At 45.8% G+C, this 115,343-nt stretch carries 89 protein-coding genes and 1 tRNA gene (1 of these 90 running past the window's edge); 51 read left to right on the top strand and 39 right to left on the bottom strand.

Going from position 1 to position 115,343, the window contains the following annotated elements:
• Nucleotides 1–439: reverse transcriptase domain-containing protein (locus BUB19_RS24450; RefSeq protein WP_317041572.1), on the bottom strand; the 439-nt coding region annotated here is incomplete at its 3' end.
• 183 nt (nt 440–622) lie between these two features.
• Nucleotides 623–1,027 carry a hypothetical protein gene (locus BUB19_RS24715; RefSeq protein ID WP_394333870.1) on the bottom strand — a complete coding sequence of 135 codons (405 nt, stop codon included), beginning with the start codon at nt 1,025–1,027 and terminating at the stop codon, nt 623–625.
• Between the two features lie 985 nt (nt 1,028–2,012).
• Here BUB19_RS24715 and BUB19_RS24460 point away from each other — a divergent pair.
• The 7 genes from BUB19_RS24460 (at nt 2,013) to BUB19_RS02720 (ending at nt 9,012) form a co-directional block, all read left to right on the top strand.
• Nucleotides 2,013–2,324 carry an ATPase gene (locus tag BUB19_RS24460; protein WP_245802762.1) on the top strand — a complete coding sequence of 104 codons (312 nt, stop codon included), beginning with the start codon at nt 2,013–2,015 and terminating at the stop codon, nt 2,322–2,324.
• Nucleotides 2,325–2,335: 11 nt separating this feature from the next.
• Nucleotides 2,336–2,587 carry a hypothetical protein gene (locus BUB19_RS24465; RefSeq protein ID WP_245802763.1) on the top strand — a complete coding sequence of 84 codons (252 nt, stop codon included), beginning with the start codon at nt 2,336–2,338 and terminating at the stop codon, nt 2,585–2,587.
• Entirely contained in the window at nt 2,577–2,768 is a 192-nt protein-coding gene (locus tag BUB19_RS02700) for a hypothetical protein (RefSeq protein WP_073091557.1), read from the top strand. The genes BUB19_RS24465 and BUB19_RS02700 overlap by 11 nt, the downstream gene beginning before the upstream one ends.
• A 252-nt stretch (nt 2,769–3,020) precedes the next feature.
• On the top strand, nt 3,021–3,314 hold the full coding sequence (locus BUB19_RS02705; RefSeq protein ID WP_073091563.1) for a hypothetical protein: 294 nt from the start codon (nt 3,021–3,023) through the stop codon (nt 3,312–3,314).
• Nucleotides 3,315–3,421: 107 nt separating this feature from the next.
• The gene (locus BUB19_RS02710) at nt 3,422–6,421 is read left to right on the top strand and encodes a DEAD/DEAH box helicase (protein ID WP_073091568.1); all 3,000 of its coding nucleotides are present in this window, start codon (nt 3,422–3,424) and stop codon (nt 6,419–6,421) included.
• A gap of 236 nt (nt 6,422–6,657) precedes the next feature.
• On the top strand, nt 6,658–7,923 hold the full coding sequence (locus BUB19_RS02715) for an alpha/beta hydrolase family protein (protein WP_073091571.1): 1,266 nt from the start codon (nt 6,658–6,660) through the stop codon (nt 7,921–7,923).
• Nucleotides 7,924–8,256: 333 nt separating this feature from the next.
• Complete coding sequence (locus BUB19_RS02720; protein WP_073091574.1) at nt 8,257–9,012, top strand: DUF5995 family protein; 756 nt, start codon at nt 8,257–8,259, stop codon at nt 9,010–9,012.
• Between the two features lie 266 nt (nt 9,013–9,278).
• Here the strand turns inward: BUB19_RS02720 and BUB19_RS02725 are convergent, their stop codons facing one another.
• Complete coding sequence (locus BUB19_RS02725) at nt 9,279–9,890, bottom strand: DUF2911 domain-containing protein (RefSeq protein WP_073093110.1); 612 nt, start codon at nt 9,888–9,890, stop codon at nt 9,279–9,281.
• Nucleotides 9,891–10,194: 304 nt separating this feature from the next.
• On the opposite strand from BUB19_RS02725, the gene BUB19_RS02730 reads away from it, so the two are divergent.
• The 8 genes from BUB19_RS02730 (at nt 10,195) to BUB19_RS02765 (ending at nt 23,824) form a co-directional block, all read left to right on the top strand.
• The gene (locus BUB19_RS02730) at nt 10,195–11,193 is read left to right on the top strand and encodes a 3-keto-disaccharide hydrolase (protein WP_073091577.1); all 999 of its coding nucleotides are present in this window, start codon (nt 10,195–10,197) and stop codon (nt 11,191–11,193) included.
• 88 nt (nt 11,194–11,281) lie between these two features.
• Nucleotides 11,282–12,391 carry a PepSY-associated TM helix domain-containing protein gene (locus BUB19_RS02735; RefSeq protein ID WP_073091580.1) on the top strand — a complete coding sequence of 370 codons (1,110 nt, stop codon included), beginning with the start codon at nt 11,282–11,284 and terminating at the stop codon, nt 12,389–12,391.
• A 139-nt stretch (nt 12,392–12,530) separates the two neighbouring features.
• Nucleotides 12,531–12,980, top strand: coding sequence for a DUF5362 family protein (locus BUB19_RS02740; protein ID WP_073091583.1), 450 nt, complete (start codon nt 12,531–12,533; stop codon nt 12,978–12,980).
• A 70-nt stretch (nt 12,981–13,050) separates the two neighbouring features.
• Nucleotides 13,051–17,874 carry a PAS domain S-box protein gene (locus BUB19_RS02745; protein WP_073091586.1) on the top strand — a complete coding sequence of 1,608 codons (4,824 nt, stop codon included), beginning with the start codon at nt 13,051–13,053 and terminating at the stop codon, nt 17,872–17,874.
• 142 nt (nt 17,875–18,016) lie between these two features.
• Nucleotides 18,017–22,018, top strand: a complete 4,002-nt coding sequence (locus BUB19_RS02750; RefSeq protein ID WP_073091589.1) for a CheR family methyltransferase — start codon at nt 18,017–18,019, stop codon at nt 22,016–22,018.
• A gap of 327 nt (nt 22,019–22,345) precedes the next feature.
• Nucleotides 22,346–22,840: an RNA polymerase sigma factor gene (locus tag BUB19_RS02755; RefSeq protein ID WP_073091592.1), complete on the top strand. Its 495-nt coding sequence runs from the start codon at nt 22,346–22,348 to the stop codon at nt 22,838–22,840.
• On the top strand, nt 22,824–23,153 hold the full coding sequence (locus BUB19_RS02760) for a hypothetical protein (RefSeq protein ID WP_073091595.1): 330 nt from the start codon (nt 22,824–22,826) through the stop codon (nt 23,151–23,153). The genes BUB19_RS02755 and BUB19_RS02760 overlap by 17 nt, the downstream gene beginning before the upstream one ends.
• A 17-nt stretch (nt 23,154–23,170) precedes the next feature.
• On the top strand, nt 23,171–23,824 hold the full coding sequence (locus BUB19_RS02765; protein WP_073091598.1) for a Spy/CpxP family protein refolding chaperone: 654 nt from the start codon (nt 23,171–23,173) through the stop codon (nt 23,822–23,824).
• A gap of 147 nt (nt 23,825–23,971) precedes the next feature.
• Here the strand turns inward: BUB19_RS02765 and BUB19_RS02770 are convergent, their stop codons facing one another.
• A complete protein-coding gene (locus BUB19_RS02770) occupies nt 23,972–24,847 on the bottom strand; it encodes a ligand-binding sensor domain-containing protein (protein WP_073091601.1) in 876 nt (291 codons plus the stop codon).
• 268 nt (nt 24,848–25,115) lie between these two features.
• Between BUB19_RS02770 and BUB19_RS02775 the strand changes: the two genes are divergently transcribed.
• The 3 genes from BUB19_RS02775 to BUB19_RS02785 are packed head-to-tail and all read left to right on the top strand — an operon-like array spanning nt 25,116 to nt 30,324.
• A complete protein-coding gene (locus BUB19_RS02775) occupies nt 25,116–27,851 on the top strand; it encodes a PSD1 and planctomycete cytochrome C domain-containing protein (RefSeq protein WP_073091604.1) in 2,736 nt (911 codons plus the stop codon).
• Nucleotide 27,852: 1 nt separating this feature from the next.
• Nucleotides 27,853–29,349 carry a DUF1501 domain-containing protein gene (locus BUB19_RS02780; protein ID WP_073091607.1) on the top strand — a complete coding sequence of 499 codons (1,497 nt, stop codon included), beginning with the start codon at nt 27,853–27,855 and terminating at the stop codon, nt 29,347–29,349.
• Nucleotides 29,350–29,376: 27 nt separating this feature from the next.
• Complete coding sequence (locus BUB19_RS02785) at nt 29,377–30,324, top strand: sugar phosphate isomerase/epimerase family protein (protein WP_073091610.1); 948 nt, start codon at nt 29,377–29,379, stop codon at nt 30,322–30,324.
• Here the strand turns inward: BUB19_RS02785 and BUB19_RS02790 are convergent.
• Together BUB19_RS02790 and clpB are read right to left on the bottom strand one after the other, a co-directional pair.
• Complete coding sequence (locus BUB19_RS02790; protein WP_073093112.1) at nt 30,321–31,235, bottom strand: glutaminase; 915 nt, start codon at nt 31,233–31,235, stop codon at nt 30,321–30,323. The two genes, BUB19_RS02785 and BUB19_RS02790, sit on opposite strands and share 4 nt — an antisense overlap.
• A 419-nt stretch (nt 31,236–31,654) precedes the next feature.
• Nucleotides 31,655–34,270, bottom strand: a complete 2,616-nt coding sequence (clpB, locus tag BUB19_RS02795; protein WP_073091613.1) for an ATP-dependent chaperone ClpB — start codon at nt 34,268–34,270, stop codon at nt 31,655–31,657.
• A 290-nt stretch (nt 34,271–34,560) separates the two neighbouring features.
• On the opposite strand from clpB, the gene BUB19_RS02800 reads away from it, so the two are divergent.
• The 3 genes from BUB19_RS02800 (at nt 34,561) to BUB19_RS02810 (ending at nt 37,835) form a co-directional block, all read left to right on the top strand.
• Entirely contained in the window at nt 34,561–36,003 is a 1,443-nt protein-coding gene (locus BUB19_RS02800) for a sulfatase (protein ID WP_073093114.1), read from the top strand.
• A gap of 85 nt (nt 36,004–36,088) precedes the next feature.
• The gene (gene rlmN / locus BUB19_RS02805) at nt 36,089–37,138 is read left to right on the top strand and encodes a dual-specificity RNA methyltransferase RlmN (RefSeq protein ID WP_073091616.1); all 1,050 of its coding nucleotides are present in this window, start codon (nt 36,089–36,091) and stop codon (nt 37,136–37,138) included.
• A gap of 70 nt (nt 37,139–37,208) precedes the next feature.
• Nucleotides 37,209–37,835 carry a TetR/AcrR family transcriptional regulator gene (locus tag BUB19_RS02810; RefSeq protein WP_073091619.1) on the top strand — a complete coding sequence of 209 codons (627 nt, stop codon included), beginning with the start codon at nt 37,209–37,211 and terminating at the stop codon, nt 37,833–37,835.
• A 6-nt stretch (nt 37,836–37,841) separates the two neighbouring features.
• Here BUB19_RS02810 and BUB19_RS02815 read toward each other — a convergent pair whose 3' ends face one another.
• The 4 genes from BUB19_RS02815 to BUB19_RS02830 are packed head-to-tail and all read right to left on the bottom strand — an operon-like array spanning nt 37,842 to nt 41,833.
• Nucleotides 37,842–38,768, bottom strand: coding sequence for a rhomboid family intramembrane serine protease (locus BUB19_RS02815; protein ID WP_073091622.1), 927 nt, complete (start codon nt 38,766–38,768; stop codon nt 37,842–37,844).
• 6 nt (nt 38,769–38,774) lie between these two features.
• Nucleotides 38,775–39,566 carry a rhomboid family intramembrane serine protease gene (locus tag BUB19_RS02820; RefSeq protein WP_073091626.1) on the bottom strand — a complete coding sequence of 264 codons (792 nt, stop codon included), beginning with the start codon at nt 39,564–39,566 and terminating at the stop codon, nt 38,775–38,777.
• Between the two features lie 16 nt (nt 39,567–39,582).
• Entirely contained in the window at nt 39,583–41,424 is a 1,842-nt protein-coding gene (mutL, locus tag BUB19_RS02825; RefSeq protein ID WP_073091629.1) for a DNA mismatch repair endonuclease MutL, read from the bottom strand.
• A complete protein-coding gene (locus tag BUB19_RS02830; RefSeq protein WP_073091632.1) occupies nt 41,417–41,833 on the bottom strand; it encodes a hypothetical protein in 417 nt (138 codons plus the stop codon). Before BUB19_RS02830 ends, mutL begins: the two co-directional genes overlap by 8 nt.
• Before the next feature lie 257 nt (nt 41,834–42,090).
• Here BUB19_RS02830 and BUB19_RS02840 point away from each other — a divergent pair, with 257 nt between their 5' ends.
• From BUB19_RS02840 to lpdA, 7 genes are all read left to right on the top strand, one after another.
• Nucleotides 42,091–45,060: a serine hydrolase domain-containing protein gene (locus BUB19_RS02840; protein WP_073091638.1), complete on the top strand. Its 2,970-nt coding sequence runs from the start codon at nt 42,091–42,093 to the stop codon at nt 45,058–45,060.
• A gap of 66 nt (nt 45,061–45,126) precedes the next feature.
• The gene (bshA, locus tag BUB19_RS02845; protein ID WP_073091641.1) at nt 45,127–46,269 is read left to right on the top strand and encodes an N-acetyl-alpha-D-glucosaminyl L-malate synthase BshA; all 1,143 of its coding nucleotides are present in this window, start codon (nt 45,127–45,129) and stop codon (nt 46,267–46,269) included.
• 148 nt (nt 46,270–46,417) lie between these two features.
• Nucleotides 46,418–47,047 carry a sterol desaturase family protein gene (locus BUB19_RS02850; RefSeq protein ID WP_073091644.1) on the top strand — a complete coding sequence of 210 codons (630 nt, stop codon included), beginning with the start codon at nt 46,418–46,420 and terminating at the stop codon, nt 47,045–47,047.
• Between the two features lie 141 nt (nt 47,048–47,188).
• Nucleotides 47,189–48,004, top strand: a complete 816-nt coding sequence (locus BUB19_RS02855) for an NAD(P)-binding domain-containing protein (RefSeq protein ID WP_073091647.1) — start codon at nt 47,189–47,191, stop codon at nt 48,002–48,004.
• 281 nt (nt 48,005–48,285) lie between these two features.
• The gene (locus tag BUB19_RS02860) at nt 48,286–51,078 is read left to right on the top strand and encodes a 2-oxoglutarate dehydrogenase E1 component (RefSeq protein WP_073093116.1); all 2,793 of its coding nucleotides are present in this window, start codon (nt 48,286–48,288) and stop codon (nt 51,076–51,078) included.
• An 89-nt stretch (nt 51,079–51,167) separates the two neighbouring features.
• Entirely contained in the window at nt 51,168–52,730 is a 1,563-nt protein-coding gene (odhB, locus tag BUB19_RS02865; RefSeq protein WP_073091649.1) for a 2-oxoglutarate dehydrogenase complex dihydrolipoyllysine-residue succinyltransferase, read from the top strand.
• A 67-nt stretch (nt 52,731–52,797) separates the two neighbouring features.
• Nucleotides 52,798–54,195 (top strand): dihydrolipoyl dehydrogenase, encoded by a 1,398-nt coding sequence (gene lpdA / locus BUB19_RS02870; protein WP_073091652.1) that lies wholly within the window; start codon nt 52,798–52,800, stop codon nt 54,193–54,195.
• Nucleotides 54,196–54,366: 171 nt separating this feature from the next.
• Here lpdA and BUB19_RS02875 read toward each other — a convergent pair whose 3' ends face one another.
• Nucleotides 54,367–55,659 (bottom strand): UDP-N-acetylmuramoyl-tripeptide--D-alanyl-D-alanine ligase, encoded by a 1,293-nt coding sequence (locus BUB19_RS02875; RefSeq protein WP_073091655.1) that lies wholly within the window; start codon nt 55,657–55,659, stop codon nt 54,367–54,369.
• A gap of 384 nt (nt 55,660–56,043) precedes the next feature.
• Between BUB19_RS02875 and BUB19_RS02880 the strand changes: the two genes are divergently transcribed.
• Entirely contained in the window at nt 56,044–58,182 is a 2,139-nt protein-coding gene (locus tag BUB19_RS02880; protein ID WP_073091658.1) for a T9SS type A sorting domain-containing protein, read from the top strand.
• A gap of 3 nt (nt 58,183–58,185) precedes the next feature.
• Here BUB19_RS02880 and BUB19_RS02885 read toward each other — a convergent pair whose 3' ends face one another.
• From BUB19_RS02885 to BUB19_RS02900, 4 genes are read right to left on the bottom strand one after another with little or no spacing between them, the layout of a single operon-like run.
• Nucleotides 58,186–58,977 (bottom strand): amidohydrolase, encoded by a 792-nt coding sequence (locus BUB19_RS02885; protein ID WP_073091661.1) that lies wholly within the window; start codon nt 58,975–58,977, stop codon nt 58,186–58,188.
• A gap of 44 nt (nt 58,978–59,021) precedes the next feature.
• Entirely contained in the window at nt 59,022–59,570 is a 549-nt protein-coding gene (gene def / locus BUB19_RS02890; protein WP_073091664.1) for a peptide deformylase, read from the bottom strand.
• Nucleotides 59,567–59,980, bottom strand: coding sequence for a Holliday junction resolvase RuvX (gene ruvX / locus BUB19_RS02895; protein WP_073091671.1), 414 nt, complete (start codon nt 59,978–59,980; stop codon nt 59,567–59,569). Before ruvX ends, def begins: the two co-directional genes overlap by 4 nt.
• 3 nt (nt 59,981–59,983) lie before the next feature.
• The gene (locus tag BUB19_RS02900; protein WP_073093118.1) at nt 59,984–60,742 is read right to left on the bottom strand and encodes a hemerythrin domain-containing protein; all 759 of its coding nucleotides are present in this window, start codon (nt 60,740–60,742) and stop codon (nt 59,984–59,986) included.
• Nucleotides 60,743–60,918: 176 nt separating this feature from the next.
• On the opposite strand from BUB19_RS02900, the gene BUB19_RS02905 reads away from it, so the two are divergent.
• Both BUB19_RS02905 and BUB19_RS02910 read left to right on the top strand, forming a co-directional pair.
• The gene (locus BUB19_RS02905; protein WP_073091680.1) at nt 60,919–62,550 is read left to right on the top strand and encodes a S41 family peptidase; all 1,632 of its coding nucleotides are present in this window, start codon (nt 60,919–60,921) and stop codon (nt 62,548–62,550) included.
• A 157-nt stretch (nt 62,551–62,707) separates the two neighbouring features.
• The gene (locus BUB19_RS02910; protein ID WP_073093120.1) at nt 62,708–63,106 is read left to right on the top strand and encodes a VOC family protein; all 399 of its coding nucleotides are present in this window, start codon (nt 62,708–62,710) and stop codon (nt 63,104–63,106) included.
• 41 nt (nt 63,107–63,147) lie between these two features.
• Here BUB19_RS02910 and BUB19_RS02915 read toward each other — a convergent pair whose 3' ends face one another.
• Entirely contained in the window at nt 63,148–65,100 is a 1,953-nt protein-coding gene (locus BUB19_RS02915; protein WP_073091686.1) for a M1 family metallopeptidase, read from the bottom strand.
• 342 nt (nt 65,101–65,442) lie between these two features.
• Between BUB19_RS02915 and BUB19_RS02920 the strand changes: the two genes are divergently transcribed.
• Nucleotides 65,443–67,272 carry a TonB-dependent receptor plug domain-containing protein gene (locus tag BUB19_RS02920; protein WP_073091690.1) on the top strand — a complete coding sequence of 610 codons (1,830 nt, stop codon included), beginning with the start codon at nt 65,443–65,445 and terminating at the stop codon, nt 67,270–67,272.
• Between the two features lie 201 nt (nt 67,273–67,473).
• A tRNA-Val gene (locus BUB19_RS02925) sits at nt 67,474–67,548 on the top strand.
• Between the two features lie 220 nt (nt 67,549–67,768).
• On the opposite strand, the gene BUB19_RS02930 is transcribed toward BUB19_RS02925, so the two are convergent.
• The 16 genes from BUB19_RS02930 to BUB19_RS03005 all read right to left on the bottom strand — a co-directional run bounded on the left by BUB19_RS02930 (nt 67,769) and on the right by BUB19_RS03005 (nt 88,337).
• Entirely contained in the window at nt 67,769–69,250 is a 1,482-nt protein-coding gene (locus BUB19_RS02930) for a Do family serine endopeptidase (protein WP_073091696.1), read from the bottom strand.
• 424 nt (nt 69,251–69,674) lie between these two features.
• Nucleotides 69,675–72,233, bottom strand: coding sequence for a sodium:solute symporter family protein (locus tag BUB19_RS02935; protein ID WP_073091701.1), 2,559 nt, complete (start codon nt 72,231–72,233; stop codon nt 69,675–69,677).
• A 5-nt stretch (nt 72,234–72,238) separates the two neighbouring features.
• Nucleotides 72,239–73,249: a Gfo/Idh/MocA family protein gene (locus BUB19_RS02940; protein ID WP_073093122.1), complete on the bottom strand. Its 1,011-nt coding sequence runs from the start codon at nt 73,247–73,249 to the stop codon at nt 72,239–72,241.
• 17 nt (nt 73,250–73,266) lie between these two features.
• Complete coding sequence (locus tag BUB19_RS02945; RefSeq protein WP_084096919.1) at nt 73,267–74,136, bottom strand: SMP-30/gluconolactonase/LRE family protein; 870 nt, start codon at nt 74,134–74,136, stop codon at nt 73,267–73,269.
• A gap of 6 nt (nt 74,137–74,142) precedes the next feature.
• The gene (locus BUB19_RS02950) at nt 74,143–75,603 is read right to left on the bottom strand and encodes a M81 family metallopeptidase (protein WP_245802764.1); all 1,461 of its coding nucleotides are present in this window, start codon (nt 75,601–75,603) and stop codon (nt 74,143–74,145) included.
• A 22-nt stretch (nt 75,604–75,625) separates the two neighbouring features.
• Nucleotides 75,626–76,003, bottom strand: a complete 378-nt coding sequence (locus BUB19_RS02955; protein WP_073091712.1) for a RidA family protein — start codon at nt 76,001–76,003, stop codon at nt 75,626–75,628.
• A 50-nt stretch (nt 76,004–76,053) separates the two neighbouring features.
• On the bottom strand, nt 76,054–76,713 hold the full coding sequence (locus BUB19_RS02960) for an RraA family protein (RefSeq protein ID WP_073091718.1): 660 nt from the start codon (nt 76,711–76,713) through the stop codon (nt 76,054–76,056).
• Nucleotides 76,710–77,636, bottom strand: a complete 927-nt coding sequence (locus tag BUB19_RS02965) for a dihydrodipicolinate synthase family protein (protein WP_073091725.1) — start codon at nt 77,634–77,636, stop codon at nt 76,710–76,712. The genes BUB19_RS02960 and BUB19_RS02965 overlap by 4 nt, the downstream gene beginning before the upstream one ends.
• Before the next feature lie 27 nt (nt 77,637–77,663).
• Nucleotides 77,664–78,758: a pyridoxal-phosphate dependent enzyme gene (locus BUB19_RS02970; RefSeq protein WP_084096921.1), complete on the bottom strand. Its 1,095-nt coding sequence runs from the start codon at nt 78,756–78,758 to the stop codon at nt 77,664–77,666.
• Complete coding sequence (locus tag BUB19_RS02975; RefSeq protein ID WP_073091730.1) at nt 78,755–79,579, bottom strand: SDR family NAD(P)-dependent oxidoreductase; 825 nt, start codon at nt 79,577–79,579, stop codon at nt 78,755–78,757. Before BUB19_RS02975 ends, BUB19_RS02970 begins: the two co-directional genes overlap by 4 nt.
• Nucleotides 79,576–80,481 (bottom strand): succinylglutamate desuccinylase/aspartoacylase family protein, encoded by a 906-nt coding sequence (locus BUB19_RS02980; protein ID WP_073091733.1) that lies wholly within the window; start codon nt 80,479–80,481, stop codon nt 79,576–79,578. Before BUB19_RS02980 ends, BUB19_RS02975 begins: the two co-directional genes overlap by 4 nt.
• 156 nt (nt 80,482–80,637) lie before the next feature.
• Complete coding sequence (locus BUB19_RS02985; protein ID WP_073091735.1) at nt 80,638–81,801, bottom strand: sialidase family protein; 1,164 nt, start codon at nt 81,799–81,801, stop codon at nt 80,638–80,640.
• A gap of 11 nt (nt 81,802–81,812) precedes the next feature.
• Nucleotides 81,813–82,928 carry a sialidase family protein gene (locus BUB19_RS02990; RefSeq protein ID WP_073091738.1) on the bottom strand — a complete coding sequence of 372 codons (1,116 nt, stop codon included), beginning with the start codon at nt 82,926–82,928 and terminating at the stop codon, nt 81,813–81,815.
• Between the two features lie 28 nt (nt 82,929–82,956).
• Nucleotides 82,957–83,592 carry an exo-alpha-sialidase gene (locus BUB19_RS02995; protein ID WP_073091741.1) on the bottom strand — a complete coding sequence of 212 codons (636 nt, stop codon included), beginning with the start codon at nt 83,590–83,592 and terminating at the stop codon, nt 82,957–82,959.
• Nucleotides 83,593–83,627: 35 nt separating this feature from the next.
• Nucleotides 83,628–85,112 (bottom strand): RagB/SusD family nutrient uptake outer membrane protein, encoded by a 1,485-nt coding sequence (locus tag BUB19_RS03000; RefSeq protein WP_073091744.1) that lies wholly within the window; start codon nt 85,110–85,112, stop codon nt 83,628–83,630.
• A gap of 27 nt (nt 85,113–85,139) precedes the next feature.
• Entirely contained in the window at nt 85,140–88,337 is a 3,198-nt protein-coding gene (locus BUB19_RS03005) for a SusC/RagA family TonB-linked outer membrane protein (RefSeq protein ID WP_317041568.1), read from the bottom strand.
• Nucleotides 88,338–89,125: 788 nt separating this feature from the next.
• Between BUB19_RS03005 and BUB19_RS03010 the strand changes: the two genes are divergently transcribed.
• Nucleotides 89,126–89,827, top strand: a complete 702-nt coding sequence (locus BUB19_RS03010) for a FadR/GntR family transcriptional regulator (RefSeq protein WP_073091750.1) — start codon at nt 89,126–89,128, stop codon at nt 89,825–89,827.
• Nucleotides 89,828–89,887: 60 nt separating this feature from the next.
• Here BUB19_RS03010 and BUB19_RS03015 read toward each other — a convergent pair whose 3' ends face one another.
• The 3 genes from BUB19_RS03015 to BUB19_RS03025 are packed head-to-tail and all read right to left on the bottom strand — an operon-like array spanning nt 89,888 to nt 92,452.
• Nucleotides 89,888–90,742, bottom strand: coding sequence for a fumarylacetoacetate hydrolase family protein (locus BUB19_RS03015; protein ID WP_073091753.1), 855 nt, complete (start codon nt 90,740–90,742; stop codon nt 89,888–89,890).
• Between the two features lie 22 nt (nt 90,743–90,764).
• Nucleotides 90,765–91,523 (bottom strand): SDR family NAD(P)-dependent oxidoreductase, encoded by a 759-nt coding sequence (locus BUB19_RS03020; RefSeq protein ID WP_073091756.1) that lies wholly within the window; start codon nt 91,521–91,523, stop codon nt 90,765–90,767.
• 53 nt (nt 91,524–91,576) lie between these two features.
• On the bottom strand, nt 91,577–92,452 hold the full coding sequence (locus tag BUB19_RS03025; RefSeq protein WP_073091759.1) for a PIG-L deacetylase family protein: 876 nt from the start codon (nt 92,450–92,452) through the stop codon (nt 91,577–91,579).
• A gap of 160 nt (nt 92,453–92,612) precedes the next feature.
• Between BUB19_RS03025 and serS the strand changes: the two genes are divergently transcribed.
• A complete protein-coding gene (gene serS, locus BUB19_RS03030; protein ID WP_073091762.1) occupies nt 92,613–93,890 on the top strand; it encodes a serine--tRNA ligase in 1,278 nt (425 codons plus the stop codon).
• A 30-nt stretch (nt 93,891–93,920) separates the two neighbouring features.
• Here serS and BUB19_RS03035 read toward each other — a convergent pair whose 3' ends face one another.
• Nucleotides 93,921–94,952, bottom strand: coding sequence for a dihydrodipicolinate synthase family protein (locus BUB19_RS03035; RefSeq protein ID WP_084096927.1), 1,032 nt, complete (start codon nt 94,950–94,952; stop codon nt 93,921–93,923).
• 179 nt (nt 94,953–95,131) lie between these two features.
• On the opposite strand from BUB19_RS03035, the gene BUB19_RS03040 reads away from it, so the two are divergent.
• From BUB19_RS03040 to rodA, 15 genes are all read left to right on the top strand, one after another.
• Nucleotides 95,132–95,797, top strand: a complete 666-nt coding sequence (locus tag BUB19_RS03040; RefSeq protein ID WP_073091765.1) for a heme exporter protein CcmB — start codon at nt 95,132–95,134, stop codon at nt 95,795–95,797.
• Between the two features lie 241 nt (nt 95,798–96,038).
• The gene (gene ccsA, locus BUB19_RS03045) at nt 96,039–96,713 is read left to right on the top strand and encodes a cytochrome c biogenesis protein CcsA (RefSeq protein ID WP_073093130.1); all 675 of its coding nucleotides are present in this window, start codon (nt 96,039–96,041) and stop codon (nt 96,711–96,713) included.
• 128 nt (nt 96,714–96,841) lie between these two features.
• Nucleotides 96,842–97,084 carry a CcmD family protein gene (locus tag BUB19_RS03050; protein ID WP_073091768.1) on the top strand — a complete coding sequence of 81 codons (243 nt, stop codon included), beginning with the start codon at nt 96,842–96,844 and terminating at the stop codon, nt 97,082–97,084.
• Between the two features lie 11 nt (nt 97,085–97,095).
• Complete coding sequence (locus BUB19_RS03055; protein ID WP_073091771.1) at nt 97,096–97,512, top strand: cytochrome c maturation protein CcmE domain-containing protein; 417 nt, start codon at nt 97,096–97,098, stop codon at nt 97,510–97,512.
• Between the two features lie 37 nt (nt 97,513–97,549).
• Nucleotides 97,550–100,078 (top strand): cytochrome c biogenesis protein CcsA, encoded by a 2,529-nt coding sequence (ccsA, locus tag BUB19_RS03060; protein ID WP_073091774.1) that lies wholly within the window; start codon nt 97,550–97,552, stop codon nt 100,076–100,078.
• Nucleotides 100,079–100,191: 113 nt separating this feature from the next.
• Nucleotides 100,192–100,974, top strand: coding sequence for a Rossmann-like and DUF2520 domain-containing protein (locus BUB19_RS03065; protein WP_073091777.1), 783 nt, complete (start codon nt 100,192–100,194; stop codon nt 100,972–100,974).
• Between the two features lie 94 nt (nt 100,975–101,068).
• Complete coding sequence (locus BUB19_RS03070) at nt 101,069–101,941, top strand: geranylgeranylglycerol-phosphate geranylgeranyltransferase (RefSeq protein WP_073091780.1); 873 nt, start codon at nt 101,069–101,071, stop codon at nt 101,939–101,941.
• 33 nt (nt 101,942–101,974) lie between these two features.
• Nucleotides 101,975–102,916: a glycoside hydrolase family protein gene (locus BUB19_RS03075; RefSeq protein WP_073091784.1), complete on the top strand. Its 942-nt coding sequence runs from the start codon at nt 101,975–101,977 to the stop codon at nt 102,914–102,916.
• A 46-nt stretch (nt 102,917–102,962) separates the two neighbouring features.
• Nucleotides 102,963–103,520, top strand: coding sequence for a phosphoribosylglycinamide formyltransferase (purN, locus tag BUB19_RS03080; RefSeq protein WP_073091787.1), 558 nt, complete (start codon nt 102,963–102,965; stop codon nt 103,518–103,520).
• A 132-nt stretch (nt 103,521–103,652) separates the two neighbouring features.
• Entirely contained in the window at nt 103,653–105,179 is a 1,527-nt protein-coding gene (purH, locus tag BUB19_RS03085) for a bifunctional phosphoribosylaminoimidazolecarboxamide formyltransferase/IMP cyclohydrolase (RefSeq protein WP_073091790.1), read from the top strand.
• A gap of 223 nt (nt 105,180–105,402) precedes the next feature.
• The gene (locus BUB19_RS03090) at nt 105,403–106,431 is read left to right on the top strand and encodes a rod shape-determining protein (protein WP_073091793.1); all 1,029 of its coding nucleotides are present in this window, start codon (nt 105,403–105,405) and stop codon (nt 106,429–106,431) included.
• Nucleotides 106,432–106,438: 7 nt separating this feature from the next.
• Nucleotides 106,439–107,266, top strand: a complete 828-nt coding sequence (gene mreC / locus BUB19_RS03095; RefSeq protein WP_073091796.1) for a rod shape-determining protein MreC — start codon at nt 106,439–106,441, stop codon at nt 107,264–107,266.
• Nucleotides 107,263–107,784 carry a rod shape-determining protein MreD gene (locus BUB19_RS03100; protein ID WP_073091799.1) on the top strand — a complete coding sequence of 174 codons (522 nt, stop codon included), beginning with the start codon at nt 107,263–107,265 and terminating at the stop codon, nt 107,782–107,784. The genes mreC and BUB19_RS03100 overlap by 4 nt, the downstream gene beginning before the upstream one ends.
• Nucleotides 107,785–109,587, top strand: coding sequence for a penicillin-binding protein 2 (gene mrdA / locus BUB19_RS03105; RefSeq protein ID WP_073091802.1), 1,803 nt, complete (start codon nt 107,785–107,787; stop codon nt 109,585–109,587).
• The gene (rodA, locus tag BUB19_RS03110; protein ID WP_073091806.1) at nt 109,588–110,862 is read left to right on the top strand and encodes a rod shape-determining protein RodA; all 1,275 of its coding nucleotides are present in this window, start codon (nt 109,588–109,590) and stop codon (nt 110,860–110,862) included. It begins immediately after the preceding gene.
• An 82-nt stretch (nt 110,863–110,944) separates the two neighbouring features.
• On the opposite strand, the gene BUB19_RS03115 is transcribed toward rodA, so the two are convergent.
• Genes BUB19_RS03115 through BUB19_RS03125 form a run of 3 tightly spaced genes read right to left on the bottom strand, consistent with a single transcriptional unit; the run spans nt 110,945 to nt 114,768 of the window.
• Nucleotides 110,945–111,691: an MIP/aquaporin family protein gene (locus BUB19_RS03115; protein ID WP_073091810.1), complete on the bottom strand. Its 747-nt coding sequence runs from the start codon at nt 111,689–111,691 to the stop codon at nt 110,945–110,947.
• A gap of 4 nt (nt 111,692–111,695) precedes the next feature.
• Nucleotides 111,696–113,198 carry a glycerol kinase GlpK gene (gene glpK, locus BUB19_RS03120; protein WP_073091813.1) on the bottom strand — a complete coding sequence of 501 codons (1,503 nt, stop codon included), beginning with the start codon at nt 113,196–113,198 and terminating at the stop codon, nt 111,696–111,698.
• 4 nt (nt 113,199–113,202) lie between these two features.
• A complete protein-coding gene (locus tag BUB19_RS03125) occupies nt 113,203–114,768 on the bottom strand; it encodes a glycerol-3-phosphate dehydrogenase/oxidase (RefSeq protein ID WP_073091816.1) in 1,566 nt (521 codons plus the stop codon).
• Between the two features lie 92 nt (nt 114,769–114,860).
• On the opposite strand from BUB19_RS03125, the gene BUB19_RS03130 reads away from it, so the two are divergent.
• Nucleotides 114,861–115,343: the 5' portion of a DeoR/GlpR family DNA-binding transcription regulator gene (locus BUB19_RS03130; protein ID WP_073091819.1), read on the top strand. Its footprint extends 279 nt past the window's final position; only the first 483 of its 762 coding nucleotides appear in the window; its start codon is at nt 114,861–114,863; the stop codon falls past the right edge of the window.

Raw genomic sequence — 115,343 nt, forward strand, 5'->3', positions numbered from 1 at the left:
TTTTCTTGGTAATCTGTTTGAGCTTTCGCTTGAGTGATTCCCAGCTGCTCTTCTTCACCACCAGCTGGTATTTTCCTTTGTCCCCCTTCTGATATGTCGGTACAAATGCATGTCCCAACAACTCAAAATTGGAAGGTCTTCGGATACCGCTTTTCTCCCTGTTGATGGGCAATCTGAGCTTATCTCTTAAAAAGAGATAAATCTCGTTGCCCACTTTTCTGGCTTCCTTCTTTGACTTGGTGTAGATACTGAAATCATCAGCGTAACGGACGTATTTCAGGTTTCGCCTGTCCAGTTCCTTGTCCAGCAAATCCAGCAGGATATTGCTCAATAGGGGGCTGATAGGAGAGCCCTGAGGAACGCCTTTTCTACGTTTGTGCAGTTTTCCGTCAATCTGGATAGGTGCACGGAGCCACTTCCGCCTGCCTGCCGCAGGCAGGGATAAGCCGCAGGGTAGTCGGGCATTTTACCCGTTGGTAAATGAACTGTAGTAGGGTCGAGTGGTCAACCTCGTCAAAGAATCCCTTAAGATCGATGTCCACAACATCCTGATAGCCATGCTACCCACTGCCTGGCTCCTTCGCTAAAAATGTCCTAAGGGACATTTTCTTAACGCTCGGCCCTATTTTTCAGGGCTTGTGAAACCGCCTTGTGGATGTTCTTCTGCGGTCGAAAGCCATAGCTGTATTCCTCGAACGTAAGTTCGTATTTGGTCATCAGCACCTGGCTTACCGCCTGTTGCAGCCACCTTTCCACTACTGTGGGAACCCCCAATAATCTGGTCTTTCCGTTGCTCTTGGGTAGCTCCACTCAGCCTGGCCCGAAGCTCCCGCTTCGTCCCCCCCTTGATAGGTTTTGGTACATACGTGTGGTTCAGGATGGAGGTGGCAATACGGTCCCTGTTGTTTTCCAGATAGGAAAACAGTTCGGAAACCTTCATGCCGTCCACCCCTGCCGAACCCTTATTCCGCACTACTTGTCGGTAGGCTTTGTAGAGGTTCTTACGGTTGAGTACTTTTTCTATCATGATTGATCTGTTAAGCTGCCCTGCAATCCGGCGCCTCGCTAAAATCTTCCACCGGAAGATTTATTAACGCTCGGTCCTGCTTAAGATGAGGCTGCACCAAAAGGTGCTCCTCATCGAATTTGGACGTAATCCAATGTTCAGTCCCCGTCCGACTGGTCATCCGGGCGGGCTTCGCTGTTCCGTGAGACCATCAGGGGTATGGTTTTTGCATTCCCTGCTCGTTTCTCCAGCTACTATGATCTCGGCTGACTTCTTGGCTCATAGAATCCGAATCTATTCCAAGACCTCCCTCGGTAAGGTGAATATCCCTGCCCGTCCGGTCAGGCGGGCTTGTGCCAACCCACAGCCTGGCCCAAAGCTCTCGCTTTGTCCTCTGCCATATCTACCAGTTCGGTGCTTCCCTCCTTTCGGAAGGTTGGGACTTCGGCGTGACCCCGATGGTCGGGACAAGTTGTGGCACCTCATCCGACCTCATGGCCTCAGTATATGGCACTGCGTGCGCCCCCTTCGCACTCCCGTGCTCGGGCGTGTTCGTCAGTGCAGACACCGCAGTCTGGCTTACTTGCCACCCTCCAAGCTGGCCCCTCACTAAAAACTTTCACAGAAAGTTTTCTTTACGCTCGGTCCTCTCACGGCAAACCAGCCCCGCTTTGGCGGGACAGGCTTTGCCACTTGCTTTGCTTCGGGTAACGACTCCCGCGCATAAGGGATGCCGAGAAATCGGCACAGGCATCTCACCCGTTGGAACGGTCAACTTTTTGACCTATATTCACCATTCAAGGCACACACATCACCTTGGAAGACAGCGGGCGGTTCCGAGTAAATTGAAAGTTTAATATCTTTAAGAAGTTAGGAGTAGGCTGGAAGAGAAGTGCTCCGAATGCCTGCCTGGCGGCTGACAGGCCCGCCGTCTCCAAGCTGAATCCCGTTGTGGGTAATATCCAGATTCTACCACCGTTGATAGAAATTCGTATATTAGACTGAAATGAAAAGACTATACGTTATAGCTGGATGCAACGGAGCAGGAAAAACAACTGCTTCTTACACAATCTTACCAGAAATACTTGATTGTAAGGAGTTTGTAAACGCGGATGAAATTGCTAAAGGAATTTCTCCTTTTCAGCCTGAAAAAGCAGAAATAGAAGCAGGTAGGTTGATGTTGAAAAGAATTAAAAGATTGTTAGAATCAGGAGAAAGTTTTGCCTTTGAAACTACTCTTTCAACTAGAAGCTATGTCCAATTTATTGATAGGGCACATAAAATGGATTACCAGGTTACTTGCTTGTTTTCTGGCTAAATTCGGAAGAATTGGCTATTTCAAGAGTGGAAACAAGAGTAAAAGAAGGAGGTCATCATATACCGGAAGACGTGATAAGGAGGAGGTATAAAAGTGGTCTTAAGAATTTTTTCAATCTATATCTAGCCAAGGTAGACAACTGGCTGTTTGTCAACAATTCAGGAGATACTTATGAGATAATAGCTGAAGGAGCATTGAAGGAAGAAACAATCAGCAATGTTGAACAATGGGAAGATTTAAAAAGGAATTACTATGGGAACTAAAGAACAACTGAAAGAAGAACGGGATAAAATAGTCAAAGGCCTCGAAGAGACATACAGAAGGCTAATCGAATACAAAAAGCAAAAGAAAAGTCCGATGATTGTGGTAAGGAACGGAAAAATTGTAGCTGTTGACCCAAATGAAATACTACCCACAACATTGTATAAGCGTCATGCCGGGTGAATTGCCGAAATTGAGCTTCTGGCCTATATCCAAAATTTTGATAAATTTAAATGTAATAGCTCCGCTATTATCTGACAGTTGGGTAAATTCAGACCGCCTTTTCTAAAGGGATATTATTTCCAAAATGATTGTCAGATAACGGCCTTTTGACGGCCCCTTGATCATCGATGGCAAATAAGGTTTGGAGATTAGAAAATAATCGATATTTAACCTAAATTTATTATGCAGTCAGCGCAATAACACGATAAGGAAATGGGCAGAATACACCTTTTTGAATTTGAGGACCTGGAATGGTTTCCGGCCTTTTTAAGAGATTATGGGACGGACTTTTTGCAATTTTTGTCGAACAAAACGAAAATGTACAAAATGGAAAAGTTAAATCAGGTAAACGAAATTGCAGCTAAGGGCCTAAAGGCCGGAGGAATAGAGATAAAGCCGATGATCGATGAAGGATACATGCAAATCAGAAAAATTGAAGATTTCGACGGCCACGTTTGGCACATTACCCATCTGAATATTGAAAAATTCGGGCAGGAAAGCAAATGACCGGCCAATGCCAACTGGCAAAACGGGCCAGGCAATACCCGAACCTATGGCAGCGAGCCCGGTAAAACGCAGTGTTTAGGCTCAGAAAGAATGGAAAAATTGGCCAGATGAATCATAAAAAGATCATACAGCTTATCGGCAAAGCCATCCGGGAAGGGAAATACCTGAGCATTACCTACCAAAATCAGCAGGGGGAGATTACTCCTTTTTGGATAAGTATATCGGATATAAACGAGAGAGGCGAACTGAGGACAAACCTGTTTAACGTCACCAAAGATGAACCCATCAGAGATGCCAAGTTGTTTGTTTCAAGCATCCGGACTGCCGAAATCCTGAAATTTTCACATTATGAAGTTCCGGACTCGCTGATTAAAAAACTGGATGAAGATGAAAAATTGCAGCAATACGAATTTGACCGATACGACAATAACATTCTGAACTATCTTCTGGAATGTTACAAGGCCAATAAGGATCCCTTTTTATACAGCGCACACCTGATCCCCGGAATAGACCTGACAAAGCTGGCAGAAGAAAGTCCTTTTTCACTGACCCTCAGTCAGCTAAAGCAGATTATCAAAGACATCTACCACAATGATTACCGCCGGTATCACGATTACGAGCTGGCGATAAGCGAATTTTCTATCGATCTGCTTTCGAAAGGGAAATTTGTCATCGCTTTCCGCAGACTAACTCTTGATCCGGTAAACAAAACTTTGCACCTGGGTTCCAAAACGGTATTCAACCCAAACTTTTATATCAAAGAAGTAAAACACTCCCTCTCCTATTATACCGACATGAGCCCGGCCGATTTTGAGGCCATATACAAAACAGATGCGAATGCTGCCCTCGAAGTACTGCGGGCCAACTTCAAAACGGGTGAATTGCCCAATACCAGGCCGGAAGTGGTTGTTTTGGGCTATGCGCAAATAGATATTGCAGGAATTTACGACCGGATACATAACGACCATACGCAAAAGAAACTGGAGGTACCTCTGAAAGCATTCTTTCAGAATTTATCTTTGCTGGACCGGAAAAACCGAAAAGAACCGCACATTGTATTGTATGATCAAAACATCAATATTGATCAGATTCAGACCATTTACAATGCTTTGAAATACCCTATCACTTATGTACAGGGGCCTCCCGGAACAGGGAAAACCCAAACCATCCTGAATATCATTGTAAACTGTCTTACCAATAAAAAAACGCTTTTGATTTCATCAAATAACAATGTCCCTATTGATGGAATCAAAGATAAATTATTCCTGGGTAACTACCGGGACAAGGAAATCCTGCTGCCCATACTGAGGCTTGGCAACAATCAGCGGGTGGCGGAGGCGCTGAAGGTCATTAAACAACGGTACGAATTTGAAACCAAAGATGTACCAAAGGAAGAAATGTTATTTAATCTTAAAGAAAAGTCCAGGGAGAAAAACAGACGATTGCTTGAGAAGATAACCAATCATGAGACCCGAATAGAACAGGTACAAAATCTTTCTTTCGTCAGCAGCTTGTTGGCAAAAGGAAAAAATCACCTGCTGGAAAAAGAAAAACAGGCCATTGAAGAAAAACTAAAAAATCTTCCCGAAACCAGCAATGATGATCTGGACGACCTCTACGAAGTGATCAGGGATAACCCGCAGTTGTTACAATTTTTCTACTTCGAATCCCTGTCGTGTGTAAAACGTCTGAAGAGCAGGGAATACGCCGATTTGAAAGCAATCCTGGACCTGGAAGAACCAAAGGAACAGGTTAAGGAATTTAACAAGTGGATTGGCGATGATCACAATCTGGAAAAGCTCACCAAAGTGTTTCCCATCATCCTCACTACCAATATCTCAAGTCGCAGGCTGGGAAGAAAATATAAATTTGAGGTAATGGTGATGGATGAAGCGGGACAGTGTGATGTAGCCACCAGCCTGATTCCCATCTCAAAATGCAAAAACATGGTGCTGATAGGCGACACCAATCAGCTAAAGCCTATAGTGGTGTTTGAAGAGAAAAGAAACCAGCGCCTGAGAAGCCAGTTTGGAATAGACAAGACCTACGATTATTTCAACAATTCAATTCTCACCCTCTATAAAGGGATTGATAACATTTCCAGAGACATTTTGCTGAGTTATCACTATCGGTGTGGACGGGACATCATCAATTATTCCAACATGCGCTTTTATGAGAACCGGCTAAACCTTTCGAAAATTCAAGCCAATGGAAACCTGCAACTTATAGCCGTGTCTAATGTAAACCAAAAGGATAGGAATGCCAATATTGAAGAAGCACAGGAAATCTTAGGGTACATCGCAGAAAATAATTTAACAGATACCTTCATCGTCACCCCCTTTCGTAACCAGGAAGCGGTATTGAATTACTACCTGAAAACGGCAAAAGCAAATCAGCAAATCGATGAATCTGTAAGTTGTGGTACAATTCACAAAATACAGGGACAGGAAAACAAAACCATCATCATTTCCACCTCTCTGTCAAGAAACACCTCCGCCAGAACCTACGAGTGGATAAAAAATAACAGCCAGTTGATAAATGTTGCCGTCACCCGGGCAAAGGAAAATTTAGTGGTAGTAGCGGACAAAAAAGCCATAGACATCCTGTCCAGAAAAGATGATGATTTGTATGCACTGATTGATTACGTACAGAAGAGGGGAATGGCGGCAGTCAGACAAAGTACAGCAAACCGGTTTACGATCGGATTTTCGAATGATTCAAAATTTGAAGACGAATTTTATAAAACGATGAGCCACTATTGCACCCTGGAGGGAAGCCGCTTTGAAAGAAACGTAAAAGTGATCGCGCTCTTTCCGGGAGAAATCAACAACCCGGCACTCAACAAAAAAGAATTTGATGGGGTGATTTTTCAGGGCAGGATCCCAAAAGTAGTATTTGAAATAAATGGAATAGAACATTACAAGAACAAAAAAAGAATCGCATCAGATAAAATCAAAATGCAACTCCTGCAATCAAAAAATATTGCCAGAATAGCCATTCCCAACCAATACGTCAAGCATTACGAATTTATTCGGGAGCTGATGAATAAAATCAAGGGCGGGGTCTATCAGAAAAGCTTGTTTGAAAGCTACGATGCTGTAAGCTGATTCAGAATCATCCCATTCCGAATAGAGACAATCAGTAATGTTGAGGAGACCAGAGACACCAGAAACCGGTATTTTACGATTCCGGTACAGGCACCTCCACCAGTAATTTAGGTAGTACCGATCGGGGCGAAAGTGCCTTTTTTTTGCTAGCTTTCCTGCCAGAATAAGCTTTAGGAAAAATTAATCCCTGATAGTCTTATCCGGATATTCTTCCTATTCCATCTAAACTAATAAATATGAGGCTGATACCTTTACTTTTTCTCGCATTGCCCCTGGTATTTACCGGATGCGCTGAAAGTAAGCAGATGGCTGCTGTCAGCGGACAAGGTCTGGAACAATGGCTGGCGACGCCAGACTCCCAACGGGTCCGTCTTGACAGTCTGGACATTGCCGGAGAGCCCATCTCAAAAGAAGAAGCAGAACGTTTTACCGGAATGCTATTGAAGGACCGTCAGCGGCAATTGCTAAGTGAATACAAGGAACAATGGGATTCCAGGGAATTGCAGCTTGCCGGATTGACGATGCCCTTCTACTATCAGGTTTTCGGAGAGGCACCTGCCGGGGGCAGAAGCTTGTACATCTCTCTCCACGGCGGTGGCAATACGCGTCCTGAGGCAAATGACCAGCAATTTGAAAACCAAAAACACCTGTATGATGAAACCATGGAAGGACTTGAAGGTATATACCTGGCCCCTCGTGCCCCTACCAATACCTGGAACCTCTGGCACGAGCAGCACATAGACGACTTTTTTAACATTCTTATCCAATTGGCGGAGGCTCTGGAAAATGTAAACCCCAATAAAGTGTATCTGATGGGATATTCTGCAGGTGGCGATGGTGTGTATCAGCTTGCACCACGCATGGCCGACCGATGGGCAGCGGCCTCCATGATGGCCGGGCACCCCAATGAAACCTCTCCCCTGGGCCTGAAAAATCTACCGTTCGCGCTACATATGGGCGCTTTGGATGCGGCGTATGATCGGAATGAAAAGGCACGGGAATGGAAGCAGCTTTTAGACAGCCTGGAAAGAAACTCACCCGGTAGCTACCAACATGAAGTGATCTTACACGAAGGAATGGGGCATTGGATGAAGCTGGAAGATGCGCGGGCCCTGCCCTGGATGGCAGGCTTCAAGCGCAATCCTATCCCGGAAAAAGTCCATTGGAAGCAGGATGACCGGCACCACCGCTATTTTTATTGGCTGGGCGTACCAGACGAATCTATAGAGACTGGTGGAGAAATCAGCGTAGAATACATTCCCGAACGCAACGAAGTAAATATCCTATCCAATTACAGTAGTGAGCTGGAACTGTTGCTCAACGACGAAATGCTGGACTTAGATGCCCCTGTCGCCATCAGCTATCAGGGCAAAATTCTGGCAAAAATAAGGGTTGAGCGATCACTCAGTCAGCTATACAAAAGCATATCCGCCAAGGGAGATCCCGGTCTGGCATTTTCTGCTGTGGTACGGGTGCTGAATAATGAGACTGTCAGGAAATAGAAAAAGAGGCCCCTGATCGCTACGCCTACCTGGTTTCCAGCTATAAATTTTCAAACCCCATACCAAATGGAGTAACGGGGCATGCTGTAAGAAGCACGCAGTACCGGTACATTTACTATCCGGTCTTTGCTTTTATATCCATTAAAAATCTGCTAGTTTAGTGCTTGCCGGAAGTTTTTTAACCAAACCCAAATAAAATGCTGCATTGGGTACAGCGACAAAAAAATACCACAATATCAAATGAGCAAACGAATTCCTACAATAGTATGTAATCCCTGAAACGGACCTTAACAGCAAGCCCGATTAATCCTGAAGAATAACCCGTTCCTAATCATGCCAAACGCAACCACTATTCATGATGTAATTGATGACCTTGATGCGATCATTGAGCATTGCATCGAAAACAACAGCAGAGCGGGTTTATTTGCCTACATCTACAGACGTACTACCTATGAGATCGCCAGCGAGATCTCTCTGGGAAATTTTGAGGATAATGAGCTTCTGGAAGAATTTGATGTGCTTTTCGCCAGATTATACCTGGATGCCTATGAGGCTTACAAAAACCAGCAGGAGGTAAGTGCTTCCTGGGCTTACGCGTTTGATCAGGCAGAAAAGCCGCTTACGATCGTTCAGCATATTTTATTGGGCATGAATGCCCATATCAACCTGGACCTCGCCGTGGCCGCTGCCAGGGTAATGAAAGGTAGGAACATCCTGGAAATAGAAAATGACTTTAACAAAGTAAACGTTATCCTCTTCCGGATTACCAATGAATTGCAGGACCGCCTCAGCCGGGTATCACCGCTGATGTTTACGCTGGACCTGATGGGTATGAACAAGGATGAAAAAATCATCAATTTCAGCATGCGCAAGGCGAGGCAACATTCCTGGAAGGCTGCCAGGAGGTTGTGGTCCCTGGAGGGAAAGGAGACTGACCGCGCTATTCAGCGGATCGACCGGACCGTACTTGTACTTAGCAAGCTGATAAGATCGCCCAAATCCTTGACCATGTGGCTATTCCTTCTATTGATCCGGAAATTTGAAACCCATGAAACGGGTGTCGTTATTTCCAGGTTGCGGGAAGATTAAACCGACGTAGGATAAAATTTTCTTTTTGCTCTTAGGTGGCATCCAACCAGATCTGCCTAGCCCCCTCCGTGCAACACCTAACAGCAGTACCCAAACCTGGCCCTCCGGAAATGACCAGCAACAGCATCAAAGTAAGTCAATCTGCAAGCGAAGCTGGCAATTAAGGGTTTGCCAGGCTCAATAAATTGAAAAACCTCCGCCAGGGAGGTCTTTCTATTTGACAGGGTCAACACGATCGTACCGGAAGCAATCTGATAATTGTATGCCTATTCGAATGCGGCCTGGAATGCTTCCATTTTCTGATCTACCTGGGTATCTACCATAAAAGAAAGGCCAACCTCATCCCAGGCAAACATCACTTTTGCCACCTTGTTATTTTCCGCCGAAATGGCATAGGATAGCCGTTCATGGGCATCAATCTGCTCGGGGCTTACTTTGATGGCCACTGCATCGTCTTTCGCCAGAGCAGCAGCATCTACCTGATCACCCTGCATGTACGCATAAATGGCGTTTCCTTTGCCATTGAGGTGGACAGTCCAATCTCCGGATTGTGAAGGTGTGATGAATACCGAATAGGTCCCGGCATTGAGGTTCTTTCCTGCTATGCTTACTGGGGTACTAAACTCAATGGTTGTAGGAGCATTGGCACCAGCCCTCCAGGGCACACCATAGGGGACCAGGGCTCCAAATATTTCTCTTCCCTTTACTCCCGGGGAAGAGTAACTTATACTGATTTTGGTAAAACCTACATTCTGGGATACATGGCCTGCAGGGCTGGGAGCGGGAGCCTGGATCTGCGCCTCCGATTGAAAAAATGCTGAAAATATCAGCAAAATGGTGAGTGTAGCTGTCAAATACGGATGTCTTGAATTTTTCATGGATTTATTGATTTTGAATATTTGAGTCAGAAAGATACAAAAGGCTGTGAAAAATCCTCCTGTCCCCTTCAGGGAATTTGATGCAGGCATCGTTGGTAAATAGTTCTGCGGATAAAATAATCGATGTCCCGTGCTGTACGGGCCTGATCAAGCGGCAGCAATCCGAGGAGAATTCTTGGTAGACAATCGTGTAGAAAACGCAAAAGATAAAAATTAAAACATTTCATTTTAAAGATTTATTGATACCTTGATCGCTCCTTTTTTACGGAAACAATGCAGTAAAACTTTAAATAGCGACTCCACCATGAAATCGATGACAAGTGCCATTTTGACCCTTTTGATATTTGCCGGTAGTTTAGTAAAGGCCAGCGCCTATGACCGAATGAACAACCCCTTCACAGGCATGTGGGGGCTTGAGATTGAGGGAGGCGGCATCGGCTGGCTGCATGTCACCGAAGAAAAAGGGTATCTGGATGCCGAGCTGCTTTGGATTGGTGGAAGTGTACTGCCGGTGGCCAGTGTCTATCTTGCCGATGACAATGCCCTGGTAGTGACACGAACCAGCAGCTCAAAAAAAAGTGAGGACAGAAGCCATACACTCACCCATACTCTGCGCATTGAGAAATCAGGTGAAACCTTGAAAGGTACCATGAGCGGACCGGGTAGAAATGGAGAGTATCAAACCCGCTTTACGGGAAGCCGCATGCCTCCCATGCCCGAAAAACCCGATTTGTCTGCAATCACCTATGGAAAACCCATTTCATTATTTAACGGCGATGACATGGAAGGCTGGGAATTGATGAATTCCAATCAAAAAAATGGTTTTACAGTGATCGACGGAGTCATGGTAAATGACCCCCGCCAGCCCGAAAATGGGGAACACATATCCTATGGTAATATCCGTACGGCACAGGAATTTGAAGATTTTAATCTTACCCTGGAAGTAAATGTGCCTGAAGGAAATAATAGTGGTGTCTATCTGAGAGGTATGTATGAAATTCAAGTCGTAGATTCATACGGCAAGCCGGTAGATTCTCACAATATGGGAGCCCTTTACAGCCGTATCACACCTGATTTGGCTGCAGAAAAACCGGCGGGAGAATGGCAATCCATGGACATCACCCTCGTAGACAGACATATCACCGTGATCCTGAACGGCAAAAAAATTATTGACAACGAACCGGCCTGGGGACCTACAGGGGGTGCGATAAGCACGAAGGTATTGGAGGCAGGGCCCATTTTTCTGCAGGGGGATCATGGAAAGGTCAGCTACCGCAATATCGTTTTGAGGCCCATTGACTGATCACTTCCTATACCAAAAATTGGTTTTAAATCAGTGGTACCTGGTCGTCGAGGCTTGATTACCGATTAATCCAATACCAGACAAGTAGATGTCAATCCGAAAGTTACTGGCTAAAATCCACCTTTTCCTTGGACTTGGTACCGGCCTGCTTTTTACTGTCATTGCCCTTTCCGGAGCAGTATACACCTGGGAACCAGAGCTCAGCCGTATTGCCTACCAGCAAGAAGTGAAGGCCATGGACCTCCCCTTTGTATCCATTTCTGAGATCAGAAGTACCCTTCAAAAACACTTTCCGGAGGGAGACTTTCGCACCGCCTTATACCGGGACCCCGAAAGCAGTATTGAGGTGTTATTGTATGTCCCCGGGACCTATTACCACGCGCAAATCAATCCCTATACAGCAGAACTTATTCATTTGCAGGACATGAATAAGGGGTGGCTGAACTATACAAAAAAGCTTCACAGGAATCTGCTTCTGGGTAATGTGGGGAGGGAAATCGTACACTGGGTAACGCTATTGGCACTTCCCCTGCTCATTTCGGGCCTGGTGATTTGGTGGCCAGGCAGGGGGTGGCCGCGAAAAAGTAGCTTTCGGATCAAATGGTCCGGCCCTCCCAGAAAAACGAATCGTGACCTGCATACCAACCTTGGATTTTACGCTACCTGGGTCCTGATATTTGCACTTATCACGGGTATTTACTGGGGGTTCGGTGCCGTAAGAGAAACCATAAAGCAGCTTAGCGGCGAAAAAAATATGAGCTGGGAAGTGCCTCACTCCATACCGCCCGAAACCGGGCAGTTTGCAGTAAATGATGTTGTTTTGAACCGCCTGATAGCAGACTACCACAGCAATTTTTCTGAATCGGAGGTAAGGATCGGTATACCCCATGCAAAAGACGACCCTGTTCAAATTTCCGTTATTGCGCCAAAAAAAGGAATAAATGCAATCGATCATTATTACCACGACCAGTATAGCGGAGAAGGAATCGCCGGTGATTTTCAATATGGACTGGCAAGGAACAGGAGTTCTTTTGAGAGGATAAATGGCATGGTGTACGATATCCATTTCGGAACTATTTTGGGACTCCCGGGCAGGATTCTGGTATTTTTAGCCTCAATGATCGCAGCCTCTCTTCCCATCACCGGCTTTTTTATTTGGACAGGCAGAAAAAAACACACGATCCAAAAGGGAGCCTGATTATTGGAGCTGTCAATATTTTGAATTATATTCACCATACCTGATATTATTGTACAACACAAAGAAAAACGCTTTGTCTTTTTCAGATCGATAGGATTTAACGTTATTGGTCGTCTCCCCAAAAAATGGATGATTAAAAATGGAAGATATCGGAAAATATGATTCATCCCGCTCTTTTACTTCCGGGATTGAAGTAAAAAACTACCTTTTGGAAACCTGCAAATGGGCCAAGTTTCTGGCAATCGTAGGTTATGTGGGTATCGGGCTGATAATCCTCATGGCTTTTGTGGTGACGATTGGCGTTTCCTTTTTTGATACCGGAATAGATAAGGCATTTGACATGAGGGGAATAGGATTGATGTATTTAGTAATCGCAGTGGTGTACTTTTTTCCAGTCAACTATCTATACAGGTTTTCTAAGCACCTGAAGACAGGCCTTATCGCGAATGATGAAGGAACGATAAGCACTGGTTTTGAAAATCTGAAATCCCTGTTTAAGTTTATGGGTATATTTACCATCGTGATGTTATCGCTCTATGCGCTCTTTTTGTTCATTTTATTACCGCTATCCATGCTGGTATTGAAGTAAGTATTTTGTTCGATCATTTGTACTCCAACCCTATACAAAGCCATTGCGGCGAGAGGGAAAATCTCAAATAATGCACCAGCAGAACCAAGACTATAGCAGTTTTTTCCACTTTAATCCAGTTCCCTGCTGGGTTTTTGATCCCCTTACATTTAAAATCCAGGAGGTCAACCTGGCTGCCCTCCGGCAGTATGGCTATACAGCGGAGGAATTCTTAAAGCTCAATCTACGGGATCTCCACGCTGACCAGGAAATAATGAGATGGCTTGACAGCCAAAATGGTACCGAAAAGCAGGAAGGGAATATTCCTTTGGGTGTCTGCACCCACAGAAATAAGAGTGGAGAGCCCATGCGCATGGAGGTACATGTGCAGCGCATGAGCCTCCAGACTAGTGGCCTAATGATAGCCATGTGCAGGAAAGTGTCAGCGGAGGAAAAACAGCACAACCGACTCCCGGAGGCCGAAAAAATGCTATCTGCGGTATCGAATATCGGCAGATTAGGGTATTGGCGGCTAGACCTGGATGGCCGCACACTTGCCTGGACGGAAGAGGTATACCGCATCTGGGGCAGACAGCCAGAAGATTTCGCACCTACCTACGACAACTTCTATCAAACCATACACCCTGAAGACCGGGACGCCTTCGGAAAAGAACAGTGGCAAGCGTTTGAGGGGCGTAAAAACCTTGATTTTGTTCACCGGATCCTATTACCTGATCAGGAGATCCGCTGGGTACATGAGCGGGGCAGATTAATAAAAGACTCACAGGGAATTCCAATCGCTTTTGAAGGCACGGTGCAGGACATCACCCGACAAAAAGAGGTGGAACGGCAATTGATTCAAACCAGCAAAAAGCTGAGCGAAAGTGAAAAACGGTTTCGTATCGCCCAGGAAATTTCACCCGACGGTTTCACCATTTTCCGCCCGATTAAGAATAAAAACGGTTCAGTAGAAGACTTCATCTGGATATTTGAAAATCAGGCCGTAGCCGAGATCAACGGAACCGATCCGAATAAGATTATTGGAAAAAAGCTGCTTGAGCAATTTCCAAAACACCGGGCGACCTCCTTATTTGAAGCGTATGTTGAGGTTGCTATTACGGGTAAATCCCGTATCATAGACGAGGTATATACGGGCGAGATCGTCCCGACACCTGCCTGGCTTCGGCTCGTAATCGTACCCATGGGTGGGGACATCGCCATCCTCACCCAAGATATCACCGAACGCAAGCTGGCTGAAGATGCACTGCGGGAAAGTGAAGCGAGATTCAGGACCATTTTTGAAATCGCCTCTCTGGGAATCGCACAGGTAGACGTTTCCGATGGTCGAATAATTTTGGTCAATTCATTTTATGAATCCATCACGGGGTATTCAAACGAAGCGCTGCTGCAAATGAACTTTCCGGATCTTACGCATCCGGATGACCGGCAAAAAGACTGGGAATTATTCTGCCGGGCCGCCAGAGGAGAGGAAGAATACAGGAATGAGAAGCGTTATATCAAAAAAGACGGTACGATCATCTGGGTGCGGGTACATGTGGCATTCATCCGGGACCAGAGTGGAAAACCAAAACATACGGTGGCCATCTGCGAGGAAATTACCGCTCAGAAACAAGAAGAACAACGTCTGAGGCTGCTGGAAAACGATTTGAGTCATTTATACCAGGCCACTCCTGATGTGTTGTGCCTGACGGATTTACATGGAAACTTCCTGAAAATTAACAAGGCCGGCTGCGAGCTCCTCGGCTACAGCGAGGAAGAAATCCTCCACCATCCTTTCGAAGAATTTGTCCATCCTGAAGACAGGGACTATTCGTTACGGGAGCTGAAAAAAGTAAGCGGGGGAGAAAATTCCTTTAAATTCGAAAACCGCATCCTTACCAAAGCAGGAAATGTCATCAGTCTGAGCTGGACGAGCAATATCGCTACCGAGGACGGGCTGATTTATGCCACCGCAAAGGACATTACCGAACAGAAAAAGCTAAGAGAACTGAACCGACAGGCATCAAAGCTTGCAAGGATAGGAAGTTGGGAAATTGATCTGGCAGGTAATGCCTTGTTCTGGTCCGATATGGTATACGAGCTGCACGATACCGATCCAGATAGTTTCGAGCCGGACCTGAAAACCGCGATTAACTTTTACCGGGAAGATTTCCTGGAGATGGTAAATGAAAAAGTAAACCAATGCCAGTTTGAAGGTGTTCCTTTTGATTTTGAAGCGGTATTGGTGACCGCCAAACAAAGGGAGAAATGGGTACGGGTCATCGGCCACGCGGAGATGGTAGAGGGTCGGTGTCAGCGGATTTTTGGAAGCTTTCAGGACATTCACGACCGCAAGGAGGCCGAATTCAGGCTGCAATCCCTGGCAGACAACCTACCAGGAGTGGTTTTTCAATACCACCGGTACCCGGATGGTAGCGACGCACTGAAATATGTCACAAAAGGTTCCCTGCCTGTCTGGGGTTTCAGCCCGGAGGAGGTTATTGCCAACAATAGATTGGTTTGGGATCAGATCAGTGCGGCCGGTGATCTGGCCGCTGTACAGGAAAGCATCGTCAATGCGATCAAGACCAAAACAAAATGGACCGCACGTTGGAAATATGTGTTGCCGAGCGGAGAGATCAGGACACATCTTGGCAACGGTAGTCCGCGCTTTCTGGCCGATGGCTCCGTAGCTTTCAATTCTGTCATCCTGGACATCACTAATGAAGCCAGGAATGAAGAACTGCTGGAGCAGGCCACAGACATGGCACAGATCGGCAGTTGGGAACTCGACCTGGTCAATCCCGACAACGATGCAATGTATTGGTCTCCCATGACCAGAAAAATAATCGAAGTGGACGAACAATACAATCCTTCTTTAACCGGAGGGTTTGAATTTTACATTGAAAAGAGTAAATCACTTATTCAAAGTGCCGTAGATCGATTGATTCTCGATGGAAAAGAGTTTGATGAGGAGTTGCTTATACGTACCGGCACCGGAAAGGAAAAATGGATTCGCTGTATAGGTAAAAGCGAGCGTATCAGGGGGAAATGCGTTAAGATTTACGGAAGTTTCCAGGATATACATATGTCTAAAACCCTGGAAATACGCATTCAGGAAATATTGGATAGTATTTCCGATGCGTTTTATGCTGTAGACGGGGATTGGAACTTCACCTATTTTAACAGAGAAGCTGAAAATCTGCTTCAGAAAAAAGCTCCCGAAGTAATTGGTAAGAGTATCTGGAAGGAATTTCCGGCCGCCATCGATACTTCCCTGGACAGCATCTACCACCGGGTAGTATTGACCAAACAACCGACCTCGTTTGAATACTTTTTCCCCGGAGATGGAAATTGGTATGAGGTGAATGTTTACCCCTCTGCTGACGGTCTTTCGGCTTATTTCAAAAACATCAATGAACGGAAGCAGGCAGCAGTAGCACTGGAGAAGGCCTATCAGGAAAAAAATGATATCCTTGAAAGTATTGGAGACGCTTTTTTTAGTGTGAATAGAAATTGGAAGGTCACTTATTGGAACAGGGAAGCCGAAAATTTTCTGGGGCGCAAACGAGCCGATATTCTTGGGGAAAATTTATGGGACAAGTATGCAGATGCCATTGATTCGGAGTTTTATCACCAATACCATTACGCATTGGAAAAAGGTGAAAAAGTAAATTTTGAAGCATTTTATCCTACCGTGCAGAAATGGTTTGGTGTATCGGCATATCCGTCCAAAGACGGTTTATCGGTCTATTTCAAAGATATCACCCTGCGCAAGCAAGCAGACATTCGACTAAAACAAGCCAACGAGCGTTTTGAAAAAGTCGCTGAAGCTACAAATGACGCAATCTGGGACTGGAACCTTGCTGCAAATACCTTGTATTGGGGTGGAGGGTTTGAAAAATTATTTGGGTACCAGACCCAGAAAATCATCCCCACTGAAGAATCCTGGTACAATTGCATCCATCCGGATGACAGGGAACGCGTAAAATCCAGCAGAGATGAAACATTAATAAATCCGGAACGCCACACCTGGACGGCCGAATACCGCTTCCAGAATATTGATGACAGCTTTTCAGATATCATCGACCGGGGAAAGATCATCAGGGATCGGCAGGGAAAGGCCATTCGCATGGTTGGCGCAATGACTGATATAACCGAGCGCAAGCGATTCGAACAGCAGTTGCTGGAATTGAACCAGTCACTGAAGCAATATACGCACGAATTAGAGCTTACCAATGAGCAACTGGAACAGTTCGCTTTCATCGCATCCCATGATTTGCAGGAGCCATTGAGGATGATTTCCAGTTTTATGGATCAGCTAAAAAGAAAGTATGGCGACCGAATTGACGAGAAGGGTCACCAATACATTCACTATGCTACCGATGGTGCTAAGCGTATGAAGCAAATCATCCTGGACCTTTTGGAATACTCCCGAGCCGGAAAACTGGCCACCCATACAGAAAAAATCAAACTCAGCGAACTGATCGGTGACTATCAACTTTTAAGAAGAAAAATCATTGCCGAAAAATCAGTGAAATTATCGCAGGGAAAGCTCCCGGAAGTGCAGGCATACAAGGCACCGCTTACCCAAACGCTGCATTGCTTACTGGATAACGCCATCAAATATTCCAGGGAGCACCACAATCCCGAAATAAACCTGCATGTTGAAGACCATGATGACTTTTGGAAGGTATGTATTGCAGATCGTGGAATCGGTATAGATCCCAAATATTTTGAAAAAATCTTTATTATTTTCCAGCGGTTACATAACCGGGAACAATATTCCGGCACAGGCATTGGGCTCTCCATTGCCAAAAAACATGTCGAATCCTGGGGCGGAAAAATCTGGCTGGAATCTACGCCTGGCAAAGGCTCAGAATTTTATTTTACCATACCTAAAACCAAAATTTAGCCCGCAGACTTGAATGGTCATTTATGTTGGCCAGGCAGAAAATGCTTGAATCCTGGAGAGAGCGATATTTCTTAACTACCTTTATGGAATACCGGTCTGGCAAAAAATAAATGATCCAAAGCTGAAAACGAGAACATCAATAATGAAAGTAGATTTCCCCATCATTGCCATCGGAGCTTCAGCAGGAGGGCTGGAGCCACTGGAACTGTTTTTTGAACAAGCCAAACCCGATTCGCCCTTTGCCTACATACTGATCCAACACCTGGCACCTAACCACAAGAGCCTGATGGATGAGCTACTCTCCCGGCACACCGCCCTTCCCATCAGAATAATTGCCCATGACATGCCCCTGGAAAAAGGAACCATCTACCTCAATCCACCAAAAATGTTTGTCAGTCTCCGGGAAGGAAAATTTTCATTGCACGAAAAAGAAGACCGTCGCCTGAGTTTTCCCATCAGCAGCTTCTTCAGTTCGCTGGCCCTGCACCAGCATGAGCAAGCCTGTGCGATTGTGCTCTCCGGTACTGGAAGTGATGGATCAGAAGGAGTCAAACACATCAAGGAAAAGGGCGGTCTGGTGTTGGTGCAGGATCCGGAATCCAGCAAATTTGACGGGATGCCCAAAAATGCGATCAACACCGGAGCTATTGATAAGGTGTGCCATGTAGCGCAGATGCATGAGGAATTGGAAGCTTACTTTTCCAACAAGGAGATGTTGGTCGGGGCGGAGTTAGAATCTGACAATACCAAATCAGTAATCGCAAACATTTTGGATAGTATCCTGAAACAAACACAGGTAGATTTTACAGGGTACAAATATACTACAGTAAGCAGAAGAATAAGCCGCAGGATGAGTTTGCTGGGCTACTCCGCCATGACAGATTATCTTTCCAATCTTGAGAAAAATCCTACCGAGGCCCATATGCTGTCCCGTGAGTTACTGATTGGGGTGACCCGTTTTTTCAGAGATGAGGAAGCATTTGAGGCACTCAGAAACAAAGTAATCCCCCGGCTGCTGGAAAAAAACCGGGACACGAAATCTCTTCGCATATGGGTGGCTGCCTGCTCCACAGGAGAGGAGGCCTACTCTATTGCCATATTGATCAAGGATTATTTACGCCTGCACCGCCTTCAGTACGATGTGAGCATCTTTGCTACTGATCTGGACAAACAAGCTATAAAGCTAGCTGCCAACCGGGTTTTTCCGGAAAATATCAGTTCGGAAATCCCACCTGAATACCTGAGCACCTATTTCATCCCCCACCGGTCGGGTTATACCATTGCCAAGGAAATACGGGAAATGATTGTATTTTCGGCCCACAACCTGATACAGGATCCTCCTTTCAACAAAATAGACATGCTCTGTTGCAGAAATTTCCTGATATACCTCAACGACCGGGTGCAGCAACAGCTCTTTTCGATATTTCAATATGCGCTAAAAGATCAGGGTATATTGTTCCTGGGGTCAAGTGAATCTCTGGGCAAATCCCTTGATGAATTTATCGAGTTTGACAAAGTCAATAAAATTTTTCTCAACCGGGAAAATAAAAAGTTTATACAGCAGGTCCGTTCACCAAAAACCAGGTCTCTGACTTCCAATGGGCCCTCCCCTCAGATCAATAAACCTACCCAAATGCCCGCTGCCGGAAGGAATAAATTGATCAATGACATACAGCACACGCTCATTCAGGCATACGTACCGGATTCTGTCGTCACGGATCAGGACTTTAATCTGATACACACTACCGGAAATGCCAATCTTTGGCTACAGCTCCCCTCCGGAGAGGTTAGTTCCAATGTAATGAAAATGCTTCCCGAATCTCTCGCAGTACCCCTGGAAGTCGTGGCCAACAAGGTCATTCAATCTGGCAAGCCCATCACCCTGGACAATGTAGCGGTCGGATCCGAGCTCAATTCCTATTTCAACGACCATAAATCCATTAAAGTCACTGTTCGTAAAGCACCACTTAAAGAAAAGACTGACTATCTGCTGATCACCTTTGAATCGGATAGCAGCCTGGATGGGCCGGGAGAAACGACCTCTATTGATATGGGCACAGCTTCGATTGAGAAAATCGCCATATTGGAACGGGAGCTCCGCGTCAATAAGGAGACATTACAAACCACAATTGAGGAACTTGAATCCAGCAATGAAGAACTGCAGGCCGCAAATGAAGAACTCCAGAGCTCAAATGAGGAGCTGGAATCTGTTAATGAAGAACTTTACACCGTAAATGCAGAATACCAGCAGAAAAACCAGGAACTTTTGGAAGCCAATAATGACCTCAGCAACCTCATTCATAGCACAGAGATCGCTTTGTTGTTTCTGGATACGCATTTGAATATCCGCAAATTCACCCCTGAGATCAAGAAGATCATGAACCTGATGCCTCATGATATCGGGCGAAACATCAGTCACTTCAGAGGCAAAATTCAACTGGAGGATTTCATGGACCGCATAGAAGAAGTCTATTCCAGCCTGGTTCCTTTTCAGGCAGAAATAAAGGACAACAAAGAAAACGAATACTTACTAAAAATATCTCCGTTTAAGACGCCCAAAAATGAAATTCAGGGAGTCATTCTGGTCTTTGTAGACATATCACGCAGCAACACCATACAGCGAGCCCTGGCGGTATCTGATCAAAACCTGGCAGACCTACAGGAACGACATGCCAGCCAGAAAGAGATATTCGAAGTCATCACCAAAAATCTGCGTGATCTGGTGACCATCATCAGTCCAGATGGAGAGATAGCCTATTGTTCACCTTCTGCCTATGATATTACCGGGTTTAGATTGGAAGACATGCATGGGATGAACTTCCTCGCCCAGGTTGCGGATCCCAGGCAGCGGGAGCACTGGAGAAGGGCCATTGAGGGCCTCACCAAAAACCAGGATCCGGGATTGCTGCACTTCAAGTTTAAGACTGCAAACGGAACGCTGCGCTGGATGGAATCCAATCTGAACCTGCTGGAGTATTCGAATGGTAAACAACCCAGGATACTGATCACCACCCGTGACATCCATCAGCGGAAACTCGACGAAATAGAAAAATACAAGCTGGCACTCATTGCGGAACAAACCGGCAATGCAGTCCTGATCACGGATACGGCCGGAAAGATCACCTTCGCCAATAATGCCTTTGAGAAAATGACAGGCTATCAGGCCTTCGAAACCATAGGGCTGATTCCTGGAAGATTCCTGCAGGGCGAAGAAAGCGAGCCTGAAATAATAAAAATCATGTCCGAGGCCATCAGAAAAATACAGCCATTCGATGTAGAACTGATCAACTACACCAAATTCGGCAGCAAGTATATTGTCCGGATCCAGGCTGAACCCATGTACGATTACGACAAACAATTTATAGGCTTTTTTTCTATTCAGACGGACGTCACCCACCAAAAAAATCAGTTCGAGGAAATCCACAAGCTGAACCTGAAAATCAAAGAACAAAACACAAAACTGGAAGAAGTCAATACAGCTCTGGAAGAATTTGCCTATGTGGCCTCTCACGACCTAAAAACCCCGGTAAGGAATATCCGGGGTCTGCTGGATATCATCCAGAAAAAGGGAGAGCAACTAGCCCGGGATAAACGGGATCATTACTTTCACATCATTTACAATGCCTCAGGGGAATTGAATAAAATGATCGATAACCTCTTGGAGTATTCCAGGACCGGTACTTCACAGGAAATCTGGGAGCAAGTGTCACTACCCAAACTGGTGAAAGACGTCATCAGTCAGTTTGGGAAGGAGCTGGAGAGTTCTGGCGGCAAAATTCGCATGGACCTGCAGGTCGATCAGCTGCAGGTGTATCCCATACTCTTCAAGCGTCTGCTCACCAACCTGATCGGCAATGCCTTGAAATACCGACAGGCTGCTCCTCCTGAGATAAAAATCTCCTGCCAGAAAAGCGATTCCGAGACCGTGATTTTCCAGGTAGCAGACAATGGGCTCGGTATTCCTGAGGATCAGTTTGACAATATTTTCAAAATTTTCAAATCGCTTAACCCCAATAAAGACAGCAACGGGATAGGGCTTTCGGTCAGTAAGAAAATTGTTGAATTACATGGAGGTAGGATTTGGCTGGCCTCGAAACTGGGTGAGGGAACTACCTTTTTCTTTGAAATTAAAAACCAGGCATGATCTGAGATAAGCCAATATTAAAATCAACATTTCAGTGACAGTCCTCCATTTCTGTAAAACCGATACAATGAAAGCAGCAAGCTTTGAAAAATACGGGATACCGGAAAAAGTACTTGGGATATCCCAGCTCATTGCCCCTATACCCCCCAGGCAAGGCAGCTATTGGTTTGCCTGGCGGACTTAGCGAGCAGCGATTACGACTGTAGCCCGGATCGTGGCAAACCTGCCAGTTTGATAATCCTGCTATTGTTAGGCAAAATGGATTTACTGTATTTATTTTTTCATTCGTGTCATATATCTGCGTGAAAACGACACCAATAGGCAAGTATGACAAGAGACCAACTTGAAACAGTCGTAAAATCCCTGCATATGGATGCGTTTGTATGGGCAAGGCAATGTTGTGGCTTTGACGGAGAAATGGCCCGGGATGTCCTGCAGCTGGTTTACCTGAAGATATTGGAAGGAAAGGCAACCTTCCACAACCAATCGACAGTAAAAACCTGGTTGTTTTCCGTCATCAGGTATACTTCGATGGAATGGGCACGGAAAACCCGGGTTGAAAATCCGCTCCCGGAGATCATGGAGATAGCCGATCATTCGTCCGACGATCCTGAAGAGGTCTCTCACGAAGCACTTTTATTATTGCTTCCTGAAAGGCAGAAAGAAGTGCTGCTTTTGACTTTCTACCATGGTCTAACCCTTGAAAAAGCAGCTGGTATCATGCAGGTAAGTCTCGGAACAGCCCGTACACACTATGCACGGGGGAAGAATAATTTAAAAAGTATGATATTAAAACGAAGGAAACATGAAGACTGCAGATAAATCAAGGGATCCGGTGCTTGAAGAATTCTTTGCAGCATACAGACGGCAGGACCGGCATTTGTCGATTCCGGTATTTCCAAAAAGCCCTAAGAATATTAGAAAGAGGACGCTTGCCGTATTGGGGATAGCAGCTTCCATATCGATTGCGTTATTCTATTTCCCAAAAGCAGAAGAAGACATCTCCCTGGATCGGAACCTGTTGATCATTTCGCTTGAAAAAAACGAGGAACAGGATCCAACCATTGTCGTAACAACAACTACCTCCATGGACATCTGGGAATCGCCCACCGAATCCCTGTTAACCGAATTTTAACAAAACTCCTGACTAAAATGAAAACTGTATTTGTATTGCTTTTGCTCCTGCTGGCTAATTTCACTCATGCCCAGGATCTGTTTCAAGATCACCTTTACGCTGCAGACCTGGTCATGAGTCAACGTGATAAAATTAATCTTACGGATCAGCAGGCAACTGCCATTAAGGAAATTCACAGCAAAAACGCAGGGGAATTCAGCGTCCTTAAATGGGATCTGGAAGCCGCTACCTCCGGGCTAAAAGAACTTATGGATAACACCAAAGTAGACATGCATGCAATTGAAAAGCAAATGGACAAGGTGCTCTCCCTGGAAAACCAACTAAAAAAACTACAGCTTGGTACCTTAGTGGCTATTAAAAACGAACTGACTGAGCAGCAGCAACAACAACTGGATAAAACCAAACCCGGAGGAGCCGTAAACGTGATCGGATACGGAAACAACAATTTCACCAATAAAAACCAATCCATCCGAATCGTAGATAGCAACGGAGGCAATGACAATCCACTGTATCTGGTCATTGACGATGGCAAGGAGAAAATGGTCGAAAACCTTACTGCCATACAGCCGGATGATATTGAAAGTGTTTCGGTACTAAAGGGACCCAGCGCAGTCAAAAAGTATGGTGCGAAAGGGAAAAACGGGGTCGTGGTTATTACTTTAAAGCAGTAGACCGTTCAATACTAGTCCTTCCCAGGGAAAAAACCGGGTAATCATGTGATTTATTAGCACACTTTAAATCCAGGATCGTTAACCGACAGCGGGTTTCGCCAGCAGTCGGAATGGAGAGGTTTTAAAAAAACCAGCCGAAATTCAGCTTTAAAGCGTAAAAAACAGCATGACAATTAGCTTCCATTCTCCATCTTTCTTGACGAGAACGCGTTGTTCTTTGGAGACTGGTCTATTTGACCCTTTATTTTTCTTATCGAAAGTTGCCCAGGCCTGGTTTCCGGCTACCGAAATCTGGTAGTTGTAGAATTCACTGGGCTCGAGGGGGTTTGGCGCCTGTTCCATAACCGGTCTGATTTGTTTTTCCACTTCTTTCCACCCTTTGAAACTATACGTAAGTCCGTTTCCCCAAATCACATTTTCATTATGATCGTAGAAACTGGAAAAAGCCTCCACTTCCATCCCGCTGAAATGGTGTTCAAAAACCTCGTTAGCGGGAAGGAAGCGATCCAGGAACGCCGGCTGGGAGGGCTCCAATAGCGCACCTCCACCTCCTACCCAGATGGCGCCCGATGAGTCTTCGTACAAACAGGTAACAAAATCTCCTCCAAGACTGGTGGTGTCGTTCGGTCCGTTGCTGTACCTTGTAAAAACTCCGGCTACCGGGTCGTATCGATTGACACCTCCACCCCATGTGGCGATCCAGATCCTTCCAGAACGATCTTCCAGTATATCCATGATCAGATCGGAGGAATGGCTGTTGGAATCGTCCGGGTCATGTCGCAGAACTTCCTTCATCCCGCTCTCCGGATTAAAATGGAGAAGTCCGCAAGGTTGCGGCCAGCATCCAACCCAAAGGTCGCCCTTTCTGTCCTGATGAAGGGCTTTTATACTTCTTTTGCCCGAATCGAGCTTTATGGCCTCAAGCAAACCATTTGACCGATAACGAAACATTCCAGATTCCTGAGTACCAACCCAGTTTTCCCCATCATTCCCACCAATAATCTCATTGACCTGATCCTCCACCAGAAAGGTCTCGAAGAATCCGGCATATTTTGGCCTGGTGCAGGGTTCAAACCAGACTGGATTTTTTACTTAAGATAAGCAATTTCCAAATCTTTCAAAAATCTAAATTTTGATTACAGACCATTATTTCGCCGGTGGGTTGCGGGGTAATGCTGTTGGTGGGGTAGCCCGCCTGAAAACTGATAAATCTCCCTTCTACTTTAGCAGTACCTTGCGATTTCAGGCATTTCTGGCTATTTTGCATTAAATTTTCGCTAGTACCCGCCCCATGAAAAAACCAGTCCTCTTTATCGGTGTGGCCAGTTTACTGCTGGCAGGAACGGTTTTCTTTGCCTTAACCAGGGAAAAGGAAATTGACTACAGCACTCAGGTAAAACCTATCCTGAACCAACACTGTATTTCCTGCCATGGAGGGGTCAAGAAAAATGGGGGATTCAGTCTGCTTTTTGAAGATGAAGCCCTGGCCCCGACAGAGTCAGGCCACCCTGCCATCATTCCCGGCGATGCCAGTGCAAGCGAGTTTATCAATCGGCTTACAGCAAATGATCCGGAGTTGCGCATGCCCTATCAGAAAGCCCCCCTTTCGGATGAGGAAATCGACATACTTACGGCCTGGGTGGACCAGGGAGCAACATGGGGCAAACACTGGGCTTACGAGACTCCCACAAAACCCAGCCCCCCTGAGACAACTGTAAAGGCAGGCTTTTTTGCTGAATCTGCTCCCGGATTTATTCAAAACGCTATCGACCGGTTTGTAGCCGAAAAACTGAGACAAGAGGAGCTGCAGCCCTCACCCGAAGCGGATAAAATGGTGCTGCTGAGGCGATTGAGCCTTGACCTGACCGGAATTCCGCCCGGGGACACGCTGGTTCAGCAGTGGAAAACCAACGCATTGACTTATGAGGAGCTGGTAGACACCCTACTGAATAGCCCGCAGTTTGGAGAAAAGTGGGCTTCCTGGTGGCTGGATCTGGCAAGATACGCAGATACCAAGGGCTATGAGCGCGATGTAAGCCGGGAAATCTGGCCCTATCGCGATTGGGTCATCAAAGCCCTGAACGCCGACATGCCTTTCGACCAATTTACGGTGGAACAGCTTGCCGGGGATTTACTCCCGGATCCTGATCTGGATCAGCTGACAGCCACCGCATTTCACCGCAATACCATGAATAACGATGAGGGCGGGACACAGGATGAGGAGTTCCGCGTCGCTGCAGTAATCGACAGGGTCAATACCACCTTTGACGTATGGCAGAGTACTACCATGGCTTGCGTACAATGCCATAGCCACCCCTACGACCCCTTTACCCATGAAAACTATTTCCAACTCATGGCTTTCTTCAATAACAGCCGGGATGAAGACACCCATGGGGAGGAACCCAAATTAAAATTTTATAGTGGAGACGACAGTGTCCGGGTAGAAGAAATAAAGGACTGGGCAGCCCGCTATGGAAACGAGAAATTGGAAAAGGAAATAGACGCCATCCTCCGCTATCAGGAACCTAAATACCACGCCCACCTGGCCGAAGATTTTGAAAATGGGGAGCTTATCGATACCAAATGGCTGGGCCTTTGGGATCAGGGATCCTGTTATTTCCGGGGGATTTACACCGGTGGATCTCCTTACATATACCTAAATTATTGGACAGGCAACGAAGGAAGCCTGCTGACCATTCGCAGGGACGGCCCCGAGGGAGAAGTTCTGGCCCGGTTTACCCTGGACAAAACGGAGGGCCGGGTGATCCGCCGTTTTCCCATAAAAGAAGTTCAGGAAAAAGTAGACCTGTACTTACACATGGAAAACAAAGGCCTTAGCCTGCAGCAAACCAGCTCAGCCATCAACTGGCTGGCTTTCTTTCCCGAGTTACCTGGAAAAAATCAACCCGGTCATGCTGAAAAAGACCGGAATTTCATGGCACTCCTGAACACGAACACCTCTACCGTTCCGATCATGATCGAAAACCCAGACTACATGAAGCGGACGAGCCATGTGTTTGAACGAGGCAATTGGATGCTCAAAGGAGAGGAAGTGGCACCGAATGTACCCGCCATCCTCAACCGTTGGGACCCTGCATGGCCGGAAAATCGCCTCGGTCTGGCCTATTGGTTGACCAGCAAGGAAAACCCACTCACAGCGCGTACCCTTGCTAACAGGATCTGGGCACAACTTTTTGGACGTGGCCTGGTAAGTAGTCTGGAAGATATGGGCACCCAGTCCGACCCTCCCAGTCACCGGCAATTGCTGGACTGGATGGCCGTTCGACTCATGGACGACTACGACTGGAGATTGAAGCCCTTTATCAAAGACCTGGTTTCATCCGGCACCTACCGGCAGTCTTCCGTTTCTTCAGCATTGCTTCACGGAAAGGACCCGGCAAACCAGTGGTATGCCCGTGGTCCGAGGTTTCGGCTCAGTGCCGAACAAATCAGGGACCAGGTATTGGCAGCCTCAGGTCTGCTGAGTAAAAAAATGTATGGCAAGCCGGTAATGCCTCCCCAGCCGGACAATGTATGGCAAACGGTGTACAACGGTGAATCCTGGAAAACCAGCGAAGGAGAAGACCGCTACCGGCGGGCGATCTACACCTTTCTGAAGCGCACCAGCCCCTACCCTTCCTTTATCAGTTTTGATGCAGGGAGCAGGGAGGTATGTACCATTGATCGCACGCTCACCAACACTCCCCTCCAGGCACTGGTAACCTTAAACGACCCGGTATATCAGGAAGCCGCCTACCACCTGGCGCTGCGTATGCGGCAGTCCGGGGAGGAGGATCCCATTTCCTGGGCTTACGAAAAGCTACTGCTGCAGCCTATCAGCGCTGAAAAACACCGGTACCTGGAAGAGCTCCGCGAGTTTGCAGTGGAAGATTTTGCCAGTGATCCACAGGCCATGCAAGACTGGCTGCAATTTGCCGGGGAATCTGAAAAAGACCCCCAGCTTGCGGCGCTGGCGGTAGTTGCCAACGCATTGTTGAATCTGGACGAATTCCTAACCAAATCCTGACATGGACGAAATAAAAAAATTGCTTGCTGAAAAACTGGAAAGAGAATTGAAAACCCAGACCCGCAGGCATTTTATACAAAGCTGCGTTACGGGCATGGGAGGACTGGCGCTGGGATCGCTCATCGGTGGTTGCCAATCTGCTGAACCCGGTAAAATGCAACTTTCCGAGCGGGACCTGAATCCACTCTCTGCCCTGCCACCTCCCTTTACCCCTAAGGTAAAATCCGTAATCTATTTACACATGGCTGGTGCGCCGTCCCAGTTGGAAATGTTTGATTACAAACCCGAGCTGGCAAGACTGCACAACCAGGAATGTCCGGAGTCACTTTTACAGGGAAGAAAATTTGCCTTTATTCGTGGGCGTCCCAATCTGCTCGGCCCCCAGGCCAACTTTGAGCAATGTGGCGAGTCAGGCAACTGGGTGTCCGATTATCTTCCTCATTTTAAACAAGTAGTCGATGAAGTAGCCTTCCTGAAGGCTGTGCATACGGATCAGTTCAACCATGGCCCGGCCCAGCTTTTTATGCAAACCGGCAGCCCGAGGCTGGGGAGGCCCAGCATAGGCTCCTGGGTAACCTACGGCCTGGGTTCCGAGAATCAGAACCTGCCCGGCTTTGTGGTACTCACTTCGGGTGGAAAAACTCCGGACGCCGGAAAAAGCGTATGGGGCAGTGGTTTTTTACCCTCTGTTTACCAGGGAGTGCAGTGCCGGTCAAAAGGTGATCCGGTATTGTATATCGAAGACCCGAAAGGGATGTCCCGGGGCCTGAAACGAAAAATGCTCGATGCCATCAATGACATCAACGAGGCTGATTTTCAGGCCTATTCTGATCCGGAAATACTTGCCAGGATCAACCAATACGAAATGGCCTTTCGCATGCAGATCGAGGTGCCTGAGGTGATGAATATCAACGAAGAACCAGAATACATCCACCAGCTCTATGGTACCCAACCGGGCGAAGAGTCATTTGCCAACAACTGCCTGCTCGCCCGCAAAATGGTAGAAAAGGGTGTGCGGTTTGTGCAACTCTATGACTGGGGCTGGGATGCACACGGCACCGGCGAAAGTACCGCTATAGATCTGGGTATGAAAGATAAGTGCAGAGAAATAGACCGTCCGATCACTGCCTTGCTCACCGACCTCAGGCAACGAGGCTTACTGGACCAGACCCTGGTAGTCTGGGGAGGAGAATTTGGACGCACCCCCATGCAGGAAAACCGGGAAGGAAAAACCCAGAGTTACAAAGGCCGGGATCATCACGTAGATGCCTTTACCATGTGGATGGCCGGGGGCGGCATTAAAAATGGAGCCTCCCACGGGCTCACGGACGATTTCGGCTTTTCCGGTGTGGATAACACGGTTTCTGTGCACGATGTCCACGCCACCATACTCCAACTATTGGGATTTGACCATGAGCAGTTTACCTATGATTTTCAGGGACGGCCTTTCCGCTTAACGGACGTGGAAGGGCATGTGATCCGGGAAATCCTATCCTAACCAGTGACGAAAATTAGCAATACTCCTATGAACCGAAGAACATTTATCCGGCAAGGTACTACATTCTCCCTGGGATTGGCCTCCGCACCTTTCCTGGCCAATGCGACTCCGGATCTGCGTCAACGCAAATTCCGGATAAGCCTTAACCCCTATGCCATCGGCGTGCAAATCGATCAGGAGGAAATGATAGACAAGGCAGTGGTACATAAATTTGAGGCGATCCTTCCCGTGCCTTCTCAGCTGATGGAATTGTCGCCGGGCAAATTGGACGAATTTCTGGCCAGAAAGAAGGCAAACCAACTCACCTGGGATTCGGCTGGGTTACCGGTAGATTTCCGGAAGGACAAGGCAACCTACGAGTCGGGGATCAAAGAGCTTCCCAAAATCGCTATCCGGCTCCGGGAAGCGGGTGTGAGCCGGGTAAACACCTGGATCATGCCTAGTCACAACGAATTGCCTTACCTCGAAAACCTCAGGCAACATAGTCAGCGACTGGGCCTGGCTGCACGAATACTGGGAGAAGAAGGGCTGAAACTCGGTTTTGAATATGTGGGAACAAAAAACCTTAAAATTATCAATCGCTACCCCTTTGTCGGTACATTGAAGGAAGTTCAGGACCTTATCGCCGATATTGGTCGCCCCAATGTAGGGGTGCAATTGGATAGTTTTCACTGGTACACCTCCAGCGAGAGCGTAGAGGACTTAGAGAAACTGAGCAACGATCAGATCATAACCTGTGACCTCAATGATGCCACAGCCGGAAGAAGTATCATGGAGCAAATTGACGGAGAGCGTCAACTCCCCGGAGCCAGTGGATTGATTGACCTGAAGGGTTTTATGCAGGCCCTTGTAAATATCGGTTATGACGGACCGGTGCGGGCAGAGCCGTTCAATGCAAAATTAAACGCTATGGAAAATGATCCGGCCATGGCAGCTACATCCAGGGCCATGTGGCGAACTGTCAACCTGGTTTAAAACAAGGAAAACTTCAGCCTGTTGGTCAAAATCTCCAGGGCCTTGATGGCCCGCGTAGAATTGCCCTTTTCGTTCAGTTCGGGAGACCAAACGGCAATGCTGAATTTTCCGGGCATAAGGGCAACTACCCCTCCTCCAACACCACTTTTGCCGGGCAAACCCACCCGGAAGGCGAATTCTCCAGACTCGTCGTAAAAACCACACATCAGCATCAGCGCATTGATACGGCGGGTATGGCTTTCGCTCAATACTTCTCTCCTGGCAAAAATTGAATAACCGTCATTGGCCAGAAATGAAACTGATTTGGCCAATTCTTCACAGCACATTTCTATGGAACATTGCGAGACGTAGGTTTTTATCACTTCCTGTATATCATTGTCAAAGTTTTTGTAGGCCTTTAGGAAATACGCCATGGCCGTATTCCGCTCTGCATGCCTGAGTTCGGATTGCATTACCTCCTCATTGATCCGCACACAGTGCTGGCCGGCCAGCTCATCGATATATTCACGGATACACCGAATGGGGTTCTCAAACTTGCTGGTCAGCGCATCGGTGATGACCAGGGCTCCGGCATTCAGGAAAGGGTTTCTGGGGATACCATGCTCATATTCCAACTGGGCAATGGAATTAAAAGGATTACCACTTGGCTCCACATTAACTCTGGACCAGAGCTTACTGCGAAATACATGAAATACCATGGTAAGGGTGAATACCTTGGAGATGCTCTGAATGGAAAAGGGCACCTTGTAATCCCCGGCACCAAAAACATTTCCCTGCAAATCGACCAAAGCGATCCCAAAGTGCTCACCTGATACCTTAGCCAATTCTGGTATGTAATCCGCCACTTTTCCGGTAAGACCCATTGCCCTTACCTCATCATAAACCTCCGAAATCAATTGCTGATAATCCATTGTCTTGTGGTTTGCTGCCTGAACCTGCACAGCCGCACCCAAAAGTAGCTTATTTGTGGTCTATCTCCCTACGAACCTGGCAGGAATTTCAGGCATTAATGTTTTTTTCCATGTCCAGTACCTGGCATCTATCAACCACCGGGATTTTATTCTGTTTTTTACCGGAACGAGTTTAACCAGCATGTACATCAGGTTTCATTGTAAAGGCTGCCATTACAAGGAAATCAGGTAGTTTGGAAACTGAAGAATAGCACCGCTATGGCGAAGCTGAAAACTGCAAGGAAGTGACTGATTTTAAAGCAATTTTATTTTGCACCAGAATTCCTGTTGCCTATTTCGGGTTTAAGACGGAAGCAAACAAAAAAGCAGCCGAACCCATTCCGGCCCGGCTGCAACTTCACTTAACCAACAAACCAATCTTATTCCACGACTATAGGATCTGCATTTTTAAAGTAAACCTGCCCATCTGCATCTAAGTCTACCAATACCGCGCTGTCGCTTTTGATATACCCGCTCAGGATCTGCTTGGAGAGCTCGTTTAATATCAATCGCTGCATGGTCCTTTTCAGAGGCCTGGCCCCAAACTGAGGATCGAAGCCTACATCACCCAAATGATCCAGCACTTCCCGGGTAGCTTCAATTTCAATATTGGATTCAGACAATCGATGTTGAATCTCCTTCCACTGAATATCCACAATTTTGCGGAGGATTTCCTTATTCAAGGGTTCAAACATGATGGTTTCATCAATCCTGTTCAGGAACTCCGGCCGCACTGATTTTTTGAGCAGGGCAAAGACCTCCTCTTTCGTTTCTTCCATCACCTGTTGCTTGTTCCATTCATCCATGGCGTCAAACCGCTCCTGGATCAGCGTAGAGCCAATGTTGGTGGTCATGATGATAATTGTATTTTTGAAATTGGCCGTTCTTCCCTTATTGTCTGTCAGCCTGCCATCGTCCAAAACCTGCAGCAGGATGTTGAATACATCCGGGTGAGCCTTTTCAATCTCATCCAGCAAAACTACGGAATAGGGTTTTCTCCGTACGGCTTCGGTCAACTGACCGCCTTCGTCATATCCCACGTATCCGGGAGGCGCTCCCACCAGCCTGCTCACGGCATGGCGCTCCTGATATTCGGACATATCAATCCGCACCATGGCGTTTTCATCGCTGAAAAGGTATTCTGCTAGGGCCTTGGCCAACTCGGTTTTTCCGACTCCTGTAGTTCCCAGGAAGATAAATGATCCGATCGGACGCTTTGGATCCTGCAGTCCTGCCCTGCTTCTCCTGACGGCATCAGAAATAGCGGCGATGGCCTCGCGCTGCCCGGCTACCCTTTTCCCCAGCTCCTCTTCCAGGTGAAGCAATTTTTCCCGTTCACTCTGGATCATCCTGGAAAGCGGTATACCTGTCCATTTACTGACCACTGCGGCTATATCTTCGCTGTCCACCTCCTCTTTCAATAGGGGAGAATCTTCCTGCATTTCCTTGAGCTGTTCCTGGAAGGAATGCAACTTTTTCTCGCTCTCTACTATCTTTCCATAGCGTATCTCTGCAACCTTCCCAAACTCGCCCGATCGCTCGGCCTGTTCGGCTTCCAGCTTAAACTTATCGATATTTTCCTTTTCCCGTTGAATGCCCTGGATCACAGCCTTTTCACTTTCCCACTTGGCTTTGATATCCTGCCGCTTTTCTGTCAATTCGGCCAGTTCCTTACTCAGGACCGTTTCCTTATCCTTGTTTTTCTCCCGGCGTATGGCTTCCCGCTCAATCTCCAGTTGCATGATCCTACGATTGAGTTCATCCAGCTCCTGCGGCAAGGAATCTATTTCCATGCGCAGTTTGGCAGCTGCTTCATCCATCAGATCAATGGCCTTGTCCGGAAGGTACCGGTCTGAAATATACCGCTGAGACAATTCAACTGCTGCAATGACGGCATCATCTTTCACCCGCACCCCATGGTGCAATTCATATTTGTCTTTGATACCGCGCAAAATGGATATGGCGTCGGCTGCGTCGGGTTCATCCACCACCACCTGCTGAAACCTTCTCTCCAAGGCCTTGTCTTTCTCGATGTACTTCTGATACTCCTTGAGCGTGGTAGCGCCGATGGCATGAAGCTCACCTCTGGCCAATGCAGGCTTGAGCAGGTTGGCGGCATCCATCGCACCCTCACCTCCTCCACCGGCACCGATCAGGGTATGTATTTCATCTATAAAGAGGATGATTTCTCCCTCAGAGTCTGTCACTTCCTTGATTACCGCCTTCAGGCGCTCTTCAAACTCACCTTTATATTTTGCGCCTGCCACCAGCAGCCCCATATCCAGGGATATCAGCGTCTTGCTTTTGAGGTTTTCCGGTACATCCCCGCTGACGATCCGTTGGGCCAGCCCCTCTACGATCGCTGTTTTACCTACCCCTGGTTCTCCCAGTAATATGGGATTGTTTTTGGTTCTTCTCGCAAGGATCTGTAAGACCCTCCGGATTTCTTCATCTCTACCAATTACCGGGTCTATTTTACCCTTCTTTGCCAGGTCATTCAGGTTTTTGGAATACCGCTCCAGTGACCTGTATTTTGATTCTGCATTCTGATCCGTCACTTTATTTCCTTTTCTAAGTTCTTTTATCGCTTCAATTAATTTCTTCTCTTCAAGACCCTGATCCTTCAATAGCTGTGCTGTCTTGTCGGATCCGGCCAGGACTCCCAACACCAGGTGTTCTACCGCTACATACTCGTCACCGAATGTTTTCAGGTATTCTTTTGCCTTTTGCAAGGCCTGGTTGCTGGCATTGGACAGATAGGGCTGCTGCCCGCTCACTTTGGGGAGCTGCTGGATGAGATCATCCAGCTTGTTGAGCAGCAGATTGCTGTTGACCCCCATCTTTTTAAATAAAAAATCGGTGACATTGCTGTCTTCCTGGATGATGCCTTTGAGCAGGTGAGCCGGCTCAATGAGCTGCTGCTGGGCGGCAGTACAAAGCTCCAGTGCCTTTTGAATGGCCTCCTGAGATTTGATGGTAAATTGTTTGAAATCCATGATGCTATAGGTTAAGTGCTTTTACTTACAAACGTATGTTTTCACTCAATCAAATATGTAACCAAACCGAATCCCGACTGAAATCCGGAAATAATGTCCGTTTTTGAACAGTTTTCCATTGAGATGCAGACTTTTTGGCAGATTGTGAGAGCGCTTAAATCAACCATAAAATAACCACACTCCGGCTGCATTCTTAACTGATTTATTTAACTTTAACCCGGGCCATTTCTTTTTCTGATCCAATATTGTAGATGAGCAGAAATGCCCGGATTAAACCTAAATTGCTTTTGATGGAAAGATTGATATTACCTGCTTTACTAGCTGTCCTCTTATTGTCCTGCGGTGAAAAACCGGCAAAGAAACCCAATTTTGTTTTCATCCTGGTAGATGACCTCGGCTGGGCAGATATCCAAACAAACTATCCAGACACTTTTTATGAAACGCCCAACCTGGATCGCCTGGCAGGGTCGGGCATGCGTTTTACACAGGCCTATGCTGCCCATCCCGTTTGTAGCCCTACCAGAGCTGCGCTAATGACGGGTAAGCATCCCAACCGGGTCAACATCACCGACTGGATCCCGGGATTTAGCCGTGACCGGGAGCAGTGGGAACTGGAGACTCCGGCCATTAGCCATCAGTTGGAACTTGAGGAAACTACACTTGCGGAGAAGCTCAGGGAAGGTGGCTACCAGACTTATTTTATAGGCAAGTGGCACCTGGGCGAGGAGGAACGGTTCTGGCCCGAAAACCAGGGGTTTGACATCAATATTGGAGGCTGGAGTGTAGGTGCCCCACAGTTAAAAAAGGGAGAAGCCAACGGCTACTATGCTCCCTACGGCAATCCAAGACTTGAGGACGGCCCGGAGGGAGAATACCTTACCGATAGACTCACAGCTGAAAGCATCGCATTGATTCAGGAAAGCAAGGATAAGCCCTTCCTGTTATACCTTTCTTTCTACAGCGTACACACCCCCATTCAGCCAGCCCCACGCCACCATGAATATTTCATGGAGAAAAGGGAAAAGCTTCAGCCTGCCGCAACACAGGTAACCTACCGTCAGGAAGGCACAGGGCATACCAAGCTTATACAGGACAATGCTGCCTACGCTTCCATGATAGCCGCCATGGATGACAATATCGGAAAGATCATGGAAGCGCTTGAAGAATCCGGCCTTGATGAGGATACCTGGATCATCCTGACCAGCGATAACGGGGGGCTTTCCACCCTTTTCACAGAGGGAGCACCCACGGCAAACGGACCCCTGAGGGCTGGCAAAGGCTGGTGTTATGAAGGAGGCATCCGTGTCCCATTAATTATCAAGGGTCCGGGAATTAAAAGTGCAGGGACGGTATCCCACACCCCCGTAGTCAGTATGGACATGTACCCAACCCTTCTCAGCCTGGCAGGAATACCGGAGGAAGCCCGGGACGGAAAAAATTTACAGCCCTTGCTGGAAGGAAAAAACCAACTGGATCGGGAAAGCCTGATCTGGCACTACCCCCATTATCATGGCAGTGCATGGAAACCCGGATCTGCAATCCGGGAGGGCAAATGGAAACTGATCCACTTTTATGAAAACCAGGTCAGTGAACTCTATGACCTGGAAAACGATCCTGGCGAGAAAAAAGACCTGGGAGCGGAATTTCCGGAGAAAGTTACCGAACTGCGGCAGAAGTTAATGATTCAGCTTAAAGCAACAGGAGGAAAGGTGCCCGTCCGAAAAGCGAACTAGCCGGCCAGGGAAAAGATAAAACGAGGGGATTTGAACCATTTGAAGGGAAGTAATTGTTTTTACTGGCCCGCAAAAAAGGAAAGTCATGCAGCAAGACACTAAACAGGATATCAGGAAACTGGATTTGGAGGCACTGGAGCGCTATTTTTTATCAATTGGTGAAAAGAAATTCAGGGCTCACCAAGTGTATGAATGGCTTTGGAATAAATCGCTCAAAAATTTTGACGAGATGAGCAATATCTCAAAGTCTACCCGTGAGCACCTTAAGGAGCATTTTACGATCAACCATATCCAGGTAGACCATTTTCAGCGAAGTACTGATGGTACCATTAAGAACGCAGTCAAATTATTTGACAGCAACATTGTAGAATCTGTACTGATCCCAACCTCCAGGCGGATTACAGCCTGTGTATCTTCGCAGGTGGGGTGCAGCCTGGATTGTAACTTTTGTGCCACTGCCAGGTTAAAAAGAATGCGAAACCTAAACCCGGATGAAATTTATGACCAGGTAGTGGCGATACAACAAGAGGCCAGGGTCTATTATGACCGGCCATTGACCAATATCGTATTTATGGGGATGGGAGAGCCCTTGCTCAATTACCAGAATGTCCGGGCCGCCATAGAAAAAATTTGTTCTCCGGAGGGTCTGGGCATCTCTCCCAGACGGATCACCCTGTCCACGGTTGGCATAGCCAAAATGATCCGCAAAATGGCAGATGAAGAGGTGAAATTCAATTTGGCCGTATCGCTGCACGCTGCGATTAATGAAACCAGAAGCCGGCTTATGCCCATTAATGAAACCAATACCGTGGAAGATCTGGCAGAGGCACTGAAGTACTGGTATGCGAAAACGAAAAGAAAGGTCACCTATGAATACGTGATCTGGGATGGAATAAACGATGACGAAGCCCATGCCAGGGCCCTTGCGAAATTCTGTAAACTCATTCCTTCAAAGGTGAACATTATTCAGTACAATCCCATAGACGAAGGGGAATTCAGGCAAGCGGCAGCGGATAAGGTCGCTCTATACATGCGGATCCTGACAGAGGCTGGTATCGTCGCCAAGGTTCGAAAATCCCGCGGTCAGGATATTGATGCTGCTTGCGGACAGTTGGCAAATAAAAACGAGTTGTAATAAAACGCTTGGTTTTTTTCGGATATGAACGTCTTTTTTTTAAATTTGAATTACACTTTCAAAGATTAAAATGGATTTGCAAACCCTGATCGAAAAATCTCTAACCGTTTTTAATGAGTACGGCTATCACCGCACTGATATGGAGCTGCTGATGGATCAGCTTCAGATCAGACCATCCGATGTAAAAAGCGAGTTTACAGATTTTGAAGACCTGATCATAAAAATATTCTACAGCCTCTGTGCTGAATCTGACGCTGCTACTGCAGAAATTGACAAAAGCAGCACCTCTCTGGAGTTGCTGTATTCCAGCACCCTTGCCTCTTATAAGATCCAATTCAAGTACCGCTTTTTTTTCATGGATCTTGGTGCGATTATCAATCAGCATGAGGCGGTAAAAGACCGGTATTTTGAGTTGATTTCCTTACGAAAGACCCAATTGATCCATTTGTTTAACCTGCTTTTTCAGGAAGGGGTGTTTGAGAATGAAAAATTCCCAGGAAGCTTCGAAAACCTGGCCAACCAAATGACCATGCTTTCCGATTACTGGCCCACCCATAACCAGATCATCTTCGGAAAAGAAATTTTTCACTATCAGTATTACAGCAAGCTGGTATTCTCGATGGTGCTTCCGTTTCTTACGGAGGCTGGGTTAAATGAATACAAGAGGATTTTGGGCTACGACAAGCCGGATCGCTGATTCAGATCAAACATCTTTGTTGCTAAAATCAAAAAGTTTTCGTTTTTCTTCCTTGCTCAGGTTGTCATAACCCTTTTCAGCTATTTTATCCAGGATACGGTCGATTTCTTCCTGGGTGCTGCTACTGCCCGATGTGGCCCCGGTACTCCTGCTTCTGCCGGAAGCACTTCTCCCGGATTCTGATCCCCGTCTGTAGGTAACCTTAACCTTCGGCTTGGCACTGAATAGTTTTTCAAAAAACTGGCCTACCGCCTGCACGGGTTTTCCCAGGTCTACACCCTTATTTAACTGCAGGATGTAGATGTAACCCAGGGCAGCTCCACCAAGATGTGCCAGTTCGCCCCCGGCATTCGCTCCTGCCGAATTGGCAAAAGCCACCAGTACATAAAAAATAGCTATGTATTTGATCTTGACAGGACCGATCAACAGGAGATGAAAATGGGTGTCTGGCCGGAGTGTAGCTGCAGCCACGACAATGGCATACACACCTGCGCTGGCGCCCAGCATCAATGCTCCATCTACCCTGTCGCTGAAATAGGGAGCGATGTTGTATAGTACCATATACAACAGACCTCCGGCAATACCCCCGAGAAAGTAAAGGTTTACCAGCTTCCGGTTGCCCAGGTATTCCTGCACCAGCAGACCAAACCAATACAAAAAAAGCAGATTGAAAATAATGTGCAGGAAGCCTTCGTGCAAAAACATATAACTGATGAGCGTCCAGGGTTGCATCAAAAACCTTGGCACCGAGGCTGGCATCATCAGATAGGACAAGATAGACCGGTATACCTCCTCTGCACCACCTATGGTCAGAAAAACCCTCGCTACCATCAAGACCAGAAAGGCCAGCAGATTGATTGCAATAATCTTATACAGACCATTGTCCTTATGGTCAAAGGCATGCCTGATATGATACCAAAATCCTCCGTACATCTTTACCTAATAAAAATTTCTTCTGTCTTTTTTCCAATATACGACCAACACGGCACCTATCATCAGTCCTGACAGGTGCGCAAAATGAGCTACATTATCTGTGGGATTAGATACAAATATATTATAAACTGTGTATAGTCCATAAAACAATACCAGGTATTTTGCCTTTACCGGCATCGGCGGAAAGAGTAAAAACAACTGGGTATTCGGAAACAGCATACCGAAAGCGATAAGAATACCGAACAGTGCTCCTGAAGCACCCACCATCGGGATATTTGCCTGACCCTCTCTGATTTCGAGCATGGCTCTTTTGGCTTGTTCCTGGATCTCAGCATCATCCGGGTTTCTGCTGTAATTGTCCACAAAATCATAAATGGACGGGTTAAACATGTGCCTGTTTTGCGAAACAAAACGGTTGAAAGTCTCCGGGTCAGGATTGGCGGTAAAAGCCTCTATGCTGTTGTTTAGCTTACCCATCTTGTAGGCATTGTAGCCCGAATACATGACCCCTGAACCTATCCCGCACACCATCCACAGGATCAGAATTTTCTTTGGCCCCAGAAACTGCTCCAGCAAGGGGCCAAAGATAAACAGCCCAAACATATTGCTGAAGAGATGCCAGAAATCTGCATGCATAAACATGTAGGTCACAAACTGGAAAGGCATGAAAAATCGGCTCTCTATATAATAAAGCGCAAATAAATTTTTGAGCTGCGGCAGAAAAAAGGAGGCGATTACGTGCATCCCCACAGTGATCAACAACAGGTTTTTCACGATGGGGGTAAGGGCTCTGAACATATATTTTCGTTTGGTTTCAGGTATAGAAAAATCTTTCGATTTTATCTAAGTCTAATTTGATAAATGTTTTGTACCCTTCCGGGCTGTAATTGGGGTTCTGGCAGGCAAACAACTGGCCTGCCAGGTTTTCCATTTCCTGGCTTTTCAGCGGATCTCCTTTCTTTATAGCGGTTTTCTTTGCCAAAGACCTTGCCAGATTTTCTCTTCTACCAAGAGACAATTCATCCTTAAAATGTTTGAACTGTTCCAGCATCTCTTCAAACAGAAGTTTTTCGCTGGCAATATGGATGTCTGTCGGTACGCCATTGATCAAAATGGTATTCTGACCAAATACTGTCAATTGGAAACCTAAATTATTGAGTTCGTCTTTCAGATCCATCACCAGGGCAAAGTCCGCCGGGCTCAGGCTAATGTTCTGTGGAAAAAGGCACTGCTGCGAAGCCCCGGCAGATTGCTCCAACTGCCGGATGTATCGTTCATATAAAATCCGTTGATGCGTAGCCTGCTGGTCAAAAACGAGCAATCCCGAAGAAGTCTGGGTCACAAAATAGGCCTGACCGATCTGAAACGTCTTGCCCGCTCCGGTTATGGGCTCCTCGGGATTCAATTCCCCCGCGTTTACCTTACTGGGAAAGGTTTTTACATCACCTCTAGGCTGACGTTCTTTCTCAGGGTCAAAATGCAGGGTCCTTTCTTCGTGGTCCTGCTGGAACATTTGTTCCCAGCCCCGGGCATCTTTGTGCAGGGCGCTTGGACCCCGGTAAGCACGGTAATTGTTTTCTGTACTTACTTCCTGCCCCTTTCCGGTATCCTTCCCCCAGTTGTCGGTAAAATTTACATCCAGGCTAAAATCAATCGTAGGTACCACATGGTGTGCTCCCAGAGCCTGTTTTACAGCAGACCTCAGCACGCCGTATATGGTCCTTTCGTCATCAAATTTAATCTCAGTTTTGGTGGGGTGTACGTTGATATCGATGTGTTTGGGGTCGATATCCAGAAAGAGCACGTAAAATGGATGCTGGTCAGTTCCGATTAACCCCTCAAAGGCATTTAACAGGGCATGGTGCAGGTAGTTGCTCCTGATATAGCGCTTGTTGACGAAAAAAAACTGTTCTCCCCTCGTTTTTTTTGCCTGCTCAGGGCTGCCTACATAACCCTTGATATCGATATGGGGAGAGGATTCCTGACATACAATTAATTGATTTCGGTATTGCTTTCCGAAAATTCCAACGATCCTTTTACTCAGCTTGCCTGCAGAAAGCTTAAATAGCTCCATGTCGTTTTGGTGAAAGGTAAAAGCCACCTCGGGATAGGCCAGGGCCACGCGCTGAAACTCCTCCACCAGGTGTTTGGTCTCTACGGCATTTGACTTGAGAAAATTTCTTCTGGCAGGGACATTGAAAAACAGATTTTTTACCGCAATGGAAGTGCCCTCCTGGAAGACAACCGGTTCTTGTTTTTTTACCTGCGAGCCTTCGATCTGAATGAGGCAGCCCAATTCATCTCCTGCACGTTTGGTCTTCAGCTCTACCTGGGCCACAGCCGCAATGGAGGCCATGGCTTCACCTCTGAACCCATGGGTACGGATATTGAAAAGGTCTTCAGTCTTTTTGATTTTGGAGGTGGCATGTCGCTCGAAACACATTCTGGCATCTGTGATAGACATCCCCATGCCATCATCTATGACTTGTATCAACGTTTTTCCGCCGTCCCGAACCGCTACCTGTATGTTTTTGGCACCTGCATCGATGGCATTTTCCAACATCTCCTTCAGTGCAGAGGATGGCCGCTGAACGACTTCCCCGGCGGCAATCTGATTGGCAAGCGCATCAGGCAACAACTGAATCAGGTCATTCATTCTTTTTGCTGGGTTTTAATTTGAATAACCCGATCAACAATGCTATCGCTACGCCCAGATATAGCAGGTAATAAAGGATATCAGGCCCCAGGTAAAGGTAGCCGGCAAACCCGCCCACCAACAGTACGAAGATAATGGTCCGCATCAAACCTGCGCTTTGCAACAAGCCGGAGGGCTGCTTCTTGATGGGGCTACCCTGGGTAAATGCCCCCCTGATGGCGGAGCCATGCCGGTAACTTAGCTGCCTGTCTAATTCTTTCTCTTCCGGTGTAAGCAGCCCCCTGGCTTCCAGATCCCTTCTTATATCCTCAGTTCTATTTTGGATTTCTTCCTTTACAGGATCGTAGTGTCTGGGATTGATCTGGAATCTTCTCGGTTGATTTACCCTGAATATAGATGGAAATTTCATGCTGAAAATTATCTGCTTCTTTCCTGGTATCGGTAGATTTTCCTGGTATTTTCTACCCGGGATTGCCCCTGGATTAGATAAAACAAGCGGTTACCGAAACCGAATTTATTTAACTATTGTTTTTCGAATAAATTTATACCTGTTCATCACTTTTATCATAGGTAGAAATCTGGAATTTATGTATGTTTGGATAATTCCGGGAATTGTGTTACACAAAGTTATCCCTAAATTATTACCAATAAAATTTTAACACGCCCATGTGTCAAAAAGTTTATGCCTTTACCTTTTGTTGCATCCTGCTTCTCGGGCTGGTTTCAAGCCACTACCATGTCCCGGATCGGGACCTTTTTCAAAGTGAAAACGCTACTGACCAGCAAATATGGGTAGATAGCGTATTCAATAGCCTGACATTTGAACAACGTCTCGGACAATTGTTTATGGTAGCCGCCTATTCGAATAAGGGCAAAGCGCACCAGGAGGAAATTGCGCAGCTGATTAAAGATGAAAACCTCGGAGGGCTGATTTTCTTTCAGGGTGGGCCGGTACGTCAGGCACATCTCACCAACGAGTACCAGCAAATGGCCAGGACACCGCTTTTTATTGCCATGGATGCTGAGTGGGGCCTGGGAATGCGTCTGGACAGTGTATTGAGATTCCCCAAACAAATGACACTGGGCGCAGCAGCCGAGGAAGTGCTGGTCTATCAAATGGGAAGAGAGATCGCCCGCCAATTTGGGGAAATGGGCATGCACATCAATTTTGCTCCGGTGGTAGACGTAAATTCCGATCCGGACAATCCCGTGATCGGCTACCGGTCTTTCGGAGAGGAAAAAAAATTGGTAAGCAGAAAATCACTGGCTTACATGCAGGGCCTCCAGGATCATGGCGTGATCGCCAACGCAAAGCATTTTCCCGGGCATGGCAATACCAGTTCAGATTCACATTTTACTACTCCGGTGATCCGGAGCAGCAAAGAAAGCATCGTAGACGTAGACCTGTATCCATACCGGGAGATGATCGACAAAGGGCTGATGAGCATTATGGTGGCCCATCTGCACATACCCAGCCTGGGCAGCGAAGCGAGCCTTCCCACCACTTTGTCTCCGAAGGTGGTCACAGGGCTGCTTCGGGAAGAAATGAATTTTCAGGGGTTGGTGTTTACAGATGCCCTCAACATGAAAGGAGTGAGTAATCTGCACAAACCAGGGGAGGTAGACCTGCTGGCCCTTCTTGCCGGAAACGATGTACTCCTGTATGCAGAAGACGTTCCGAAATCGAAAGCCCTGATACTGGAAGCGGTAGCAGATGGTAAAATCAGCAAGGAAGAAATTGACAGCCGGGTGCGTAAAATATTGAATGCGAAATATTGGGCAGGACTGCACCGGCCGCAGCACATCAACACGCAAAAATTGGTGGAAAGACTGAGTAATTTTGGTACCAAAGCACTCATAGAACAGCTTTACGCTTCTTCCATTACGGTACTGAGCAACCAGACTGAGGCCATTCCGATTCGGCACCTGGACACTAGGCGAATGGCATCCCTTACCCTCGGCGGAAAAGGCGATACCTTCAAATCCTACCTGGACAAATATGCTGAATTTACCCATTATACCCTCAGATCCAATAGCAATCAATACAATTTTGCTGCTATGGAAGAAAACCTCAAAGAATATAGTACCATTGTGGTAGGGGTAATGGGTATGACCAATAACAGGCGCCGAAATTATGGGCTGAACAAAGAAGAAATTGCATTTATTGACAAACTGCAGGAAAACCACGAGGTCATCACGGTAGTTTTCGGCAACGCTTATTCGGTAGGGAACTTCAGGGAGCAGGAAAATCTGATTCTGGTATACGAGGAAAATGAATTTACCGAAAGCCTTGCACCCCAGGTAATTTTCGGAGGCAGGCCGGGTACCGGGAAATTGCCTATCGGTACGGATCAGCAGTGGGTAGTGGGACATGGGATCCAGACACCCAGCCTGGACCGCCTCGCCTACAGCACGCCTGAAGCGCAGAATATGGATAGCAGGGAATTGCTGAAAATCGACGTCCTGATGGAAAAAGCCATTGCAGACAAGGCCACGCCCGGTGGGACCGTGCTGGTGGCAAAGAATGGTGCTGTGGTGTTTGAAAAATTCTACGGGCACCACGATTACAGCAAAAGTGTGCCTGTAAATGAGAAAACTCTGTACGATCTGGCCTCCCTCACCAAGGTCATGGCTACCACGCAGGCTATCATGTTTCTTGAAAGCCGGGGCCTCATAGATCTTGATGAGAAGCTGGCTACCTATCTTCCTGAATTGGCGGGCACGAATAAAGCCGGCATCCGTATCAGGGATATACTCACCCATGAGGCCGGGTTGGTCCCATATATCCCTCATTTCACCAATACCCTGGAAGGCAGTGAATGGAAAAAGGAATACTATAGCGATAAAAATCAGGCGCCATACACCCTTCCTGTAGCGAATGGTCTGTTTGCCCTGCAATCGCTTCCGGACAGTTTATGGAAGTGGACAGTAGCATCGAATCTCAGGTATTCGGGTACCAAAAGTGGCCGGTATAGCTACCGCTACTCTGATGTTGGCATGTATTTGTTGCACCGCCTGATTGAAACCCGGATCAATCAACCCATGAATGAGTTTCTGGAGCAGCATTTTTATGCTCCGCTGGGAATGCATCGCTTTGGGTATCTGCCACTGCAGAAATTTGACCCCGGGCAAATCGCACCTACGGAGGATGACCGTCTTTTCAGAAAAACGCTTGTACAAGGCTATGTACATGATCCTGGCGCAGCCCTATATGGTGGTGTAGCCGGTCATGCAGGCCTTTTCGGTACTGCCAACGACCTGGCCAAACTGATGCAGTTGATGCTACAGGGCGGCAAGTATGGCCCGGTCGAGATTCTGGACGAAGAGACCATCGAGAAATTTACAAGAAAACATTCTTTCAGAAGCAGGAGGGCACTGGGCTGGGATAAACCCGACCCACAGCCGGACAAAGGACCTACCGGAGACCTCGCTCCCCCGGGTACTTTTGGACATACCGGCTTTACGGGCACGGCGGCCTGGGCTGATCCCGAAAACCAATTGATTTACATATTTCTATCCAACAGGGTACATCCTGATGCCGGAAACAACCGGCTTTTGAGAGAGAATATTAGATCAGACATACAGGATATTATCTACAAGTCGATAAATTCCCATATACTTTTGGCCAAAAAATGAACAAATTGACACAGATACCGTGTTAAAGTTGGATACATAAACCTGGCCCTTAAGAAAAAATACGTAATGAAAATCGGGATTGTTTGTTACCCTACCTTTGGTGGTAGTGGTGTAGTCGCCACCGAATTGGGAAAAGCCCTATCCGCAAAAGGTCATGAGATTCATTTCATTACCTACAGCCAACCAACACGCTTGGATTTTTTTAGTGAAAACCTATTTTACCATGAGGTAGACATCAAAAGTTATCCGCTTTTCGAACACGCCCCCTATGAACTTGCTTTGGCAAGCAAGATGGTGAACGTGGTCAGGTACGAGGAACTGGACCTGCTGCATGTACACTATGCCATACCCCATGCTTCAGCCGCCTATATGGCCAAGCAAATTTTAAAGAAACAGGGTATAAACATCCCGGTGGTGACCACCTTGCATGGTACCGACATTACTCTCGTGGGCAAGGACCCCAGCTATGAACCAGTCGTCACCTTCAGTATCAACGAGTCCGACGGGGTCACTGCGGTCTCTGAAGACCTGAAGAAAGACACATTGCTTCATTTTGACATTCACATCCCTATCGAAGTCATCCCCAACTTCATTGATCTGAATAGGTTTAAGAAACAAAAAAAAGAACATTTCAAAAGGGCTATCTGCCCTATGAACGAGAAGCTTCTTGTACATACCTCCAATTTCCGAAAGGTAAAGCGGGTGGAAGATGTCATCCGGGTATTCTTTGAAGTCCGCAAGGTGATTCCCGCAAAACTGCTGCTGGTAGGTGACGGTCCCGAAAGAGATAAAATGGAGCGTTTGTGCAGGCAGTTGGGAACCTGCGAAGATATCCGGTTCCTGGGAAAACTGGAGGCGGTCGAAGAAGTGCTTTCCGTAGCGGATCTATTTCTCATGCCATCAGAGAAAGAAAGTTTTGGCCTGGCCGCTCTGGAAGCCATGGCCTGCGAAGTCCCGTTATTGACCAGCAATGTAGGTGGCATACCTGAATTAAACATCAATGGAGAAACAGGTTTTCTCTGTGAGGTGGGTAATATCAGTGAAATGACAGAAAAGGCATTGTTTATTTTAGATGACAAGAACCTCCCAGGCTTTAAAAAAAATGCACTTGCCCGGGCCAAGATGTTTGATGTGTCGGCAATATTACCCAGGTATGAGGCATTCTACGCAAAAACCATTGAAAATTCTTTACTGACTTCAAAACTCTGATAAAAATCATCATTTATTTGAGACTTTACTGGAATCTATTGTAACAAGCTTTTCGTTTAGATCACAAACGAAGTCCGATTAAGTAGATTATTGCTTAACTTAGGCATCAAAATTGAAGGCATAATACCGATAAAAAATTACTCGCATAATGAAGAAAATTGGAAGATTGGACCGCCCTGACAATAGCGGAAGTGCTAAAATGTTTGCCAATCCAGTTTTGGAAAAACTCAGCAGGACCCATATCAGCGTACCTATAGTGATGTTTATAACTGTAGGGACTCTTTCACTTTATTTCGGCGCATCTACCACAGATATCCCGTGGGGAAAAGCACTTTTGACCGTTTTTGCCGGCTTTCTGGTATTTACCTTTGTTGAATACCTGCTCCACCGCTATGTGTATCACATGGTACCCGACACCAGGTTTAAAGACAAATTGCAGTACGCCATGCACGGTGTACACCATGATTACCCAAGAGACAAGGACCGCCTTGCCCTTCCCCCTTTTATCACCGGTATGTATGCTGTCATTCTGTATTTTCTTTTCGATTTTATGATGGGTGAGACGGCTCTTTACTTTCTACCAGGCTTTCTGATGGGCTATGCCCTTTACCTGGGGATACATTATCTGGTACATGCCTACCAACCTCCGAAAAACTTTCTCAAAACGCTGTGGGTAAACCATGCGATACACCATTACAAAGATCCGGATGTGGCATTCGGTGTCAGCACGCCTCTTTGGGATTATGTGTTTGGTACAGCTCCTAAAAAGCCTCGCTAAATGTCCACATCGAAATCAAACATAAACTACCGGCTCCGGCTGGAAGCGGCAATTCAAAAGATTGACCGCTTTTTTTAGGCTTTTGCCATACTGAACACCGAATACACCTATGATTTCTCTGAAGAAACAAACGCCACAAACATGAAAATAAGCATCATTGGCCTGGGTTGGCTGGGTACTCCGCTCGCCAGGGAACTCCAGCAACAAGGACATCAGGTGAGGGGGACTAGCACCAGCAGGGAAAAGTGCGACAGCCTGAATACCGCAGGTATCTGCTGTTTTCAGTTCGTCCTAGCACCCTATCCAAAGCTACCGGTGCCGGAGGCACTCTTTGACGCAGACCTGCTGCTGATAAACATCCCACCTTCCACGAGAACAAAGCCGGCAGATTTTCACCCGAAACAGATCAATCAACTCAAAAACCTGATCACCGAACACCAAATCTCCAAAATCCTTTACGTAAGTGCCACCTCGGTATATCCCAGCGAAAACCAGCTTGCCAGGGAATCAACAGTGCTCTCGCTTGCCAATACCGGAAATCCCAGCCTGCTGAATGCAGAAAACCTGCTTTGGAAAAAAAAGGGATACGACCTGACTGTAATCAGGTTTGGCGGTCTGCTGGGCGATGACCGGATTCCGGGCAAATATTTTTCCGGCAAAGAAAATGTAGCAGGCCATCCTCCGGTAAACTACATTCACCGACGGGATGCTGTCCGTGCCGTATCCTGGATACTTGACAAAGATCTGTGGAATGAAACGTACAATATTGTAAGCCCGGAACACCCCTCAAAAAAGGAGGTTTTTGAAAAAAATGCGGCTGAATGTGGCTTTCCTCCTCCGGTAAGCTATGAAAGCCCTGCCAGACAGAAGTGGAAAAAAATCGGTACAGAAAAATGGGAAAAGACCGGTTTCCAATTCATGTATCCTGATCCTTTGGATTTTACATATCGATTGTAGCCAGACGCAACACATAACTTCGGCTACCCCGATGTATGTTACAGGCACCCGCAGATTTTTTGTTTTTAACAAATACCGTCCTGCCGAAACGATAAATCCGAATCTACTTTCTTATTTGAGTTTGACTAAAAATTATATTTTGAAATACATGTAAATACAATACTTTATATTTCCATAAATATTCACAGTCACTGATAATCAATAATATTTGTAAAACCGCATAAGCGGTTTTCATAAAATAACTTAATAAGCTAATTTTGTTTGCAGAAGATAAACACACCATGGATAAATATTCGTACATCGCCAATGCCCATGTAGCCTATATAGATGAGCTATATGATGACTACAAAAAAGACCCCGACACCATTGACAGCAGCTGGAAAGCTTTTTTTGATGGTTTTGAATTTGCCCTCAATAAATATGGTGAGGATGAAAACGGAGGTGCGGCAACAGGCGAAAAGCAGCCCGTAAACGGAAATCTGGCCACCAAGGGCACCATCATGGACATGGAGCAGTTGCCCAAGGAAATCAAGGTCAGGGCTCTGATACATGCCTACCGTTCCAGAGGGCACCTCAGGTCCAAAACCAACCCGGTGAGAGAAAGAAGGGACCGGAAAGCACTATTGGACCTGGAAGACTTCGGTTTGGAAAAGGCTGATCTGGATACGGTATTTCAGGCGGGCAATGAAATTGGGATCGGCGATGCGAAACTTTCCAAGATCATCGAATCTCTGAAAATCATCTATGAGGGATCCATGGGCTTTGAGTACCTGTATATCCGCGATCCGGAAATGCTGGACTGGTTCCGGATCAAGGTAGAAAAGGATGCCCTGGCTTTTAACCCTCCACTGGAAGACAAAAAAAGAATTCTGTCCAAGCTTAATGAGGCCGTAGTATTCGAAAACTTCCTGCATACCAAATATCTCGGTCAGAAGAGATTTTCTCTGGAAGGGGGCGAAAGTACCATTCCGTTTCTGGATTCTCTGATCAATCAGGCATCGGAGAGGGGGGTGGAAGAGGTGATGATCGGCATGGCCCACAGGGGAAGGCTGAACGTCCTGGCCAATATCATGGGAAAAACCTATGAGCAGATTTTTTCCGAATTTGAAGGCACTGCCAAGCCCGATCTTACCATGGGCGATGGTGATGTTAAGTACCATCTTGGCTTCTCTTCCGAGGTACCTGCTAACAACGGCAAATTGATGATCCTGAAACTGGCCCCCAACCCTTCACATCTGGAGGCAGTTAACCCGGTGGTGGAGGGTTTTGTCAGGGCCAAGATAGACGACCACTATGCGGGTGATGAAGACAAAATGATCCCTATCCTTATCCACGGGGATGCGGCAGTGGCAGGACAGGGAATCGTTTACGAGGTAACCCAGATGGCCAACCTGAAAGGATACTATACGGGCGGCACCATTCATTTTGTAATCAACAATCAAGTCGGTTTTACCACCGATTTTGATGATGCCAGGAGTTCAATTTACAGTACCGATGTGGCTAAGATCATTGACGCTCCGGTGATCCATGTGAATGGAGATGATCCCGAAGCCGTGGTCTATGCGGCCAAACTAGCGGTAGATTTCAGACAAAAATTCAATAAGGATATATTTGTGGACATGGTCTGTTACCGGCGGCATGGGCACAACGAATCCGATGAACCTAAATTTACCCAACCGGAATTGTACAATATCATTTCCAAGCATCCCAACCCCCGGGAAATCTACAACAAAACGTTACTCGAAAGAGGTCAGGTGGACGCAAAGCTGGCCAAGCAGATGGATAAAGAATTTCGCCAACTGCTGCAGGACCGGTTAAATCTGGTAAAGGAAAAGCCTCTGCCCTACTCTTCCAGTCCATTTGAAAAGGCCTGGAAAGCATTAGAGAGGGCCAAACCCGAAGATTTTGAAAAATCTCCTGATACCGGAGTCAGCAAGGAGGCGATTGAAAAAATTGCCGAGTCACTCACTGTACTTCCAAAAGGGTTTAAGCCAATCAAACAGATCGAAGCACAACTTAAGCAACGGAAGGAGATGTTCTTCCAGTCGCGTTCCCTGAATTGGGCTGCCGCCGAGTTGTTGGCCTACGGGTCCTTGTTGCTCGAAGGAAAGACGGTCAGGATCACTGGTCAGGATTGCCAGCGAGGTACATTCTCGCACCGGCACGCCGTCGTACACGATGCCAATACGAACAAGCCCTACAATTCATTAAAAGAGCTGAAGGACAGCAAGGGCAAATTTTACATCTACAATTCGCTGTTATCGGAATACGCCGTACTCGGATTTGAATACGGATACGCCATGGCCAATCCCAATGCGCTTACTGTTTGGGAAGCCCAGTTTGGAGATTTTGCCAATGGGGCACAGACCATGATTGACCAGTTTATCACTTCCGGAGAGTCCAAATGGCAGAAGATGAATGGACTGGTAATGTTGCTCCCTCATGGATACGAGGGACAGGGTCCGGAGCACTCCAATGCCCGACCCGAACGTTTTCTCCAACTGGCAGCAGAATACAATGTGGTAGTGGCCAATGTAACTGAACCATCAAATTTCTTTCATTTACTGCGCCGACAGCTGGCCTGGAATTTCCGTAAGCCCTGTATTGTGATGTCTCCGAAATCCCTGCTCCGCCATCCCAAAGTGATGTCCCCCCTGGAGGAATTTACCAGGGGTGGTTTCAGGGAAGTATTGACAGACACCGAGATCGATGCAAAAAAGGTGAAACGTGTGGTGCTCTGTTCGGGAAAGATCTATTATGAACTCACGGAGATGAGGGAGAAGGAAAAAGTAGAAGATGTGGCCATCATCCGGGTAGAGCAGGTTCACCCCCTACCTAAAAATCAGATCTTAAAGGCCATTGATTCCTACAGCAAGGATGTGGAAACCGTTTGGGTACAGGAAGAACCTGAAAACATGGGCTATTGGGCTTTCATGGTCAGAAACCTGTACAAAGACCTGAATATGGATGTTATTGCCAGAAAGGCCAGTGCCTCGCCTGCCACCGGCTACCACAAGGTACATGTGGCCGAACAAAAGCAGATTTTAGAGAAGGCATTAAAAATTAATTCCTAATTTTCCGATTCATAAAATATTATTTTAAAACTAATTTTAAAATTTTAAAACCGGCAGCGCTCCTAAGTCCGGAAAAAATCAATTAACCGATGAGTATAGCAATCAAAGTCCCCGCCGTAGGCGAATCCATCACTGAAGTCACTGTAGGGCAGTGGTTTAAAAACGATGGAGAATATGTAGAAATGGACGAGGTCCTTTGCGAACTTGAATCCGATAAGGCCACCTTTGAATTGACAGCCGAAGCTGCAGGTGTACTGCGCACCAAGGCTGAAGAAGGCGACACCCTGGAAATCGGCGCGGTGATTTGCGAAATTGATCCTGATGCAAAAGAGGAAGACAAACCAGAAAAACAAGCTCCTCCAAAAAAAGATGCGGATACGACGAATAAAAAAGAGCAATCCAAAAGTACTGGTGAAGTCAAGGAGATGCATGTGCCCACGGTAGGAGAATCCATCACGGAAGTGACCCTGGCTTCCTGGCTGAAAGAGGATGGTGACTTTGTTGAATTGGATGATATCATCGCAGAGGTGGATTCGGATAAAGCCACATTTGAACTGCCGGCGGAGGCCTCGGGAATTTTACGACAGGTGGCAGCCGAGGGCGAAACCCTGGAAATTGGAGGGCTAATCTGTAAAATAGAAGTGACAGACAAAGCTCCTGAAGGCCAAAAAGGTGAAAAAACCAAAGCGGAAGATTCGCAACAAGACAGCAAAAAAGGGGGGACGGAGAAAGAGAACTATGCTACGGGACATGCTTCTCCTGCTGCGGCCAAGATCCTGGCGGAAAAAGACATTGATCCCAAATCGGTAACCGGAACCGGCAAGGATGGCCGCATAACCAAAGAAGATGCGGAAAAAGCAGAAAAGCGCACTGCTCCTTCAACGCCAAAATCATCTGACACAGCCAAAGAGAAAACTCCGGAAACTGAAAGCCTTCCCGAATACAAAGGTGAACGCTCCAGCAGAAGGGAAAAAATGACTTCCCTGAGAAAAACCATTTCAAGGCGACTGGTGTCCGTCAAAAATGAAACAGCCATGTTGACTACCTTCAACGAGGTAAACATGAAACCCATTATGGACCTGCGGAAGCAATACAAAGACCAATTCAAGGAACGCTATGAAGTAAATCTGGGATTCATGTCCTTTTTTACCAAAGCGGCCTGTATGGCGCTGCAGGAATGGCCGGCTGTCAATGCGCAAATTGACGGAAACGAAATCGTGTATCACGATTTTTGCGACATTTCCATAGCGGTATCCTCACCCAAAGGGTTGGTGGTGCCGGTGATACGCAATGCGGAGCAGCTATCTTTTGCAGAAATAGAAAAAGAAGTCGTTCGTCTTGCGGTGAAAGCCAGAGATGGAAAACTCACCATCGATGAAATGACAGGCGGTACCTTCACGCTAACCAATGGAGGAATATTTGGTTCCATGATGTCTACACCCATTATCAACGCCCCTCAAGCCGCGATCCTGGGCATGCACAACATTGTAGAAAGGCCTATGGCAGTCAATGGTGAAGTAAAAATCCTGCCCATGATGTACCTGGCACTTTCCTATGACCATCGCCTTATCGACGGGCGAGAATCGGTAAGTTTTCTGGTACGCATGAAGCAATTGCTCGAAGATCCGGCAAGACTCATGCTAGGCATATAAAGTTTTATATTTGACTCCTATCCTTCGCCTGTACCCGTTTCAGGCTCCATTTAAATTTGTTTAACTTATGTATGATTTAATCGTAATTGGTTCCGGACCGGGCGGCTATGTAGCTGCCATCAGGGCTGCCCAACTGGGACTGAAAACTGCTATAATAGAAAAATACCCCAGCCTGGGAGGCACTTGCCTGAATGTAGGTTGCATTCCCTCCAAAGCCCTGCTGGATTCCTCCGAACATTTTCATAATGCTGCTCATACTTTTAAAAATCACGGAATTGACCTCAAAGATCTGAAAGTCAACTTCAAACAGATGATAAGCAGAAAACGGGAGGTGGTCAAACAAAACGTGGATGGTATACAGTACCTGATGAAAAAGAATAAAATTGATGTTCATCAGGGTCTGGGGTCCTTTAAGGATAAGGATACGGTCGTTATCCAGAAAGAAGGAAACAAAACAGAAGAAATCAAAGGAAAAAACATCATCATCGCGACAGGTTCAAAACCTGCCAACCTTCCTTTTATCAGTCTGGACAAAGAACGGATTATCACATCTACAGAAGCGCTTGAGCTTAAGGAAGTGCCCAAGCACCTTGTCATCATCGGGGGAGGAATCATTGGACTTGAACTGGGTTCTGTATATGCCCGGTTAGGGGCCAAGGTTTCGGTAGTAGAGTACATGGACAGCATCATACCGACCATGGACAAAACCATGGGCAAAGAACTCCAGAAATCGTTGAAAAAGCTGGGTATGGAATTTTACCTCAGCCATAAAGTCACCGGGGTAGAAAGAAAAGGTAAAGAAGTAACGGTATCTGCCCAGAATGGTAAAGAAGAAAAAATAAACGTCAAAGGAGACTATGTACTCGTATCAATAGGCCGGCGCCCATATACAGAGGGACTGAATGCAGAGGCCGCAGGAGTGAAAATCAACGATAATGGTCAGATAGAGGTGGACGAACACCTGAAGACCAATGTAGACCACATATATGCGATTGGAGATGTAGTTAAGGGCGTAATGCTCGCGCACAAAGCCGAGGAGGAAGGCGTAATGGTGGCAGAACAAATAGCCGGTCAGAAACCTCACATCAATTATCTCCTGATCCCTGGAGTAGTGTACACCTGGCCCGAGGTGGCTTCAGTGGGATATACCGAAGAGCAGTTGAAGGAAAAGGGAATAAAATACAAAACAGGCAAGTTCCCCTTTATGGCTTCTGGCCGCGCAAGAGCCAGTGGCGATACCGATGGTTTGGTAAAAGTATTGGCAGACTCCAGCACGGATGAGATCCTGGGGGTGCATATGATTGGCCCGAGAACGGCAGATATGATTGCGGAAGCTGTGGTAGCGATGGAGTACCGGGCCTCAGCGGAAGATATTGCGAGAATGTCTCATGCCCATCCGACCTATACAGAAGTTTTTAAGGAAGCCTGCCTTGCAGCAACAGAAAACAGGGCCCTGCACCTCTAAGCTGCCGGGAGCAACAATCAATTTAAACCCAGACCGCCGCTAAGCCGGCGGTCTTTTTATTGGGCACCCTCCAATACTTTACACTTGAAAACGATACCCCCGATGGTATTTCTGGAAAAGTCCGGCAGGGCACCAACACCTGCATAAACCCTCTGGTGGAGAAGTCCAGGCTTAGATAAAGTCAACCAGGGATTCCAATTTCATCCCTCTACTCCCCTTGATCAAAATCTGATACTCTTCCAGGGCCGAATCTTTCAGCCAGTTTCTGAAAGAAAGCGGATCCGGAAAGTACAAGGCACCTGGCACTTTGGTCAACGCATGCTGGGTCAATTTGCCTGTCAGGCAGATTTTATCCAGACTCATCCCCTGCAATTGTTCTCCCATCTTTTCGTGCGCAGAAATGGTATGCTCGCCCAGCTCCAGCATATCGCCGACTATTACCATTTTATGCTTCCTTTTATCGAGCCGGTCAAAGGCCTTCAATGCCTGTTCCATGCTGGAGGGATTGGCATTGTATGCATCGAGAACGATCAGGTTGCTGCGTTTCTCAATAATCTGTGAGCGCATATCTGAGGGAGTATAGGCGGCGGCCGCCCTTGCAGCCGCCTCCAATGGTACCCCAAAATATTTTCCCACGCAAATTGCCGCCGCAATATTGTCAAAGTTGTACTCACCTATAAGTTGGGAGGTATGCCGGCCTGCTACGCCCTCAACACTGAAAATCACGAATGGATCAGCACCAAGAAAGGTCACCGGACAAAAATCGCCAGCACCAGGAAACAACACAGGTGTTTCAAACCTTTGCTTCATGTTTGTAAATACCGGTTGGTTTGTGTTCAAAAATACCTGACCACCGGTCTCCCGCAAAAATTGGAAAAGTTCCGTCTTGGTTTTCAATACTCCTTCCGGACCTCCCATTCCCTCCAGATGTGCCTGCCCGATATTGGTGATCAGACCATGGGTAGGTAAGGCAATATGGCTAAGTTCGGCGATATCTCCCTGCTTATTGGCTCCCATTTCAATAATGGCGATTTCTGTATCCCTGGTGATTCCCAACAATGTCAGGGGCACTCCAATATGGTTATTGAGATTGCCCGCAGTAGCATGAACCTTGAATTTTCTGGACAATATGCGCTGGATCAATTCCTTGGTAGTCGTTTTGCCATTAGAGCCCGTAAGCCCAATCACCGGCAGCTCAAACTGTTTTCTGTGAAAGGTTGCCAGGTCTTGCAGGGCTTTCAGTGCGTCGTTTACAAGTGCATAGCGATCACCTGCCACTATATCAGGGTCGTCAACCACTACCCTGCTGGCCCCTTGCTCCAATGCTCTAGATGCATACTGGTTACCGTCGAAATTGGGCCCTTTGAGCGCAAAAAACAGATCACCTTTTTGAAGTTTTCGGGTATCCGTACTTACTCTGCCGGCTGACAAAAAATAGTCGTACAACGTTTCGATTTTTTCCATAGTAAGAATGCTTACCTTGATGCTTAATGAATCCGGGACAATCAATCCCGAACAAAAGTAACATTTTATAGTACCAATTGATATGGCTGCAGTTGAAAAATAGCATTCTGAACGCGCCTCAGAAACTTTTTCAGAAATTGCGATGTGATAATATGGGAGACTACGTTTACAAAAAGTAACCGGGCTGATATCGGAAATGCGCTGTCTCCGCAAAGATGGGGGTGGCAGCGCATAAAATGAAAATATCAGGCAGGATAGGATGGCACTTTTCGTTCTCTGTTCCAGACCATTCAAAAAAGAAAAGATAAGAAGCTGTATCAGCAGGACATTAGGGAATTTTAAGCTTTATTTACAATCAGGTAACAGCAATAAATTGAAAACAATATGCATTTCCGCCTTGGTATCGCTCTGATATGGTTCAGCCTGTTACAAACCCAGGCCCAACAAATCTACCAGTTTGAAACGAATATACGCTCGGTATCTTTTCCCCTGGAAAACGAACTTAAAATGCCCTTTGCCGGCGGTATCAATGCGGCACAGTTGCAGGAAATGGATTTGAACGGAGATGGAAGTGAGGAGCTGGTAATATGGGACATCAATGCCGGGATGATTCGGGCTTTCAGAAAAACCCGGGATGGGTTCCTCCCAATCCCGGAGGCAGCTTTTTACTTTCCGGAGGATGTGAATGCTTTTTTGATCCTCAAAGACTTTGATGGGGATGGTAGAAAAGACCTTTTTACGGGGTCTCCCTTTGGCATCAAAGCCTACCAAAACAAAACTGATCCAGCGGGGGGACCCTTTCCCCATTGGGAGGTGGCTCAGGAATTCTTACGTTTGGACAACGGAGCCAACCTTACCAGCAATATATTGGATATTCCACTGATCGAAGATCTGGATGGGGACGGAGATTTGGATATTCTTACCTTCAATTTTGCTTCTGGTGACTATCTTGAATTTTTCAAAAATACAAGCGTTGATAGAAAAAATCAGGCAGACATAGACGGTTTTGCCTCGGCTAACGTACGCTGGGGTAGGTTTGAGTTTTGCGGTTGTGGAAATATCAGCTTTGGCACTACTTGCAGCGGCCTGCCCATAACAGCTAATCTGCAGGAGGATAAACAGTTGAGAGTCCAGCATTCCGGCGGCCATTCCCTCCTGTACCGGGACTTAAACAATGACGGTATCAGAGATTTGCTTATCGGGCAGGACCTCTGTGAATCCCTCTATTACCTACCCAACAGTGGCACTGATCTGGAACCTGTCTTTGAGACATTTGCAACATCTCTGCCCGAATATGGCGCATTGCCAAACTTCCCAATTTTCCATTCGCCCTTCCTGCTGGGCGAAAACCTCCTGATATCAAGCCATTCTTCAGAAATTTCCGCCAATACGGGAATAAATTTTGCCAACAGCCTGTACCTATTGTCACCTGAGGCAGACGACAGTCCGCTGACAACAGCATTTTTGCAGGAAGATATGCTTGATTTCGGTGAAAATTCCCGTCCGTACTATAGCGGAAACAGCCTGCAGGGAAACCTTTATGTCGCTGCAAATGTGACCGAGGAAAAGGAGGTAAAGGGTAAAATATTTAAATTTGGTCTCAAAGGGGATCGCCTCCAATTGCAAGATGCTGATTTTTTAGGTCTTTCAGGCACCGGCTTACGCGAAGTGAGTTATCAGGAATACAGCTCTGCCAGTAAGCAAACCTACCATGTATTGACAGGAGAGCAGGTCCGGAATAATATTCCTGAGAAGATCATGTGGTTAAGCCCTCTTGCCTCTCCGCAGGAGGATATACCATTTGCGATCCCCTCATTTAACCTCCGGGGTCTGGATCAGATCTTTTTATTTCACGATACCATTACCGATTACTTATTGCTCGCCCGGCAAACCGGAGAATTGGTGTTGTTTTCCATTGATCTGTCCGGACAGCCTCAGGTAGAAATACTTGAACGGGATTTTTTGGGTTTTTCCGATAATCCCGTCAATAGAAACCTTTCTGTTACCGTCAGCTCGGGAGAAAGGCCATATTTGATGGCTGTGGACCAGCGGGGTATCATTTTTTCAGCCAGAAACTTTTTGACCGACCCTGTGGTAAGCAGGGTCGGTGTGCGTACGCCGGCAGGAGATTTCGCTCAAACGAGATTTGGCAGAAATACCTGGCTCTCTTTCGTTCCGGGCTTCCTGGATAAGAAACCTGATCTGATCGTCGGTGGCAGGGCTGGCGGGCTGGAATATCTGACCTGGGTAGCCGGCGATAACGACGGTATGGAAAGGGGACTGGAAACGCTGGTATTCCCGAACCCAAGCAGGGGAGAAAATATCAATTTGATTGTGAATCAGGAAGAAGTCACCCTCAATATCTATGCGGCAAGCGGCAAGCTGATCCTGGGGGGGTTGCTACTTGATGCTGAGGACCAGAACGAAATCAACCTGTTGGGAGTAGCTCCCGGGCTGTACATCTTGGAATTTACGGGGAAAAACCGGGAACGGCGTTACGATAAATTATGGGTGAATCACTGATCTTCACTTCACTTCAAAGCGATCAGCATCCTTCCAGGCCGGAAATTTTTCCCGGTAAGCTTTTAGAGCTGCTTTGTCCAGATCGACCAGAATGACGCGCTCTTTTTCTCCGCCCGAATTCAGACATTTCCCCTTAAAATCATAGGCTGCCGAATGTCCTGAATAGGTTACCCCGTTACCGTCCTCACCTATTCTGTTTACGCCTATGCAGTAGGCCAGGTTTTCTACTGCTCTGGCCTGCAGCAAAATATCCCAGGCTGATACTCGGGGTGCCGGCCAGGAAGCTACATAAAATATCAGGTCGTAGTCCATTTCTCCCCCGCCGGATGCCCTGTTGCGCGACCAGACAGGAAACCTGAGATCATAACATACCTGGGGTCTGATCTTCCAGCCTTTGTATTCGAATACCTGGTTGCTTTGTCCCATATCATAGTGGTGGTCTTCCTCCGCCATTCTAAAGAGATGGCGCTTGTCATAGTGAAGCAATTGCCCGTCAGGTGTAGCCCAGAGCAACCGGTTGAAGTATTTACCTCCATCTTTGATCATGACGCTGCCGGTGATGACGGATCCCATCTGAGCTGCCATTTGCAGCATCCATTTGGAACTGTGCAGATTCATGGGCTCGGCCAGTCTCAGGGTATTCATAGAAAAGCCTGTGGTAAACATCTCGGGCAGGATGATGATGTCAGCCTGAGCCTCCATGGCCCATAGCTCCTCTTCAAATCTGGCCAGATTTGCCGCAGCATCTTCCCAATAGAGATCAAACTGAAATAAGGCTAAGCGGAGATTCTCCAAAACAAATATATTTTAATCGTGTACGGGATATTTGAGCGACTAGATCAGGGATATACCATGCGGTAATCTGTAGGCACCTTGCCTTTACTGATATCCAGCAACTTGCCTTTTACCATACGCCTTTTGAGTCCCTTCAGATAATCGATAAAAAGTATTCCTTCCAGATGGTCATATTCATGCTGAATTACCCTGGCTGTCATGCCGGAAAATTCCTCCTCCCGGAGGTTCCAGTTTTCGTCAAAATATTCTATGGTCAATTTTCCAGGACGTGTAATCTCCGCCCTGACGTCAGGAATGCTCAGGCAACCTTCTTCAAAAACATAATGATCACCATATTCATCCAGAATTATCGGATTGATGAAAGCTTTCCTTACACCTTTTTCCTGATCCTCCTCTTCCAACATCAGATTGCTATCGATAACAAATAAACGAATTCCTTTGTTGATCTGAGGTGCCGCCAGGCCGACTCCGTTGGCATTTCCCATGGTATCAAACATGTCCCCTATCAGGCTTTTTATATCTTCGCCCTCCTGGATTTCTGTTGCTTCCTTTTTTAGAATATTGTTACCGTATGCTACTATAGGGTATATCATTTTCTTTCCAAATAAGTTTGTAAGATGATGGCAGCACTAATCTTGTCCAGATTACCCGCTTTTTCTCTTCTATCTTTCTTTTTACTCCCCATATCGATCATCGACTGCATGGCCATTTTTGAGGTAAAGCGCTCATCCACCAGTAAAATATTTTTGTCGGGAAAAAGCTTTTTCAATTTCTTTTCCAGCGCCAAAACAGGCTGTGTCATCTGGGTAGAATTACCATCCAATGCTCTCGGGAGACCAATAACGATCTCTGTAACATTTTCCCGGCTCTGGTAATTTTCAAGATAGGCTAACAAATTATGCGTCGGGATAGTTTCCAGGGGATTGGCCAGAATACCCAAAGGATCGGTCACGGCCAGGCCCGTACGTTTTGTTCCCAGATCTATGGCCAGAATCCTACCCATAGATCAGTTTTTTTTGATTTGCAGGAGAATCTTTCGTTTTACTTCCTTTTCTAACTCAATTGCTTTAGGAAACAACAGGTCATTTTCGATTTTAGCATGCACAACAAGCTCCTTCTCCAGCTGCTGCAGTTCATAAAAAAGTATTCTCATGGCCACGGGTGCAGTATCAGGAATGTGGTAATCATTCGTTAACTTTCTGATACCTTGCATTTCATCATCATGCGCTTCGTGTTCTGCTGCCATCTGGCTGACCGGGGGCAGGGAAAAAACTTTTATGGTTTGAACCAGTGGCATAGCACCTCTATCGAAATCCTGCAGGACACCCACCCGGCTAAAAAGTGTATTTTCCTCTTCGTGGATATGGTGGATAAAATCATCGACAAAAAGGGGAAACATCAGGCGGAGATCTGTCATCAGACTTTTGTAAGATGGGCCTAATTCAATGCCCTCCACCATGCTTGAAAGAAAGGGAAGCGCCTGCCTGACAAAATAGCGGTGCTTTTTTTTCAGGTAACTTACCATTACCTCTATAGGATGCAGGTAAAGTTCCTCCCTGGTCGGTTCCCTTCTGTTGGCCCACTGTTCGAGTTCAGAAATTACCTGCTCAGGGTTAACTTTGTATTGCAGGCAAACATCTTCCAGAGAGTGCTGTTCGTGTCGGAAAAAACTTATCCCAAAATAATGTAGTACTTCTGCCAGCGTATAATTTTCGCACACAAGTTCTGCAATTGATTTTTTATGTTTGTTTTCAGACGACAGCATTGATACAAAAATAAAATAAAATTCCTTAAAAAAGGCCACCATTCAGCACCGAATTTATTTTAATTGCGTTTATTTAAACGAAATGCCTTTCATACATGTTTAATTGTAAATCTGATTTAAATCGACTAAATTGGAAGATGGCATGATGTTGCGATTTAATTTAAAACAGGAATAACGTGAGTACAGAGAAAAACACCAAAGCACAAATCAGACTTCCCTTATTTCTCGCCCTGGGAATCTCTGCCGGAATCTGGATCGGTGCTACCTTTGCAGAGCCAAAAACAGATCGGAATGATTTAAAATCCGCTATTTATAAGCTTCAGGAAATCATCACCTATATCAACAGAGATTATGTGGACAGTGTAGACACCAATGAACTGGTTGAGTTTGGTATAGAAAAAATGCTGGGCAAGCTGGATCCGCATTCCAGCTATATCCCTGCGGAAGATGCCGCTCTTGCAAAGTCACAGCTAGAGGGTGAATTCGATGGTATCGGTATAGAGTTTGGCATTTTGAGGGACACCATTTACGTGGTCTCTCCGCTGACCGGCGGCCCCTCAGAAAAAATCGGTCTGCTTCCCGGTGATCAGATCATTAAGGTAGATGGAGAAACGGTAGCCGGTACGGGAGTCACGAACAGGGATGTTTTTGATCTGCTGAGGGGACCCAAGGGAAGCGAAGTTCAAATCGGTATCAAAAGAAAAAACGAAGAAGATCTGCTGGATTTTAATATCACCAGAGATAAAATACCTCAATACAGCGTCAATGCCTCTTACATGATTGATAACAGTACCGGGTACATTAAAATAACCAGATTTGCTGCCAATACCCACGAGGAATTCAGGTCGGCTTTGCAGGAACTCAAAGGTGAGGGTATGGACCGTTTGATTCTGGACCTGCAAGGTAATCCTGGCGGATATATGGGAGCGGCAATCAACATTGCAGATGAAATACTCAAAGACAATGCGGTAATCGTGTCCCAGGAAGGAAAATTAAAAAGATACAGCCAGAAAGCAAGGGCAGTCCGGCCGGGTTCTTTTGAAGAGGGCTCTGTGTTGGTATTGGTCAATGAAGGCAGTGCTTCTGCCTCCGAGATTGTTGCCGGAGCAGTACAGGACAACGACAGGGGCCTTATAGTCGGAAGAAGGTCATTTGGTAAAGGTTTGGTGCAAATGCCCATAGATCTCTCAGACGGGGCAGAACTACGACTAACCATTGCCCGGTATTTTACGCCTTCCGGAAGGTCCATACAAAAACCCTATGGTGAGGGAGAAGAAGAATATGCCATGGATTATTTTAACCGCATGGAACATGGTGAGTTTTTTAGTGCAGACAGCATAGACTTTAACGACAGCCTGAAATATGAAACCGTAAAAGGAAGAACTGTATACGGTGGAGGTGGTATAATGCCTGATTACTTTGTCCCCCTGGACACAAGCATGACCAGTTCGTATGTCAACAGACTCTTCAGCTCAGAGTCCTGGAGGGAATTTATTTTAGACTATGTTGATCAAAACAAGAAGAAATTTGAGGACATGGCTTTCAATGAGTTTTACAATGACTTTGAAGTATCCGACAAAATGCTCAGCAAGCTGGTAGAAACAGGTGAAAAGTACGAAGTAAAGTTTAATGAAAAAGACTTCAATAAATCCAAAACCTACCTTAAAGTGTTGCTAAAAGCGCATATTGCAAGAAATCTCTTTGATGACAATGCTTTTTATAAAGTGATCAATGAGATCAATGAAATCTACCAGCAGGCGCTTAAGCTGGTAGATAATGCCGATGCACTGGCATTTTTCGAAGAATAATCATCAGTCCGCTATAAAAAAGGCCTGGAATATATTTCCTGGCCTTTTTTATTGTATAAATTTCGCAAAAAACGACCATGCAATGCAACAAAAACCCAAAAACAGTAAGATTTTATTTACTTCAGTTATCACCCTTTTTCTCATAATTACTGCGTCTATGAGTGGATATAGCCAAACCAAGATTAACCATTTTGCCGTGTATGCCAAGGATCTGAAAGAAAGCAGCCGCTTTTATGAAGATGTCTTAGGCTTAAAAACCATTGAGGAGCCCTTTAAAGACGGGCTGCATGCCTGGTACGACATTGGTTTTGGTCTTTCCATGCACCTGATAGAAAGAGAAAAGCCCTGGAAAGAACCCTTGATAGATAAAACCAATCACCTTTGTTTTAGTGTCAAAGACCTGGATGCCTTTATCAAAAAATTAGACAGTTATGATATCCCTTTTGAGGATGCTGCAGACAATAAAGGCAAAATCAATATCAGGCCCGATGGCATCAGGCAGATCTATATCCAGGATCCCAACGGATATTGGATCGAAATCAATGATGAATATTGAGTCAAGTAAAAAGGTGGCCTCTGGACCACCTTTTTTTAATTTCACTCATATATCTTATTAGGCCATTTGTCATTGGCAATATTAATATCCGGAAGGATTTTTTCCGGGTCAATTTCTACGCCGGTCAATACCTTATCTGAGCGGTGCTGGTAGTTCCATCTGTCGCCCCTCTGCCAGATCTCTACGGGTAACATTACAGTTTCCCGACTTCCGTCCTCATAGATAAGCCCCAACTTTACCGGCATGGGCACACCACCTTTATTGGACAATATGATAACCTGATCATCTCCGTATGGCACCACGTTCTCAATTGCCAAATCGATATTATCCGTTCCGTAAAACCAGGATTTCCAGAACCAGGACAAATTCTCCCCTGCGACGTTTTCCATGATATTAAAGAAGTCATTCGGTTGGGGATGTTTGTAAGCCCAGGAATTGATGTAAGCTTTGAAGGCATTATCGAAACGTTCTGCTCCGAGAATGTACTCCCTGAGCATCAACAAACCCATGGCGGGCTTCATGTAGGCAATCATACCCAGATTAGAGGTGTTGGCTACATCCGGGTAGGTATCTATTCCCTCCCTATCCGGATTGGTGAGCCAGTTGACATACCTGCGTGTTTGGTCCAGGTTTGATCCATACTCTCCCTCATTAAATGCCTCTGAGCTGTAGTGATTGATAAAAGTATTGAATCCTTCGTCCATCCAGGCATACCGCCTCTCGTTTGTCCCTACAATCATGGGGAACCAGTTGTGACCAAACTCGTGATCCGTTACTCCCCAGAGAGAACTACCCTTACTATTGTAACTACAAAAATTCAATCCCGGATACTCCATCCCATTGATATCTGCAGCCACATTGACGGCTACCGGATAGGGGTATACGTACCATTTGCTGGAGTAGTGCTCGATGGATGCCTTGCTGTACTCCGTGGATCTTCCCCAGGCCTCTGTACCATCACTTTCTCTGGGATAAACAGACTGTGCCATCGCCGTCCTGCCCTCCGGCAACTGTATTCTGGCGGCATCCCAGATAAATGCGCTGGATGAAGCAAAGGCCACATCTCTCGCATTCTCTATTTTAAAATGCCAGGTAATATTGCCCTCCTGCCTGGGTCGGGTCAGTTCTGGCTGAGTTATTTCATCGGGCCTCACCAGGTAAACGGTACTGTCACTTTGAGATGCCCGTTCCATCCTGTCCAGCAATTCCTCATTAAGTACATTCTTAGGGTTTTGCAGTGCTCCGGAGCCTACCACAATGTGGTCATAGGGTACAGTTACCTTGTAATCAAAGTCGCCATACTCCAGGTAAAATTCACCAGCACCCAGATAGGGCTCAATATTCCAGCCAACTACGTCATCAAACACAGCGACTCTGGGATACCACTGAGCCAGCGCATAGATGGTACCATCCTGGACTTGCAGCCTTCCCATTCGGTCCATTCCTTTTTCCGGGATTTTAAATTCAAAGTTCATGCTTATTTTTGCCACTCCTCCTTTGGCCGGAAGGGGCTCGTCAAAAAATACCTGCATTCTGGTGTCTGTAATCAGGTATCGGGTAGAAGGCTTACTTCCCCGCTTGTCCAGGAGGGAAGAAACCTGACTTATCGCATATCCTCCATCGATATCCCCCGAATACCTGTTTCCCTGGATGGGGGTGGTAAGCGTCCCCCTGGAATCGGATTTAAACCTGTTTTGCTCCAGGTGCAGCCAGATAAAAGGCAGACTCTCAGGACTATTGTTGGTATAGGTAATTTCAATGTTTCCGGCGATCGTGTGGTCATTTTCATTTAGTGTCACCTCAATCTGGTAGTCAGCTTCATTCTGCCAATACTCCGGACCGGGGGTTCCCGATGCAGCCCGATATACATTCCCTTGCCGGTATGTAAAATCATTAAAATCGTCCTGATTGTTTTCTGTTACCTGGGCTAGCAGCCAATTTGTGGAAAATAACAGGGCCAGTGTCAATAATGCTACTCTGCGTATATGTATCATATATTTCAATTTATTTCTGTGTGAACATTTTAACTCTGATTAGGCAAGCAAAAGTCTACATTACTCCCGCTGGCTTCACTATTTCAAGCGAAGTGGTACCTACCCGCTAAAATAAGAGATTTATTAAGGAAAAAGGAAATCAATGCGAAAGAATCATGCCTTACAAATGGGCCTCGATCCTAGCTCAATTATTCGGCGAAAAACGACAGCCACTATTTTAATTTGGTATTTGAGCCTTTCAGAGGTCAAACTTTAATCGAATACTAAAAACACCATTGATTTTCAAATTTGTGAATTTGGTTTTTTGGAGAGTAATTTGGGCTACCTAATCAGAAAATTGCGATGAAATTCACCCATTTGTTCACATTCTTATTGGTAGCTTCCTACCCCATCTATGCTCAGGAAGACAGTACCTCAATCACATTGGACCAGGTAATTATCAAAGAAAACAGAATGGAAATCCCATTCTCCAGGGCCTCAAGAAATATCAACATCATCCACAGAAAAGCCCTGGAAACTACCCCGGCCAGAAGTCTGCAGGAAATTTTGACCTTTACCCCCGGACTGGATGTACGACAGCGCGGCATAGCAGGAGTGCAGGCCGACATTGGTATCCGCGGCGGATCTTTTGAGCAAACCCTTATGCTTGTCAATGGCATCAAGCTTTCCGACCCGCAGACGGGCCATCATATGGTAAATATCCCCGTTCCGCTCGCCGGCATTCAAAGGGTGGACATTTTAAAAGGACCGGCGTCCAGAATCTACGGCCAAAATGCATATGCCGGTGCGATCAATATCATTACTGAATTGCCTGAATCCTTTGAGGTTCAAGCCAACTTGTATGGAGGCGATTTTGCCATGCGTGGGGGATCTTTCCGAATGGGTCTGCCCATTGGAAAATACAGGCAAAGTCTGGCAGTGTCCCATGATGCCAGTGATGGTCATTGGTATAATTCTGATTATCGAGTCGGAAATGTTTTTTATGAAGGAGGCCTGGCTGTAAACCAATACCACGAATTCAAAACAATGATTGCTTATGCGGACCGTGATTTTGGAGCGAACGGATTCTATACCAGCTCATTTCCTGACCAATGGGAAAGCATACAGACCACGCTTGCCTCGCTGAGTCACACCTTCGAAAAAGGAGGTAGTTATATTTCAACGCGAGCTTACTGGAGGAAAAATCAGGATGAATTCAGGCTGGTGAGAAATGATCCTGAAGTCTTTCAAAACATTCACCAAACCAACGTCCTTGCTTTAGAAATCAATGCCCGGCAAGAAACCGGTTTTGGCACCCTGGGAATGGGATTAGAAAGTCGGCGGGAAAGTATTGACAGCAATAACCTTGGTTTAAGAGATCGGGATTTGATGGGAGCATTTCTTGAGCACAGGCTTGAATTTTCTGATAAGGGAGACATCCGGGCGGGTATTTATTCCAATTACTACTCAGAATACGGTTGGCGACATTTTCCCGGTGCAGAACTAGGCTACCAGCTAAATTCCTGGATTCGAGGCTATGCGAATTTTGGCGTTAGTTTTCGGATCCCCACATACACTGACCTCTATTATGTGGGCCCGACAAATATTGGAAATGACGCACTGGAACCAGAGAAAGCCCAAAATTACGAGGGAGGATTTAAAATCTCCAAAGAGGGCCTGAATGCCGAACTGGTGTATTTTAACCGACATACCAACAACTTGATCGAATGGACCCGACCTGATGCCGACACACCATGGCAACCACAAAATTTCAATGAAGTTTCTTTTCAGGGAGTAGAGGCGGGCATACAATACCAGTTTGGTGAGTCTTCGAATGCCATACGTCTGGACGAGGTCAGCCTGAGTTACAATTATATTGCAGCAGACCTCATTGAAATGGAAGGGCAGGAAACCCAATACTCACTGAATGCCTTGAAGCACCAGTTTATCACAGGGCTTCGGGCCGAATACCGAAAAAATATAGAATTGACCTTGAAAAGTCGATACATTGAACGCATGAAGTTAGCCCCCTATTTTTTACTGGACATCAGAATGGATGTAAACCGGTTGAAAAAAATCGGCTTTTTTGCAGAAATCTCCAACCTGAGCAATACCGATTACATCGAAGCTGGCACTGTACAAATGCCCGGTAGATGGGCCCGTGGCGGGGTATCCTACAATTTCAACAAATAAAATTAAAAAAGTTTGGGTAAGTTTTGGTCCGGAAATTTTTAAACCTATATTTGCATTCCCATTCGCGACATAAGAGAGGAAATCAGCCTCCCGGATCAAAAAATGGGAGTTAAGCTCAGTTGGTGCAGAGCATTCCGATTTACATCGGAAGGGACGGGAGTCCAAATCCCTACTTCGTAGGAACCAATTGTTTGAAATATTGGGAGTTTAGCTCAGTTGGTTCAGAGCATCTGCCTTACAAGCAGAGGGTCGGGGGTTCGAATCCCTCAACTCCCACAATGTTGGCCTCCTGGTGAGGCCTTTTTTATTGTATGCCCTGCCATTTTTACATATTGTTCTCTGAAGCATAAAACAGATTCTACATCGGGGCGACCTGCGAGGAATTACGCGAATTCTTTACCTAAAAGCATAAATTGAGAAATCAATTGCCCGAAAGCCATAAAAAATGCCCCCTGATCTCAGGAGGCATTTTTCAAACCATTAAACTAAAAATGACTTATAAGTCCAAATCGTAGTAGGATCTTTGCCCATTGGGGTAGACTCCCAAAATGGTCACTTCTTCTCCTTTATAATTGTTAAGCGCCTTAATGACGTCGTCCCCATTCAGAATTTTGGTTCTTCCTATCTTTGTAATGATGAAACCCTCTTTTACTCCTGAAGCTTCCCAGGCATCATTTTCTATCACAGAAATTGAGGCCCCGCCTTCAATTTCAAGCCTTTCTTTGATTGAGGCACTCAAATCTTCAAAAATAACGCCTTCAAACTCTGTCGTCTTTGGGATTTCCTTGATGACAACCTTGGTATCACCGGATACATTCTTCAAGGTGGCGGTAGTCGTCATTTCCTCTCCATTCCTTAAATAGGTCACTTCGACCGTATCTCCGGGCCGCTTTCTGGCCACTCTTTCCTGAAGGGCTGAGGTAGAATAAGTATCAAAGCCATCTACGCCAATGATAATATCTCCTTTTTGCAATCCAGCTTCTGCTCCACCACTGCCTTCATTTACTTCACTTATGTATACTCCGCGATTAGCATTAACTTTTTCACCAATCAGTTCCTCTAAATCCGCATTTACATCCCTGATGACTACACCCAGGAGACCTCGTTGAACTGCTCCAAATTCCAAAAGATCATCCATCACTTTCTTGACAATCGCACTTGGTACAGCAAAGGAGTAACCGCTAAAACCACCTGTTCTCGAAGCAATTGCTGTGTTGATGCCAAGAAGTTCTCCATTCAGATTGACCAAGGGCCCACCGGAATTACCGGGGTTTACTGCAGCATCTGTCTGAATAAAGGACTCCACCTGCAAATTACTTTCATCTCTCAAAATGCCAATATTCCTGGATTTGGCACTGATAATACCTGCTGTAACGGTAGAATTGAGCTCGTACGGATTTCCTACCGCAAGCACCCATTCGCCAATTTTGGCTTCATCCGAATTGCCAAATGGAATAAATTTCAGGTTATTGGCCTCAATTTTTAGCAAGGCCAGATCCGTTGTCGGATCAGTACCGATAACTCTGGCAGTAAAGCGTCTGTTGTCTTGTAAGGTAACGTCCACTTTTGATGCATTTTCTATCACATGGTTATTGGTGACAATGTATCCGTCTGCAGATATGATCGCTCCCGATCCCGAACTCCTGCCCTGCCTTGGTGGCGCTTCGCCTCTCGGAGACCTGAATCCGAAGAATTCTTCAAGAGGATCTACTCCTCCTTGTCGATTACCCATGGTGACTGTACTTCTGACATGCACCACAGCAGGGGTGACCTGTTCTGCGGAGGCCACAAAGTTGATTCCTTCCGGGACTACAAAACGATCATCATTTAGCCAATTGACAAAGCTCGTATTCTGTTTTTCACTAAAATTTGACGATGAATCCTGGTTATTTTGCATTAAACTAATTCCAAACACGGCCACCAGTCCTCCAATTAATGAGGCCAGTACCATACCGAGGAAAAACTGCTTTTTATCCATAGTATACCTTCCTTTTTATTTTTTTTTAAATTACACGTCGAATCTATTCACATTGTTTCCTCTAAAATGGTGCCACCTACTAATAAAGTACTGATTTTAACAGCATTTAACAACAAAACACCACAATTTCGGATTTATTACCTATAAATATACTTCTCTTGCTAACGAAACCAATGAAAGTATCTGAAAGTTTGGCCGACCCACAGCCTATCAACAAAAAACGAGTCTAAATAAATCATAAAATGATACATTTTTTACGCTACATTTAAGCCTTATTCCTAAGCAATCGTCAGAGGGTAAATGTGATTAACCAAAAAATCAGGTTCCAGGCAAAAAAAAGATTTGTACGTCTCAGCCCGTTTTTCCGCACCCAAGGGTTTCTGCGCCGGAATATTTTTCTGCTTTGTTCCGAATTTTTCAATGATCATTTCTTAATTATGGATTTATAGGTAAATCCATCGGACTGGCTTTTCCCTTTTGGAAAAAAGAGGCTAAAGGCATACCCTATAAGCACACAGCTTAGCACACCAATAGCCCCATATAAATAGCCGTTAACCTCAGTATATCTGCTTACCAGAAAAGTAATAATCGCACCTGAAATGGTACCAATAATCACACCGGTTGCATTGGCCTTTTGGCTAAATATGGCCAAGACAAATACACCGGCAAGGCTTCCTCCGATCATTCCCAGCAGTTTTTGGAAAAGGTCAAAGATAAACCCGACCTCAGATACAGCTATCCACATGGCCGTTAGCGTACCAAAAACACCCATAAATACCGTAATGATTTTCGCCAATCTCAGGTAGGCGCTATCACCTAGTTTTGGATTGAAAAATTTATGAACATCTGTGACATAGGCGGTTGAAATGCTATTCATACTGCTATCGAGCGAAGACATGCTTGCGGCAAATATCCCCGCAATTACCAGTCCTGCTATACCAAGGGGAAGTTCAGCCACGATGTAATAAGGCAGCAATTCTTCTGGATTGCTGCTTCCAATTTTGTCGGGATTACTATGATAAAAGACATAAAGCACCGTCCCTAAACCAAAAAATAATATTATTCCTGGCAACGTAATTATGCCGTTCGTCCAAAGGCTTTTAGCCGCTTCGTCCTCATCTTTAACAGTAAGGTAGCGTTGAATGACCACTTGATCCGAGGTATACGAAATTAGGTTTAAAAAGAAAAATCCGATGATGGCCACCCAGAAAACCAACTGGGTATAATCCCAGGACCAATCCACCAATTTGAATTTCTCCTGCTCCATCGCCACCTGTAAGACGGCACCCATTCCGCCATCAATATTGGCGACCGCGATAAAAATGGAAAGCAATGCTCCCCCCAGCAAGACCAGCACCTGAATCACATCCGTCCATATCACAGCTTCCATTCCCCCCATAACAGTATATACCGTACTAAACAAGCCCATGATTCCAATGCAAAGCAATATATCCATTCCTGTGACGGATGCAATAGCGATGGCCGGAAGATAAACCACCACTCCCATCCTTGCCAATTGTAATAAAATAAATATTAAACTCCCCAGAAGCCGAACATGAATGTTGAACCTTAACTCCAGGTATTGGTAAGCGGTGGTGATGTTCAGCCGCCGGAAAAATGGCAGGTAATACCTGATGATGAGGGGGACAATTGCAAAAATCATAAATGAACCCAAGGCCAGGCGCCAATTGGTGGCATACACAATGACCGGTATGGCCATGAAGGTGATCGCACTTAGCTGGGTGCCATAGATACTTAAACCTGCTGCCCACCATGGAATTCTTTTACCCGCAAGAAAATACTCATCGGTCGTATTATCCCTTTTGGAAAAATAAAAACCGATCCCCAGCATACCACATAGATAAATACCTAACGTGGTCCAATTGGCCCAGCCGAAAGCATTTTGAGTTTCCATTCCCATAACCTTTGGCGATCTGACCCCAGGTCCTTTTTCACCGTTGGGAACCACCCAATAGCCCTTCCAAAACGCTGTCGGTGCAGTTACCCTTGAACTTCCAGCAGGCATTTCACCCATTTCAACCCAAGTTTCTGCCCTGCTTTGATAAGCCAGCATTTTGTCTGAAAATCCCGGATGGGTAGATGGATCCTTATACTGTAGGGTTTCCTCATCCAATCCTCCCGGAATCAAAATATGGGAATTGCCCAGGCTAAAGGCTGGAGAGGGGGCCGCAGCCACTCCTCTCGGCAGATCCTGAAGCTGCTTCCATTCCCCCTGGAAGGAAGAATCTCCGGGAGAGTACCGATAAGCATCTGTTAATAATTGCCTACCCAACCCTCCGTCTTTGTTTTTTACCAAATGAAAACCGCTAAAAAGATAAAAATCGCCGTTGTGAGCGGCAGCTACAGCCTGAATTCGTGATGTACCCGGAAAATCCGGGCCCTCCACCCATTTCATTTCCGAGGGCGATTGCTTCAAATCCAACATATAAAAGACATCCTCGCCAATCGCGTCCGGACTTACCTGCCCCCCTTGAATGTAAATCACCCCGTCCAGCATGGCTCCAGACATGTTGGCCAGGGTCACTGGAAGGGAGGGATAATTTGCATCAATTTTAATTTCACCATCTCCATAGGATAAACTATACACCTTACCATAATGCCCTTTTGCATCGTTCCCCCCGATGACCCAAATTTTCTCATTGTAAGTCACTGAAACGCCATAGGCGAGAGGCATGGGAAGCTTTTGAGTACTCATTTGCCAGCCCCTATCCTTGTTTTCTAAATAAAAAATGTGATCATACCAAATCTTCTCTCCCCCCTGCCATGGTCGCTTCTCAGGAAAATTAGCACCTCCTGCAAGCAGCAATACCCCATTGCTCACTCCTGCGAACATACCGGCAAAACCTTCCTTGTCAGGTAGGGCGGGCAGTTCTTCCCATTGGATTTCCTTCGCGGTCAGACCAGGTACCAGTACACTGGTTAGAAAAAAGGTAATTACCAAAAGGGACTTGCTAGGTATCATCCGATTTAATTTGAGATTGAAGTTAAATTTATAGGTAGCGCGACTTCCTTACCGGTGGCAGAAGACGATAAAGCAGCAAATAACACCTCCATTACATACAAACCCTGCTTACCGGACACCTCCGGCAAGCGGTCCAATTCAATGGCACGGACAAATTCTTTCCACTCGGACTCCAAAGCATCCGCCATCCAGTTTTCGGTGTACGAATCAGGTAATAATTCCCATTTTTGCTCTTTCCCCAAATAGGCTCCCTGGGAATAACTAATTTTTATCATTCCTTGTGTCCCATACAATTCTGCATCCACCTGATTCACCCCATGTTGGAATCCTGAGAAATGTAAAGAGCCCTGCTGCCCATCCTTAAATTTCAGGATAATGATCCCGCCATCGTCTACTTCATCCCGGTGAAAATGGTTGGATATCAACGCATAAACCCGCTGCACCCGCGAAGGTATCAGCGTGCAAAGCAAATCCAATTGATGTATGGCCACAGTCAACAGATACCCCCCGCCCGTACTTTCCGTTAAATGCCAATCTCGTCGCTCTGCATGTTTCCAAAAGGAAACCGAGGTAGCTCTGCCCATCTGAATAGCTCCAAGATTTCCCGATTCCAGACATTTCCTTGCAGCCACAAATGCAGGGGTAAACTGCCCGACCTGCCCGAGCATTAGCTTCACGTTGTTTTTTACACAGGCTTCCTGTATGGCCAGACAGTCCTGCCAGGTAGCAGCCATCGGCTTTTCTAATAATATATGTTTCCCTGCACGGGCCGCGGCAATTGCAATTGTTGCATGGAGATGATGTGGGGTGGCAATCAATACCGCATCAATGGCGGGATCCTCCAGAAGCTGCTTATAGTCTGTATATCCCTCCACGCCATAAGTCTTCTTTTGCTGATTCAAGGCAAGAGGATCCCTTCTACAAATCGCCTTTAGTTGAACGTTGGGCAACTTTCTAATGGCTTCAATATGTTTGATGCTAAAATTTCCAGCGCCAATAATTCCTATTGATATCATATCAAAATTAAATTCATTCAAAAAAGGGAATACCCTCCTATCCCAACCTTGATCCTTGCCAACCTTCCGGGACCCGGCTCCGCAATCCCCCCTGTCATCCAAATTTCATCGCCTACAAAACATACATTACTCGTGAGGGGAATAGCTGAATCATAAGATGCCAAAAGTGATCCGGTCTTAGAAAGTACCTGGACGGCCTGCATCCCATAGTGGGCAACCCACAGTCTGCCCTCTATGTCCAAAGCCATTCCATCAGGAAGGTTGCCTGTTTCTGTGTTGTTTTTATTAAATGGCAAATAGGCAAATACAGTTATATAATCAGCATCTTCAGGTTGGGCATTCAAATCCACTTTTAAAATCCTGTTTTTGTAACTTTCAGCTACCCATAAAAATTTTTTTTCCCTTTGAAAAACGATGCCATTTGCAAAATCGATATCCCTGGCCACGATTCTGGCTGATCCATCCCAGCCTACAAAATACACCATTCCCTCCTTCCTGACAGAATCCGTAAAATAAAAACCCCTGTCGGGATCAATGGCAATATCATTAGGGCACCGAACCTTATGTCCTTCGATCCGTTCCGGCGAAACACTCCCCAATAGTATTCCATCGGAATCGTATTTCAAAACACAAGCTGAGAAGCTGTCACAAATCAAATGATCTCCATTGCGCAAAATGGCTTGCCCATTGGGTCTTCCCCCCATTCCCCACTGCACAGAACGCCCCCCCTGGACTTTTCGAATCCCCTGGCCTGCCAAATCTGTAAAATAAAACGAGCCTTCCGGATCAACCGCCGGTCCTTCGGTATAATGTTCCAATTCCAGTATCAGCTCAGAATGGGTTGTTTCTGGGTCGGGAAGTGCGTTTTGATCTGGTTTATGCATCATTTTGATTCAAGCTAAATCATCTAATGGAAACAGCGGCTTTCTCCTGTTTTGGTACCGCAAATTGGACATATCTGCACATGTTACCCCAGGAGTATTTACTCGGATGATACTTTTACAAACAGTCTGATAGGCCGCTAAAGGCGCATTTACCCCCTTAGCAACTATGACATCAAATTGAGTCGGATCTATATTGAAATGAACTAATTGCTGAAGGCTAAATGGAACCGTCCTCAAAGATGTAAGCATTAGGGTATTGCCTGATTTTGTTTTTACAATGGCTGTTTCTCCCATATTAAAATTTACCTGACCTCCATGCCGGGGTTCTTTTTCAGAAAATTTGCCATTCACTAAAGAAATTAATTCTACTTCTGTTTCTACAGGATTCCCATGCCGGGAATCAGTTTTACCACCAATACTTAAAGGAGTAAAGCCGGTTACATTCCCTCTTTTTTTAATGGCCCTTACGGCTTCCGGGTCATTTATGCACATAAAACTCCTTTGCCCGGGTTGTGATTCCACCAGTTCAAGTAAAAACGTACTGTCTCCGGGCGAGCCTCCTCCAACGTTATCACCCATATCCAATAAAAGGACCGGCTTTTGCACATTTCGAATTTCATCAGGCAATTGATCAATACTGGTTTTGCCTCCTAAAAATTCCAAATGGTTTTTAAAAATATACTCGTTCAGCTCGCCTACTGCTTTTTGTGCCAACCATTGGTCTCCATCTGCCACTGCAATAAAGCTCGTTCCCATCTCCGGAACGTCGGCATAAGGAAACCCCAGAACCACACTTGTAGAAAGAATTTTAGGTCTTAAACCTATTTCTGAGGATAATTCATACAGTTCTTTGCATGGACTGGACTCAGTGTGCTGCAAATCGATGCTTATTGCTACCTGACTTTGGATGGCCTGCATGACTGGACGAATTTCGCCACGGATCCTACCGATCATAAGCCTTCCTGCCTCCATTCCCACTTGCCTTTGGTCCACATGAGGATTGGTTTTGTATGCCACCAAGGCATCCACGGCCTCCACCATAACATCACTCAGATTGCAATGGGGATCAATGGTACCAATAATAGGAAGCTCTGGACCAAGCATATCTCTGACCATTTTCAGCCAATGGCCATCAAAATCCGAATAGGAGGCGCTGACACCCGCACCATGCGGCACCACCATTAATCCATCCAAAGGCATTGACTCGGTAATGGAATTTTTTACTTCAATAAATAAACGAGCTGCTGCTTCTCTCGACAGGATTCCACCTGGGGTAGCCTCTGCGTAAAACAATGGAACGATCTCCAAATCCGGTTCCTTTTCCAGCACTTCCACCATCCCGCCTATCTCATGAAAGGCATCCCGATATTCTTCAACAATAGATCGGCCGTAAAGCAGATGACCGTTTTGAAAATCCTCCCAATTGGTCAGACTCTCCAAAAAAGTATTGGACTCATGGTAAATTCCCAAAATCCCGATCCGTTTTGGATTTTTATTCTGCATACGCAATCAAATCAACTTCAAATTTCAACAATGTTCCCAGGCAGCCAATCAGTGTAGTCCTGGCTGGGTAGGGGGGTTGAAAATATTCTTCATAGATTTGGTTAAATTCTACCAGGTCTTCCTGACGTGCTACATAATTTCTGACCTGCACGACATGGCTGAAATCCAGACCTGCCGCAGCCAGAATCTTCCTGGCATTTTCAAATGACCTTCTGACTTCTCCTTCAAAATTATCATCCACAATTTTCCCGCTTTCATCAACAGAGGCCTGTCCTGATACAAAAACCAGGTTATTTACTTTCAATGCCGGTGAAAACGGCAGGGTACTTTGGGGAACTCCTTCCCCAGAAATAACTTCTTTCTTCATAAATAATGTCATTAATAAAAGGTTTCCATTAAGCCGATTAAGGCTTTGATTCATAAGACACCATATTTTTTGTAAGCATCCATTGCTTTCATTCCCTTTTTGATTTCATCCCTGGTGATATTTTCTGCATTCACTTTTAGCATGGCGTTTTCTATGGCTGCTTCCTCTACTTGCTGTGGAATGACCACTACTCCATCTTCATCGCAGAACACCAAATCTCCCGGGCAAAACAATACTCCTCCTATTTCCACAGGAACATCGATATCAATTACCCGTTGTCGGTTTTGGCTGTCATAAATCCGCTTGCCTTTAGCAAAAACCGTAAAACCCATCGATCTGATTTTGGCAATATCACGAATGCTCCCGTCTACCAATGCTCCGAGACAACCGCTGTTACTCGCCGCTGTAGATAATAATTCACCCCAAATTCCAGATCGGTTTGATCCTGCAGCGGCTGCAATAAAAATTTCACCTGGCTGACAGTCATCAACAGCCTTAAGCTCTAGTTCATACGGGTTGGGATCGACGTGGTACATCTCAGTCCAAAGGGTGGTTTTACACCTTCCTACCAGTTTAGCCTTTCCCGTATGAATGGAAAAGGAGATGTCAGGCGATTGAGCGGTAAATCCCAAGCCATCCAATGCATCCGAGATGACAGCCGAATACAGCTTTTCTTCCATCTCACGTAGAGAATAGTTTGTCTTTTTCATTTGGAAAGTTGGGATTCTTTAATCCTGGAAGCATCAATAATCAATTCTACCAAAGCCTGCACTTTTTCCTCTTTCCAGGGCTTATTTGTATTCCCCACCGGCGGAATGGAAGGACCAATGTCAATGGCATACCTTAACTGAATGGCTTGCCTGAAAAAGGTCCAAATATTGGGCAATACCTCTGCTATCATCTCCTGAAAAACCAGCATAAAGTCTGTTGCAAGCTGGACATTTCCATTTAAAAAGGAATTCCGAACAAACTGGCATTCCGGACCAAACAAGTTATAGAAAGATCCGATAGCACCAGAAGTACCACAAAGTGCCGCGTGGCACATCAACTCATCCGCCCCACTGAAAAGCGTTAGCCTGCCCCGTGAACTATAGGAAATGGTACTTATTTCCAGCAGGTTATTGGTGGTCAATTTCATCCCAGCCATATTGGGGAGTTGGAGCAACTTATTAACAAAGCCCACCAATCCATCTGAAAAACCAGTGGATCCAAGTTGGTAAGGAAAGAAAGGTAAATCAGTGGATTTAGCAATTTCTTCATAGTGCTTCAACGCCATGGCAGAGCTGCCATCCGAAGAACTGTAATAGACCGGAGCAACGGAAGAAATGCCATCCACTTTACAGTTTTCAGCATGTTTTGCCAGCCTTACCGATTCACTTGTAGTCATTGAGCCTACCTGAACAATGATCGGAATCCTTCCGCTGTTGACCGCTGCCGCCACTTCTGTGACCCTCTTCCTATCGGCTTCACCCAATAAAAAACCCTGGCCTGTGGACCCAAGCAAATACAGTCCATCCATCCCCTGTGAAACGAGGACATCCAACCACTTTTCCAACTGTGCTGTGTCCGGTCGCCCATCTTCATTCAATGGGGTTAACATCGCAGGCCATACCCCTTTTAGTTTATCATTCATCTTAAGTTGTTATTATTTCGATTTCAATCATTCCACTCCAAAATAAGCATCCATACTTTCTTCATCCTCCAGGTACTGAACGGGATTCATGTTAATCAAATCTTCTATAGAAGGTGGATCCTTAAATCCATTTCCTGTCACGATGCATACCGCCTTATCCTCTGGTTTCAACTCCCCTGACCGGACGGCTTCCAACCACCCTGCCAAAGAAACAGCTCCGGCAGGCTCGGCGAATATACCCTCTTTCTCTGCCAATAATCGCTGGCATTCGAACACCTTCTTATCCGTTACCAGGTAGCCATTGCCTTTCGTATCTCTACAAGCCTTCAAGGTGTCGTTTCCATCGATTACATTGGCCACCTGCAATCCACTAATTTTTGTAACTGCGTCTGTTACGGGCTGTGCATAATCCAGGCCTAATCTCAGATTGCCAGCAATGGTATTATTGCCTTCAGGTTGAACACAATGTACCCTGGGAACTTCAAAACCAGGGAATCTTTGCCTCCAAAGATGGAAGCCTCTGGCCACTGCCAGTGCCAGCCCTCCTCCTCCTGCGGGAACAAATATATTTTTTGCTTCGGGCATGTCCTCTGCTAATTCAAAACTGATGGATTGCACGCCTTTCATTCCTATCGGGCAATATTTGAAAGCACTAACCTGAATGCGGGTATGGTATTGAACGGCCAATTTTGCGAGCTTATCAAACACCCTTTCACTGATTTCACTGCTAATACCAAAACCCTTTATCATAAATAACTTTGCCCCATAAGCTCTCATCTGCTTCAGTTTCCCCTCGGGAGCACCCTCTACGATGGCAATTTTACAGGGCAAACCCGCAGCAGCAGAATAGGCAGCAAGTGCTGCCCCCGTATTTCCACTGGTTGTAGCCAAACAAATTTTACTTTTTTTGTTCAGAATTTCGGCAATGGCAATAGCTGCAAAGCGATCCTTATATGAGCCCGAGGGGTTCGCGGTTTCAAGCTTGAAATACAAATTGGTCATGCCCATTTCCGGGCCGATATTTTTAGATTGAATTAATGGCGTGTCGCCTTCCCCCAAACTGAATGGGGGGAGATTGGTCGGCAAGTCCATTAAATCCTTGTACTTCCAGATTCCTTTCAAAACTCTTTGGGAAATTGTAAATGTTTGTTTTTATAACTGCTGAAATTATGTGTAAATCCACCGTCCATCACAAGAGCGGTTCCTGTTACAAAAGAGGCTTCTTTGGATGAAAGCCAATATACTCCATTGGCGATTTCTTCAGGGCTAGCACTTCTTTGAAGTGGAGTTTGATTTTCCATATCCCTTACCAGGTTACCGCTGATGTTCTTTCCTTCACAGTCAGTAAAATCCTGACTCAAACTGGTGTGTACATTACCTGGACAGACGGCAATTACCCGGATTCCGGAAGGACCATACAAAGCCGCCATTTCATACGTAATACTAAGTAGGGCACCCTTTGAGGCAACGTAAGCAGGACTGGTTCCGCCGGCTCTGGTAGCCATGATACTACTGACCTGGATAATGACACCAGGTGAACCTACTTTTTCCATGCTTTCGGCCACAAGCCGGCTCAAGAATACCGGAGCTGTCAGACAGATCTTTATCGTTTTTTCCCAATTTTCCAGGGTAATAGTTCGCAGTGTTTCGACCGTTCTCCAGGCCGCATTATTGATCAGGACGTCAATCCTGCCCCACTTTTCGAGGGTATTTTGCACTACTTGTTTGAGGAATTCGCTGTTTGCCAAATCTCCATGAAGAAGGAGACAGTTATCACCCTTTTTCACCGCTGCTACCGTTTCCTCTAATTCCACTTTTTGATCTGCGACCAAAGCGATCAAATCTCCATTTTCGGCGTATTTTTCTACCATGGCCTTCCCAATTCCTCTGGAAGCCCCGGTAATGACAATGACCCTGGGAGAAAAGCTATTCGATTTTTTCATAATATTTCGTTTCCAGCCGATAAAATTCCCGCTAATGCATCCCCCTTTTTTGTCATGGGCACCGCCCTGATCAAAAAAACCTTTCCTTCCTGCCTGGCAAAAACCTCTATTTTTTTCTCATTACTATAATCACAAATATAGCCCAAAAGCTCGTTTTGCCTGACCAGCTGTCCCAGTGCCACCGCTGCCTCAAAAATCCCTTCCTCCGGGGCTGGATACATCTCCTGCAAGTGTCCACTCCCCGGTTGATTATCTTCGATTTTAAGAGTCACTTTGGAATCTCTTCTCACGAATGGTAGCATTCCAAAGTATGCCAATACATTTTTGCAACCGGCTACCAAATCCTCAGTTCCTTTCGGATGAAATCCCCCTCCCAGATATTCCGTATAAATAGCCGGAACATTTTCGTCTCTGGCCACGGATAAGGTTCTTCCCTCCAATAATGGACTTGTCCCCCAAATAATGGGTAGATTGAATGCTTCTGCCATGCCCCGTTGGGTTTCCAGCACTTCTGAATTGGGGTGCAACATGTACCCCGCCAAAGGTGAAATTTCAAATAGATTCCCACCTGTATGCATGTCAATCAAAAAATCAGCTTTCCGGATCAATTTGCTTATTTCGTGGGCTACCTTTTCGGTGATACTTCCCCCTTTTTTTCCCGGACAGGTTCGGGCAAGGTCGAGTCCGTCTAAACCGAGTCTTGCACCAGCTAAAAACGCTCCTTTATTTACCACGGGCACTAAGGTTAACGAACCCTTCCCAATTTTATCCCTCAACTCAACAATTAACTGTCGAACGGCGAGGATGGGTTCGTATTCATCCCCATGTACTCCGGCGATAATCAAGCCTTCGGGTCCCGGTTTTGAACTTCTTATAGTGATAATAGGAAATAGGTTTGCCATGTACAAAACAGCCGATTAGCCAAACTTAAACACGTCGAAGGTATTTTTCCTTTTTCCGCCTGTCCGAAATTTTTGAAAGGGATTTTTCGAACGAAGCCTATTCAACATTAGCATATTTCCAGCTCCAGGAAATAGCGTACCTTATCCTCTTCTTTATTATTCATACAGCCAATCCATATCCACTTTACTAACCTTGGTGACCGAAAGGCCTGTTCCCGCAGGTCGGTTCCCGGCACAATATCCCAACAAAACCTTCTCTCCCACAAAATCCATGGCAATATAACAATACCAACCGTCGGGGTCATCTTCCAGGGTTTTGGTCATTTCCCAGGTTTTTCCCTGGTCTTTTGAAATGGCCGCATTTAAGGGCGTTCTGAGCCTGGATATTTCCGGGTCATCGGATAAATTATTATTCCAAACAGCTAAAAGGTCTCCGGTACTGGGAATACGTTCAATGGTGGCGGGGGATACTGGTGACACCAGGGTGCTTTTTTCCACCTCAGACCAGGTCTCGCCCCTATCTTGGGAATACGAATAGCACTGTACGCCTGCATTGGACCGGATAAACATTAGAATAGATCCGTCTTCCAATTCCACCAAACCGGGCTCTTGAAGAACAATATCCTCCGGGTTGGGAACTTCCTCACTACTATGCCAGTTCTCTCCATTATCATCCGAGTAATAGGAAAAAATATCCCCTTTACCACTCCATTCCATATCCGGACCTGCATGTCTGGCCACCGAAAGCATTAACCTGCCATCCTCCAATTGAATGACCCGGTCATTGTTCAATACAAAATAACCTTCCTTATCTGTAATACAAGGTACGGGGTCTGACCAGGATTCTGTTTCATCCTTAGAGATCCGCATCATGGGAATACAATCATCTGTATCATTTTTCCTTAAATAGAACATGGCAATATCTCCATTTTGTAAGCGAAGCAGGGAGACCGACATAACGTTCATACCACCCTCATTCGGAAGAATCTCCACATCTTCTTCTGTCCAGGTTTCTCCCTGGTCTGAAGAGTACCTGCCTGCCAGATAGGCGGTAGCATGGTCACTCGAAGATTCCCCATAATAATGCGAGTAAACAAAAAGTATTCGACCATCTTTTAGTTGAATGAAATCCCCTTCACTATTTCGGGGATTATTATCTCCGGGATTGAGCACCAGGTTCCTTTCAATACCCTTCTCAACATTTCCGTCGCTGTTTTCTCCGGATGTCTGCTCATTCAATTCTCTACCACCACATCCATAGGCTAACAAGGCCGGTATCACCACAATCTTAAGGATGCTATTAATTTTGTTCTTTTTCATTTCCGTATCTATTATTCGTAAAATTCATGTAAGCTCATTTTCCGCAGTACCAGGGGTATTTTTTCCTTTAGCTCCAGCCGATTTGCGGCCATGTACCCCAGGAGGACTTCATCGTCCAGAAAGGAAATGGCCGTATAACAGAAGAATCCATCTGGGTCATTCTCAAGCTCTTTAATGTGGATCCAACTATTACCTTCATCTTTTGAGACCGCAGCCGTCAGTGGGGTCCTGAAAGAGGCTTTTCCATCGATTGAGCCATCATTGTTATTCCAAATCAATAGGAGATCACCCGTCTTAGGAATCCTCCTGAGCGATGCAGGAGATCTTGGCGACGGAATGTCTGAAGCATAGACTTCCTGCCAGGTATTTCCGTTGTCATGTGATTCACTCAGGTATTGCACCCCGCGATCGGTTCGTAACCACATTTTAATAGTACCAGTTTTCAGTGAAACCAGGCCGGGCTCCTGCAAGACTACTTCCTTTGGATTCGGCAGCTCCATGCTACGCTGCCAGGTTTCTCCGCTATCGTCTGAGTAATAACAATAGATTCGGCCCCGCATACTAAAGTCTTTGCCCGCAACTTTGTGAAGTGAGACTGGTGCCAGCAGTCTTCCTCCGGGAAGTTGAATTACCCGGTCATTGTTTAATACGAAATAACCCTCGGTATCACTAATAATACTTACTGGCTCCGACCAGGTGACGGCCTCGTCATGTGAAATACGCATGTAAGGGGTACAATCGTCCAGCGAATTTTTCCGCGCATAAAAAAGCGCAATGGACCCATCCTGCAGGCGAAGAAAAGAGACAGACATGACATTCATCCCGCCTTCATTGGAGACGATAACTTCATCCTTTTTGGTCCAGGTATTACCTCCATCAGAAGAATACCGACCTGCAATAAAGGCACTCGCATGATCACCTGATCCACCTTCAAATTTAGAATAGGCAAACAAAATCCTTCCATCATTTAATTGAATAAAGCTACCTTCGCTGTTCCGTGGGTTAGCACCCTCCTTACCAATGTGCAAGACAACCTGAGATGGGTTCAGTAGTTCCTGTGCCAGTGAAGGGTTCACAATATTTATTAGGAAAAATCCAACAAAAACGAATAATCTATTTTTTTTCATCAAAGTAGTTTTAGCACAAAAGTGCCGTTTATTGAATAAAATCTTCCTCATTAAGTTTAACCCTGAGACCACCCTGCATAGTAGTAATCCACAATTCTCCCGGATTAATTTCAAAAAGATAAGGATAAGAAATCCTTCTTAATGGAGGACCCATCTTCCGACGGCGGTCTATTTTTGCAATCACTCTTGGATCAGACCAGGTATAACCATCATCTTCAGAAAACGCAATGGATAACTCCTCTCTGTGATTGCTTGCCGCCACTTCTGACCATTGCCTGTCTCCTCCGCTAAGGGGATATTCGCTGGTGCCCTCGGGGAATCTTCTGTGCCAAACCAATACCAATCTGCCACTTTGAAGTCTTTTTAACATAGCAGGAGCCGAACTTGCTTCAATATCAGTGGGTCGGATATTTTCCCAGGTTTTCCCATTGTCGCTACTTATGATACAATCAGTTCCATCTACCGATAAAATATTCCCATTATCCAACTTGACAAACGGTCCCATTTTTAGCCCTTCGATTTCATCCACATCCTGGTGAACCAAGGCTCCTATTGAGATTGATTTTCCATTGTCAGGACCCAAAAAGGCATGTTGGGCATCTGCCAGGTGGCAAAGGTTTACCATACTCACCGTTACAGAAAGAATTATTTTGTGTATGAACATTTAGCTGCCTACTATTCAGATACCATCAAAGTTTTTTATTGTTCGTACCCTGAATTTTGTACTATTTTGGAGTTGAGACTAATGGTTTCCAGGGTTATCGGCCACAGCAATAAGTGGTTTTGTCCAGCCTTGCCCTGAAGGGAGGGTACCTTATCAAAAGCTTGGTCAAAACGAATCAGATCCCACCATCTTTTCCCTTCAAAGGCCAATTCAAACAACCTTTCCTGCAGAATGGCCTCGTTATTTTCAGATTGGGATCCATTGGTAAATTCATACATCGGGAAATTATCTCCATAAGCCCGGCTTCTGACCAAATTTATTTCCTGCGAAGGATCCTGACCAAGTGCATTTTTGACTTCCGCTATCAGGAGTAATAATTCAGCATACCGGTAAATGACAATATCATCCAGAAACCTTCTGGTGCCTCCTTCTGAATAACCGTTACCTTTAAGCACAATAGAGGTAATAAAAGTGTTATCTTCCTCATTTGAATATATTTCGAGAAAACTTGCTGACTTTCTGCTATCCTCTTCAGTAAACTGATTTCTCATGGTAGCAGAAGGCGCCCACCAATTGAAACCTCCTGGGGTTCCGATCGTTTCCAGCGTCTGTTGGTCATAAGTATCCCTAATATCCAATGCATTGATGTACATATCTGAATACATGTTATTGGAAGACTCAAAATCGCTGAAATGTACGGCAAAGATGATTTCCTGATTTCCTTTATTGTCAAAATCAAAAACCCTGGAGTAATCATCCAAAAGACTCAGATTCGCAGATTTAGCATCATTTAATGCATTTAATGCCGTGGTAAAATCTGCTTCTCCTCCCCCCATTGTCTTTCCAGTCCATAAATAAACATCCCCTTTCAGTATATTGGCCGCAGGCTTGGACCACATGGCCCGACCTGCAGGAAACTCATTGTTTGGAAACAAATTAATGGCCTCATCAAGATCACTTTTAATCAAATCAAAAATAGCCGAAACAGCCGCTCTTTCCTGAAAGGTAGTCTGCGCATCATAGCCTTCTACAGGCACAGTCACCAAAGGGACATCCCCCCATGTTTTGGCCAGTACAAAATACACAAAGGCCCTCATTGTATAAGCCTGGGCTAACAAATCATTCTTCTTGGCTTCACTGGGAAATGATATATCGGGAACATTTTCTATCACCAGGTTGGCATAATTAATCACCCGGTAGGACTGCAGCCAATCCAGATCCGCATTACCCTCATTCATATCATTTTCAAAATATTTCTGTCTGAAATCTGCATTTTGAATTCCATGTCCCATCACTTCACTTCTGGCTTCACCCATGTAAAACAATGACCGGGAGGCCAGGTTTCTAAACTGGTTATACATTCCGATGACTCCACCGGTTGCATCCTGTTCCGATTGCCAAAAGGAATTGGCCCCTATAGAACTAATTGGCGCTAATTCCAAAGGTTCTGTGCAGGAATAATTCAGCAGGAAAACCATCATTCCAAGAAGGTAACTCTTTTTATTAACTAACATTTTCATGACATTTTCTGTTTGATCAGGACTTGATTAAAGCGAAAGGTTGATACCTAACATGATATTTCGTGGAACAGGAAAACGTCCCCTGTTAAGCCCTCCATCCTCGGGTGAAAGACCACTAAAATTGGTAAAGTAGTACAGGTTATTACCGGTAAGGTTGATCCGGATCCCTTCTATACCAATCCTTTTGTACCAGTCAGCCATGTAACTGTAACTCAAAGTGAGCTCTCTTAAAGCCAGGTAATCCCCCCTTTCATAATTTAATGAACTACCTCCACCATTATTAAGATTTCTCGGATCCCCTCTCCAATAATTGCTTTGGGCTACCTGATCTGCCCAGTAAAATCTGGGAACGTCAGTCACATCTCCCTGGTTTTCCCAGGATCTCAGGATGTTTGAACTCATATTGGTATTTCCGACAAACTGACCATCCAGGTTTGCCCGCACATAATTATAAATGGTATGTCCGGTCGTATAGTCCATTCTCAGGTAAAGGTTGATCCCTTTATAATTCACATTATTGGTAAATCCACCGGTCCATTTTGGAAAAATATTACCCATATATACCCTGTCCCTGGTATCAATCACACCATTCTCATCCACATCCAGCCAATCCACATCTCCCCCAAGTCGGGTACGGTCAGGTCCGGCCATGATCAAATCCTGAGGTGCTTCAGCGGCTGCCTGGTCTGTAGGAAAAACGGATTGATATTGGTAACCATACATTTCTCCTATTTGGCCACCTTCCTGTAAGCCACCTTTCCAGACATAATCTCCTACGGACCGGTCATATACTAATAATCCGCCAATTCGGTTGTTCTCATTGTCATTCTCAGGCAATTCCAGTATTTTATTCCTGACAAAAGAAGAATTGAATCCAATATTCCACATCCAGTCTTTTGTTTCAAGTAGATTTAAATTGACCTCAAGCTCAACGCCGCTGTTTTCCAAACTACCTAGATTAGTTAAGATACTGGTAAACCCCGTCAACTTCGGCATGGCCAGTGTAGTAATAAGATTAGAAGTCACACGCTGGTAGTAGTCAAACAGTAATGTGACCTTATTGTCGAACAGACTTGCGTCAAAACCGATGTCAAACGTTCTGGATTCTTCCCATTTAAGGTTGGGGTTGGCAATAGTGGTGTACTCTACCGCGGCGTTTCCCTGATAAATGGACCCAACGCTGTAAGCTCCCTGTGACTGAAAATCCCCCAAATTTCCCAGGTTACCATTCAGCCCGTAACTTGCTCTCAACTTGAACCGGTCTACTCCTGCCGGACTATTCCAAAAATCTTCATTATGTAGGTTCCAACCCGCTGAAATCCCGGGGAAAAATCCCCATTTATATTCGGAGCCCAGGTTAGAAGCACCATCGTATCTCGCGCTTACGGAAACCAGGTATTTGTTGTCAAAATCGTAATTCGCCCTGCCAAAGTACCCGAGGATCAATTGCTTTCCTTTGCTGCTGGAAACCTGAACTGGCTCTCCTGAAGCATTTAATGTGGGGATAAGGTCTGTGGCCGCTCCCCTTCCCTCAGCAAAAAGACGATAGTTGTCTCTCTGGTACAATGAATACCCCAGGGTAGCATTAAGGTTGTGTAGTTCATTGAAACTCCTTTCGTAATTAAAAACTGCATCTACTTGAATTTGCTCCCAGTTTTCCTGAGTCCCGGTCGCATTCCTGTCCTCTACCAGTTGGGTAGGTGAATTTAGATAAGACATTAAAAAAGTGTTGGCAGTATTGGTTCTTGAAAACAGCGAAGCGGAAGGCTCAAAACTCAGCCCGGGTGCAAGTTCCCAGTTAGCACCTCCACTCAGGGTCATGATGCTTAACGTATTGTCGTTTTTACTTCTGCTCAGATGGTACGCAGGATTTCCCAAAGAACGATTGACCCCAGGAGACAGCGTCCCATCTTCAAAAGTATATTTGGCAGTAGGAGGAGTAGCGATTGATCTTTCGAATAAATTATTTTCACTATACACTAAATTATCTGATGATCTGGTAAAATTTAAGCCCCCGAATACAAAGAGTTTTTCATTTACTTTCAACCTGCCATTCATATTGGCTGTAAATCTTTTATAATTGGTGGTAATGGCCGTACCATCCATATCCGCATAACCTACCCCAATATTAAAAGTTGCCTTTTCAGATCCACCGGATAAATTCAGGTAGTGGTCATGTGTGATTGCTGTTCTAAACAAAACATCCTGCCAATCCACATTATCAAAAATGATGGTTTTAGAAGGATCCAGGGGATCTGGCATGCTCTCCCATCCCTCGTTGAGCTTGTATTCATTTTCAGCTGTGAGGTATTGCGTGGTGTATGCGGTATTGTTGGTTAGGTCATTCCCTATCCCAAACCCGAAAGAACCGTCCAGCATAGGAAGCCTCCCCGGTGATTTTTCTCCGGTAGCCGCCACCCCTAATCTTCCATAATAGATATAATCTCGTGCCGACAAGAGGTCGTATTTTTCCCTTAGTTGGGAAGCACCAATGGTATACCGATAGGTCACTTTCGTATCACCTGCTTTTCCACTTTTAGTAGTTAAAATCACCACTCCGTTGGAAGCCCGAGAACCGTAAATGGCCGTGGAGGCGGCATCCTTCAGTACCTGCATGGACTCAATATCCATGGGGTTTATACCCTGTATATCATCCCGTATCACCCCGTCCACCACATATAGTGGCTGGGCACCATTGGGGTTGTTAATAGATGTCCCGCCCCTGACTATAATTCTGGGAGCTGCCCCCGGCTGACCGCTTAGGGTTTGTACCCTTACTCCCGAGACGGTACCCTGCAAGGCCGATGCTGCGTTTCCTAAGGGCACATTTTCCAAAACCTTGGTATCCAAGGTGCTTACGGCCGTAGTCAGCTTTTCCCTGGATTGCTCGCCATAGCCCACCACGATGATTTCTTCCAATGCACCCACATCGGGGGAAAGACTTACATTGACGGTAGATTGATTGCCTACCCTAATTTCTTCTGTAGCAAACCCTATGGCCGAAAACCTCAAAACTGGATCATCTCCAGAAACCGTCAAACTGAAGTTGCCATCCAAATCAGTAACCGCCCCTATGGTGGTGCCTACCACGAGAATGTTGACTCCGGGAATCGTAGTATTCCCTTCTTCTGATGTCACCGTTCCATTTACACTACGGGACTGCCCCCAGCTTTGCCCCATCCCGATTAACATAACCAGGAAAGCTGTTGCATGCAGTCGTCTCAAGAAACCAGTACAGTTTTTCCACATATTTGTAGTATTTATATTGTATTATTACTCCTTATTTACTTTATTTAACTGTTTATAAGTTATTTACAGCCATATATTATGTATTATTTATTCAAATATAAGCAATTATTAAATCTGTCAAAATTTCATTCATTATTTTTTTTTAAGCACAACCTCCCCTATCATCTTTGAGGCATACGGGCATCTCGCACACCTATCCGAAAATAATCCGGGCATCACTCAGGCTTTCTTCTCATTTTAAAGGTGCCGATTGAGCTGTTTTTTACATTAACCTCCAATTTACTTTGGCCCTGAGGTACCATTTTTCATTTCAACTTGAAGACAACACCAGAATTTCTGCTTGAATGTCTGTAATTTCTTTGCTTCTGACTTTAAATCTGAAAACGGCTTGGGGGGATGCCAAACTGTCTTCAGGAATGGAAAAATGATTCAATGTTCTGATTGGTACTCACTTCCAGCTTTGAGGCATCCTCAGTATCCATCGGGAAATTCAAGACCATTCCTCCACTTGAGCACACGTTGGTATAAATGGTTTCAGCAAGCAAAGTCAACTTTCTATTATGTATTATTTATTTAAATTTGTACAATAATCCCCACATATGCAAGCATTTAAATACTTAAATTAAATCATTATTTTTCAATATTTTGTTGGTTTTTTAGCGAATTCAAAAACTCGATTAGAAGATTGTGCAGGCATCTTTTAAAAAATTATTTTAATAATACTTATTATATTTGCGTCTTTAATCCATCTAAAAATAGCGCTTGTGAAAGCATTAAAAGTTAAACCTAAGCCGGTATTCGACCAATCTTTATCGTTGGTGGACAAGGTAGAAATGAATCTTAGGGAGTATTTTACTGAAGCCAATTTACAGCCCGGGGATGCGATCCCAAAAGAAGCAGAACTGGCCGAATCAATGGGGGTCAGCCGAACGGCTTTGCGAGAAGCATTGTCCAGACTCAGAACTCTTGGTTTGATAGAATCCAAACGGAACAGAGGAATCATTTTAACACAGCCTGATATTTTGGGGAGTTTTGAGCGTGTGCTCAACCCAATGCTGTTAGACAGTGCTACACTTCAGGACATTTTTGAGTTGAGACTTGTACTTGAAATGGGTATCGCTGACCTACTTTTTATCCGGAAAACTGACGAAAGCATCCGGAAATTAGCGTCGTTAGTGGAAAAAGAAGAAAATACCAAAGATCGTTTTTTAAAAAACAGGTATGATGCGGAATTCCACTCTATGCTTTATGAAATTTCCGGCAACCAAACATTACTACGCTTTCAAAAAATGTTGCACCCAATATTTAATTTCGTTCATAGCGGACAAATCATCGGAAAAACAGAAGTTAAAAATGCGGTCAAACATCGGGATTTACTAAATGAATTAAAAGAAGGTACTCCTTCCAGTTTCCGGGAAAAAATGAGCATTCATTTAAAGGTATATTTTGATAACGTTGACGAATAAAGAGAAGGTAAATTGGCTTTACCTTCTCCTTTCGTTAAAATGTGATTTGATACAGTTACCTTACAATTCCTGAACTTTTTGCCTGGAAACACCCAACCCATCAATTCCGAGTTCTACTTCATCACCTGCTTTAAGATAAGTTGGCGGCTTTAGCCCCATGCCCACACCCGCAGGAGTACCGGTACTGATGATGTCTCCGGGCAACAAGCTCATGTACTGGCTGATGTAGCTGACCAATTGCGGTACGTTGAATACCAAATCTGAGGTATTGCTATCCTGCATCATTTTCCCATTAACCTTCAACCATAGCCTCAGGTTATGGGGGTCTTTGATTTCATCTTTGCTTACCAGATAAGGGCCCACAGGAGCGAATGTATCACAACTCTTTCCCTTGACCCATTGCCCGCCATGGTTCAACTGAAAATCCCTTTCACTGACATCATTGTGTAAAACATACCCAAACACATGGTCCATGGCGTCTTCTTCTGACACGTAACTGGCTTTCTTACCGATAACAATGGCCAATTCCACTTCCCAGTCAGTAGCTTTTGAGTTTCTGGGGATGATAATTGGATCAAAAGGTCCGGTCAGCGCAGAGGTTGCTTTCATGAATAAAACCGGTTGCCTGGGTACGTCCATGCCGCTTTCTTTGGCGTGAAGGGAGTAATTTAACCCTACGCACATGATCTTGGAAGGAAAGGGCACAGGCGAACCCAGCCTTTCGTTATCGTCAATTTCCGGGCATTCAGCCGAATGGCGTTCCAGCCATTCTTCAAGCTGTTTCAGGTGCTCGCTATTCCCTAAAAAATCGGCATTCCAGTCAAAACCTGAGGCTGAAGAATCCAGCTTTTTTCCTGCTGCAGTTACAAGCCCCGGTTTTTCCTGGCCGGGTTTTCCAAATCGTATTAATTTCATAGTTCTACTTACTTTTTATGGGTTACATTTTTAATTTACAAAATCCTCCGTCTACCAGGTAGTCTGCTCCTGTGAGGAAAGCTGCCTCATCGGAAGCCAAAAAATAAGCCATATTGGCCACCTCTTCCGGGCTGCCCATGCGCCCTACCGGTTGCGTGGCTGCCAATTGGTCAAAAACTTCTTTCTCTTTTCCAGGGTAAGTTTTTGCAAGGTAATCATCTACAAAGGGCGTATGGATCCTCGCCGGCGAAATGGCATTGCACCTGATGTTGTCTTTTACATAGTCCCGGGCCATGGTAAGGGTCATATTCAATACCGCTCCCTTTGACATGGAGTATGCAAAACGATCCGGTATCCCCATGGTAGCTGCTACCGAGGCCATATTGATGATTACCCCTCCACCCTGGGATCTCATCCTGCCAATTACTGCCCTCGAGCAATTGTATACCCCTTTGACATTTACCGCAAAAAGCCGGTCCATATCCGCTTCTTCGGTGGTCTCCAAATTACCTATATGTGAGACTCCGGCATTGTTTACCAATACATCCAGATTACCGCCAATATTTCCAATGACCTCCTTAACCTGGGACTGGTCCGATACATCCAACTGCTTGAAGTAGACCTGTAAGCCCTCTCCGGTCAAATCTGCTACTGCCTTTTCTCCGCTTTCCTGATTAAAATCCAGCAGGTATACAATAGCTCCGGACCTGGCAAACTTCTTCACAATCGCCAATCCTATCCCGCTGGCACCACCGGTGATCAAAACATTTTTATTCTTCATGCGTTTAGGTTTCTTTTGATTTTCAATTTTCGGTTATTTAATGCCCAAAAAATTTACTTCCCCAACATGGGAAAGAGCTTTTTTAATGCTTCATCAGAGGGCTGAGAGCCGTATTCACAGACCTCAAAAGCCTCAGCATATTGTACTTCAGCAGCTCTGGAAGCACCATACCATTTCTCCAGGCTCTCTCTTACGGCATCATTTATACTGCCAAAGCGCTTGCCTTTTAACCAGTTCTTTCTCTCTGACTTGTCTACAGGTACCTCATCGGCATACCCACCAATCCAGGGCAGCCACTCATAGAACTGCGATTCATGGGCATCCATTCCGTCGATTTTCTTATCTATCACCCTGCTGATATCAACGGCAACATCTGGTTCGAAGGGATTGGGCTTTTGGAAATGATCCTGAAAATACAAGAAAACCGGATTCTTATCCAATGCGGGCGTATCCGGAGCAATATTGGGTACTCCTACCATATAAGCTGCATCTTGTACCAATACCCCGGTATACCGGTGATCGGGGTGATAATCGTTGGGTCGGGGAGCAATGACCACATCCGCATCCCATTCCCGTATTTTCCGAATGATCTGTAACCTTACTTCCAATGTGGGCAACAATTCCCCGTCGTGGTTATCAAGCACATCATACGCTACTCCAAGCCTGCGGGCTACCTCCTGAGTTTCGGCTATCCTGCGCTTGGCCAGCATTCCACCGCCCTCTTCCATATGTCCGGCATCACCGTTGGTCACTGAGACAAATTTGACCTTATGGCCCATTTCCACAAAGAGGGCTGCTGTACCTCCACCCTTGATGTCACAATCATCCGGGTGGGCTCCGATCATGATGATCCGGAGAGGGGCTTCCTGTGCTATCGTTAATGAAATCGAAAATACACAAAATAATAATGCAAGGAATTTTGGTTTCATAGTTTTTTTATTGGTTCGTAAAAGATGAGGGTTGAAGTTAGTCATTTCGACCTGTTTTGCCAATCCGGCATTTTAAATTATCCCTGAATTCTACACATTGCCCAAAACATATTCCTTATCTTTGCATCCTTAATTTTGAAAAAAATAGCCCCAATCACATATGCTTCAGGTTAATCAGATAAGAGCGGATTTTGATCAGGCCTGCATAGGTCTGAAGAAAAGAAATCTGGAAAATCCGGAAGATTTGCTCCGACAGGTATTGCTACTGGATGACCAAAGGAAAAAAATCCAGATGGACCGGGATAATTTTCAGGCTGAATCCAATAACATGGCCAGAGAAATAGGCCAGTTGATGAGAACCGGAAAAAAGGATGAGGCTGAAAAAATCAAAGAAAAGACAGCTTCACTCAAAAGTAAGGTCAAATTGCTCGAGGAAGAGTACAACGAAGTCGAAAATACGCTCACACAACTGCTGTATACCATTCCCAATATCCCCCACCATTCGGTAAAGCCAGGAAACAGTGCGGAAGATAACGAGGAGGTATTGCAGCACGGCAGTCTTCCTGTACTTGACCATAAACATAAACTGCCCCATTGGGATTTGATTAAAAAATATGACATCGTCGATTTTGAATTGGGCGCAAAAATAACCGGTGCGGGCTTTCCCGTTTACAAGGGAAAAGGAGCCAAACTGCAGCGGGGACTGATCAATTTTTTTCTGGAGGAGGCCGAAAAGGCGGGCTATGAAGAAGTACAGCCGCCCATTTTGATCAACGAGGAGAGTGGATATGCCACCGGGCAGCTCCCTGACAAAGAGGGACAAATGTACCTTGCAGCCGAAGACGGGCTGTACCTGATACCCACCGCAGAGGTCCCCATCACGAATATGTACCGCAACGAGCTGCTTTCAGCGGCGGAACTTCCTAAAAAGAATGTGGGCTACACCCCTTGCTTCAGACGGGAAGCCGGCAGTTGGGGCGCGCATGTCCGGGGCTTGAATCGTTTGCACCAATTTGATAAAGTCGAAATCGTGCAAATCACCCACCCCGAACATTCCTATCAGACGCTAGATACCATGAGCCTGCATGTGCAAGGCCTGCTGCAAAAACTGGGGCTCCCCTTCCGTGTGCTTAGACTTTGTGGCGGAGACATGGGATTTACCGCTGCGCTCACATACGATCTGGAGGTGTTTTCTGCCGCCCAGGAAAGGTGGCTTGAGGTCAGTTCTGTAAGTAATTTTGAGACGTATCAATCTAATCGCCTGAAATTGCGTTTCAAAAATGAAAGCAAAAAGACGCTCCTCGCCCATACACTAAATGGCAGTGCGCTGGCTTTACCCAGGATCATTGCAGCGCTATTGGAAAACAATCAAAGCGAAAAAGGCATCAGAATGCCCGAGGTTTTGTTACCTTATCTTGGCTTTGAATGGATTTCCTGATCACCTGGAGTATGCTTTGAATAACAGATCTTAAATGCCCAGGCTTGTTTTCCAATTTTGAACTTCCGCGAAAGCAAGGTCAATTTGCTGACGCTGGTCATCGGTTAGCGGTTGCGTAGCCCGTCGGCTGACAAGTTCCAGGTTCAAACCGGATTTATTCAGAAAGTATCGGGAAGACAACTGGTAATTGACTGTTATCCTGGATTCCATCATCCGTACTTTCTCCTGAAGCCAATCTACTTCTGCTTTCTTTGCCGGATCATCCGCATATTGACAAAGCCAGGCAATTATTTCGGGATAGTAATTGCCTGCTATGGGAGATAAGCCTGCTCCGCCGGCACGTAAGGAGGCCACCGCACTTCCTATATGCGCATTGTAGAGGCCCAGCTCAGAGCCCTGCGACAAACGAAGCTTTTTGCGTATGTGGCCGATGTCTTCTGTAGTATCTTTGTGGTATACCAACCGACCGGAATTTAAAAGAAAATCCAATACATCCAAAGACAACACCCTTTTGTAGGGGTTTGGACATTCATAAGTCCCCAAAACCATGGCGGGCGTTTGTTCTAAAAAGGACTCCAACCTTCCTATCATGACATCATCGGCTTCATCCTCCTGTGCAAAATGGGAGGTAATCAATATGACGGCATCAACGCCTATGTCAACCAATTTTTGGGAAAATGCCACCATCTCGCCGATATTGTCACCGAAGGATCCGGTAGCAACTACCGGATACCGGCCATTTACACGCCTTACCACCGTTTCTGTCACTTTCAACCGTTCTTCCGGACTCAGGTCGTACATTTCACTACTCAGACAATTGGCAAAAAATCCCTTTGCTCCCGCCGCAAGGTAGTGATCCGTCAGCGATTCAAGGCCGCTATAGTCCACAGATTTGTTATTTTTGTAGGGAGTCAGCATCACTGGTACGAAAGATTTATCCGATTCCTTTGCGTGATTTTGCGCATTCAGTACTTTGCCCGGAGCTAATCCTGCTGCGAGACTCAGGGCAATTTTCTTCATGAAATTTCTTCTTGCAAACGTTTTGGTATTCCTGTGTTTCATTGGATGTGCAAATTTTTCTTTAACTGGAATAGTACACTACCCTCAGGGGCTGTACATACAACACCTCACATTAGGGTACCCGCTCATGACCAAAAAGGGCCAGTCTCTAAAGACTGGAAACGGAATAAATCCGCTATTTTTACTGACAAAAATTTTCTGTCTCCCTATATTTGCCAGCTATGAGGAAAGAAATTATCCTATTGATCAGAAAAGAAATGGTGCTGGAATGGCGCCAGAAATATGCTATCAATGGGATACTTCTTTATGTAATCAGCGCCGTTTTTATCACCTATCTCAGTATGGGTGTAGGTCAGGGCAATCTTTCCGTACCTGTTTGGAATGCCCTATACTGGATCATCATATTGTTTTCTGCCGTAAATGCAGTCGCAAAAAGCTTCGTTCAAGAACATCAGGCCAGGCAACTGTATTATTACATGATCGCCTCTCCGGAAGCAATCATCCTATCCAAAACCATCTACAACACCCTGCTTACGCTTATTTTGGCGGTTTTGGGTTACCTGGTGTTTGGAGTGGTATTTGGCAATCCGGTGGCTGACAAGCCTATGTTTATCCTCAACCTGTTACTGGGTGCCATGGGATTTTCTGCCTCACTAACTATGGTTTCGGCTATAGCTTCAAAGGCCGGAAATAACGGGACATTGATGGCGATTCTGAGTTTTCCGGTATTGATTCCCATCTTGTTGATGGCCATTCAGGTTTCTAAGAATGCTATCGACGGCCTGGACCGGGAAATCAATGTGGAAAAAATCGTCACGTTATTAGCGATAAATGCAATTGTGACGGCCTGCTCCTACATCCTTTTCCCTTACCTTTGGCGAAGTTGACAAGTGCCATCTCCTCCTTTGGATGGGACTTGCTACCTGTATATTACCGGTAAACAAATAAACGGGGAAATTATATTTTAATCCCTTTTTAAATCTTAATTTTGTACCCGGATTCAGGGTGTCGTTTGCCTACTCCAAACCTTTACCTCACCCCCAATTGCAAAGGCCAAAGGATGATCAATGGGTGTTTCAAACAAAGAATTTGATATTGCTGGCGGCTCCGGAAATAAAATCATCGCATATGAAAGCTTATTGGTGGAAAATTCTTGCCATCGCCTTACTGGCGTACACTGTAATAGCGGGTTTGCTGATCGATGTGCCCAGACTACCCATTCTGAATGAAACCATCAGGGCACTTTTCTTTCATGTCACCATGTGGTTTGGAATGATCCTGATGCTGGTGGTGGCCGTGTATTACGGCATAAGGCACCTTCGCACGGGAGAGCTGCAACATGACGATATGGCTGTAGAATTCACCAATTCGGCCATACTTTTCGGTGTGATCGGCATAAGTACAGGTATGGTTTGGGCCAAGTTTACCTGGGGTGATTACTGGACCAATGACCCAAAGCTAAATGCTTCTGCCATAGGTCTGTTGATGTATTTTGCTTACCTGGTACTGAGAAATTCCCTGACCGATGTATACCAGCGGGCCAAGATAAGCGCCGTGTACAGTATTTTCGCCTTTGCAGCCTTTATTCCCCTGATATTTATCCTCCCCAGGCTTACCGACAGTCTGCACCCGGGAAATGGCGGCAATCCCGGTTTTAACGCCTATGATATGGATAGTAATTTAAGAAAGGTCTTTTACCCGGCTATCCTGGGATGGACCCTGCTGGGTGCATGGATAAGCACCGTCAGGGTAAGGACCAGGCGCCTGGAGAGAAAAATGGAAGATAAATTAATCAATCTGTAACCAGAAATCCGGAAAGAGGCAGGAGGAAGATTATTTCTTATTTCAGATGCCGGCGAAGTCCTTTACTGACATCAAGACTTTCGAAGCAATTACGAAATTTGCCCTTAATAAAACCAAAATTTAAACATATGAAAAAATATATCGTCATCCTGCTTTTGCTGATTAGCTTTTCATTAAAGGCCCAGGATAAAATAGGCATAACAGATGCGGATTATCAAAACTCAGACGTACAAATGGCTGACGGAATGCGTTCAGAGGGTAAAATCTATGTCCTGGTCGCCATAATTGGAATTGTTTTGGGTGGAATTTTGGTTTATGTGATACAGACTGATAAAAAGATCAGCGGACTGGAAGAAAAATTTAAAAATTAAATTTTAAATAGATGAAAAGAGGACATATCATTGGCTTGGGTATCATAGGAGTGGCTATTATCATCATCATCACCTCTATAGGAGATGCCAGTACCTATGAAAGTTTTTCTACTGCAAAGTCCATGGCTGAAAATGGCAACACTGCAGCGATTCATGTAGTCGGAGAACTGAAAAAAGACCAAAACGGAGAGGTAGTGGGTATTGAAGTGGGAGAAGACAAAACCTCCTTTACTTTTAAGATGGTAGACAACGACGGTACGGAACAGCAGGTATACTACAATGAGCCGGTGCCGGCAGACTTTATCCGGTCCGAGCAAGTGGTGGTAATCGGCACCTATAAAACAGCAGAGATGTTTGTTGCTGACAAAATTCTCATGAAGTGCCCCTCGAAATATCAGGAAACGGATGTCAAAACAACTTCATCTTGAAGTATCAGTCTCCGGTCACCAATAAAAGAACGTCAACATGATGAATACCTTTGTGGGTAGCTTGGGCCACTTTATGGTAGTTCTGGCTTTTGTCAGTGCACTTGTGTCAGCCCTGTCCTACTTCTATTACACAAGAGCTAGTGAACTGGAAAAACCTTCCTGGAAAAATTTCAGCAGGATAACCTTTTACATTCATGGCTTTGCTTCGGTCTCCATTGCCATCTGCTTGTTTGAGATCATTTATAACCACCGCTTCGAATATTTTTACGCCTATTCGCATTCCTCCACGGGACTCCCTGTACATTACATGATCTCCAGTTTCTGGGAAGGGCAGGAAGGAGCATTCATCCTATGGATATTCTGGAATGTGGTCCTGGGGTTTGTGGTGATCCATACCAATAAATTCTGGGAGGGCCCTGTGATGTTGGTTTTTACCCTGGTCCAGGCTTTTCTGGTATCCATGATTCTAGGAGTAGTGATTGGAGACCTCAAGATCGGTAGCTCACCTTTTATGTTGCTTCGCGACATTTCAGAAGCTCCAATATTCCAAATCAATCCTGAATTTGTTCCGGAAGATGGCACAGGGCTAAACCCTCTGCTACAAAATATATGGATGGTGATTCATCCACCTACATTGTTTCTGGGCTATGCATCCACACTGGTACCTTTTGCCTTTCTGATGGCGGGACTGGGTATGAAACGGTACTCAGAATGGATACGCCCCGCATTGCCCTGGGCGATTTTCTCGGCAATGATTCTGGGAATGGGGATTATCATGGGGGCTTACTGGGCCTACGTAACGCTTAACTTTGGCGGGTACTGGAACTGGGATCCGGTAGAAAACGCTGTATACGTCCCCTGGCTCGTCATGGTGGCTGCCATTCATACCATGATCACTTTCAAGAAAAGTTCAACCGCATTAAAAACTTCTATCGTACTGGTGATCAGTTCATTTTTACTGGTGCTCTATGCGACTTTCCTGGTAAGAAGCGGCGTTTTGGGAGATTCCTCCGTCCATTCCTTTACCGACCTGGGGCTTTCCGGTCAATTATTGATCTATATGTTTTTCTTCCTTGCGGTCGCCCTTGTGCTGGCAGTCAGAGAATGGAAAAATATCCCGACTTCTGAAAGGGAAGCCTCAGTTTATTCCAGAGAGTTCTGGATATTTATTGGCGCCACTACCCTGGGATTGATGGCTTTTCAGGTCATCATCCCTACATCCATCCCTGTGTACAACGCCATTATTGAGAGTTTCGGCGGCCTTTCCAACCTTGCACCTCCGGCAGATCAAATCGGGTTTTACACCAAGTTTCAATTGTGGTTTGCAGTGGCTCTTGCCTTGCTTACCGGAATCGGACAATTTTTCTGGTGGAACAAGATGGATAAAAACGACCTTAAAAATGCGCTGGTAATGCCCTACATCATTTCCATGGTTCTGGCAGCCATTGTCATCACCGTAGGAAAGGTTTATGATGTCACTTATATCGTTATCGTACTGGCCGGAGCATTCACCATCGTGGCCAATAGCACCATTTTGATCAAGCTGCTGAAAAAGAAGACATTTAAGCTGGCAGGAGGATCTCTGGCGCATATCGGTCTGGGAATGATATTGATTGGAGTGATGTTTTCCTCCGGCTATTCCGACACCATCTCCATCAACATGTCCGGACTCACCTACAAAAAGGATTGGGAGGATGAATTGAACAAAGAAAACGTGCTGCTGTGGATCAATAAGCCCCTGCAAATGAAAGACTATGAAGTGATATACCGGGGCAGGTACAAAAAAGTAGCCGGGGTCCCGGGATACGTCAAGGCTGATGCCTTGGAGGAGACAGGTGAGGTAAACGAGGCGATAGCATTGGAACCCATCGAATCCAAGGGTCAATTATACCATCAAAAAGGTGACACTGTAGATTTGGTTTTGCAGGAGAATTCATATTTCAAGGTAGAGTACTATCAGGAAGATGACTTGAAATTTACGCTATTCCCCATGTCCCAGCCAAATCCAACCATGGGACTGATATCCTCGCCCGATTCCAAAAGGTATCTTTCCAGAGATCTGTATACCCACGTCTCGGCAATCAATGATTATGAGGAGCCTGAATGGAAAGAGGATAAGTTTATCGATGCCGCCCCCGGTGAACAGTTTTTTATCAATGATTTTGTCACCCAATTTGAGGGAGCAGAGGTGGTGAACGAAGTGGACGGTATGACACTGGAAGAAGGTGACATCGCTGTAAAGGCCCAACTTACCATTATGGATTATGATGTAGAGAAGAAGCTCTCTCCGATTTTCCTCATCCGAGGCAATCAGGTAGGCAAGGTCGTGGATATTGACAACGACCTGGGCATCAAAGTGGAGGTAGATAATATTGTACCGGAGGAGAATAAATTTATCTTCAAGGTAAATACTTATCAGAAGGACTATGTAGTGATGAAAGCCGCGGTCAAGCCCATGATCAACTTGCTCTGGCTTGGCACCATCATCATGTTGATTGGGTTTACAGTTGCCATCTTCCGGCGATTTGACGAATTCCAGAAAATGAAAAAGAAGGGGCTGGAGTAAGCCACTGTCCCGTGCCTTAAAATTATTAAATAACCCCTGATTATTTAGGGGTTATTTTTTTATTTTTCGGTTTGGATTCAGAAACGGAAAAGTAGAAACCAATAAGCCAACCCATGAAATTCGAAATCGCTATCCTCGGCACCGGAAACGTAGCCTGGCATTTGTCCTCTGCACTTGAAAATGCCGGTCACGTGATTACAGAAATATATGGCAGGGATTTGGGGAAAGCGGAAAAAATTGCTGCCAGACTCTATGGTACGGAAGCCAGGGATCACCTGGATTTTACAGAAAGCCCTGCAAATCTTTACATATTGGCTGTCAGTGATCAGGCTATAGCCGGGCTGGCCGAATCCATCATTCTGCCGGAGGAAAGTATCCTGGTGCATACCAGCGGCAACGTGTCATTGGATATCCTTTCCTACAGCTCTGCCGATTATACGGGCATACTGTATCCCCTGCAAAGTTTTACCAGAGGCCGCGAAATTGGATTTGAGGAAGTCCCATTCCTATTGGAAACAGTGGAACCTCAAACCATGAAAATACTGCAGTCAATCTGCCGGAGCATGTCTTCACCTTTTTATGCAGTACCCTCCAATGAACGAAAAGCAATTCATGTGGCGGCCGTATTTGCTGCCAATTTCACCAATCACCTGATAGGCCTTTCGGAGCAGATTATTCACCAGCATGGCCTGGACTTTGACATGCTAAAACCACTAATAGTCGAGCAGATCAACAAGACCTTGCAAATGGGGGCTACAAGGGCGCAAACAGGTCCTGCCATCAGAGAGGATTACGAAACGCTTGAAGATCACCACGACTTTTTACAATACAATGTGCAGTTGGCCGAGATATACCGGTTAATTTCCCAGAACATCATTGATTCCAACCAAAGTTAAGAATTGATTCACAATTGATTATAAATACAAACCTCCGGTATTTTTTATTTACAAACAATATCCGAATTTGAGTCCTTTGTCGTTATTTTGTAGCATGAAGAACCAAAAGGCATCTCCAACTTTTACACTTAGTGCATTCCTGAAAATTATCCGGCCTGGCAATTTACTTTTGGTCGCCTTTGCCCAGTTGATGACAGCATTTTTCCTGGTAGGCAGCAGCAAAACCGGAACTCCGGTATTGCTGGATTATCACCTGTACCTCCTGATTATTTCGACGGTTATACTTACTGCCTCCGGCTACATGATCAATGATTATTACGATGTAAAAATAGACTATGTCAACCGGCCAGATGCCGTGGTAGTAGGCAGGGGAATGAAACGAAGGATGGTCATGATATTGCATACCATCATGAACATTCTGGGCATTTTGATAGGGATCCTCGTGCACCCGAAGGTTGGCGCCATTACCTTTATTGCAGCCTTTTTGTTATGGCTATACAGCAATTCACTCAAAAGGCTCCCCTTTATCGGCAACCTTACGGTGGCGTCCCTCACCGGTCTGGCCATCTGGATCGTAGGCATTTACTATCAAAAGTCAGAATTGCTGATCCTGACCTATGCTATTTTTGCCTTTTTTATCAACCTGATCAGGGAAATCCTGAAAGACATTGAAGACCGGAATGGCGACCGAAAACACGGCTGCAGGACCCTACCCATCGTTCTGGGTTTTAGAAAAACCAAAAACATCATTTTCATCATTGCTATCCTATTCGTTGCTGCCATACTCTTTGTCACGTTCAAAATCAATGAACCCCTGCTATTCCTTTATTTTGGTCTACTGAGTATTTTCTTTATTGTTTTTATGGTCAAAATTTACCGGGCGGATAGGAAATCTCATTTTACCGAGTTGAGTACCTTTTCCAAAGTTCTGATGTTAACGGGAATAATGAGTATGGGCTTTCTGTAAAGGAATGTTTAAAAAAATGGTGTATATTTAAATATGAGAAATTATTTCACCTGTATTTGTGTTCTTTTATGCTGCATTTATCTCATCTCCTGTAGTCCCCAAAGCAATGACGCTGCGCAGACTGAAGACAACAAATCCCCGCGCTTTCCCTCTGAAATCAGGGAGTTTGTACCCCAGGGTAAAAACCCGGTTTTTGCAGGTACCGGAGAGGCTACATGGGACAAGATGATCCGGGAAAGGGGTTATATCTTGAAAGAAACCGACGGATTTCACATGTGGTATACCGGATTTGACGGCTATCATGACAGCACCCAACTTAAACTGGGTTATGCATTTTCTGAAGATGGCTTTCAGTGGACCAGGCACGAAAACAATCCCATTTTTGCCGAAAGCTGGGTGGAAGACATGATGGTATGGAAACAGGAGGACACCTATTACATGTTTGCAGAAGGCCGGGGAGACATTGCCAAAATGCTCATTTCCACAGATAAAATTCACTGGGTAAACCGGGGAAACCTTGATATACGGCAGGCTGACGGCTCCCCATTGAGCGAAGGCCCCTACGGAACACCAACCGTCTGGGTTGAGGATGGTACCTGGTACCTGTTTTACGAACGGAACGATCAGGGCATCTGGCTGGCCACTTCCAGGGATCTGAAAGTGTGGACCAACGTTTCCGATGATCCCGTTATTACTATGGGACCGGAAGAGTACGATCAATATGGCCTGGCCGTGAACCAGATAATCAAGTATCAGGATCGCTATTATGCCTATTACCACGGTACATCTCTGGAAGACTGGAGCGATTGGACCATGAATATGGCAATATCTGAGGACCTGGTGCATTGGACCAAATATGAAAACAACCCCATTATGGGCGATAACAAATCCAGTGGCATTACGGTACACGATGGGCAGCGTTTCAGATTTTACACCATGCACCCGGAAGTAGTAGTCCATTTCCCTGCCGAATAGGAATTGATTTTGTATTTTTACGGCAACATCAATAATGTGTTGCCTCTTGAAAAATCTTGCTATTCTTGCCTCCGGAAGCGGTACCAATGCGGAAAAAATAATGGAGTATTTTCAGCAATCCTCAAAAGCAAGGGTGGTGCTGGTAGCTTCAAACAAAAAAGATGCTTACGTTTTAGAAAGGGCAAAAAAATATAATGTGCCCGGCATTGTCTTTTCCAAAGCAGAAATGGAAAATGGGCGGTTGGAAGAATCTTTGCGCAAGCACCGGACAGATATTATCATCCTGGCGGGGTTTCTCCTGCAGGTACCTGGCAGACTGATAAAAGCTTTTCCCGATAAAATTATCAATATCCATCCCGCCTTGCTGCCCAAATATGGAGGTAAAGGCATGTATGGCAGACACGTCCATCAGGCCGTAAAGGATTCAGGCGATAGTGAAACCGGAATTACCATTCATTTGGTCAACGAAAACTATGATGAGGGTAAAATTATCTTTCAGGCAGCGGTCTCCATCGAAAAGGGCGACAGCCCGGAGCAGATTGCCCAAAAAGTGCATGCGCTGGAGCACAAATACTATCCAAATGTGATCGAAAGCCTGATTTAATGCACTGATTTTCCTAACTTTGCCCACGCGGCAGAAAGCAATAAAACGATCACCAAATCATTTACGGACTCGTTGGTAATTTTTAATGGAATGGATGGCCAATGAGAAAACAATTATAAAAAAATAAGCGCAATGGCTGAAAAGAAAATACAATCTGCATTGATATCGGTCTATTACAAGGATAATCTTGAACCCATCATTAAGCTCTTAAAAGACCAGGGAGTGACCATTTACTCAACAGGTGGCACACAAAAATTTATAGAGGAGCAGGGAGCGGAAGTTATTCCCGTGGAAGAACTTACCGGATACCCTTCTATATTTGGAGGAAGGGTAAAAACCCTCCACCCTAAAGTCTTTGGTGGCATCCTGCACCGCAGGTCGAATGATGAAGACGTATCGCAAGCCGAATCATATGATATTCCAGCGATAGACCTGGTGATTGTGGACCTCTACCCTTTTGAAGAGACGGTCGCTTCAGGAGCGCCGGAAGCAGATATTATCGAGAAAATTGATATTGGGGGTATTGCGCTGATCAGGGCGGCAGCCAAAAATTTTGAAGATGTCACCATCATAGCTTCCAGAGCAGCCTATGGTACCCTAGAAGAGAAGCTGCAGGCTCAAAACGGAACACTCACGAGCAAAGACCGCCGGTATTTTGCCGCTCAGGCATTTCATGTATCTTCTCATTACGATGCGCAAATTTTCAATTATTTCAACAAGGAAGAGAAAATACCCGCATTAAAGATCAGCGAGGGGCAGACTAAAGCCCTGAGGTATGGGGAAAACCCCCATCAAAATGCGCATTTTTATGGAGACCTGACTGCGCTTTTTGACCAATTGAATGGAAAGGAATTGTCTTACAATAATCTGGTGGACGTTGATGCTGCGGTATCTCTGATCGCTGAATTTACGGATGAGGTAGCCTTTGCCATCTTGAAACATACCAATGCCTGTGGAGCGGCTACCGGAAAAACCGTAAAAGAAGCCTACGAAAAAGCTTTTGCGGCCGACACCGTTTCTGCATTTGGAGGTGTGCTGATCACAAATACCAAAGTGGATCTTCAGGCGGCCGAAGCCATGCAAGGACTCTTTTTTGAAGTACTTATCGCCCCGGATTTTGAGGCCGATGCCCTACAGCTTTTGAAGGGAAAAAAGAACCGAATTCTTTTGCGTCAGAAAATGAACCTGACCGGTACTGTACAGGTCAAAACCTTATTGAACGGCTACGTGGCTCAGGACAAAGACCTGCATACAGAAGACAAGTCGGCATTTAAACTGGCTACCAAAAAAGCACCTACCGCGGAGGAGGAAGAAGCCCTGTTGTTTGCATTGAAAATATGCAAGCATACCAAATCCAATACAATAGTGCTGAGCAACAAAGACCAGCTATTCTCAAGCGGCGTGGGGCAGACCAGCCGTGTGGACGCATTGAAGCAGGCCATAGAAAAGGCCAAAAACTTTGGCTTTGACCTGAAAGGAGCCGTGATGGCCTCCGATGCATTTTTCCCCTTTCCCGATTGCGTGGAAATCGCAGGTCAGGAAGGTATCAGTGCGGTAGTACAGCCGGGAGGTTCGATCAAGGATAAGGACAGTATCGACTATTGTGATGCCCACGGCATGGCCATGGTCATGACCGGAATCAGGCATTTTAAACACTGATCTCCAGTATCCCGGGGCTCTGTATCGCCTCCGAAGCAGGGCGGTCTTTAAGTCATATTATAGATGTTTCCGAAAAAGAGAAAGGCATAGAAATTGAGGACGACAGACATTTATTGAATAAAACGAAAATAAGATAATATTTTTGCAGACACCCGTTCTATTTACGGGCCGGATTATGCTAACTTTAAAAAAACAATAATCATTTAATTTAGAAAAGACCGAGATGGGATTATTTGACTTTTTTTCCAGTGACATTGCCATTGATTTAGGCACGGCCAATACGCTGATCATACATAAAGAAAAAATAGTAGTGGATGAACCGTCCATTATTGCCATAGATAAAACAAACAATAAAGTGCTGGCGGTAGGCCGGGAGGCAATGAACATGCATGAAAAAACGCATGAGAACATCAAGACCATCCGGCCCTTGAAGGATGGTGTCATTGCTGATTTTTATGCTGCCGAGCAGATGATCCGGGGAATGATCAAAATGATACCCGGACACAACAAGGGGATGTTTCCTCAGTCCCACCGGATGGTGATCTGTATTCCTTCCGGCATCACCGAGGTGGAAAAAAGAGCGGTAAGGGATTCTGCAGAACACGCCGGTGGAAAAGAGGTGTATATGATCTACGAACCCATAGCGGCAGCAATTGGTATCGGAATAGACATAGAAAAACCCATGGGGTCCATGATTGTGGATATCGGCGGTGGCACTACCGAAATCGCACTGATTGCATTGTCAGGCATAGTGGCTGATCAGTCCATACGGGTGGCCGGGGATACCTTTACCAAGGACATTCTGGATTACATGCGGAGGCAGCACAACCTCCTTATCGGAGAAAGGTCTGCAGAGAAGGTTAAGATTGCCATCGGTTCTGCCCTCACCGAGCTGGATGATGCGCCGGAAGACTATGAAATTCGCGGAAGGGATCTGATGACCGGTATTCCGAAAGTGATCAAAGTTTCGTACTCGGAGATCGCATTTGCACTGGACAAGTCGGTATCGAAGATCGAGGAGGCAGTTTTAAAAGCACTCGAAATTGCCCCACCCGAACTTTCCGCAGACATCTACGACAACGGCATACACCTTACGGGCGGAGGGGCCCTGCTAAAAGGTTTGGACCGGAGATTGCACCAGAAAACCAAGCTCCCCATACACATAGCCGAGGATCCGCTCAGGGCTGTAGTGAGAGGTACCGGAAATGCTTTAAAGAACATCAATCATTTTAGAACAGTACTCATGACATAAATGCAGGATGCAGCAAATATTTTTATTTTTATACAGACTGAGGGCATTTCTTCTTTTTATTGCCCTGGAGTTGTTGGCAGTGGGGATAATATTCACGCACAATTCACCGCAAGGAGCCGTTTTCTTTAACAGCAGCAACAAGCTGGTGGGAAACATGCTGTACGTCAAAAATAATTTTTTATCCTATTTTTCCCTTTACTCGACCAACCAGGCCTTGGCGGAGAAGAATGCTGAATTGCTGAATCAACTGGATCAGCTAAGCCCTGTATTGGACAGTGCCACTTTATCCGTAGACAGTGTATTGGCCAATAATTTTGAGTTTTGGTCTGCCCGGGTCATCAACAATTCCATTCACCTCAACCAAAATTACATCACCCTGAATAAGGGACGCAGAGACGGTATTGTGCCGGGGATGGGTGTTTTTAACGAGCAGGGAGTTGTGGGAAGGGTAAAAGGTACCAGCAACAATTACGCTACAGTCATCTCCCTGTTAAACACAGACTTGTTGATTTCTTCAAAAATCAGGGAGACGGAAGTATTTGGATCTTTAAAATGGGACGGACTCCATTCAAATGAAGCAAAATTGCTGTACGTGCCCCGACACGTGAAGATTGATCCCGGGCAGGAAATTGTCACCTCCGGCTACAATGCCGTTTTCCCGGAAGGCATCCCAATAGGGAGGGTCAAATCCGCAAATCCCGGAACGGAAACCAATTACCTGGACATCAGCGTAACTCTCAGCGTAAACTTTAGCAATTTAAAGTTCATTTATCTGGTGAAAAATGATTCCAGGGAGGAATTGGATAGTTTAGAAATGGAAACAGTAGGGCCATGACTACGGGCAAGATTTTAAAATACAGTTTAGGGTTTGTGATTTACTTCCTTATACAGGTGTTTATCCTGAAGGACCTGGTCCTTTTCGGATATGCGTTTAGTTTTTTGTACGTCTTTTTTATCCTTGGCCTGCCTCACGAGATGCCTGCCATTCCAATCATGCTCATCGGTTTTTTCATGGGCATACTCATTGACCTTTTTTATGACAGTCTTGGAATGCATGCAGCCAGCGCTGTTTTACTGGGTTTTTTACGAAACCCCTGGATTCAGGTGAATACACCGACCGGCGGATATGATGACAATGTACCACCGACCTTACTGAATATGGGCATGGGATGGTATCTGTTTTACAGCATCCCGCTAATTTTGATTCACCATCTTTTGTTTTTTTATATTGATATTTTAGGAACGGAGTTATACCTTCCTTTCGTTATCAGGGTAGCTGGTAGTTTGGCATTTACATTTATTTTAGGAATTATCGTGCAGGCTGTATTTTATAAAAAAGAAAGGGTAATATAAATGTATACGGGTAGGTCTATGGTCGTCGCGGTCAGCATCGGGCTGATCGCTTTTGTACTCCTGGGAAAGCTATTCCTGATACAGGTGACAGACGACAGTTATTTGCGAAAGGCGGAAAGGAATGCAATTCAAAGAGTGGTAGACCATCCCTACCGGGGCCTGGTGTATGACCGGAATAACTCGCTGATGGTGTTTAATGATCCGGTATTCGATCTTATGGTAATTCCCAGGGAATTTTCTCTCGAAGATACCAGCAGATTTTGCGATCTTTTTGACATAGAAAAAGAGAAGCTTATTGAGGCTTTCAATGCTGCTAAAAATTATTCCTGGGTCAAGCCTTCCCCATTGATCAAACAGATTTCAAAAGAGGAGTTTGGAAGGGTACAGGACTTCCTGATTGATTACCGGGGATTGTTTGTCATGACCCGCTCTGTGAGGGCCTATCCAAGGTCTGCTGCCTCCAGTACTTTGGGGTATATTGGCGAAATCAATGCTTCCCAACTAAACCGGGACAGCAGCCAATATTATGTACAAGGGGATTATGTAGGACTGAGCGGCATAGAGGATTATTATGAACCAGAACTCAGAGGCAGAAAAGGTGTAAAGTATAAACTGGTCAATGTACGTGGGATCGAAAAGGGCGCCTTCAAAAATGGTGACCTGGATACTTTATCCGTTCCCGGTGAAAACCTGCAGGCTACCATTGATCTGAATTTACAGGTTTATGGAGAAAAGCTCATGCAAGGCAAACGGGGATCTGTAGTGGCCATAGAGCCAGAGACCGGAGAGATCCTGACCATGATTTCGGCTCCCGTATACGACCCCAACATTCTTACCGGTGCCAAATTTGGCGAAAATTACCAAGCGCTGAACAAGGACCCCGACAAACCGCTTTTCAACCGGCCGATCATGGCCATGTACCCCCCGGGGTCCATCTTTAAAATCGTACAGTCACTTATTGGCATGCAGGAAGGGATATTGACAGCCAAAACCACTTTCCCCTGTAACAGAGCCCTGGTCAATTGCCACAACCATCCCACACCTGTCAATCTCTTCGGCGCTATCCGAAACTCCTGTAATCCTTACTATCACCAGGCTTTCAGACAGGTAATCAACCGGGAGGTTTCTTCCAACACATATAAAGACACCCAGATCGGCCTGGATCAATGGCGGGAATCGGTACTAAAATTTGGTCTGGGTAATAGATTGGGTATAGACATGCATGGGGAAAAATCCGGATCCATTCCCTCCAGCGAATTGTACGACCGGATATATGGGGAGGGGCGATGGAAATATTCCACCATCTATTCCCTTTCGATCGGGCAGGGGGAAATGCTGGTCACTCCGCTCCAAATGGCCAATTTAGCGGCGATTTTTGCCAACAAAGGATATTATTACACGCCACACCTGATCAAGGCCATTGATGGAGACCCATCCAGAATTCCGGAAAAATTCAGAACCAAAAACGAAACCGGCATCGATGCGGCCCATTTTGAACTGATACAGGATGCCATGGCTGCCGCGCTCTACGGTACGGCCGCCAGAGCCATTATGGAAGACATTGAAATTGCAGGCAAGACCGGCACCGCACAAAATCCTGCCGGAGAGGACCATTCGGTATTTATTGCTTTTGCACCTAAGGAAGATCCCAAAATCGCCATAGCAGTATATGTGGAAAATGCAGGCTGGGGAGGCCGGGCAGCAGCCAGCACCGCAAGCCTCCTGATAGAAAAATACCTTGCCGGAAGCATCAGCCGGCCGGAACTGGAAGAATATGTGTTAAAGGGGGAATTCATATACTAATTGAGACAGAAAGACACATATTTTCACAAAATCGATTGGGTGGCCATCGGACTATATTTTGCCCTGGTATTTATCGGATGGATCAATATTTATGCGGCAGTTTATGACGAACAAAATGCGACATCGATCTTTGATTTTTCAATCAATTCGGGAAAGCAACTGATATGGATCGGTACGGCCATTTTGCTCATCACCCTTATCATGGTTGCAGATTACCGGCTTTTTCAAAATCTGAGCATGATCCTGTACATCCTCTTTGTGATCATACTGCTCCTCACTCCCTTTATAGGTAAGGAGATAAACGGGCAACGGGCCTGGTTTGAACTGGGAATATTCCGGCTACAACCCGCTGAGTTTACCAAATTTGCTACCGCACTGGCCCTGGCAAAACTAATGGAAAATCCGACTTTTGACCTGTCAAAATTTACTCATCAGCTAAAAGCTCTGGGTATCATAGCGCTGCCGGTAGCACTGATCATGCTTCAGCCAGACACCGGTACGGCAATGGTGTACAGTTCATTTTTTATCATGCTGTATCGGGAAGGGATGCCTCAAAAGTACTATGTTTTTGCATTGAGCCTGGTGGGACTCTCCATTTTTACGCTGCTCATTACCAATAATTGGTACCTTTATGGAGGCATCGGAGTACTCATCTTGCTTCTGATCCTGATCAGTAAAAAAAGCTGGAAAAACATCGCCGGGATTTTACTGCTCGGAATATTGATGTTAGCATACGCCTATAGCCTTGATTTTGTAGTGGAAAAACTCCCGCCCCATCAACAAAACCGAATCATGGTATTGTTTGATCCCGATGTAGACCCACTGGGAGTGGGTTGGAATGTGACCCAGTCCAAGATCGCCATCGGATCCGGTGGCCTATTTGGAAAAGGTTACCTGGAAGGCACACAAACCAAATTCGATTTTGTACCGGAGCAGCATACCGACTTTATTTTTTGCACCTTGGGAGAAGAGTTTGGCTGGGTCGGCAGTCTGATCATGATCTCACTATTTGTATTGTTGCTCCTTCGCCTTGTTTTTTTAGCGGAAAGGCAAAAAACACGATTTTCGAGGATTTACGGATATTGTGTGATCGGTCTCTTGTTTTTCCATTTTTCCATCAATATTGCGATGACCGTTGGATTGTTTCCGGTCGTAGGTATTCCCCTACCGTTTTTTAGCTACGGTGGTTCTTCGCTCTGGTCGTTTACCATTCTTTTGTTTATCTTCATCAAGCTGGATGCTCACCGTATACAGATCCTGGGCCGGAGCTATTGAGCCCCGCCCGATATAGATCTTTTCCTCAAATCATACACTCCGACTGTTTACCCATTTTAGAAACAGCAGCGACTTCCTGACTTTACACCATTCCCCCTACCCCCAAAAGCAGGTAAATTCCAGCAGCTATGGCCGCACCAAGAATCGGACCCACGATAGGTACCCAACTGTAGGCCCAGTCCGAAGGACCTTTACCTTTGATAGGTAAAATCTGGTGCATAATTCTGGGACCAAGGTCCCTGGCTGGGTTAATGGCATAACCGGTGGTGCCACCAAGAGAAAGTCCGATCACCCAAACCAAAAAGGCTACCGGAAGGGCTCCCAGAGAGCCCAGACCTATGGGTGTTCCTGCCTCGTCATGCAACATGGGACCTGTAGAATAGAGAATCACAATGATCAAAACGGAAGTACCTACTATCTCGGAAAAAAGATTAGATGACAGGTTTCGGATGGCAGGAGCAGTTCCAAAAGGGGCAAATTTCAGATCCGGATCATCAGTGGCATCAAAGTGGTCTTTGTATACCAGCCAGGCAATGCCGGAACCAAACATGGCACCCAATACCTGTGCAACAATATACTTTGGTACCAGCGCCCAGGCGAAATCCCCTGCAACAGCCAAACCAACGGTTACAGCAGGATTCAAATGGGCACCGCTGTACGGTCCGGCAACCACGACGCCTATAAATACGCCCAAAGCCCATGCGGTGGTGATGACGATCCATCCCGAGTCAAAACCCTTTGTTTTGTTAAGTACAACGTTAGCGACTACTCCGGAACCCATCGCCAGGAGCAGCGAGGTTCCGACAAATTCAGCAACAAATACATTCATACAATCAATCTTTTAACCAATTTAAGGATCTGTCTACTGCCTTGTGCCAGTATTTGAGGTTTTCCTCCATTTGTTTCTTCTCCTTTGAGGGTTTGAAAGATTCATCGGCTTTCCACAAAGCCCTGATCTCGTTCAGATCTTTCCAGAATCCTACTGCCAGTCCGGCCAGGTAAGCGGCACCCAAAGCTGTGGTCTCGATAATGGCTGGTCGCTTAATTTCACACTGGTTCAAATCGGCCTGAAACTGCATCAAAAAATCATTTGCAGTAGCGCCCCCGTCAACTCTCATCTCCATGGTGTCTTCGCCCGCATCCTTCTCCATGGCCTTTAATACATCATAGACCTGATAGGCAATGGCCTCCAATCCTGCCCGGATCAAATGGGCTCTGCCGGTACCCCTGGTGATGCCAAAAAATGAACCCCTTGCGTCCTGATCCCAGTAGGGAGCCCCCAGCCCGGTGAGGGCAGGCACAAAATAAACCCCACCATTGTCTTCAAGACCGGAGGCCATTTTCTCACTTTCTTTGGCATCGTTTATTATCGAAATGCCATCCCTTAACCACTGAATGGCTGCTCCGCCGATAAACACGCTACCCTCCAGCGCATAATTGACCTCGTTACCAATTTGCCAGGCAACGGTGGTAAGCAATTGATTGTTTGATTTCACCGGCTTGCCTCCAGTATTCATCACCAGGAAACATCCCGTCCCATACGTTGTTTTGGCCATGCCCGGGTCGGTGCACAACTGGCCAAAGAGCGCTGCCTGCTGGTCACCTGCAATCCCGGCTATCGGAATTTTGGCTGACAATAAATCGCCTGAGGTCGTACCATATTCTTCACTGCTGGATTTCACAGTAGGTAATAATTCCTTGGGGATATCCAAAAGCTCCAGCAAATCCTGATCCCACTGCTTTTCATGAATATTATAAAGCATGGTCCTGCTGGCGTTTGTGATGTCCGTAATGTGTACCTTGCCTGCAGTCATTTTCCAAACCAGCCAACTATCTACGGTACCGAAACATAACTCGCCCTTCTCTGCCCTCTCCCTGGCTCCTTCGACATTCTCCAGTATCCACCTGATTTTCGTACCTGAAAAGTATGCATCGATGATGAGTCCTGTTTTGTCACCCACCATATCGGCGTGTCCCTTTTCTTTCAGGCTGTTGCAATATGCGGCTGTGCGCCGGTCTTGCCAGACGATGGCATTGTAAACGGGCTCTCCGGTACTTCTGTCCCAGACAATCGTCGTTTCCCGTTGATTGGTTATCCCTATTCCGGCTATCTGGTGGGCACTGATATTGGCTCGGGTGATCGCCTCTGTAGCCACCGATGCCTGAGAGGTCCAAATCTCAACAGGATCATGTTCTACCCAGCCCGATTGGGGAAAAATCTGTTCAAAATCCTTCTGGGCTGAAGAGACGATTTCTCCTTTTTTATTAAAAATGATCGCTCTGGAACTGGTGGTTCCCTGATCCAAGGACATTAGAAATTGCTTATTTTGTTGCATGGGTTTATTGATGAATTAAATATTTCTTAGCTAATTTATAAAAATCTTCCAGTTCCTTCCTTATCCAGTCCTCATCTTTTGAAAGTTCCTCAGCCATGAGCGCAGCTACTTTTGGTGCCATGTGCATGGCGGCTTTGGCATCCAGAAGCAGCACACGAGATCTCCTGGATAAAAAATCCTCGATTTTCTGAGCCATCTCTTCTCTCACCGCCCAGACTACTTCTGCGCCGGTATAGGGATAAGGTTCCAGCAGAGGATGGGCCCAATCAGGATTTTGCTGTTGAAGTGCCCTGATCCTGGCAGCATCGGATCCATACCACCTCAGATGGCCGTTCTCCTGAGAAATCGTGTAGCCATGTAGTTTCTTTTCTGCCGATTTACTAGGGATTTTCGGGATGCCATGAATTTTAAAATGTGCATCCACCGTGTCTTCTCCCATTTTTCTAAAAGTGGTCCACTTACCCCCGGTGATCGTTATCAATTTGCTGTCGGAGATGATCACTTTGTGGCTCCTGGAAATTTCCTTCGTTTTGGTACTCCCCTCCTTTGGTGCTGCCAGTGGTCTCAATCCCGCAAAAACCGACAGTACATCCGCTCTGGTTGGGGCAGACGCCAAATAGTTGCCAGCAGTTTCGAGAATAAAATCGATTTCAGAAGACAGCGGCTGGGGCTCCATTTTAGGCTTCTTCCGGATAGTATCTGTAGTGCCCAAAACCAATTTTCCCTGCCAGGGAACAGCAAAAAGGACCCGGCCATCTGAAGTGCTGGGAATCATCAGCGCATCCTTTCCCCCTAAAAAACGCTGATCAACTACCAGGTGTACTCCCTGACTGGGCTGAATCATCTTTCCAGCATCTGGATTATCCAGTTGCAATATCTTATCTGCAAAGACACCTGTCGCGTTGACCACCGTTTTGGCACTGATCTTAATATTTTTCTTACCCGGCAAATCTCTGAATTCCAATCCGTTTATCAAACCGCTTTCATCTTTACAAAGTTGATTTACCTTGGCATAATTCAGCAGACAGCCTCCCATTTCGTCACAGGTTTTGGCAATTATTACCGCTAACCTCGCGTCATCAAACTGCCCATCATGATACACAACCCCTCCTTTGAGTCCCTCTCTGCGTATCTGAGGCATTTTCTTTACGGTTTCTTCCCTGGAGATAAACCTGGATTTGCCCAGTCTCAGACTACCGGCCATCCAATCGTATATTTTCAATCCTACAGTGTATTTCAGTCGATCAAAAAATGTATACAAGGGAATGATAAATGGCTGATTTACCGTTAGGTGAGGGGCATTTTTCAATAACCTTCCTCTCTCCTTCAAGGCCTCCAGCACCAGTCCTACCTCCCCCTGGGCCAGGTACCGAACCCCGCCGTGGACGAGCTTGGTACTTCGACTGGAAGTACCTTTGGCAAAGTCAGCTTTTTCCAGCAACAACACCTTCAGCCCTCTCGAAAGTGCATCAAGTGCTACTCCAAGACCAGAAGCACCTCCCCCTATTACCGCCAGATCCCAAACCGTAGTATCCTGAGTCGCCCTTGCTAAATTATCTTTTCTTTTCATTTAAGTGTTTTTACCCCACTAAAGTAATATAAAAAGAAATAAAAAGAAACGAATAGAAATTTTATTATCTTTATTGAGTAAATGTTTAGCAGATGGTAATTGCAGAGAGACACAAGTATATCCTGGATCAGCTTAAATCAGCCGGTTATGTCAGTGTAGCAGCACTGAGCAAGGCCATGAACGTTACCATGGTAACAGTGAGAAAAGACCTGAAAATCCTGGAAGACAAAGGCTTGCTCTTCCGTTCGCATGGCAGTGCTACGCCAGTGGCGCCGTATGTAATGGATAAGCCTGTAGACGAAAAACAATGGGTACAGGTAGAACAAAAAAGAGCTATTGCCCAACAAGCGATCAAGCTCCTGAAACAGGAGGATGCCATTATCATCGGATCCGGAACTACCGTCCTTGCATTTGCCCAGGCAATTCCCCGGGACCTTTCCCTTACCGTGCTGACCGGCGCCTTGAATGTGAGCATCGCTTTGCTGGACCTGCACAAAGCCGAGATCGTGCAACTCGGCGGAGTAGTGAGGCAAAGCAGCAGCTCGGTAGTCGGCCACTTTGCCGAATCCATGATC

The sequence above is a fragment of the Cyclobacterium lianum genome (assembly GCF_900143075.1).
Lineage (GTDB): Bacteria > Bacteroidota > Bacteroidia > Cytophagales > Cyclobacteriaceae > Cyclobacterium > Cyclobacterium lianum.

Bases quoted from the DNA above. Each gene is read 5' to 3' on its own strand.
- BUB19_RS24715 (WP_394333870.1), bottom strand. From the start codon at position 1,027: ATGATAGAAAAAGTACTCAACCGTAAGAACCTCTACAAAGCCTACCGA.
- BUB19_RS24460 (WP_245802762.1), top strand. From the start codon at position 2,013: ATGAAAAGACTATACGTTATAGCTGGATGCAACGGAGCAGGAAAAACA.
- BUB19_RS02700 (WP_073091557.1), top strand. From the start codon at position 2,577: ATGGGAACTAAAGAACAACTGAAAGAAGAACGGGATAAAATAGTCAAA.
- BUB19_RS02705 (WP_073091563.1), top strand. From the start codon at position 3,021: ATGGGCAGAATACACCTTTTTGAATTTGAGGACCTGGAATGGTTTCCG.
- BUB19_RS02710 (WP_073091568.1), top strand. From the start codon at position 3,422: ATGAATCATAAAAAGATCATACAGCTTATCGGCAAAGCCATCCGGGAA.
- BUB19_RS02715 (WP_073091571.1), top strand. From the start codon at position 6,658: ATGAGGCTGATACCTTTACTTTTTCTCGCATTGCCCCTGGTATTTACC.
- BUB19_RS02720 (WP_073091574.1), top strand. From the start codon at position 8,257: ATGCCAAACGCAACCACTATTCATGATGTAATTGATGACCTTGATGCG.
- BUB19_RS02725 (WP_073093110.1), bottom strand. From the start codon at position 9,890: ATGAAAAATTCAAGACATCCGTATTTGACAGCTACACTCACCATTTTG.
- BUB19_RS02730 (WP_073091577.1), top strand. From the start codon at position 10,195: ATGAAATCGATGACAAGTGCCATTTTGACCCTTTTGATATTTGCCGGT.
- BUB19_RS02735 (WP_073091580.1), top strand. From the start codon at position 11,282: ATGTCAATCCGAAAGTTACTGGCTAAAATCCACCTTTTCCTTGGACTT.
- BUB19_RS02740 (WP_073091583.1), top strand. From the start codon at position 12,531: ATGGAAGATATCGGAAAATATGATTCATCCCGCTCTTTTACTTCCGGG.
- BUB19_RS02745 (WP_073091586.1), top strand. From the start codon at position 13,051: ATGCACCAGCAGAACCAAGACTATAGCAGTTTTTTCCACTTTAATCCA.
- BUB19_RS02750 (WP_073091589.1), top strand. From the start codon at position 18,017: ATGAAAGTAGATTTCCCCATCATTGCCATCGGAGCTTCAGCAGGAGGG.
- BUB19_RS02755 (WP_073091592.1), top strand. From the start codon at position 22,346: ATGACAAGAGACCAACTTGAAACAGTCGTAAAATCCCTGCATATGGAT.
- BUB19_RS02760 (WP_073091595.1), top strand. From the start codon at position 22,824: ATGAAGACTGCAGATAAATCAAGGGATCCGGTGCTTGAAGAATTCTTT.
- BUB19_RS02765 (WP_073091598.1), top strand. From the start codon at position 23,171: ATGAAAACTGTATTTGTATTGCTTTTGCTCCTGCTGGCTAATTTCACT.
- BUB19_RS02775 (WP_073091604.1), top strand. From the start codon at position 25,116: ATGAAAAAACCAGTCCTCTTTATCGGTGTGGCCAGTTTACTGCTGGCA.
- BUB19_RS02780 (WP_073091607.1), top strand. From the start codon at position 27,853: ATGGACGAAATAAAAAAATTGCTTGCTGAAAAACTGGAAAGAGAATTG.
- BUB19_RS02785 (WP_073091610.1), top strand. From the start codon at position 29,377: ATGAACCGAAGAACATTTATCCGGCAAGGTACTACATTCTCCCTGGGA.
- BUB19_RS02790 (WP_073093112.1), bottom strand. From the start codon at position 31,235: ATGGATTATCAGCAATTGATTTCGGAGGTTTATGATGAGGTAAGGGCA.
- clpB (WP_073091613.1), bottom strand. From the start codon at position 34,270: ATGGATTTCAAACAATTTACCATCAAATCTCAGGAGGCCATTCAAAAG.
- BUB19_RS02800 (WP_073093114.1), top strand. From the start codon at position 34,561: ATGGAAAGATTGATATTACCTGCTTTACTAGCTGTCCTCTTATTGTCC.
- rlmN (WP_073091616.1), top strand. From the start codon at position 36,089: ATGCAGCAAGACACTAAACAGGATATCAGGAAACTGGATTTGGAGGCA.
- BUB19_RS02810 (WP_073091619.1), top strand. From the start codon at position 37,209: ATGGATTTGCAAACCCTGATCGAAAAATCTCTAACCGTTTTTAATGAG.
- BUB19_RS02815 (WP_073091622.1), bottom strand. From the start codon at position 38,768: ATGTACGGAGGATTTTGGTATCATATCAGGCATGCCTTTGACCATAAG.
- BUB19_RS02820 (WP_073091626.1), bottom strand. From the start codon at position 39,566: ATGTTCAGAGCCCTTACCCCCATCGTGAAAAACCTGTTGTTGATCACT.
- mutL (WP_073091629.1), bottom strand. From the start codon at position 41,424: ATGAATGACCTGATTCAGTTGTTGCCTGATGCGCTTGCCAATCAGATT.
- BUB19_RS02830 (WP_073091632.1), bottom strand. From the start codon at position 41,833: ATGAAATTTCCATCTATATTCAGGGTAAATCAACCGAGAAGATTCCAG.
- BUB19_RS02840 (WP_073091638.1), top strand. From the start codon at position 42,091: ATGTGTCAAAAAGTTTATGCCTTTACCTTTTGTTGCATCCTGCTTCTC.
- bshA (WP_073091641.1), top strand. From the start codon at position 45,127: ATGAAAATCGGGATTGTTTGTTACCCTACCTTTGGTGGTAGTGGTGTA.
- BUB19_RS02850 (WP_073091644.1), top strand. From the start codon at position 46,418: ATGAAGAAAATTGGAAGATTGGACCGCCCTGACAATAGCGGAAGTGCT.
- BUB19_RS02855 (WP_073091647.1), top strand. From the start codon at position 47,189: ATGAAAATAAGCATCATTGGCCTGGGTTGGCTGGGTACTCCGCTCGCC.
- BUB19_RS02860 (WP_073093116.1), top strand. From the start codon at position 48,286: ATGGATAAATATTCGTACATCGCCAATGCCCATGTAGCCTATATAGAT.
- odhB (WP_073091649.1), top strand. From the start codon at position 51,168: ATGAGTATAGCAATCAAAGTCCCCGCCGTAGGCGAATCCATCACTGAA.
- lpdA (WP_073091652.1), top strand. From the start codon at position 52,798: ATGTATGATTTAATCGTAATTGGTTCCGGACCGGGCGGCTATGTAGCT.
- BUB19_RS02875 (WP_073091655.1), bottom strand. From the start codon at position 55,659: ATGGAAAAAATCGAAACGTTGTACGACTATTTTTTGTCAGCCGGCAGA.
- BUB19_RS02880 (WP_073091658.1), top strand. From the start codon at position 56,044: ATGCATTTCCGCCTTGGTATCGCTCTGATATGGTTCAGCCTGTTACAA.
- def (WP_073091664.1), bottom strand. From the start codon at position 59,570: ATGATATACCCTATAGTAGCATACGGTAACAATATTCTAAAAAAGGAA.
- ruvX (WP_073091671.1), bottom strand. From the start codon at position 59,980: ATGGGTAGGATTCTGGCCATAGATCTGGGAACAAAACGTACGGGCCTG.
- BUB19_RS02900 (WP_073093118.1), bottom strand. From the start codon at position 60,742: ATGCTGTCGTCTGAAAACAAACATAAAAAATCAATTGCAGAACTTGTG.
- BUB19_RS02910 (WP_073093120.1), top strand. From the start codon at position 62,708: ATGAGTGGATATAGCCAAACCAAGATTAACCATTTTGCCGTGTATGCC.
- BUB19_RS02915 (WP_073091686.1), bottom strand. From the start codon at position 65,100: ATGATACATATACGCAGAGTAGCATTATTGACACTGGCCCTGTTATTT.
- BUB19_RS02920 (WP_073091690.1), top strand. From the start codon at position 65,443: ATGAAATTCACCCATTTGTTCACATTCTTATTGGTAGCTTCCTACCCC.
- BUB19_RS02930 (WP_073091696.1), bottom strand. From the start codon at position 69,250: ATGGATAAAAAGCAGTTTTTCCTCGGTATGGTACTGGCCTCATTAATT.
- BUB19_RS02935 (WP_073091701.1), bottom strand. From the start codon at position 72,233: ATGATACCTAGCAAGTCCCTTTTGGTAATTACCTTTTTTCTAACCAGT.
- BUB19_RS02940 (WP_073093122.1), bottom strand. From the start codon at position 73,249: ATGATATCAATAGGAATTATTGGCGCTGGAAATTTTAGCATCAAACAT.
- BUB19_RS02945 (WP_084096919.1), bottom strand. From the start codon at position 74,136: ATGATGCATAAACCAGATCAAAACGCACTTCCCGACCCAGAAACAACC.
- BUB19_RS02955 (WP_073091712.1), bottom strand. From the start codon at position 76,003: ATGAAGAAAGAAGTTATTTCTGGGGAAGGAGTTCCCCAAAGTACCCTG.
- BUB19_RS02960 (WP_073091718.1), bottom strand. From the start codon at position 76,713: ATGAAAAAGACAAACTATTCTCTACGTGAGATGGAAGAAAAGCTGTAT.
- BUB19_RS02965 (WP_073091725.1), bottom strand. From the start codon at position 77,636: ATGAATGATAAACTAAAAGGGGTATGGCCTGCGATGTTAACCCCATTG.
- BUB19_RS02975 (WP_073091730.1), bottom strand. From the start codon at position 79,579: ATGAAAAAATCGAATAGCTTTTCTCCCAGGGTCATTGTCATTACCGGG.
- BUB19_RS02980 (WP_073091733.1), bottom strand. From the start codon at position 80,481: ATGGCAAACCTATTTCCTATTATCACTATAAGAAGTTCAAAACCGGGA.
- BUB19_RS02985 (WP_073091735.1), bottom strand. From the start codon at position 81,801: ATGAAAAAGAACAAAATTAATAGCATCCTTAAGATTGTGGTGATACCG.
- BUB19_RS02990 (WP_073091738.1), bottom strand. From the start codon at position 82,928: ATGAAAAAAAATAGATTATTCGTTTTTGTTGGATTTTTCCTAATAAAT.
- BUB19_RS02995 (WP_073091741.1), bottom strand. From the start codon at position 83,592: ATGTTCATACACAAAATAATTCTTTCTGTAACGGTGAGTATGGTAAAC.
- BUB19_RS03000 (WP_073091744.1), bottom strand. From the start codon at position 85,112: ATGAAAATGTTAGTTAATAAAAAGAGTTACCTTCTTGGAATGATGGTT.
- BUB19_RS03015 (WP_073091753.1), bottom strand. From the start codon at position 90,742: ATGAAATTAATACGATTTGGAAAACCCGGCCAGGAAAAACCGGGGCTT.
- BUB19_RS03020 (WP_073091756.1), bottom strand. From the start codon at position 91,523: ATGAAGAATAAAAATGTTTTGATCACCGGTGGTGCCAGCGGGATAGGA.
- BUB19_RS03025 (WP_073091759.1), bottom strand. From the start codon at position 92,452: ATGAAACCAAAATTCCTTGCATTATTATTTTGTGTATTTTCGATTTCA.
- serS (WP_073091762.1), top strand. From the start codon at position 92,613: ATGCTTCAGGTTAATCAGATAAGAGCGGATTTTGATCAGGCCTGCATA.
- BUB19_RS03035 (WP_084096927.1), bottom strand. From the start codon at position 94,952: ATGAAACACAGGAATACCAAAACGTTTGCAAGAAGAAATTTCATGAAG.
- BUB19_RS03040 (WP_073091765.1), top strand. From the start codon at position 95,132: ATGAGGAAAGAAATTATCCTATTGATCAGAAAAGAAATGGTGCTGGAA.
- ccsA (WP_073093130.1), top strand. From the start codon at position 96,039: ATGAAAGCTTATTGGTGGAAAATTCTTGCCATCGCCTTACTGGCGTAC.
- BUB19_RS03050 (WP_073091768.1), top strand. From the start codon at position 96,842: ATGAAAAAATATATCGTCATCCTGCTTTTGCTGATTAGCTTTTCATTA.
- BUB19_RS03055 (WP_073091771.1), top strand. From the start codon at position 97,096: ATGAAAAGAGGACATATCATTGGCTTGGGTATCATAGGAGTGGCTATT.
- ccsA (WP_073091774.1), top strand. From the start codon at position 97,550: ATGATGAATACCTTTGTGGGTAGCTTGGGCCACTTTATGGTAGTTCTG.
- BUB19_RS03065 (WP_073091777.1), top strand. From the start codon at position 100,192: ATGAAATTCGAAATCGCTATCCTCGGCACCGGAAACGTAGCCTGGCAT.
- BUB19_RS03070 (WP_073091780.1), top strand. From the start codon at position 101,069: ATGAAGAACCAAAAGGCATCTCCAACTTTTACACTTAGTGCATTCCTG.
- BUB19_RS03075 (WP_073091784.1), top strand. From the start codon at position 101,975: ATGAGAAATTATTTCACCTGTATTTGTGTTCTTTTATGCTGCATTTAT.
- purH (WP_073091790.1), top strand. From the start codon at position 103,653: ATGGCTGAAAAGAAAATACAATCTGCATTGATATCGGTCTATTACAAG.
- BUB19_RS03090 (WP_073091793.1), top strand. From the start codon at position 105,403: ATGGGATTATTTGACTTTTTTTCCAGTGACATTGCCATTGATTTAGGC.
- mreC (WP_073091796.1), top strand. From the start codon at position 106,439: ATGCAGCAAATATTTTTATTTTTATACAGACTGAGGGCATTTCTTCTT.
- BUB19_RS03100 (WP_073091799.1), top strand. From the start codon at position 107,263: ATGACTACGGGCAAGATTTTAAAATACAGTTTAGGGTTTGTGATTTAC.
- mrdA (WP_073091802.1), top strand. From the start codon at position 107,785: ATGTATACGGGTAGGTCTATGGTCGTCGCGGTCAGCATCGGGCTGATC.
- BUB19_RS03115 (WP_073091810.1), bottom strand. From the start codon at position 111,691: ATGAATGTATTTGTTGCTGAATTTGTCGGAACCTCGCTGCTCCTGGCG.
- glpK (WP_073091813.1), bottom strand. From the start codon at position 113,198: ATGCAACAAAATAAGCAATTTCTAATGTCCTTGGATCAGGGAACCACC.
- BUB19_RS03125 (WP_073091816.1), bottom strand. From the start codon at position 114,768: ATGAAAAGAAAAGATAATTTAGCAAGGGCGACTCAGGATACTACGGTT.